This window comes from Allorhizobium sonneratiae (assembly GCF_023700755.1).
Lineage (GTDB): Bacteria > Pseudomonadota > Alphaproteobacteria > Rhizobiales > Rhizobiaceae > Allorhizobium > Allorhizobium sonneratiae.
The window spans coordinates 1-115,343 of record NZ_JAMKOJ010000001.1; the positions used below are offsets into that span (position 1 = coordinate 1).

Annotated in this window: 87 protein-coding genes (1 of these 87 running past the window's edge); 50 read left to right on the forward strand and 37 right to left on the reverse strand. The window is 58.7% G+C overall.

The genetic code is table 11. The annotated features are described in order from the left end of the window. Together NAC44_RS00005 and NAC44_RS00010 are read left to right on the forward strand one after the other, a co-directional pair. Positions 1-190: hypothetical protein (locus NAC44_RS00005; RefSeq protein ID WP_250936649.1), on the forward strand; the 190-nt coding region annotated here is incomplete at its 5' end. Between the two features lie 231 nt (positions 191-421). Then, positions 422-952: an iron transporter gene (locus tag NAC44_RS00010; RefSeq protein ID WP_250936650.1), complete on the forward strand. Its 531-nt coding sequence runs from the start codon at positions 422-424 to the stop codon at positions 950-952. Between the two features lie 136 nt (positions 953-1,088). Here NAC44_RS00010 and NAC44_RS21305 read toward each other — a convergent pair whose 3' ends face one another. Continuing rightward, positions 1,089-1,430 (reverse strand): hypothetical protein, encoded by a 342-nt coding sequence (locus tag NAC44_RS21305; protein WP_250937645.1) that lies wholly within the window; start codon positions 1,428-1,430, stop codon positions 1,089-1,091. Here NAC44_RS21305 and NAC44_RS00020 point away from each other — a divergent pair. Together NAC44_RS00020 and NAC44_RS00025 are read left to right on the forward strand one after the other, a co-directional pair. After that, positions 1,317-3,980, forward strand: coding sequence for an ABC transporter transmembrane domain-containing protein (locus NAC44_RS00020; protein WP_250937591.1), 2,664 nt, complete (start codon positions 1,317-1,319; stop codon positions 3,978-3,980). The two genes, NAC44_RS21305 and NAC44_RS00020, sit on opposite strands and share 114 nt — an antisense overlap. Positions 3,981-4,019: 39 nt before the next feature. Beyond that, a complete protein-coding gene (locus NAC44_RS00025) occupies positions 4,020-4,484 on the forward strand; it encodes a cyclic nucleotide-binding domain-containing protein (RefSeq protein ID WP_250937593.1) in 465 nt (154 codons plus the stop codon). A gap of 85 nt (positions 4,485-4,569) precedes the next feature. On the opposite strand, the gene NAC44_RS00030 is transcribed toward NAC44_RS00025, so the two are convergent. Continuing rightward, complete coding sequence (locus NAC44_RS00030; RefSeq protein WP_250936651.1) at positions 4,570-5,910, reverse strand: nucleotide sugar dehydrogenase; 1,341 nt, start codon at positions 5,908-5,910, stop codon at positions 4,570-4,572. A gap of 197 nt (positions 5,911-6,107) precedes the next feature. On the opposite strand from NAC44_RS00030, the gene NAC44_RS00035 reads away from it, so the two are divergent. Together NAC44_RS00035 and NAC44_RS00040 are read left to right on the forward strand one after the other, a co-directional pair. Then, entirely contained in the window at positions 6,108-7,196 is a 1,089-nt protein-coding gene (locus NAC44_RS00035) for a glycosyltransferase family 4 protein (RefSeq protein ID WP_250936652.1), read from the forward strand. Beyond that, on the forward strand, positions 7,196-7,936 hold the full coding sequence (locus tag NAC44_RS00040) for a polysaccharide deacetylase family protein (protein WP_250936653.1): 741 nt from the start codon (positions 7,196-7,198) through the stop codon (positions 7,934-7,936). Before NAC44_RS00035 ends, NAC44_RS00040 begins: the two co-directional genes overlap by 1 nt. On the opposite strand, the gene NAC44_RS00045 is transcribed toward NAC44_RS00040, so the two are convergent. After that, on the reverse strand, positions 7,928-8,914 hold the full coding sequence (locus NAC44_RS00045) for a glycosyltransferase (RefSeq protein ID WP_250936654.1): 987 nt from the start codon (positions 8,912-8,914) through the stop codon (positions 7,928-7,930). The genes NAC44_RS00040 and NAC44_RS00045 overlap by 9 nt on opposite strands. 86 nt (positions 8,915-9,000) lie before the next feature. Here NAC44_RS00045 and NAC44_RS00050 point away from each other — a divergent pair, with 86 nt between their 5' ends. From NAC44_RS00050 to NAC44_RS00090, 9 genes are all read left to right on the forward strand, one after another. Beyond that, positions 9,001-9,249 (forward strand): hypothetical protein, encoded by a 249-nt coding sequence (locus tag NAC44_RS00050; RefSeq protein WP_250936655.1) that lies wholly within the window; start codon positions 9,001-9,003, stop codon positions 9,247-9,249. A 184-nt stretch (positions 9,250-9,433) separates the two neighbouring features. Further along, positions 9,434-11,332: a dipeptide ABC transporter ATP-binding protein gene (locus NAC44_RS00055; RefSeq protein WP_250936656.1), complete on the forward strand. Its 1,899-nt coding sequence runs from the start codon at positions 9,434-9,436 to the stop codon at positions 11,330-11,332. Beyond that, entirely contained in the window at positions 11,329-13,251 is a 1,923-nt protein-coding gene (locus NAC44_RS00060; RefSeq protein WP_250936657.1) for an ABC transporter substrate-binding protein, read from the forward strand. Before NAC44_RS00055 ends, NAC44_RS00060 begins: the two co-directional genes overlap by 4 nt. After that, positions 13,248-14,246: an ABC transporter permease gene (locus NAC44_RS00065; RefSeq protein ID WP_250936659.1), complete on the forward strand. Its 999-nt coding sequence runs from the start codon at positions 13,248-13,250 to the stop codon at positions 14,244-14,246. Before NAC44_RS00060 ends, NAC44_RS00065 begins: the two co-directional genes overlap by 4 nt. Positions 14,247-14,263: 17 nt before the next feature. Then, on the forward strand, positions 14,264-15,421 hold the full coding sequence (locus tag NAC44_RS00070) for an ABC transporter permease (protein ID WP_420839844.1): 1,158 nt from the start codon (positions 14,264-14,266) through the stop codon (positions 15,419-15,421). A 67-nt stretch (positions 15,422-15,488) separates the two neighbouring features. Further along, positions 15,489-16,697: a glycosyltransferase family protein gene (locus NAC44_RS00075; RefSeq protein ID WP_250937595.1), complete on the forward strand. Its 1,209-nt coding sequence runs from the start codon at positions 15,489-15,491 to the stop codon at positions 16,695-16,697. A 6-nt stretch (positions 16,698-16,703) separates the two neighbouring features. Continuing rightward, on the forward strand, positions 16,704-17,942 hold the full coding sequence (locus NAC44_RS00080; RefSeq protein WP_250936663.1) for a glycosyltransferase family 4 protein: 1,239 nt from the start codon (positions 16,704-16,706) through the stop codon (positions 17,940-17,942). Beyond that, entirely contained in the window at positions 17,939-19,084 is a 1,146-nt protein-coding gene (locus NAC44_RS00085) for a glycosyltransferase family protein (RefSeq protein ID WP_250936665.1), read from the forward strand. The genes NAC44_RS00080 and NAC44_RS00085 overlap by 4 nt, the downstream gene beginning before the upstream one ends. 225 nt (positions 19,085-19,309) lie before the next feature. Continuing rightward, complete coding sequence (locus NAC44_RS00090; protein WP_250936666.1) at positions 19,310-21,562, forward strand: methyl-accepting chemotaxis protein; 2,253 nt, start codon at positions 19,310-19,312, stop codon at positions 21,560-21,562. Between the two features lie 511 nt (positions 21,563-22,073). Here NAC44_RS00090 and NAC44_RS00095 read toward each other — a convergent pair. From NAC44_RS00095 to chvE (NAC44_RS00155), 13 genes are all read right to left on the reverse strand, one after another. Then, complete coding sequence (locus NAC44_RS00095; protein ID WP_250936667.1) at positions 22,074-24,608, reverse strand: methyl-accepting chemotaxis protein; 2,535 nt, start codon at positions 24,606-24,608, stop codon at positions 22,074-22,076. Between the two features lie 298 nt (positions 24,609-24,906). Further along, complete coding sequence (locus NAC44_RS00100; RefSeq protein WP_250936668.1) at positions 24,907-26,187, reverse strand: CynX/NimT family MFS transporter; 1,281 nt, start codon at positions 26,185-26,187, stop codon at positions 24,907-24,909. Next, positions 26,163-26,861, reverse strand: a complete 699-nt coding sequence (locus NAC44_RS00105) for a FadR/GntR family transcriptional regulator (protein WP_250936669.1) — start codon at positions 26,859-26,861, stop codon at positions 26,163-26,165. The genes NAC44_RS00100 and NAC44_RS00105 overlap by 25 nt, the downstream gene beginning before the upstream one ends. 139 nt (positions 26,862-27,000) lie before the next feature. After that, positions 27,001-27,645, reverse strand: coding sequence for a 2-dehydro-3-deoxy-6-phosphogalactonate aldolase (locus NAC44_RS00110; protein WP_250936670.1), 645 nt, complete (start codon positions 27,643-27,645; stop codon positions 27,001-27,003). A gap of 20 nt (positions 27,646-27,665) precedes the next feature. Then, positions 27,666-28,607: a 2-dehydro-3-deoxygalactonokinase gene (locus tag NAC44_RS00115; RefSeq protein WP_250936671.1), complete on the reverse strand. Its 942-nt coding sequence runs from the start codon at positions 28,605-28,607 to the stop codon at positions 27,666-27,668. Between the two features lie 13 nt (positions 28,608-28,620). After that, positions 28,621-30,135 (reverse strand): aldehyde dehydrogenase (NADP(+)), encoded by a 1,515-nt coding sequence (locus NAC44_RS00120; protein ID WP_250936672.1) that lies wholly within the window; start codon positions 30,133-30,135, stop codon positions 28,621-28,623. Positions 30,136-30,266: 131 nt separating this feature from the next. Further along, a complete protein-coding gene (locus NAC44_RS00125) occupies positions 30,267-31,217 on the reverse strand; it encodes a Gfo/Idh/MocA family protein (protein ID WP_250936673.1) in 951 nt (316 codons plus the stop codon). A 115-nt stretch (positions 31,218-31,332) separates the two neighbouring features. Next, positions 31,333-33,078: an L-arabinonate dehydratase gene (gene araD, locus NAC44_RS00130; RefSeq protein WP_250936674.1), complete on the reverse strand. Its 1,746-nt coding sequence runs from the start codon at positions 33,076-33,078 to the stop codon at positions 31,333-31,335. A 43-nt stretch (positions 33,079-33,121) separates the two neighbouring features. Beyond that, entirely contained in the window at positions 33,122-34,087 is a 966-nt protein-coding gene (araD1, locus tag NAC44_RS00135; RefSeq protein WP_250936676.1) for an AraD1 family protein, read from the reverse strand. 126 nt (positions 34,088-34,213) lie between these two features. Further along, positions 34,214-35,413 (reverse strand): multiple monosaccharide ABC transporter permease, encoded by a 1,200-nt coding sequence (gene mmsB, locus NAC44_RS00140; RefSeq protein ID WP_250936678.1) that lies wholly within the window; start codon positions 35,411-35,413, stop codon positions 34,214-34,216. Then, complete coding sequence (gene mmsA / locus NAC44_RS00145; RefSeq protein ID WP_250936684.1) at positions 35,410-36,948, reverse strand: multiple monosaccharide ABC transporter ATP-binding protein; 1,539 nt, start codon at positions 36,946-36,948, stop codon at positions 35,410-35,412. Before mmsA ends, mmsB begins: the two co-directional genes overlap by 4 nt. 4 nt (positions 36,949-36,952) lie before the next feature. Then, a complete protein-coding gene (locus NAC44_RS00150) occupies positions 36,953-37,120 on the reverse strand; it encodes a hypothetical protein (RefSeq protein ID WP_250936685.1) in 168 nt (55 codons plus the stop codon). 18 nt (positions 37,121-37,138) lie between these two features. Next, positions 37,139-38,203, reverse strand: coding sequence for a multiple monosaccharide ABC transporter substrate-binding protein (gene chvE, locus NAC44_RS00155; RefSeq protein ID WP_250936686.1), 1,065 nt, complete (start codon positions 38,201-38,203; stop codon positions 37,139-37,141). Positions 38,204-38,456: 253 nt separating this feature from the next. Between chvE (NAC44_RS00155) and NAC44_RS00160 the strand changes: the two genes are divergently transcribed. After that, complete coding sequence (locus tag NAC44_RS00160) at positions 38,457-38,597, forward strand: hypothetical protein (protein ID WP_250936687.1); 141 nt, start codon at positions 38,457-38,459, stop codon at positions 38,595-38,597. A 163-nt stretch (positions 38,598-38,760) separates the two neighbouring features. On the opposite strand, the gene chvE (NAC44_RS00165) is transcribed toward NAC44_RS00160, so the two are convergent. Next, on the reverse strand, positions 38,761-39,825 hold the full coding sequence (chvE, locus tag NAC44_RS00165; protein WP_250936688.1) for a multiple monosaccharide ABC transporter substrate-binding protein: 1,065 nt from the start codon (positions 39,823-39,825) through the stop codon (positions 38,761-38,763). 279 nt (positions 39,826-40,104) lie between these two features. On the opposite strand from chvE (NAC44_RS00165), the gene NAC44_RS00170 reads away from it, so the two are divergent. The 3 genes from NAC44_RS00170 (at position 40,105) to NAC44_RS00180 (ending at position 44,475) form a co-directional block, all read left to right on the forward strand. Beyond that, complete coding sequence (locus NAC44_RS00170) at positions 40,105-41,037, forward strand: LysR family transcriptional regulator (protein WP_250936690.1); 933 nt, start codon at positions 40,105-40,107, stop codon at positions 41,035-41,037. Between the two features lie 380 nt (positions 41,038-41,417). Beyond that, positions 41,418-43,025 (forward strand): Re/Si-specific NAD(P)(+) transhydrogenase subunit alpha, encoded by a 1,608-nt coding sequence (locus tag NAC44_RS00175; protein WP_250936691.1) that lies wholly within the window; start codon positions 41,418-41,420, stop codon positions 43,023-43,025. 16 nt (positions 43,026-43,041) lie between these two features. Beyond that, positions 43,042-44,475 (forward strand): NAD(P)(+) transhydrogenase (Re/Si-specific) subunit beta, encoded by a 1,434-nt coding sequence (locus NAC44_RS00180; RefSeq protein ID WP_250936693.1) that lies wholly within the window; start codon positions 43,042-43,044, stop codon positions 44,473-44,475. An 86-nt stretch (positions 44,476-44,561) separates the two neighbouring features. Here the strand turns inward: NAC44_RS00180 and NAC44_RS00185 are convergent, their stop codons facing one another. From NAC44_RS00185 to uxaC, 5 genes are read right to left on the reverse strand one after another with little or no spacing between them, the layout of a single operon-like run. Beyond that, a complete protein-coding gene (locus NAC44_RS00185; RefSeq protein WP_250936695.1) occupies positions 44,562-45,179 on the reverse strand; it encodes a hypothetical protein in 618 nt (205 codons plus the stop codon). Between the two features lie 45 nt (positions 45,180-45,224). Beyond that, positions 45,225-46,757, reverse strand: a complete 1,533-nt coding sequence (locus NAC44_RS00190) for a UxaA family hydrolase (RefSeq protein WP_250936697.1) — start codon at positions 46,755-46,757, stop codon at positions 45,225-45,227. Further along, positions 46,750-47,943, reverse strand: a complete 1,194-nt coding sequence (gene uxuA / locus NAC44_RS00195) for a mannonate dehydratase (RefSeq protein WP_250936699.1) — start codon at positions 47,941-47,943, stop codon at positions 46,750-46,752. Before uxuA ends, NAC44_RS00190 begins: the two co-directional genes overlap by 8 nt. Beyond that, complete coding sequence (locus NAC44_RS00200) at positions 47,940-49,385, reverse strand: mannitol dehydrogenase family protein (RefSeq protein WP_250936701.1); 1,446 nt, start codon at positions 49,383-49,385, stop codon at positions 47,940-47,942. The genes uxuA and NAC44_RS00200 overlap by 4 nt, the downstream gene beginning before the upstream one ends. A 29-nt stretch (positions 49,386-49,414) precedes the next feature. Beyond that, positions 49,415-50,815, reverse strand: a complete 1,401-nt coding sequence (gene uxaC / locus NAC44_RS00205; RefSeq protein WP_250936703.1) for a glucuronate isomerase — start codon at positions 50,813-50,815, stop codon at positions 49,415-49,417. A gap of 335 nt (positions 50,816-51,150) precedes the next feature. Here uxaC and NAC44_RS00210 point away from each other — a divergent pair, with 335 nt between their 5' ends. Further along, positions 51,151-51,846 (forward strand): GntR family transcriptional regulator, encoded by a 696-nt coding sequence (locus NAC44_RS00210; RefSeq protein ID WP_250936705.1) that lies wholly within the window; start codon positions 51,151-51,153, stop codon positions 51,844-51,846. 6 nt (positions 51,847-51,852) lie between these two features. Continuing rightward, complete coding sequence (locus NAC44_RS00215) at positions 51,853-52,755, forward strand: sugar kinase (protein ID WP_250936707.1); 903 nt, start codon at positions 51,853-51,855, stop codon at positions 52,753-52,755. A gap of 140 nt (positions 52,756-52,895) precedes the next feature. On the opposite strand, the gene NAC44_RS00220 is transcribed toward NAC44_RS00215, so the two are convergent. Then, positions 52,896-53,069 (reverse strand): hypothetical protein, encoded by a 174-nt coding sequence (locus NAC44_RS00220; RefSeq protein ID WP_250937647.1) that lies wholly within the window; start codon positions 53,067-53,069, stop codon positions 52,896-52,898. Here NAC44_RS00220 and NAC44_RS00225 point away from each other — a divergent pair. The 6 genes from NAC44_RS00225 (at position 53,046) to NAC44_RS00250 (ending at position 59,430) form a co-directional block, all read left to right on the forward strand. Further along, entirely contained in the window at positions 53,046-54,098 is a 1,053-nt protein-coding gene (locus NAC44_RS00225; protein WP_250936709.1) for a dipeptidase, read from the forward strand. The genes NAC44_RS00220 and NAC44_RS00225 overlap by 24 nt on opposite strands. Before the next feature lie 102 nt (positions 54,099-54,200). Beyond that, positions 54,201-55,844, forward strand: coding sequence for an ABC transporter substrate-binding protein (locus tag NAC44_RS00230; protein WP_250936712.1), 1,644 nt, complete (start codon positions 54,201-54,203; stop codon positions 55,842-55,844). A 73-nt stretch (positions 55,845-55,917) separates the two neighbouring features. Continuing rightward, positions 55,918-56,934, forward strand: a complete 1,017-nt coding sequence (locus tag NAC44_RS00235) for an ABC transporter permease (protein WP_420839845.1) — start codon at positions 55,918-55,920, stop codon at positions 56,932-56,934. Beyond that, positions 56,931-57,851, forward strand: coding sequence for an ABC transporter permease (locus NAC44_RS00240; protein ID WP_250936714.1), 921 nt, complete (start codon positions 56,931-56,933; stop codon positions 57,849-57,851). Before NAC44_RS00235 ends, NAC44_RS00240 begins: the two co-directional genes overlap by 4 nt. Continuing rightward, positions 57,848-58,681, forward strand: a complete 834-nt coding sequence (locus NAC44_RS00245; protein WP_250936715.1) for an ABC transporter ATP-binding protein — start codon at positions 57,848-57,850, stop codon at positions 58,679-58,681. The genes NAC44_RS00240 and NAC44_RS00245 overlap by 4 nt, the downstream gene beginning before the upstream one ends. Beyond that, a complete protein-coding gene (locus NAC44_RS00250; RefSeq protein ID WP_250936716.1) occupies positions 58,678-59,430 on the forward strand; it encodes an ABC transporter ATP-binding protein in 753 nt (250 codons plus the stop codon). Before NAC44_RS00245 ends, NAC44_RS00250 begins: the two co-directional genes overlap by 4 nt. 145 nt (positions 59,431-59,575) lie before the next feature. Here the strand turns inward: NAC44_RS00250 and NAC44_RS00255 are convergent, their stop codons facing one another. From NAC44_RS00255 to NAC44_RS00280, 6 genes are all read right to left on the reverse strand, one after another. Continuing rightward, the gene (locus tag NAC44_RS00255) at positions 59,576-60,736 is read right to left on the reverse strand and encodes an alpha-D-ribose 1-methylphosphonate 5-triphosphate diphosphatase (RefSeq protein WP_250936717.1); all 1,161 of its coding nucleotides are present in this window, start codon (positions 60,734-60,736) and stop codon (positions 59,576-59,578) included. Between the two features lie 192 nt (positions 60,737-60,928). Further along, positions 60,929-61,930, reverse strand: a complete 1,002-nt coding sequence (locus tag NAC44_RS00260) for a P1 family peptidase (protein WP_250936718.1) — start codon at positions 61,928-61,930, stop codon at positions 60,929-60,931. A 13-nt stretch (positions 61,931-61,943) separates the two neighbouring features. After that, positions 61,944-62,861 (reverse strand): ABC transporter permease, encoded by a 918-nt coding sequence (locus NAC44_RS00265; protein WP_250936719.1) that lies wholly within the window; start codon positions 62,859-62,861, stop codon positions 61,944-61,946. Beyond that, positions 62,854-63,864: an ABC transporter permease gene (locus NAC44_RS00270; RefSeq protein WP_250936720.1), complete on the reverse strand. Its 1,011-nt coding sequence runs from the start codon at positions 63,862-63,864 to the stop codon at positions 62,854-62,856. The genes NAC44_RS00265 and NAC44_RS00270 overlap by 8 nt, the downstream gene beginning before the upstream one ends. Before the next feature lie 65 nt (positions 63,865-63,929). After that, a complete protein-coding gene (locus NAC44_RS00275) occupies positions 63,930-65,639 on the reverse strand; it encodes a peptide ABC transporter substrate-binding protein (protein ID WP_250936722.1) in 1,710 nt (569 codons plus the stop codon). 302 nt (positions 65,640-65,941) lie between these two features. Then, positions 65,942-67,648: a peptide ABC transporter substrate-binding protein gene (locus NAC44_RS00280; RefSeq protein WP_250936724.1), complete on the reverse strand. Its 1,707-nt coding sequence runs from the start codon at positions 67,646-67,648 to the stop codon at positions 65,942-65,944. Positions 67,649-67,953: 305 nt separating this feature from the next. Here NAC44_RS00280 and NAC44_RS00285 point away from each other — a divergent pair, with 305 nt between their 5' ends. The 8 genes from NAC44_RS00285 (at position 67,954) to NAC44_RS00320 (ending at position 87,141) form a co-directional block, all read left to right on the forward strand. After that, positions 67,954-69,117 (forward strand): M20 aminoacylase family protein, encoded by a 1,164-nt coding sequence (locus NAC44_RS00285; protein WP_250936726.1) that lies wholly within the window; start codon positions 67,954-67,956, stop codon positions 69,115-69,117. A gap of 57 nt (positions 69,118-69,174) precedes the next feature. Next, positions 69,175-71,019, forward strand: a complete 1,845-nt coding sequence (locus NAC44_RS00290) for an ABC transporter ATP-binding protein (RefSeq protein ID WP_250936728.1) — start codon at positions 69,175-69,177, stop codon at positions 71,017-71,019. A 247-nt stretch (positions 71,020-71,266) separates the two neighbouring features. Further along, complete coding sequence (locus NAC44_RS00295) at positions 71,267-71,908, forward strand: exopolysaccharide biosynthesis protein (RefSeq protein ID WP_250936730.1); 642 nt, start codon at positions 71,267-71,269, stop codon at positions 71,906-71,908. 106 nt (positions 71,909-72,014) lie between these two features. Next, complete coding sequence (locus NAC44_RS00300) at positions 72,015-72,980, forward strand: UDP-glucuronic acid decarboxylase family protein (protein WP_250936732.1); 966 nt, start codon at positions 72,015-72,017, stop codon at positions 72,978-72,980. Positions 72,981-73,342: 362 nt separating this feature from the next. Beyond that, complete coding sequence (locus NAC44_RS00305) at positions 73,343-80,053, forward strand: M10 family metallopeptidase C-terminal domain-containing protein (RefSeq protein WP_250936734.1); 6,711 nt, start codon at positions 73,343-73,345, stop codon at positions 80,051-80,053. A 52-nt stretch (positions 80,054-80,105) separates the two neighbouring features. Then, positions 80,106-80,504 carry a DUF6165 family protein gene (locus NAC44_RS00310; protein ID WP_250936736.1) on the forward strand — a complete coding sequence of 133 codons (399 nt, stop codon included), beginning with the start codon at positions 80,106-80,108 and terminating at the stop codon, positions 80,502-80,504. 98 nt (positions 80,505-80,602) lie between these two features. Beyond that, on the forward strand, positions 80,603-85,633 hold the full coding sequence (locus NAC44_RS00315; protein ID WP_250936738.1) for a tetratricopeptide repeat protein: 5,031 nt from the start codon (positions 80,603-80,605) through the stop codon (positions 85,631-85,633). Next, a complete protein-coding gene (locus tag NAC44_RS00320) occupies positions 85,630-87,141 on the forward strand; it encodes a tetratricopeptide repeat protein (RefSeq protein ID WP_250936740.1) in 1,512 nt (503 codons plus the stop codon). The genes NAC44_RS00315 and NAC44_RS00320 overlap by 4 nt, the downstream gene beginning before the upstream one ends. Here NAC44_RS00320 and NAC44_RS00325 read toward each other — a convergent pair. Beyond that, on the reverse strand, positions 87,125-88,327 hold the full coding sequence (locus tag NAC44_RS00325; protein ID WP_250936742.1) for a glycosyltransferase family 4 protein: 1,203 nt from the start codon (positions 88,325-88,327) through the stop codon (positions 87,125-87,127). The genes NAC44_RS00320 and NAC44_RS00325 overlap by 17 nt on opposite strands. A gap of 271 nt (positions 88,328-88,598) precedes the next feature. Here NAC44_RS00325 and NAC44_RS00330 point away from each other — a divergent pair, with 271 nt between their 5' ends. From NAC44_RS00330 to NAC44_RS00345, 4 genes are all read left to right on the forward strand, one after another. Then, entirely contained in the window at positions 88,599-90,812 is a 2,214-nt protein-coding gene (locus tag NAC44_RS00330; protein WP_250936743.1) for a peptidase domain-containing ABC transporter, read from the forward strand. After that, positions 90,784-92,163 (forward strand): HlyD family type I secretion periplasmic adaptor subunit, encoded by a 1,380-nt coding sequence (locus NAC44_RS00335; RefSeq protein ID WP_250936745.1) that lies wholly within the window; start codon positions 90,784-90,786, stop codon positions 92,161-92,163. The genes NAC44_RS00330 and NAC44_RS00335 overlap by 29 nt, the downstream gene beginning before the upstream one ends. After that, complete coding sequence (locus NAC44_RS00340; protein WP_250936747.1) at positions 92,160-93,485, forward strand: SEL1-like repeat protein; 1,326 nt, start codon at positions 92,160-92,162, stop codon at positions 93,483-93,485. The genes NAC44_RS00335 and NAC44_RS00340 overlap by 4 nt, the downstream gene beginning before the upstream one ends. A 204-nt stretch (positions 93,486-93,689) precedes the next feature. Then, positions 93,690-94,418, forward strand: coding sequence for a sulfate transporter family protein (locus NAC44_RS00345; RefSeq protein ID WP_250936749.1), 729 nt, complete (start codon positions 93,690-93,692; stop codon positions 94,416-94,418). Here the strand turns inward: NAC44_RS00345 and nth are convergent. Next, positions 94,389-95,144 carry an endonuclease III gene (gene nth, locus NAC44_RS00350; protein ID WP_250936751.1) on the reverse strand — a complete coding sequence of 252 codons (756 nt, stop codon included), beginning with the start codon at positions 95,142-95,144 and terminating at the stop codon, positions 94,389-94,391. The two genes, NAC44_RS00345 and nth, sit on opposite strands and share 30 nt — an antisense overlap. Before the next feature lie 34 nt (positions 95,145-95,178). Between nth and NAC44_RS00355 the strand changes: the two genes are divergently transcribed. The 3 genes from NAC44_RS00355 (at position 95,179) to NAC44_RS00365 (ending at position 97,598) form a co-directional block, all read left to right on the forward strand. Continuing rightward, positions 95,179-95,661 carry a DUF2244 domain-containing protein gene (locus NAC44_RS00355; protein WP_250936753.1) on the forward strand — a complete coding sequence of 161 codons (483 nt, stop codon included), beginning with the start codon at positions 95,179-95,181 and terminating at the stop codon, positions 95,659-95,661. 70 nt (positions 95,662-95,731) lie between these two features. Beyond that, positions 95,732-96,619 carry a methylated-DNA--[protein]-cysteine S-methyltransferase gene (locus NAC44_RS00360; protein WP_250936755.1) on the forward strand — a complete coding sequence of 296 codons (888 nt, stop codon included), beginning with the start codon at positions 95,732-95,734 and terminating at the stop codon, positions 96,617-96,619. Positions 96,620-96,725: 106 nt separating this feature from the next. Next, positions 96,726-97,598 (forward strand): serine protease family protein, encoded by an 873-nt coding sequence (locus tag NAC44_RS00365; protein WP_250936756.1) that lies wholly within the window; start codon positions 96,726-96,728, stop codon positions 97,596-97,598. Positions 97,599-97,682: 84 nt separating this feature from the next. On the opposite strand, the gene NAC44_RS00370 is transcribed toward NAC44_RS00365, so the two are convergent. Beyond that, positions 97,683-98,660, reverse strand: coding sequence for a sugar-binding transcriptional regulator (locus NAC44_RS00370; protein WP_250936758.1), 978 nt, complete (start codon positions 98,658-98,660; stop codon positions 97,683-97,685). Positions 98,661-98,848: 188 nt separating this feature from the next. On the opposite strand from NAC44_RS00370, the gene tal reads away from it, so the two are divergent. Further along, on the forward strand, positions 98,849-99,805 hold the full coding sequence (gene tal, locus NAC44_RS00375) for a transaldolase (RefSeq protein WP_250936760.1): 957 nt from the start codon (positions 98,849-98,851) through the stop codon (positions 99,803-99,805). 163 nt (positions 99,806-99,968) lie between these two features. On the opposite strand, the gene NAC44_RS00380 is transcribed toward tal, so the two are convergent. After that, the gene (locus NAC44_RS00380) at positions 99,969-100,514 is read right to left on the reverse strand and encodes an SH3 domain-containing protein (RefSeq protein WP_250936762.1); all 546 of its coding nucleotides are present in this window, start codon (positions 100,512-100,514) and stop codon (positions 99,969-99,971) included. A gap of 166 nt (positions 100,515-100,680) precedes the next feature. Here NAC44_RS00380 and NAC44_RS00385 point away from each other — a divergent pair, with 166 nt between their 5' ends. Both NAC44_RS00385 and NAC44_RS00390 read left to right on the forward strand, forming a co-directional pair. Further along, complete coding sequence (locus tag NAC44_RS00385; protein WP_250936764.1) at positions 100,681-101,574, forward strand: DMT family transporter; 894 nt, start codon at positions 100,681-100,683, stop codon at positions 101,572-101,574. A gap of 261 nt (positions 101,575-101,835) precedes the next feature. Next, complete coding sequence (locus NAC44_RS00390) at positions 101,836-103,212, forward strand: hypothetical protein (protein WP_250936766.1); 1,377 nt, start codon at positions 101,836-101,838, stop codon at positions 103,210-103,212. Between the two features lie 220 nt (positions 103,213-103,432). Here NAC44_RS00390 and lysS read toward each other — a convergent pair whose 3' ends face one another. Further along, positions 103,433-104,929 carry a lysine--tRNA ligase gene (gene lysS, locus NAC44_RS00395; protein ID WP_250936768.1) on the reverse strand — a complete coding sequence of 499 codons (1,497 nt, stop codon included), beginning with the start codon at positions 104,927-104,929 and terminating at the stop codon, positions 103,433-103,435. 22 nt (positions 104,930-104,951) lie between these two features. Further along, positions 104,952-106,406 (reverse strand): glutamate--tRNA ligase, encoded by a 1,455-nt coding sequence (gene gltX, locus NAC44_RS00400; protein ID WP_250936770.1) that lies wholly within the window; start codon positions 106,404-106,406, stop codon positions 104,952-104,954. Here gltX and NAC44_RS21185 point away from each other — a divergent pair. Continuing rightward, on the forward strand, positions 106,405-106,527 hold the full coding sequence (locus NAC44_RS21185; protein ID WP_274706737.1) for a hypothetical protein: 123 nt from the start codon (positions 106,405-106,407) through the stop codon (positions 106,525-106,527). The genes gltX and NAC44_RS21185 overlap by 2 nt on opposite strands. 321 nt (positions 106,528-106,848) lie before the next feature. Here the strand turns inward: NAC44_RS21185 and NAC44_RS00405 are convergent, their stop codons facing one another. Together NAC44_RS00405 and NAC44_RS00410 are read right to left on the reverse strand one after the other, a co-directional pair. Then, the gene (locus tag NAC44_RS00405; protein ID WP_250936782.1) at positions 106,849-108,609 is read right to left on the reverse strand and encodes an SLC13 family permease; all 1,761 of its coding nucleotides are present in this window, start codon (positions 108,607-108,609) and stop codon (positions 106,849-106,851) included. A gap of 378 nt (positions 108,610-108,987) precedes the next feature. Further along, on the reverse strand, positions 108,988-109,662 hold the full coding sequence (locus tag NAC44_RS00410; protein WP_250936784.1) for a TetR/AcrR family transcriptional regulator: 675 nt from the start codon (positions 109,660-109,662) through the stop codon (positions 108,988-108,990). A gap of 137 nt (positions 109,663-109,799) precedes the next feature. Between NAC44_RS00410 and NAC44_RS00415 the strand changes: the two genes are divergently transcribed. The 4 genes from NAC44_RS00415 to xylB all read left to right on the forward strand — a co-directional run. Continuing rightward, on the forward strand, positions 109,800-111,059 hold the full coding sequence (locus NAC44_RS00415; protein ID WP_250936786.1) for an HlyD family secretion protein: 1,260 nt from the start codon (positions 109,800-109,802) through the stop codon (positions 111,057-111,059). Positions 111,060-111,072: 13 nt separating this feature from the next. After that, the gene (locus NAC44_RS00420) at positions 111,073-112,647 is read left to right on the forward strand and encodes a DHA2 family efflux MFS transporter permease subunit (protein ID WP_250936787.1); all 1,575 of its coding nucleotides are present in this window, start codon (positions 111,073-111,075) and stop codon (positions 112,645-112,647) included. Between the two features lie 371 nt (positions 112,648-113,018). After that, the gene (locus NAC44_RS00425) at positions 113,019-114,080 is read left to right on the forward strand and encodes a LacI family DNA-binding transcriptional regulator (protein ID WP_250936788.1); all 1,062 of its coding nucleotides are present in this window, start codon (positions 113,019-113,021) and stop codon (positions 114,078-114,080) included. A 38-nt stretch (positions 114,081-114,118) separates the two neighbouring features. Beyond that, positions 114,119-115,343, forward strand: the 5' portion of a protein-coding gene (gene xylB / locus NAC44_RS00430; protein WP_250936789.1) for a xylulokinase. It continues 221 nt past the right edge of the window; the window shows 1,225 of its 1,446 coding nt (coding positions 1-1,225); its start codon is at positions 114,119-114,121; its stop codon lies beyond the right edge, outside the window.

Here is a 115,343-nt window from a genome sequence, read left to right on the forward strand (position 1 = left end):
TCATAACCTGAAGGCCGCAGGTTCAAATCCTGCCCCCGCAACCAATATCTCCCAACAAAACAGCCTCCTCAGAACAAAACGTAAGGCAATGTCCCAGTTGGACAGCCGTCCATACATACCTCACCACCACCAAACCCCAGCCATGGCCGCTGACCGTGCAACGGTTCACTCATCCATTTTTAATGCATAATTCCTTAAATCGATTCCGATTTAAGGAGAAAATAAAGCACGTTGTGGCTTATCAGCCTTAGTTAACGTGCTTTAAGCCTTTGTTTTGTCGCATGTACGGTATCATTTTATTGAGGACAATAAAACGAGACATGCTTTGGGCGCAGGAGTGGATGATGATATGACCGATTTTGATTCGGTGTTTTTTCCGGCATGTTGTATTCATGACGGCTGATTGATGTGAAGGTGGATAATGAAGAGAAGCCTTGTTTTTTATGCTGCGGCAGTGAGTGCGACCATTCTTTTGGCTGAGAATGCCCTGGCTGAAGCCGGACCTGACATACCGATTGGCGGACCTTTGCATGTTATGAATCTTGATATTTCCGCTAGCTATACCAAGGGGGCAGAGCCGGTTGCGCCAAAAGCTGCGATGCCGAGAGGGGCTGATGTTGTTCATCTCAAAACGGATATTCAAGCCGCGCCAGGCAATCCATGGGGATTCGCAAGTGGTTCCTGGGTTCCTTATCTGACGATAGATTATAGTCTGATCAAAAAAGGAACCCATTGGAAATCCCGTGGACATCTGCAGCCGATGACAGCTAAGGATGGCCCGCATTATGCCGCCAATATCAAACTGGACGGCCATGGTGAATATACGATCTCTTTGATCATTCATGCACCCGATGCCAAGGGCCTGCATCATGAAACGGGTCGCACCAGCGGCGTGCCGGGCTTTTGGAAACCCTTTACCGAGAGCTTCACATTCACCTATCCGCAAAAGTGAAATTCTGCAGGCTCTATATACATTGTGCAATCACATGCAATTCGACGTGAATTTTAAGCTGACAGAATCTCCTGCCTCATTTCATTTGACCGTGACAGAAAGACGTCTCTTTCGGTGAAGGCATTGAAGCTGGTTGCTAAACGCTTGTTTTTCGTCTCTCTTTGATCGATAACCAGAGCGTGACTTCGCGGAATGTTTTCTCTCTTGGCTGAAATGAGTCTGTGTAGACAAACAGACAGCCTGCCAGGCAAAGCACGGAAGAGAAATAGAAAACTGCCGAATATGCTCCGGGTGTGCGAAACTGATGATGGATAAAAGCCTCCTTCGTTATATCTGGCGGCATACGCACAAGCAGCAGATATGGGTGCTTGCTATCGTTCTTTTCTCCATGGTGCCGTATTTCCTGTCCTTTGATTTGCCCAAGCGGATTATCAACGGGCCGATCCAGGGGAGCGGTTTCGAGATGCCAGATGCGCATCAAGCCTTCTTTGCTTTTGAATATCCGCTGCCTTTTACCGATTGGACCTTATCCTTTGATGGATTTTCACTCGGCAGGATGCAAAGCCTTATGGCTTTAAGCGGGATATTCCTGCTTCTGGTCATTGTGAATGGTCTGTTCAAGTTCTACATCAATACGTACAAAGGCCGTGTTGGCGAGAGGCTCTTACGCCGGATCCGCTATGAATTGGTAGATCGGATCCTTCGGTTCCCGCCGACATATGTGAAGCAGGTTCATTCCTCCGAACTCTCGACGATCGTGCGTGATGAGGTGGAGCCGTTCGGTGGTTTCACGGGTGACGCTTTCGTTCAGCCAGCCATGCTGGGAGGGCAGGCACTGGCGGCGATGATCTTCATCTTTCTGCAAAATGTCTGGCTGGGTCTGATCGCGGGTGTCATGGTGTCGATGCAGGTTGGCATCATACCGAAAATGCGCCGCCGGTTGATTGATCTTGGGCGCCGCCGTCAGTTAACAGCGCGTCATCTTGCAGGACGTGTCGGGGAAATCGTTGAGGGTGTCGGCACGATCCATGCCTTTGACACTTCGAATTACGAGCGTGCCGATATTGCCAGGAGGCTGGGTGAGATCTACAGCATCCGTTTCGATCTTTATCAGTGGAAGTTTTTCGTCAAATTCTTCAATAATTTTCTATCTCAGCTCACACCCTTTCTTTTTTATTCGATTGGTGGCTATTTTGCTCTCAAGGGCCGACTGGATGTCGGCCAGCTGGTTGCGGTGATCAATGCCTATAAAGATCTTCCAGGCCCACTCAAGGAATTGATCGACTGGGATCAGTCGCGGCAGGATGTGCAGGTTAAATATGAGCAGGTTCTGGAGCAGTTCGAACCCGCCAATCTGATCGATCCGGCCTTGCAGCGGCCATCGCCGGCCGGAGCGCTCTTGCCCAAAGATCCGCTGGTTGCCAATACTGTGACACTTCAGGATGGCAGCGGTGCCAAAGCGGTGGAAAAGGTGACGTTGCGTCTGCAGCCGGGTGAGACTGTGGCGGTGATCGATAATCACGGACAGGGTGCTGAATTGCTGGCTGAAGCTTTCGGTCGTTTGAACTGGCCGATTGCCGGTCGCATCATGCTGGGAGATGCCGATATCCATGAATTACCTGAATCTGTTACAGGACGAGCGATCACCTATCTGTCGTCAGATGGATATTTCTTTCACGGCAGCCTGAGGGATAATCTGCTCTACGGTCTCAAACATGTGCCGATCAACAGCATTGTCTACACCGGCCGTCAGGCCGTGGAACGCAACTGGCAGGTGCGCGAGGCGCAACTGGCAGATAATTGCGACCTCGATATCAATGCCGACTGGATCGATCGCAGCACGACCTCTATCCAGACGGGTGACCCTGACGATCTGAAAAACACCGTCTTGAAAGCGTTGGATGCGGTGCAACTGACGCAGGACGTGATGGAACTGGCACTGCATTCCATGCTCGATCCGCTTGAACACGCCGATCTGGCCGACAAAGTCGTGGCGTTGCGGCTGGCTATCCGCGATGAGCTGGCCCGGCAAGGCCTGTCGCATCTCGTCGTGCATTTCGACCCCAAGACCTATAACAGCGAAGCCACCGTGGGTGAGAATCTGCTGTTCGGTGCGCTGAAATCGGCGCCGGAACTGGGGTCTGCCCATTATCAGAGTGATTATTTCTATGAGGTGCTGGCTCAGGCGGGGCTGCTGAGCCTGTTTTATGAAATGGGCTATCAGATCGCTGAGAATCTGGTGGAAATCTTCGGCGGGCTTGCGCCTGATCACCCGTTTTTCCAGCAACTCGACATTCTGTCCGCCGAAGAGGTGGCTTATTATCAGCAGACCTTGCAAAGGCTTCAGGGGCGCAGTCGGCCCTTGCCGAGTGAAGAAGAGCAAAGGGCGATGATCCGCCTCAGCTTCCGTTATATCGAGCCGCGCTATCGTCTGGGTGTTCTGACGCATGATATCATGAACCAGATCGTTACGGCGCGGGACGTGTTTTACGATGCCCTACCAACGCATTTGCGCGACAATATCGAGCGATACGATCCACATCGCTATATGGCGGCCGTATCGCTTCGGGAAAATGTGATTTTCGGTAAACTTGTTCTGCGCATTCCGGATGCCCAGACGCGATTCAGGGCCATTGCCGCACAATTGTCGGAAGAGATGAACCTCTATGGCCGTTTTATTGCGCTGGGGCTGGATTTCGATGTGGGGAGCGGCGGGCGCAGACTGACGATTATTCAGCGTCACAAGCTCAATCTGGCGCGGGCACTGGTGCGACGATCCAGCTATTATATCTTCAATAAGCCGTTACCGGGCCTGGATCAGCGCACACAAGAAGAAATTGTGCTCAAAGTTCTTGCTTTTCTGCGCGCGCAGGACAATGATCCAACTGTAATGTGGGTTTTGTCGAATGTCTCTCTGTCAAAAAACTTCAACAGAGTGGTTATATTCGATGGTGGCTCGGTGGTCGCCGACGGTTCGGTCGAGACTCTGGGCAATGAGAATGCTATCTTCAAGACGCTGGTGGCCTAAGGGGATAAGGCCACGGCAAAAGAGGAATTGGTGGCAGCCATGTTGCTATGTGACGAAGTCCAGCTTTTGCGGAACGTTCCGTATTTCAAGCATGTCGATGCGTGCAAGTTGAAACTCCTTGCCTTCGCATCGCAGCGAATAACGTACGGGGAGGGTGATTGCCTGTTTCGCCAAGGCGATATGGGAGACGCAGCCTATGTGATTCTCAGTGGACAGGTCGAGTTGACAACGACAACCTCTCAAGGGGAGATGAAGGTTGGCGAAGCACTGTCCAATGCCATTATCGGCGAGATGTCCCTTCTTTGCGACGGTCCAAGAACGATTACGGCCAAGGCCGTGACACAGGTTGAAGCACTTCGTATCGGAAAGGATTGCCTCTCCAAGGTGATGGCCGATAGCCCCCGCACCAGTCTTGAAATCAGCCGTGCACTGGCTGAGCGTCTGCGTCTTGCCACATCCGAACTCGACAACAATCGTCTTCGTCAGGTTGTTCTGATGCAGTGACGCCTGTTTCTCTTCTGTTTGGGGCGGTTTTGTGGCCGCCCGCACAGGGGCTTAAACATCTTTTCTTTTTTGATTTTCTATATCTTCAGGCTTTCACGACCATTTGCCCGGCGATGTTTCGTCTGGCAAGCGCGTTTCGCGTGTCGATGATCAGCGGGCACCAGTCGGCCAGTGCCTGATAATCGATGCAGTCATGGTCGGTGGCGATCAGCACGGCATCGAACCCGCTCACGGTGTGCTGATCGAAGCTGGTGCTGCGCCGACCCTTGAGATGGCCATATTCACGAGTTTTCGGAATTTCCGGCAGGTAGGGGTCGTAATAGGCCGCTTCCGCGCCGCGTTCGAGAATGAGTTCCAGCAATTTGAGCGAGGGGCTTTCACGAATGTCTGGCACGTTTTTCTTGTAGGCCAGACCCAGAACCAGCACGCGTGAGCGGCTGAGCGCCTTGCCTGCCTTGCGATCCAGCGCTTCGGCCAGTTTTTCGACCACATGATGCGGCATGGCTGTGTTGATCATGCCCGCCAGTTCGATGAAGCGGGTGGGCTGGTCGTATTCGCGCGATTTCCAGGTGAGATAGAAGGGGTCGATCGGAATGCAGTGACCGCCGAGCCCGGGGCCGGGATAAAAGGGCATATAGCCGAAAGGCTTGGTCTTGGCGGCGTCGATCACTTCCCAGACATCGATGCCCATGGCCTCGTAAACCAGCTTCAATTCATTGACGAGGGCAATGTTGACGGCGCGAAAAATGTTTTCCGTCAGCTTCACCGCTTCCGCCGTTGCGGTGGAGGAGACCGGGACCACGGTTTTGACCACGGCGCCATAAAAGGCGACCATCAGCTCTGCGGCATCCTCGCCGTCGCCGGCCACGACCTTGGGAATGGTGGAGGTCTGGAAATCGCGGTTGCCGGGATCTTCCCGCTCCGGTGAAAAGCCGAGAAAGAAATCTTGGCCCGCCTTGAGTTCGGACGTTTCCAGAATGGGTTTCATCACCTCTTCGGTGGTGCCGGGATAGGTGGTCGATTCCAGCACGATCAGCTGGCCGGGCCGAAGCGACCGGGCAATCTGGCGACAGGTATTTTCGACAAAACTCAGATCCGGGTCACGGTGGCGCGTCAGCGGCGTCGGAACGCAGATGGCAATCACATCGCAATCGGCAAGCTGGAGAAAATCCGTGGTCGCGGTGAAGCGGCCAGCGGCGCATTCCTCTTGCAGGATCGTTTCGGGAACCGCTTCGATATAGCTTTTTCCGGCCTCGATAGCGTCGATCTTGCCGGGATCAATGTCAAAACCGATGACCGAAAAGCCCGCGCGCGCCATGCTCATCGCCAGGGGCAATCCCACATAGCCAAGGCCGATCACGCCCGCTTTGGCGCGTTTTGACTGGATGGCGGCAAGCAATTCGGCGGCAAGGGGATGTTTGGGCATGGCGGGATCACATTCTGAAGTGTTTGTTCTATAGGCTTCAGTTGCGGTCGCCCCCGGTGGAAGTCAAGGGTGGGATGATATCTCTTCTGCAATCAACCTTGATCGAAACGCACATGCACCGATAATTGATGGAGAGCAGAGAGGCTCTTGCTTGCCTCTGGCTGCGGTTCTATGCAGGCGATGGAAGAGAGTTCGAGATGAAGATCGCCTTTTATGCACCGCTGAAATCGCCCGATCATCCAGTGCCATCGGGCGACCGCCTGATGGCGCGGCTGTTGATCGAGGCTTTACGGCTGGCCGGGCATGAGGTGACGCTGGCCTCCCGTCTTCGCGCATTTCATAAAGAGCCGGATACGGTGCTGGACGGGTTCGATGCGGCTGTCGAGGCCGAACTTGCCCGCTTGACGGCGCTTTATCGGCAGGAGGGCGCGCCTGATCTCTGGTTCTGCTATCATCCCTATTATAAGGCACCAGACCGGATCGGCCCTGTAATCTGCGAACGGTTTTCCTGTCCACTGGTCACGGTGGAAGCTTCCTATTCCAGCCGCCGCAATCTTGGACGATGGGCCGAATTTCAGGCCGAGCTTGTCGAGATGGTGCGGGGCGCGGCGGTCAATCTGTGCTTCACTGAACGCGACAGGGCCGGGCTGTTGCAGATCGCACCGCAGGCCCGGCTTGAACGGTTGTCGCCTTTTATCGATGCCGGTCGTTTTCTCTCTCTTGCGCCGCATCCGCAGGCAGGAGAACTGATCACAGTGGCCATGATGCGCCCTGGCGACAAGATGATGAGCTATGGGGCTTTGGCTGAGGCGCTTCATGCGTTGGGTGAGCGGCCTTTTCGGTTGACCGTGATCGGAGACGGCCCCTGCCGGGCCGAGGTCGAAGCAGCGTTTGCATCTTTTGCACCCGACCGTGTGCGTTTTCTTGGAGAATGCGCACCGGATCAGGTTGCGGTGGAACTGTCGCGGGCCAGTCTCTATGTCTGGCCGGGACATGGAGAAGCCTATGGATTGGCCTATCTGGAAGCGCAGGCTGCCGGTCTGCCGGTGGTGGCGGAAGCTGTCGCCGGTGTGCCCGAAGTGGTGCGCCATGGTGTCAGCGGATTTTTGACGCCCCCCGGTGATCCGCAGGCTTTTGCAAAGGCGATAACAAGGCTTCTGGATGATGAAGACCAGCGGATGAATATGGCGCAGAGGGCGCGCGACAGCGTGTGGACCCATCACAGTCTGGAGGCGGCATCCCGGCGGCTTTCGGCGATCATCGATATCGTGATCAGGAGGCACTGATGACTGAGCGGCAATTGATCGAGCGTCTCGACGCCATGGCAGCAAAAGCGCGGACGGTGCATTTCTGGCTGCGCGATGACGATGCGGTGGAACCTGGCCCGGTGCTTGACCGCCTTCTGACCTTGACGGGCGAATATTCTGTTCCCTTGACCCTTGCCGTTATCCCTGAGCCGACAGGGCAGGCGCTGGTCAACCGGGTTGCGGGTGAATCTTATGTCGATATTGCCGTGCATGGCTGGCAGCATAAAAACCATGCAGGCCCGGCGGAGAAGAAGCAGGAACTGGGCTTGCATCGCGGCCCCGATCGCGTGCTTGACGAGATGCGGGCCGGTCTTGTGACATTGCAGGATCTTTATGGGCCAAAGCTGCTGCCCATGCTGGTGCCGCCGTGGAACCGGATCGATAAAAGCTTGCTGCCACAGCTTCCGGCGCTGGGATATCGGGCGCTTTCAGTCTTCGGGCGGGAGAAACCGGTTGAAGGACTTCGCCTGCTCAACACCCATGTGGATGTGATGGACTGGCATGGCACACGCGGCGGGCGCGATGCCGACGTGCTGTTCGGCGAAATTGCCGCCTGTCTTGCCGAGGATGAAGAGCCGCTTGCTGCCATTGGCATTCTCACCCATCATCTCGTGCATGATGCGGCGGTCTGGGCCTTTTTGCAGCGTTTGTTTGCCCTCACGCTTGCCCATCCGGCCTGTCGCTGGGTTTCGGCAAGAGACATTCTGACCTTACCATGACTTCCACAAAATGAGCAGGCCGCCATCGCTGTTGCGCGCCTGAGCACGCGCAGCCTCCACGGCGGTGAAAGGGGCCTTTCTTGCAAGGCTTGCCGCCAGAAAATGGCCCCCGGCCAGCGACAGGCTTGCGCCGCGCGCCACGACGGAAAACAAAAGCGGCCCGGTCGTCCACCAGGCGGGACCTTTGGGTAGAAGCGCCATGGCCTGCGGCATGGCCTCCAGCATCCGGGTGAAGACCGGATGGCCGGGCGGAGTGGCGATGAAGGAATTGGCCAGAAGCAGACTGCCAAGCCCGGTCTTTCGGGCAATATCCTCGGCCATGGCGGTTAAACCGATGAGCGGCAGAAGATCGGCAAAGCTCAGATCGTCGCGGGCCGGATAAAAATCGCAATCGAGATAAATGCCGCCATGGCGCTCCAGAATGCGATAGCGCGCCGCATCGACTGCGCCGGGATAATCGCCTTCTGCCAGCATGGCCTGAAAGCTTGCATCGCTGTCGAAACCTTCCGCCGCAAGATCGGCCTCGCGCCAGAGGCGATAGGTCAGGCCGTGGCGGGCGGCATGATCGGCCCAGGCGGCACAGGCGGCTGGCACCGGCAGTGCACCGAGCCAGATCTGGTGCAGAAGGCGCGGCACTGGCTGCCGGTTCAGAGCGGTGATTGTCCTATGCTCTTCAGCGGAAAACCGGGAAAAGGGCAAAAGCAGCGCCGGTGGCGGCACGGCAGTCTGTTGCAGACCGAGAATGGTGAGAGTGGCTTTCTCGATTTTTGCCAGTTTCAGAAAGGCGGAATGCAGCTTGCGCGGCAGCCCATGGGCCGTCAGCGGGCCGAGATCGCCAGCCGCAAGGGCATCCTTGTCATTTGCCAAGGTCTCGAGTTCATGGCGGGCGGCGGTGATGTCGCCGTTCTGAGCCAGCTGCAGCGCATTTTTTAGCCGTTCGCGGCTTTGGGTGCGGGGCTGTTTTTCCGTTTGATCCATGGCTGTTTCCGGCTTGTTTCTTTCGACCACACTGTGCAGTGCCGTGCGGCTTGTAAATCGCACAGCGCTGTAACACTTTCAATCTCATGTATAATTTCGCCTTGAATCGCAAACGGTTCAAGAAATTCCATATAAGCATCGCGCATCATCGAGAACCGTTGCAACGGTATGAGCCCGTCGCTTTTTCAATCCAGTGCCTGATGCTGAACATGCTCGGTGATTTTTACGGCAATGCGCGCCTGCTTTCGCAAAAGCCATATATTTCTCCTGTAGAAGGCGGTGGCGCGCAAGTCGGTCAGAACAGTCTGATCCCTGCAAATCGCTCTCTTATTTGAGCAGTTTCAGGATGGGAGAGGATGTACAGGGATGTATCTCTCGTGATGATGGTTGCTCAAGGCAATGTGACGACGCTTGTCTTGTCTAATTCTGCTTTATTTTCAAACTGAACAGGCATGGACAGGCTTTGAAGGCTCAGCTACGGTGACCTGGATCAGACAAGGGGCTTGGGGCAAAGGACGCATGGCAGAGTGCAGCGATCTGCTTTATGTGGATAAGGTCAGTGTTACCTTTCCTGTTCCGGGGGGGCGGCTGCAGGCGGTGAAATCCTTCAGCATGGCCATCCGTCCCGGCAAGGTCACTGCGCTGGTGGGCGAATCCGGCTCCGGCAAGTCGGTGCTTGGCCGCTCGATCATGGGCGTCGAATCCCCGCTGGCCGATATTGGCGGACGGGCGATTTTCAACGATCCCGAGGGCGAGGGCCCGGTCGATCTCCTTGGGCTGCCGCGTGATGGCCGGCAGATCAGGCGCATTCGCGGTCGCCGCATCGGCATGATCTTTCAGGAACCGATGACCTCCTTTTCGCCGGTGCACAGCATCGGCAACCAGATTGAAGACGTGCTCAAGGTGCATGAGGTGCTGAGCAGCAAGGAACGGCGCGAGCGTATCGAGGAGATGCTGGCTCAGGTCGGTTTTCACGAGCCCGGTCGTGTCTTCGATATGTATCCTTTCGAGCTTTCAGGCGGCATGCGGCAGCGGGCGATGATCGCCATGGCGCTGATCTGTCGCCCCGCCCTGCTGATTGCCGATGAGCCGACCACGGCGCTGGATGTCACCATTCAGGCGCAGATTCTCAAGCTGTTGAAAGACCTGCAGGAAAAGCTGAATATGGCGATCCTGCTGGTCACCCACGATCTCGGCGTCGTTGCCAGCATGGCCGATGATGTGGTGGTGATCTATCGCGGTGAGGTGATGGAAGCGGGACCGGTCGGCGCGATTTTCCGCGATGCCGCCCATCCCTATACGAAAGGCCTGATGGCGGCAGTGCCGCATTTCGATCTCAACCGGAATGAGCGCCTGCAGCCGCTTCGCGAAATCCATGTCGATACGACGCGCCTCATTGGTGCGTGCCGCAGCATTCCGGGCAAGGAGGGGGGCGCAAGCGGCGCCTTGCTCAGCCTGCGCCATGTGTCAAAATCCTTCCGACCAAAGGCATCGAACGGATTTTTTTCGAAACCGGTTGCGCCGGTGCGCGCCGTTCATGACGTCTCCTTCGACATCATGCGCGGTGAAACCCTCGGTCTTGTCGGCGAAAGCGGCTGTGGCAAGACGACGCTGAGCAAGATCCTGATGCGCGGCCTCACCGCAGACAGCGGTTCGGTGATCTTCGACCGGGGCGAGGGGCCGGTGGATGTGCTGGCTGCCCAGGGAGAGACCCTGCAAAACTTGCGGACCACGATACAGATGGTGTTTCAGGACCCGGTCTCGTCTCTTTCACCACGCATGACGGTGAGAGGATTGATCGGTGAGCCGCTCGACATTCACGGGCGAGGCACACGGGCAGAGCGGCTGGAGGCCGTGCGTCGCCTGTTGCATGCCATCGGCCTGCCGGAGACAGCCCTTGGCCGCTATCCGCACAGCTTTTCCGGTGGCCAGCGACAGCGCATCGGCATTGCGCGCGCTCTGGCTCTCGGCCCCGATCTGATGATCCTCGACGAACCGGTTTCGGCGCTGGATGTGTCGGTGCAGGCGCAGATCCTCAACCTGATGAAGGACCTGAAGCGTGAGCTGGGGCTGACCTATCTGTTCATTTCCCACAATCTTGCCGTGGTCAATTACATGGCCGACCGGGTGGCGGTGATGTATGCCGGGCGCATTGTCGAAATCGCCCCTTGCGATGTCATCATGCGTAATCCCGTTCATCCCTATACGAAAAAGCTGCTGGCGGCGGTGCCTGTGCCGAGCCTTGATCATCCCATGGATTTCATGGTCATGGGCGAACCGTCACGCGAGGCGAAAAAGCGCTGGGCGCGGCAGTTTTCCGATGAGGGCGATCCCGATACGCTCACCCATGCCGATCTCGGCGGCGGGCATCTGGTGCTGGCCCGTCGCACGGTGGATGCAAGGGAGCTTGTCGCGTGATCACCCGCCGCAACCTGCTGTCGCTTCTGTCCGGGGCCGCCTTTTGCCCGCAGCTTGTCTTTGCCGCGAACGGGGCGGATCTGGCGCGTGAGCCGGACAGTCTGAAAGACAAGGTGGCTTCCGGCACGCTGCCGCCAATGCAGGCGCGCCTGCCGCAAACGCCGCGGGTCATCACCCTCGATGGACCGAAACTGGCCCCCGGACGCTATGGCGGAACGGTGCGGCAATTGATCGGCGGCCAGCGCGATATCCGCTATATGCCAATCGACAGCTATAGCCGGCTGGTCGGCTACGATCTGAACTTCAATTTCGTGCCGGATATTCTGAAGGATTTCGAGGTCGAGGAAGAGCGGGTCTTCACCCTGCATCTGCGCCCCGGCCATCGCTGGTCGGACGGTTCGCCGTTCACGGCAGAAGATTTCCGCTATGTCTTCGAGGACATGTTCCACAACAAGGAGCTTTACCGCGGCGGCATTCCGGCCAATCTTCGGGTTAATGGTAAGGAGCCGGTGTTCGAGGTGCTGGATGCGTTGACGCTGCGCTATCGCTGGGAGGATCCAAACCCGGATTTTCTCGCCGAACAGGCCTCGCCTGTCGCCACCCGGATCATGATGCCATCGGCCTATCTCAAACAGTTCCACCCGCGCTATCAAAGCCCGGAAAAACTGAAAAAGCTGATCGAAAAAAATGGTGTCGCCGACTGGGTGGCGCTGCATCAGAAAATGTCGCGCACGGTCCGGCCGGAAAATCCGAAACTGCCGAGCCTCGATGCCTGGATCAACACCACCAAGCCGCCGACCACCCAGTTCATCTTCGATCGGAACCCCTTTTATCACCGGGTCGATCAGAACGGGTTGCAGCTTCCCTATATCGACCGTTTCGTGCTCAATGTCGGCACAGGCGATCTGATCGCGGCAAAGACCGGCACGGGGGAAAGCGATCTGCAGTTCACCAATCTGAATTTCGACGATTACACCTTTCTGAAAAGCGCGGAAAAGCGCTATCCGATCAAGGTCGATCTGTGGAAGCGTATTCAGGGCTCGCGCATTGCGCTGATGCCCAATCTCAACTGCAAGGATGCGGTCTGGCGTAAGCTCATGCGCGATGTGCGGGTGAGACGGGCACTGTCTCTGGCGATCAACCGCGAAGAGGTCAATAAGGCGGTATTTTTCGGCCTGGCCCAGCCGGCGGCCAACAGTATTCTGCCGGAAAGCCCGTTGTTTCGCGAGCAATATCGCCAGGCCTGGGCCAGTTTCGATCCGGACCAGGCCAATGCGTTGCTGGATGAGGCCGGATTGACGCGACAAGGTCGGCATGGCCTGCGGCTCTTGCCGGATGGCCGTCAGGCGCTGCTGACGGTGGAGACCTCGGGGGAGGGCAGTTTCAGCTCTGATGTCATGGAACTGATCGGCGATCACATGCGGGCTGTGGGCATCCGGCTTTTCGTCCATTTCTCCCATCTCGAACTGTTTCGCCGCCGGGTGAAGAATGGCGAGGCGGTGATGGCTTTGGGGCAGGGGCTCGACAATGGCATACCCACCGCCGACATGTCGCCGCGGGAACTGGCCCCGACCAGCGATGAACAATTGCAATGGCCGCTCTGGGGGCTCTACACCTATTCGGCTGGCACGGATGGCCATCCTCCCGATATGCCGGAGGCAAAGGCGCTGCTCGATCTTTATTATGCCTGGCGCCACGCCGTCACCTTGATGGAGCGTGCGGCGATCTGGCACCAGATGTTGTCTCTCTTCACCGATCAGGTCTTTACCATCGGCATCGTCAATTCCGACCTGCAGCCTGTCGTGCGGGCAAAGCGCCTGCGCAATCTTCCCGATCGGGGTCTCTTCGGCTTCGATCCGACCTCCTATCTCGGCGTTTATCGGCCCGACACATTTTGGTTTGAGGAGGAGACGGCGTGATCCGCTATATTCTCTGGCGCATAGCGGTGATGATCCCGACGCTGATCATGATCTCCATGCTGGTCTTCACCATCATCCAGCTGCCGCCCGGCGATTATTTCGAAAGCTATGTCGAGGAAATGCGCGCCATCGGCGAAAAGGCCGATATGCAGGAAATTGAGGCGCTGAAGGCGCGATACGGCTTCGATAAACCAATGCCGGTGCGTTATTTCAACTGGATCACCGGTTTCGTCGAGGGCGATTTCGGCTATTCCTTCGAATACCGGATGCCGGTGTCGGAAGTGGTGGGCGACCGGGTCTGGCTGACGGTGATGATTTCCGCTGTTACCATCGCGGTGACCTGGCTGATTGCCTTTCCGATCGGTATCTACTCGGCCACCCATCAATATAGCTGGGGCGATTACGGGCTGACCTTTCTCGGCCTGATCGGCATTGCCGTGCCGAATTTCATTCTGGCGCTGGTGATGATGTATTTCGCCAATATCTGGTTCGGCATTTCCATCGGCCATCTGATGGACCCGCAATATCTGCGCCAGCCCATGAGCGTTGCCAAGGCGAAATCCATTCTCGAACATTTGTGGATCCCGGTGATCATCATCGGCACGGCGGGAACGGCGGCCATGGTGCGGCGCGTGCGCGCCAATCTGCTCGACGAGTTGAACAAGCAATATGTGATGACGGCGCGCGCCAAGGGCATGCATCCTTTCAAGGTGCTGATCAAATATCCGCTCAGGCTGTCGCTGAATTTCTTCATTTCCGATATCGGCTCCATCCTGCCGACGATCATTTCCGGGGCGGAAATCACCGCCGTGGTGCTGTCGCTCGAAACCACCGGCCCGATGCTGATCCGGGCATTGCAGGACCAGGATATGTATCTGGCCGGGTCCTTCCTGATGTTTCTGGCGATCCTGACCGTGATTGGCGTGCTGGTTTCCGATATTGCACTCGCCTTTCTCGATCCACGCATCCGCCTGCAAGGGGGGAGAACGAAGTGAGCGAAACGAAAAGCGGAATTGCTGGCGGGCAGGCTGGCCATTATGTTTCGCCTGCGCCCTTCGACCCCTATGCAGCGGAAAAGGATGACGCGGCAGGGTCTGGTCTGGCCAGCGCCTCGCAGCTCAGCCTGACCTGGCGACGGTTTCGCCGTCACCGGCTGGCCTATGTCTCCGGTCTTTTGATTGTCGTCGCCTATCTGATGATCACTATCGTCGAAGTGCTGGCGCCCTATAATCTGCACAGCCGCAATATCGACCGTATCTATGCGCCACCGCAGGCCGTGCATCTCTTCGACAACGGAAAATTCATCGGTCCCTTCGTCTATGGCCGCACGATGACACTCGATATGGACACACTGCGCCGGGTCTACCGCGATCAGCCAGACCGGATCGAAAAGCTGCGCTTCTTCTGTCACGGCGATTCCTATCGTTTCTGGGGGCTTGTGGATGGGGATTTCCATCTTGTCTGCCCGGCCAAGGACGGCAGTTTCTTCCTGTTGGGCACGGACCGGCTGGGGCGCGATATTCTCTCGCGCATTCTTTATGGCGCGCGCATTTCGCTGACCATCGGCCTGCTCGGTGTGATGACCAGTTTCGTGCTGGGCATCGTTATCGGTGGCATGGCAGGCTATTGGGGCGGCTGGTTTGATCTCATCGTGCAGCGGCTGATCGAGGTGTTGCACTCCATCCCAAGCATTCCTTTGTGGCTGGCGCTTGCGGCGATCATGCCGGCGGACTGGTCGCCGCTTCTGGTCTATCTCGGCATCACCTTCATCCTTGGCCTGCTGGACTGGACAGGTCTGGCGCGGGCGGTGCGTTCAAAACTTCTGGCGTTGCGCGAGGAAGATTATGTGCTGGCTGCACAGATGATGGGAGCCGGCAGCGCCCGCATCATCGGTCGTCATCTGATCCCTGGTTTTCTGTCGCATCTGATTGCCAGCGCCACCTTGACCATTCCCGGCATGATTCTCGGTGAAACAACTTTGAGCTTTCTGGGTTTAGGCCTGAGAGCGCCGATCACCAGCTGGGGCGTGCTTTTGACAGAAGCGCGCTCCGTCAATGTGATTGCGCTTTACCCCTGGCTGCTCTTCCCCGTAATTCCGGTCATTGTGATGATTCTCGCCTTCAATTTTCTCGGGGATGGGCTTAGGGATGCAGCAGACCCTTATAAATAACGGGGCCTATCCTGTCGTTTCCCGCGACACTCCGGCCCTTCCTTCCATCGTGGGAGACGACGAACTGATGTCGAAACGGCTGAACAATGCGCGCATTCTGATGTATAGCCACGATACGTTCGGGCTTGGCCATCTGCGCCGCTGCCGCACCATTGCCCATGCGCTGGTCGAGGATTTTCGCGGGCTTCAGGTGCTGATCATTTCAGGCGCCACCATTGCCGGTGCCTTCGATTACCGGGCGCGGGTGGATTTTGTCAAAATTCCCAGCGTGATCAAGCTTCGCAATGGCGATTACACCTCGATGGATCGCCATATCGATTTGCAGGAAACGCTGAAAATGCGCCAGTCGATCATCCGCCACACGGCGGAAAGCTTTGAGCCGGACATTTTTATCATCGATAAGGAGCCGCTTGGCCTGCGCGGCGAGGTGGAGGATACGCTCGCCTATCTGAAGACACGCGGCACACGCCTCGTTCTGGGTCTTCGCGATGTGATGGATGCGCCGCATCTTCTCGATGCCGAATGGAAGCGCAACGACGTCATGGCCAAGATCGCAAAGCTTTATGATGATGTCTGGGTCTATGGCCCGCCGGATTTTCACGATCCGCTTTCGGGTCTCGAGGTGCCGCAGGCCTTGAGAGACAAGATGCGCTTTGTTGGCTTTCTTCAGCGCAGCGCTTATGGCACGCCAAAGCCAGATCATGTGCCTGAGGAGGATTATCTGCTCGTCACCACCGGTGGCGGTGGTGATGGAGCCGAACTGGTGCGGGATTTCATTGCTGCTTACGAGTCCGATCCGAGCCTCGATCACAAGGCGATCGTCGTTCTTGGTCCCTATATGCCGTCTGAACAACGGCAGATGTTCATGGAGGCTGGATCGAAACTGCCACGGCTGAAGATGATCGAGTTTGACAACCGGCTGGAAGACCTGATGGTCGGGGCAAAGGCAGTGGTGGCCATGGGCGGCTACAACACCTTTTGCGAAATCCTGTCCTTTGACAAGCCGGCCCTGATCGTGCCGCGCACCCAGCCGCGACAGGAACAGCTGATCCGGGCGAGCCGGGGCGAGGAACTGGGACTGGTCAATATGATCAGTGCCGAGGAATCGGCCAATCCGCAGGCCTTTGCCGATGCGATCCGACAGGTCTGGACGCGCAAGCCGCCATCGGTCACGGCACCGGGGCTGCAACTGGAAGGCCTGCCAACCATTGCCGCGATGGTCGAGGAGTGTCTGGCGCGAAAGCACCCCGATTATCTGACGGTGGTGCAGGGATAGGCTGACGTGACGAAAAAGAAGATCACCGTCCTGTTGAAGGGCTATCCGCGCCTGTCTGAAACCTTCATTGCCCAGGAACTGCTGGGGCTGGAACAGGCGGGTTTCACCCTTGAACTTGTCGCCATGCGCCGTCCGACAGATACGAAGCGTCATCCGGTGCATGATGACATTCGCGCGCCGGTGCATTACCTGCCGGAATATCTGCATGAGGAACCGGTCAGGGTGCTGAAGGCATGGTGGGCGGTGCGTCGGCGGGCCGGATACCGGGCGATTCTGGCGCAGTTTTTCAAGGATCTGCCGCGCGATGTTTCCCGCAACCGGTTTCGTCGTCTGGGCCAGGCCATGGTGCTGGTGGCGGAATGGCCGAAGGATGCGGAATGGCTTTATGCCCATTTCATTCATACACCGGCCTCCGTCGCCTTTTATGCGAGCCTGCTCGGCGGTTTCGGCTGGAGCGTGTCGGCGCACGCCAAGGACATCTGGACCTCTGAGGACTGGGATCTGGCCGACAAACTGCACAATGCCCGTTGGGCGGTAACCTGCACACGCACAGGCTATGAGCGATTGAGCGCGCTGGCTCAGCCGCGCCAGTGCGTGCATCTCAGCTATCATGGTCTCGATCTCGACCGGTTTCCATCCTTTGAGGGCAGACGGTCATCACGGGATGGCAGCAATGCGGACGATCCCGTTCAGCTCCTCTCGGTTGGCCGTGCCGTGCCGAAAAAGGGCTATGATATTCTGCTCAAGGCGCTGGCTGCTTTGCCGGGAGACCTGCACTGGCGGTTGACCCATATTGGCGGTGGCGAGGAATTGAAGCGGCTGAAGCCTCTGGCCGATGCGCTTGGGCTTTCGGACCGGATCGTCTGGAAAGGGGCGCTGGACCAGAAGGATGTGCTGGAGCATTACCGGACAAGCGATCTTTTTACCCTTGCCTGCCGGATCACCGCCGATGGTGATCGGGATGGCCTGCCCAATGTGCTGGTCGAGGCGGCAAGTCAGGGGTTGATGGCGGTCACCACCACGGTGTCGGGAATTTCGGAACTGTTTGTCGATGGTGAAAATGCGCTTCTGGTGCCGCCAGATGACTTTCAACCGCTGACGGCTGCGCTGGAAAGCGCCGTGCGCGATCCGGGTTTGCGGACAAGGCTTGGTTCGGCGGCAGAGCAAAAGGTGCGGCGCGATTTCGACTATCGCAGCAGTATCCGGGATCTGACGACATTGTTTGAACAGGGATGGAACGGATGACGGAGCCAGCGACAGAACCGAAGCGGATTTTCTTCTATGTCCAGCATCTTCTGGGCATTGGTCATCTGGCGCGGGCAAGCCGCATTGCCGGCGCCATGGTGGAGGCCGGTCATCAGGTGACGCTGGTCACCGGGGGGCTGCCGGTCAAGGGCTTTCCCGGCCCTGGTGTGAACCATGTGGAATTGCCGCCGGTTGCCGCTGCCACTGGCTTTTCCGGACTGGTGGATATTGAAGGTCAGGCTGTGACGCGAGACTTCGAGGTCAAGCGCACGCTGATGCTGCTGAAGGCTTTTCACGAGGCGCGGCCTGATATTGTCATTCTTGAGGCCTTTCCTTTCGGCCGCCGTCAGGTGCGTTTTGAGTTGCTGTCGCTGCTGGAAGAGATCCGGCTGACCCAGCCCAAGCCGCTGCTCTTTGCTTCGATCCGGGATATTTTACAGGAAAATCGCAAACCCGGGCGCGATGAAGAGACCGTTCATGTGGTGAAGACGCATTTCGATGGTGTGCTTGTTCATGGCGATCCCCATTTCGTCCGGCTGGAAGAGAGTTTTCCGCTGGCGGCGGAGATTGCAGACAGGCTGCATTATACCGGACTTGTCGCCGCGCCGAAGCCGGAGCCTTCTGCCGATCGTTTCGATATCGTGGTATCTGCCGGTGGCGGCGCGGTGGGGGCAGCTTTGATCGAAGCGGCGCTGGACGCGCGTGATATCCTCAATGACCAGCATCGTTGGTGCGTCATCACCGGCCCTAATCTGCCGGAGGACGATTTTGCCCGCTTCGCCGCGCGCGTGCCGGAAACGGTTTCGTTTTTCCGCTTCCGTCCGGATTTCCCGGCGCTTTTGCCTGAAGCAAAACTGTCGATCTCGCAAGCTGGCTATAATACCGTTTGCGATGTGTTGCGGGCGCGATGCCCAGCCCTTTTGGTGCCGTTTGCCAGTGGCGGTGAAACAGAACAGACCGTCAGGGCTGATAAATTACTGGCGCTGGGCTTTGCCTGCGTGATCGAGGAAGAGGGCTTGACCGGTGCAGCCATGGCGCGCGCGATTGAACAGGGCTTACGCCTTGAATGTCCCCAGAGCCTCGATATTTCATTGGAGGGAGCCATGGAAACGGTTCGTATCGTTACATCGTTTCCTTCCTGAAACGCTCTGATAAGGGCTCCGAATTGGTTTTATCCAGTTGTGATGCGCTCCAATATCATTTTTAATAAGCGATATATTATATTTTATATTGTTTAAATTTTATATGGTGGCATTGTCTTCTGTCGCAATTGCCATCTTTTGCTTCTATCAAGCTTTTTTAACATTACCTTATGTTTTGAGTGACAAACATCACCGTAATGACAGTTCTGTTGCGGGGGCCGCTGCATGTTTTCCATCCGGAATATACTTATTTCCGTTCTCTTCGTGCTGGGGGTGGCGCTTGGGGTCCAGGTTTCGTTCTCGCTCTACGCCTCCTACAAGAACTACAGCAATTATCAGGCCGTGACCTCCTATACTTCGCTTGATAAAGCCTTGTTCACGATATTGCTGAATTACCGTCTCGAACGGGGTCGCGCCAATACGATTTTCCTGACGAAACTGGCTGATACGCCGCCGCTCATTGCGCAGCTTGAAGGTTTTCGCAACGCCGTGGATAGCGGCATGAAGGATTTCATGGCTGTCTCCGGAAATTTCAGCCAGGACAAGGACGTCTCGCAATGGGTCGATAAAGTAAAAGAGGGCTATCAGGCGATAAACACCTATCGTGCTGATATGGATAGCCAATTCAAACTTGAAAATACCCAGCGCAATGTATTGGTCAATGACAAGCAGTTCAAGGACGGCGGCCAGTATATCAAAACCCTTGAGAATTCATCTCTCGCGGTTGAGGGGAAAATCCGCTCTCTCGACAACAGTCTGACGGATATCCTGCAGATCCGCGCCAATTCGTGGGCCGCCCGTTCTGCAGCGGGAACCGAAAGTATTTATCTGACAAAAACCGCAACGACAGGTAAGCCACTGACGGCGGCGGAGGTTGCGACGCTTGCACGCCAGGATGCCATTGTCACCATGGGTTTCAATCAGGCGGCCGCCTTGATCGATCATCCGAACACCCCGCCGGATCTCAAGGCTGTCCTGGCACAGGTGAATGCCGGTTATAATCAAGGCAGGGCTTTTGAGATGCGCGACGCCATGTACAAGAAGGCGATCGAGCATCAGCCGGTTGATTATGCCGCTGCGGATTGGATAGGGCCGAGCAATGAGGCGCAGGCCGCACTGGCAGAATTGCCACTGGCGGCCATGAAAAGCCTGAATGATGAAGCGCATAGGAAAATGGACCGCGCCTTCAATGATCTGATCTTTTATGCCGGGCTTTTGCTTGCCGTCATCGCCATCATCGTGGTCGGCTTCCTGGTCGTTGTGAAACGCGTGGTCTCCTCGATCAGTTCCTTGACGGCTGCCATGAAAGTTCTTGCGGATGGCAATACCGATCTCAATGTTCCCTTTAATGGTCGTGCCGATGAAATTGGCGATATGGCGAGATCTGTAGAAATATTCCGTCAGGCAGCCATTCGAAATAAAGATCTTGAAGCGCATACGGAGGAAAATCGCCGTCGTGGTGAAACGGAGCGGATCGAATTGCAGCGCAAGGCCGAGGAAGAGGCCAATATGCGTCTTGACGCGGCAACAGGCGCGCTGGCCAGTGGCTTGCAACGGCTTGCTTCCGGTGATCTGCTCTGTGAGATCGACGAGACGTTTGCTCCGCAGTTTGAAGCTTTGCGCCATGACTTCAATACGTCCGTGCGACAACTACGTCAGGTTTTGCTGGCCGTAGGTCAATCTGCCAATATGGTGCGTGGCGGCAGCGATGAAATTTCACAAGCTTCCGACAATCTCGCCAAGCGGACAGAACAGCAGGCCGCCTCACTTGAGGAGACGGCGGCTGCACTCGAAGAAATCACCTCCAATGTCAAGGCGACATCGCAACGCAGCCGCGAGGCGCGTGATATCGTTCGCAATACCTGGTCGAAAGCTGAGCATTCCGGTGTCGTGGTCAACAATGCCGTCACCGCCATGAGCCGTATCGAGCAGGCGTCGCAACAGATTACCCAGATTATCGGTGTTATCGACGAAATTGCTTTCCAGACCAATCTTCTGGCGCTCAATGCCGGTGTCGAGGCCGCCCGTGCAGGTGATGCCGGCAAGGGCTTTGCCGTCGTCGCTCAGGAAGTGCGGGAACTTGCACAACGCTCGGCCAATGCCGCTAAGGAAATCAAGGGATTGATTGCCAATTCCTCGGTGGCGGTCAATGAAGGCGTCAAACTCGTCAATGATACGGGCAATGGGCTTTCGGAAATTGCGACCCTTGTTCAGTCGGTCAACGAACATATGGATGCCATTGCCACGGCCGCGCAGGAACAATCCTCAGGGCTGTCGGAAGTCAATACAGCCGTCAACCACATGGATCAGGCCACGCAGCAGAATGCGGCCATGGTGGAGGAAATGAATGCTGCAGGTGCTGGACTGGCCGAAGAATCCATCCGGCTGTCCGAGCTTCTGGCGCGCTTCAAAACAGCTGAACAGGCTGCAAATGCCGAGATGATGCGAAATCATGGCCAAAGACGACTGGCCGGATAAATCGTTCATGTCCCGATGAAAAAGTCCTCAGACGAGGGTTTGCCAGGTTCGAGGTGCAACCGGCAGGCCCTCGTTTTTTTGTCTTTCTAAACGTTCAGCGGCTTTGCACGGCATGCTTTTGGTGTGTTTGGATTGGCACGGATATGATCCTCGTCTGACGAAGCTCGCGGTTATTCCATCATTCCTCATACCGGAATCGGTTTCAGGAATTATGCAGTAGGGGAACTTGGTCGTCGTCTTGCGTATCATAGACCCGACTTCGGATGAGTTGGGGTCTCCGGTAAAACCGGTCGAGTCACTGAGACGCAGGTTACCTCTCATCGTTCTGAAAGAAACCTGGGGTTTTACCGAAGAGATTGAATGGGATATCCATTCGATTTAGAGCATCGTGCCGAAAATCGGGGCAGGCATGATGCTCTAAAATTTTGTTTCAGCATCGGGCTTTTTCGAAAACCGATTCCTGCTTTTCGGCCGATGCTCTCGGTGAAGAGCTGATTGCGGAGCCGGTCAATCAAGCGGCCCTGTGGGGTCTCATCTGGCTGGTGGCAGCGGTATCGAGTTTGAACTGGTTGACCAACCCCATCAGAGCATCGGTTTCCTCGGCCAACTGCCGGGTTGCCGCATTGGTTTCTTCGACCATGGCGGCGTTGCGCTGGGTCATCTGATCCATGCCATTCACGGCGGTGTTGACCTCAGCGAGCGCCGTTGCCTGATCGCGGCTGGCAACGGCGATGGCTTCAACGCGTTCGGAAACGGTGACGATCTTGCGTGAGATCTCCGAGAGAACCTGCCCCGTGCGCTGAACCAGTTCAGCGCCTGTTGCCACTTCGTTGCTGGAGGTTGTGATCAGGCCCTTGATGTCCTTGGCGGCGTTTGCGGAGCGCTGAGCAAGCTCGCGGACTTCCTGAGCGACGACGGCAAAGCCCTTGCCGGCATCACCTGCACGGGCGGCCTCGACACCGGCATTGAGCGCCAGAAGATTGGTCTGGAAGGCAATCTCGTCGATAACACCGATGATATTGCCGATCTGGCTGGCGGCCTGTTCGATCCGGCCCATGGCGTCGATGGCGCTGGCGACGACCTTGGAAGAGGCGTCGGCGGCAGCCTTGGTGTCGGCAACAATGGCGTTGGCGTCGTTTGCCTGGCTGGCGGAAGATTTGACGGTGACGGAAATCTGCTCGACAGCGGCGGCAGTTTCCTCCAGTGAAGCGGCCTGCTGCTCTGTGCGCTTGGCCAACTCATCGGCTGCCGCACTCATTTCGCCGGCATTGTTGCTGATGCTGAGGCTGTTTGACCTAATCAGTTGCATTGTATGCTGCAAGCGGGTGAGCGAGGCGTTGAAATCATTGCGCAACTGTTCCAGACGGCCATGGAAAGGGGTGTCGATGGTGGCAGAGATATCGCCCTCGGCCAGCCGTCCAAGGCCTGCGGCCAGTTCGTTGACGGCAAATTCGATCTGCCGTTCGACAGCCTGTTTTTCCTGATCGTTGCGCAGCCGCTCTGCTTCTGCGGCAGCGCGATCGGCTTCACTGCGCTTTTCGATCTCGATCTTGGAGAGCGCGTTCTGCTTGAAAACGCCAAGCGCACGCGCCATGTCGCCAATCTCGTCGATCCGTGCCTCGCCATCGATGGTGGTATCCAGCCTGCCTTCAGAGAGCTTGCGCATGGCTGCGGTGATCCTGCCGATCGGTCCCTTGAAGGTCAAAACCAGTCCGATGCCGGCAAAAATCGACACGAACAGACCAAGCAGCGTCGCGCCCAGGGAAATGGAGTTGGCATCACGCCGCTCAACCGTCGCGCTGACTTTTTGGGTTTCGGCAAAGGCGGTCAGCTGCTTCCAGATGCGGTCAAGATCGGTTGCGGCTGCGGCAAAATCGGCGTTGCGCTGTTTTGTCACCTCGATCAGGGACAGGCCGGTCTTTTGCAAGCCGTCCGGTATCGGTACCATTTTCTCATAAAGGGGCAGGATGGTCTGATCTTTGCCGGCACTGCTTTTCAGCGCGCTCAAACGCACCTTGATCGTCTGCAGATCATAGCCGAGCTGTTTGAGGCTTCCGGCATCGGGAGCCTGCATGAAGCGCACTGCATTGACCTGTACGCCATAGGCTGTCGCAATCAGATTGTTGCCGTTGAAGAGCAGCTTCCTTGCCTGTTCGACCGGCTTGTCGAGTGCATTGAACCGCGTCATTGCATCTTTTTGCGCCTGGGTGGCAACCCGATCGAGGGTGGTCGACAGCGTGGCCAGCTCCTGCATGCTGCTGGCGATGGCGGTTGCCGTTTCTGCCGTCATATCACCATTTTGCACCTGTGGCTTCAGTTCCGTGACAATCGCGTCCAAAGCACGGGAAACGCGTTTGACGGCAGCCGGAAGCACGGCAGCGAGATCGGACTGGCGCGCCTCGATCACGGGCATGGAGTCCTTGACGAACTGGATCTTTTCCCGCGGCGTTGTCAGCGCGGCAAAGCGGCGCGGAATATCACCGAGATCGGCATTGGCTGCAGCGATGGTGCTGGCTTTTTCCAGAGCCTGTTTTGCTGCCCATTCGTCGTCATTGATTTTCCGGTTCATGGCCGTCATGGCCGTGTTGAGAGAAAAGCGTGCGCTCACCATGGTGGAGATCATGGTGTTCATGTCCTTGCGCAGCGTGACTTCCTTCTGGTTCAGAGCCCATAGGCTATCGATGCGATCCAGCACGATATTGACGTCATTTCTGGTCTTTTCCAGCTGGTCTCGGCCATCGGACGTGTTGGTGAGGCGGGACAGCGTGCTGGACAGGATGGACTGCTGATCCTTCAGCTTCTCGGTCACGGCATCGCGGGTTTGCGGCGTGGTGTTCTGCAAAAAGCTGTTCATCGCGGCAGACACATCGCGAAAACCGCTCAGGGATTGCATGACATCGTTGGATATGTCCATGCGTCCCTGCAACAGACCGGTGGCATAAAGCCCGGTAAAGCCGACAGCGCTGATGATCAGCACGAAAGGTACGATGAAAATCAGAACCTTGGTCTGAATGGTAAAACGGGAAAGAATGCGATCTATGAACATGGCGCTGATCCCTTTATGGCGCGTCCCCGTAATGCGCCCGTAATCTTGAGGATTACGTTCTTGCTATATATTTAGGAAAGCCTAAGCAGCGCCTCTTAAGATTGGCTTAAATATCTGCTTCAAGATTGTGCAATCTGCCCCTCCTGTACCCAATTTTCCCGTTTTTTAACAATTCCCAGTCTTCACAGGAAAAGTGTGAAACGGTTTGGCCTCCACAAATGGGTTAACACAAAATCCCAGAGCGTTTGAGCGGGCCTTGAAACATGAAATTGTTTGCGCGAAGGCAATAACCTATGCCTCAGACGCTACGCTCTTGCCGGGTGATGATCGTCGCTGTCACATGAAGGTTTCTGCCTGCGCGCCAGCCGTTCCAGGCGGCACCAAGCCCGATGGCCAGAAACAGAAAGGCGGTTTCGTGGAAACTGCCGGTCATGGCGCGGATCGAACCGACGAGAAGCGGCCCGCCGGCAGCAAGAGAATAACCGACAAATTGCGCCATGCCGGAGAGATGGGCGGCGATTTGCGGCGTGCCGGAGCGCAGCACGATCATGGTCATGGCCAGCGCGATCAGGCTGCCCTGACCGATGCCCTGCAACACGGCCCAGAGCCAGACGGTGGAAAGTGGCGCAAAGAGAAAACCAATGAGGGCGACAACGGCAATGGTGACGGCGCCAGCATTGACAAGGCTCTGGTTTTTGCCGCGCACGGCCAGTTGCGGAGCAAGAATGCAGGCAAAGCCCTGGATCATGACCGAGACGGAGACGATATTGCCTGCCGTCACCGCATCGAGGCCACGTTCGCGCAGAATGGGCGCGAGCCAGCCAAAAACGCAATAGGCGAGCGCGGATTGCAGGCCGGTGAACAATGTGACGTTCCAGGCCAGCGGATCGCGCCACAGGCCGCGGATTTTCACGTTGGACGGCGTATGGGCGGCATGGCGGGAGAGGCTTTGCGGCAGCCAGAGCAGAAAGACAAGTCCGGCGGGCAGAGCCCAGAGGCCGAGCCCCATCTCGATTGAGCCGGTCATAGCCTTGATCGGCTGGGTGAGACCGGCGGCAGCCGCAGCGCCACCGCAAAGCGCCATGGTGTAGAGACCGGTCATCAGGGCAGCGTTGCCAGAAAAATCCCGCTTCACCAGCCCAGGCAGCAGCACATTGCCGATGGCGATACAGGCACCTGCCATGGCCGTGCCGAAATAGAGCAAGCTCACCACGCCAAAGCCGCGCAGACCAATGCCGAGGCCGAGAAGAAGCAGCACGACCAGCAGGGTTTTTTCCGCGCCGTAACGATCGGCAAGCTTGGGTGCCAGCGGGGAAAACAGCCCAAGGCAAAGCACGGGGAGCGTGGTGAGCAGGGTGGCGTCCACCGGTGACAGGGCAAAGGCGGTGCGGATTTCCGGCAGCAGGGTTGAGGCACTGGAAAACAGCGGCCTGAGATTGAAGGCGATCAGCACCATGCTCACGCCGAGGATCACACGGGAAAGAGACGAGCGGCCCTGCCGTTCCGGCACAACCGTCTCGACCTCCGCATCAATCAACAGTTCATCGGCAAGGGTCAGGCTGGTGTCGGCGCGTTGCATGGGAGAACCTCCTGAAGATGCCGGAGAACCGGGCGCATGAACTGGCGAACCGCCGCATCGGCGCGCTCGGGATTGCCGCTGGCGATGGCTTCGACAATGGCGCGGTGGGCGGCCATATCCGGTTCCGGCAGCAGGCCGCCGGTGGTGGCGGCGATGGTTTGCGTGATGGAATCGGTAAAGAAATCATAGAGATCGAGCAGGGCGCGGTTTTGTCCTGCGGCGATGACGGCGCGATGAAAAGCAAGGTCACGGGCAATGAAGGCAGCCCTGTCCGGGTCGTCGGCGGCTTCGCCACGCTGATCAAGCAGTGCATGAAGCTGGCGCGCCGTCTCCGGCTTCACCCGTGCTGCCGCAAGCCTTGCCCCTTCCACCTCCAGCGCCAGTCTCGCCTCAACACGGTCCAGAAGGCTGGCATGAAGGGCTGCATCCAGCACAGCCGCTTTCGGCTTCAGCGACAGGACATAGGTGCCCGATCCCTGCCGCGTTTCCAGAAGGCTTTCAGCAACCAGCACCCGCACGGCCTCACGCACGGTGCCGCGGCTGACCTGCAGCATCTGGCTCAAGGCTTGTTCATTCGGCAGCTTCTCGCCCACAGACCAGCGCCCTTCGGCAAGGGCGTCACGGATCTGTTCGGCGGCGGTGTCCGCCAGATTGGTGCGGTGAAGTGGTTGCATGATAAAATCATAAAGTCATCTGATGATTTGATCAAGAGCAAAATTCACAACAAAAAAGCCGCCGTCGAAAGAGGGCGGCTCTTGTGCGAGCATTGTTCAGGTCACGGCAAGGAGTGAATGCTTGTCCTGATTGGCCCGCTCAGGCCTTGAAGGCTTCAACTGCGGCATCATAGGCCGTAACGAGCGTGCGGGCGCGGGCTGCAACCGCATCCACCTTGTCACCGGGCTTATAGAGGCTGGTGCCGATGCCGAAGGTGCGGGCTCCGGCCTTGAGATAGTCGCCGAAATTCTTCTCGCCGACCCCGCCGACAGCGCCGAGCGGAATATGTGGCGGCAGAATGGCTTTGATCGCGCTGATGCCGCTTGGCCCCAGCACGCTGGCCGGAAAAAATTTGATGGCAGACGCTCCGGCCTTGATCGCGGCCAGTGCTTCGGTCGGAGTAAAGGCGCCGGGCATGGACACCATGCCGAGCCGCACGGCCTGACCGATGACGGCGGTATCGGTATTGGGCGTGACCAGCAGATTGCCGCCGACATTATAAAGCTGTTCGACTTCGCCGGGCTCCAGCACCGTGCCGGCGCCGATCAGCACCCGTTCCGGTGCGCGTTTGCGCGCCTTTTCGATGGAAAGGAAAGCTTCCGGTGAATTGAGCGGCACTTCAATGGCTTCAAAACCTGCCTCAAGCAGTACATCGACCACGCTTTCGATATCGGCAGGGGTGATGCCGCGCAGGATGGCAACCAGTTCGCGATGGAGTTTCGGCCAGGTGACGGGAGTGGTCATGATGCTTGTCCTTCAGATGATCAGATCAGGGCCTTGGCGGCGGCAAACAATCCGGTGCGCACCAAGGCGCTGCCGTCAAGCGGTTCCGCCTTGGCTCCAACCTGTGTCAGTGCACGCAGATAAAGCCCGGCAAGCGCCGGTGACGCGACAATATGCACCGTTTTCCCGCCTTCGAAAAAGTTTCGCATCCCGGCAAGCTCGGCCCCGATCAGCAGGCCGGAGAGACGGCTTGCCGCCTCATGCGGCGCAGGGCTTGACAAAAGCGTGGCGGCGCGGATGGAAAACAGGCCGGTGGCCAAGGAAAAACCGGGGAGAAAGGCTTCTGTCACCGCTGCCTCGAAGGCGGCGATATGGGTCTCGGCCTTTTCATCGGCCGGGATCGACAGCCGCAGGATCGATTGTTTGGCGATGAGATCGAAGAGTTCTCCGGTCATGGCGGTGCGGAAGCGCTGTACCTTGCCGTCTTCCAGATCGACCCATTTGCAATGGGTGCCGGGCATGCAGATGATGCCGGTAGCAAGACCTCCGGCAACCACGCCGGCGATCTGGGTTTCTTCGCCGCGCATCACGTCGAAGGGGCCGGTCGTCTTCTGGCATAGACCGGGCAGAATATGGACGGGGCGGGCATGATCCGGCGATACGGCCTGTTCATAGAGCCTGTCGACGGCGCTCGGCGTTTCGGCATAGGGGGCCTCACGCCAGCCGCCGCGTGCGCCCGCCATGCCCGCAACGATCACGGGTAGGCTTTTCGGCGCAGCGAGGCTGTCGAGATGGCTTTCAAGAACAGTGGCAAAGCGGTTGTCACGGGAACAGACCGCCATGCCGTCGCCAGACTGGGCTTCGTCAAGCACGGTTCCCTTTTCATCCACCAGCCAGATCCTGAGATTGCTCGTCCCCCAATCCGCCAGGGCGGCAAAAGGAGGGGTGGCAAAGGCAACGACTCCAGTCTCAACGGCGCTCATGCGGTTGGCTTTCTCAACGAAGATCTGCGGGCAGCAGGGCCACCGGAATATTCTGATAGCTCACGGGGCGCAGGAAGCGTCGGATCGCCATGGTGCCAACGGATGTCGCGCCGAAATTGGTGGTGGCCGGGTAAGGCCCGCCATGCACCATGGCGTCGCAGACCTCGACCCCGGTCGGAAAGCCATTGGCCAAGAGACGGCCAGCCTTGCGCTCGATGACCGGCAAAAGCCGTCCGGCCAGCGGCTGGTCGGCCTCATCCATATGCAGCGTCATCGTCAGCTGACCAGCAAAGCTTTCGGCCAGCTTGACCATCTCGTCTTCATCTTTCACCGTGACCAGAATGCCGAGCGGGCCGAAGACTTCTTCGCCCAGCACGTGGTTGGCCAGCCAGTTTTCACCGGTGGTGGCGAAAAGATAGGGGGTGGCGTTGCGCAGATCGCAGGTCGTGGTCAAGACGGACTGGACGCCAGCCGTTGCTTCGATACGGGATGCGCCTTCGCGATAGGCATTGGCGATGCCGTCGGTCAGCATGGTCTGGGCATTGACGGCCGCAAGGGCAGTTTTTGCCGTCTCAAGAAAGGCATCGGCTTCCACACCTTGCTTGATGATGGCAATGCCGGGATTGGTGCAGAACTGACCGGCTCCCATGGTGAGCGAACCGGCCCAGCCTTTGGCAATGGCCTCGCCGCGCGCGGCAATCGCGGCAGGCAGGAGGAACATCGGATTGACCGAACCCAGCTCACCGAAGAAGGGAATGGGTTCGTCACGGCGAACGCAGAGATCGAAAAGCGCACGACCACCGCGCAACGAGCCGGTAAAGCCGACGGCTCGGGTCAGTTTATGCAGGCAGAGCGCCTCGCCGGTTTCGCGATTGCCGCCCTGCACCAGCGAAAAGACGCCGGGATGAACGCCAACGCGCCGGATCGCCGCTTCGATTGCCTGGGCGACGATTTCCGATGTGCCGGGATGGGCTTCGTGACCCTTGACCACCACCGGGCACCCGGCGGCCAGAGCCGATGCCGTATCGCCACCGGCGGTGGAGAAGGCCAGCGGAAAATTCGAGGCACCGAAAACGCCGACCGGGCCGATCGGACGCTGCACCAGGCGAATATCCGGGCGGGGCAGCGGCTGGCGGTCAGGCAGGGCCTCGTCATGGCGGCGGTCGAGATAATCGCCCTTCAAAATGTGGGCGGCAAACAGTCTGAGCTGGCCGGTGGTACGGCCGCGTTCTCCCTGCAAGCGTGCTTCCGGCAGGCCGGTTTCGCTCACGCCGATGGCCGTGATCTCTGCCCCGCGCGCTTCGATTTCATCGGCAATCGCTTCAAGAAATTTTGCCCGTTCTTCACGCGAAGAATAGCCATAGGTCTTGAAAGCCTCTTCGGCCGCGGTCATGGCGCGGTCGATCAGAGCGGCAGAACCTTTGAAATAGGTGCGGCTTTCTCCGGTGGCGGGTGAGGAGGTGAAGGTTTCGCTGCCATCGACCCATTCGCCGGCGATCAGATGTTTTCCGGTAAGGTTCAGCGTCATCCTGCTATCCTTTCAAAATCTTCAATGATGGCCCGCCCTGAGTGGAGCAGGCGCGCGAGAGAGAGCGGTCCGAAATGCGTCGTACGGGCGTTTAGCAAACGCGCAGCGCTATAATGTGATCGGACCCGGTTTTATTCGACAAAGGCCTCGACAATGTGACGCTCGCCCGAGAGGAAGGCATCGGCCACCAGCCGCAACGGCTGAAAATCGGCGTCGCTTCGACGTTCGCGGATCAGACCGGCAAAGCGGTCATAGATGCGGGCATATTCCCGGTCCGGACCTTCGACCGTCAGACTGTCATCGATATAGAGTTCAGCGCCGCCCTTTGCCAGTCGCAAACGGCCTTCTTTGGTCTCAACGACAATGTCCCAGGTCTGCGGGCCTTCCTGACGCCAGTCGAATTCGGCGGCAATCGGTGCGCCACCTGCGGTTTTCATGGCAAGGCTTGCGGCGATCGGCTGCTGGCGGTTTTCGGGGAAGAAGAGTTTCGCCCGCTCCACAATGGTCTGGCCGGGAATGATGGCGGTGAGGATGGAGAGCGCATTGATGCCGGGATCGAACACCCCGAAACCACCGGCTTCCCAGATCCAGGCCTGGCCGGGATGCCAGCGGCGCACATCTTCCTTCCAGGTGATCTCGACCTTTTCAATAGTCTTGCCTGCCAGCCATTGCCGGGCCGGCTCGACGCCATTGGCAAACCGCGAATGCCAGGTGGCAAACAACACCACACCAGCCTTGTCCGCCAGTTCCTTCAGCGCTTCGGCTTCGCCGATGGTGGCGGCGGGGGGTTTTTCCATCAAGACGTCAAAGCCGTGGGCAATTGCCTTTTTCGCCATATCAAAGCGCACATCGGGCGGGGTGCACAGCGCAATCGCCTTGATTTCGTCCGTCTTGCCGTTTTGACGGGCATCGAGAAAGGCATCGTAACTTGAAAAATTTTCGGCCCCGTCGATCACCGCATTGCGGCTGATGGCGACGGTGATGGCGAAATCGCTGCCGTTTTCGCAGGAGGGAATATGCTGGTCACGGGCGATCTTGCCGACGCCTGCCAGCGCAAGCGCGATACGGTTGGATGTGGTCATGGTCTCGTCCTGCCAAAGGCTGAATGTGTGTGTCTGAACATGATCCGTGAAGCTGTTTTGAGGGCTTGCGGATATGTTGGAGAGGACGCGCCCTTCGGCGCGTCCTCAAAGAGGGTTAGTGTGCATCCTTGCCCACGGGTGCGCCGCGGCAGCCCTTGAGGAAGTCGAAATCGGCGCCGGTGTCGGCTCCCTCGACATGATCGTGGAACAGCTTGGCATAGCCGCTTTCCGGCGCCTCGACAGACGGACGCCATTCAGCAAGACGATGCTGCAATTCCTCATCCGAAATATCGAGATGCACCTTGCGGGCATCGACATCGATCTCGATGAAATCGCCGTCACGGACGATGGCGAGCGGGCCGCCGCGTGCCGCTTCCGGCGATGTGTGCAAGAGCACGGTGCCGTAAGCGGTGCCGGACATGCGGGCATCGGAAATCCGCACCATATCGGTGATGCCCTTGCGCAGTACCTTGGGCGGCAGGCCCATATTGCCGACCTCGGCCATGCCCGGATAGCCGCGCGGGCCACAGTTTTTCAGTACCATGACGCAGGTCTCGTCGATGTCGAGATTTTCGTCGTTGATCTTGGCCTTGTAATCGTCAATGTCCTCGAATACCACGGCGCGACCGCGATGCTTCATCAGATGTTCGGAGGCTGCCGAAGGCTTCAGCACGCAGCCTTTCGGGGCAAGATTGCCGCGCAGCACGACGATGCCGCCATGCTGGGTCAGCGCCTTTTCAACCGGCAGGATGACATCCTCGTTCCAGTTGCGCACATCCTTGACCTCATCCCAGATGCTTTGACCAGACACGGTCAGCGCATCCTTATGCAGTTTGCCTGCTTCGCCGAGGCGCTTGATCACCACCGGCAGACCGCCCGCATAGAAGAATTCTTCCATCAGATATTTGCCCGAGGGCATCAGGTTGACGATGGTCGGAATGTCGCGGCCAAGGCGATCCCAGTCATCGAGCGTCAGATCAATGCCGCAACGGCCTGCCATGGCCAGCAGATGCACGACGGCATTGGTCGAGCCGCCGATGGCGCCGTTGACGCGGATGGCGTTCTCGAAAGCGTCCTTGGTCATGATATCGGACGGCTTCAGATCGTCCTTGACCATCTGCACGATCCGGCGACCGGAGAGTTGCGCCATGACGCGGCGACGGCTGTCGACGGCGGGAATGGCGGCATTGCCGGAAAGGGCCATGCCGAGTGCTTCGACCATCGAGGCCATGGTGGAGGCGGTGCCCATGGTGTTACAGGTGCCGGTAGAGCGCGACATCGAGGCTTCGGCCTCCAGGAATTCCTCCTGCGTCATCTCTCCCGCCTTGACGGCCTCGGAAAATTTCCACAGATGCGTGCCGGAGCCGACACGCTCGCCGCGGAAATAGCCGTTCAGCATCGGCCCGCCCGTGACGACGATGGAAGGCAGGTCGGTCGAAGCGGCGGCCATGACCAGCGACGGTGTGGTCTTGTCACAGCCGACGAGCAGTACAGCGCCGTCGATCGGCTGGCCGCGCATGGCTTCCTCGACGGCCAGCGCCGCAAGGTTGCGATACATCATCGCCGTCGGACGGAAGGTGTTTTCCGAGGCCGAGAATACCGGCACTTCTACCGGAAAACCGCCGGCTTCCCAGACGCCTGCCTTCACTTTTTCGGCCAGTTCACGCAGATGGCCGTTGCAGGGCGTTAGATCCGACCATGTGTTGAGAATACCGATCACCGGGCGCCCGTCGAACAGGTCATGCGGATAGCCCTGATTTTTCAGCCAGCCGCGATGATAGATCGTGTCGCGAGAATTGCCGCCGTACCACGCTTGCGACCGGAGTGTGCGGGGCCAGGGCTTTGGAGTAAAACCACTCATGGCATTTCCATCCTGTTACTGTCTCGGGCTTATGCCCTGATGATCAAAGTGTTTTTATGGTGACGGCCTTGGCCGCGTCCGTTTTCAGCGGATTGGCGAGCGGCAGGCCGAAATCGGGAGTTGCGATTTCAAACACATCGCCTTCTTCCGTCTTGAAGCCATCGGCAAAGGAGAGCGTCGCCGTGCCGAACATATGGGCATGCAGATCGCCCGGCTGGCAGAAGAGGCTGTATTTGAAATGATGATATTCGAGATTGGCGATGGTGTGGGACATGTTGTCCTCGCCGGACAGGAAGGGTTTTTCCCAGACGGTCTTGCCAGCCCGCAGAACCTTCGACGTACCGACGATGTTTCTCGGAAGATCGCCGATCAGAAGCTCGGGGCCGAAGGAGGCCGGACGCAGCTTGGAATGGGCGAGGTAGAGATAGTTGATCTTTTCCGTCACATGATCGGAAAATTCGTTGGCAAGGCAGAAGCCGACGCGCACCGGCTGGCCTTGGTTATCGATAACATAAAAGCCAGCGATTTCCGGCTCTTCGCCGCCGTCGAGGGCAAAGGAGGGCGAGACGAGTGCTTCGCCGGGCGCAATAGCGTTGACGCCTGTGCCCTTGTAGAACCATTCCGGTTGTACGCCGGTTTCTCCCGCTTTCGGTTTGCCGCCTTCGATCCCCATGCGGAACATTTTCATGGAATCGCTCATGCCGGCAGTGTCGGCATGCATGCTGTCACGCGCCGAGGCAGAACCGGTATGAGTGAGCCCCGTGCCGGTCAAAAACATATGGGCCGGATCGGGATGGCGCATCGGACAATCGAGCTTGCCGTCGGCGGCAAGGGCTGCAAGCTCCACAGTCTCGCCGAAGCCCTGAGCCTCGATAAAGGATGCGAGCGTTTGACCGGCAGCGATGGCAGCCAAAGCCAGATCGTAGCTCGTGGAAAAACCCGAAATGAGGCGCGAGATTTCACCCTGCCGGTAGACGACGCCACCAGCTTTCAATTGCGACAGATACATGGTTGCGTTCCTTTGTGTGTCCGGTTGGGTGATCCGCGTCACATTGCGTCGGATGCACCAGCCGGTTTCACGTTCGATCGTTCAAACCCCCGGAGGCCGAAGCGCTCCGGGGTCTTTGTTTCACTCTCAGGCAGCCTTGTTCTTGTTGTAAACGTCGAAGAACACGGCAGCGAGCAAAACCAGGCCCTTGACCATCTGCTGGAAGTCGATGCCCAGCCCGATGATCGACATGCCGTTGTTCATGACACCCATGATGAAGGCGCCGATGACCGCACCGGTGATCTTGCCGACGCCGCCGGAGGCCGAGGCACCGCCGATGAAGCAGGCTGCGATCACGTCCAGCTCAAAACCGTTACCGGCTTTCGGCGTGGCAGAATTGAGGCGGGCGGCGACGATCATACCGGCAAGACCGGCAAGCATGCCCATATTGACGAAGGTCAGGAAGATCAGTCGTTCAGTATTGATGCCGGAGAGCTTTGTGGCTTTTTCATTACCGCCGAGCGCGTAGATGCGTCGACCGATGGTCGTGCGCCGGGTGATGAAGGAATAGGCGATGATCAGCACCAGCATCACGATCAGCACGTTTGGCATGCCGCGATAGGTGGACAGAAGGTAGCCGAGCAGCAGGATGGCGCCGGCAACGATCAGATTCTGCACCAGGAAAAAGCTGAAGGGCTCGACATCGATGCCATGCTCGACATTGACGTTACGGCGACGCCAGGCGAGCACGAAGAGCGCGACTGCACCGAGCACCGTCAGAATGAGCGATGTGCCGTGCAATGCGCCAAAATCGATCACATCGGGTACGAAGCCAGTGCTGATCAGCTGGAATTCATTCGGGAAGGGGCCGATATTGCGTCCGCCGAGGACGAAGAGCGTGAGGCCACGGAAGACCAGCATGCCCGCGAGCGTGACGATGAAGGACGGGATGCGGTGATAGGCGATCCAGTATCCCTGTGCCGCTCCGATAATGCCGCCGGCGACCAGACACAGCAAAAAGGAGGGTATGAAGCCAAGATGCCAGTTGACGGTGAAAACGGCTGCCAGGGCCCCGACAAAGCCGACAATGGAGCCGACCGAGAGGTCGATGTGACCGGCCACGATGACCAGCAACATGCCGAGCGCCATGACGACGATGAAGGAGTTCTGCAGAACAAGATTGGTCAGGTTGACCGGCTTGAACAGAATGCCACCAGTGTAGAACTGGAAGAAGACCATGATTACAACAAGCGCAATCAACATGCCGTATTCGCGGATATTGTTGCGAATATAGGAGCCGATCGACACCACGTTGCTTTCGTTGGAGGATGTGTTGGCGGAGCTCATGAATTCTTCTCCCCTGAGCGCATGATGGCGCGCATGATGCTTTCCTGGCTTGCTTCCCCTTTCGGCAGTTCGGCGACGATGCGGCCCTCATTCATCACGTAGATGCGGTCGCAGGTGCCGAGCAGTTCCGGCATTTCCGATGATATCATCAGAACGCCTTTTCCGTCGGCGGCAAGCTGATTGATGATGCTGTAGATTTCATATTTGGCGCCCACATCGATGCCGCGTGTCGGCTCGTCGAGGATCAGAATTTTCGGATCGGAAAACAACCATTTCGACAGCACCACCTTTTGCTGGTTGCCACCGGACAGGTTGACGGTCTCTTGATAAATCCCGTGTGAGCGAATGCGCAGACGCGACCGGTAATCGGTTGCGACCTTGATTTCCTTGATGTCGTCAATGACCGCAGTGCTGGACACGCCCGGCAGATTGGCCAGCGTGGTGTTGTGCATGATGTTGTCTGCCAGGATCAGACCGAGATGCTTGCGGTCTTCCGTCACATAGGCAAGACCGGCATCGATCGCTTTGCGGACGGTGCTGACATCCACGGGCTTGCCTTCAATCAACGCTTCACCGCTGATCCTGTGGCCATAGGACTTGCCGAACAGGCTCATGGCAAATTCGGTACGGCCTGCGCCCATCAGCCCGGCAATGCCGACAACTTCGCCACGCTTCACATGAATGTTGATGTCGTGCAGGACCTGACGATCACGGTTCTGGTGGTGATAGGCGTTCCAGCCCTTCACCTCGAGAATGGTTTCTCTGATCGGTACATCACGCGGTGGATAGCGATCGTCAAGGTCGCGGCCCACCATATTGCGGATGATCACATCCTCACTCACCTCTTCTTCATGACAGTTCAGCGTCTTGACCGTCATCCCGTCGCGCAGCACGGTGATCTGGTCGGCCACCTTGCGCACCTCGTTGAGTTTATGGGTGATGATGATCGAGGTGAGACCCTGTTGACGAAATTCCATCAGCAGATTGAGAAGTGCTTCAGAATCGTTTTCATTCAGTGAGGCCGTCGGCTCGTCGAGAATGAGCAGCTTCACGCTTTTCGACAACGCCTTGGCGATCTCTGTCAATTGCTGCTTGCCGACGCCCATGTCGGAGACAAGTGTGCTCGGCTGCTCCTTCAGACCAACCTTCGCCAGCAGTTCTTTCGTTCTGTTATAGGTCTTTTCCCAGCTGATGACGCCGTTTGCGGCAATTTCATTGCCGAGGAAGATGTTTTCGGCAATCGAGAGTTGAGGCACGAGCGCCAACTCCTGATGGATGATGATGATGCCGATTTCTTCACTGTCCTTGATGACCTTGAAGTTGCGCACTTCACCATCATAGACGATGTCGCCATCATAGGTGCCTGCCGGATAAACCCCGGACAGAACCTTCATCAGCGTTGATTTTCCCGCGCCGTTTTCACCCACCAGCGCATGGATTTCACCACGGCGAACCTTGAGGTTCACATCCGACAGCGCTTTCACGCCGGGGAACGTCTTGGTGATATTCCGCATTTCGAGGATGGTGTCGTTCATTGTGTCAGTCCTGCGCCACGCCATTGTCGCCGAAAACCGGCTCTTCTGCCGCAACGATAGGCGGCTGCCGCTTCGGCCACGATTTCCCCTGATTGCGTCTGGCCCGGCCACATTTCTGGTCCGGTCGCGCAAGGGCGGGCAGATTGAAAGGAAAAGCCGGGACCTTTTTCAAGGTCCCGGCGAAGAACGATTACTTCAGCTGGTCAGCCTTGTAATAGCCACTGTCTACCAGAACCTTCTGGACATTGTCCTTGGTCACAAGAACCGGGTTCAGCAGGTAGGACGGAACAACCTTGACGCCGTTGTTATAGGTCTTGGTGTCGTTGACTTCCGGCGTCTTGCCTTCCATCAGGGCATTGACCATTCCGACCGTGACCTTGGCCAGTTCGCGCGTGTCCTTGAATATGGTCGAATACTGCTCGCCGGCAAGGATCGACTTGACCGAAGGAATTTCCGCGTCCTGACCGGAGATGATCGGCATCGGCATGTCCTTGGTGCCGTAGCCGACGCCCTTCAGCGAGGAGATGATGCCGATCGACAGGCCATCATAGGGAGAGAGGACGGCATTGACCTTGGCATCGGTGTAATAGGCCGACAAGAGGTTGTCCATGCGGGCCTGGGCCGTCGCCGGATCCCAGCGCAACGTGCCGACCTTGTCCATGCCCATCTGGCCGGAACGGACAATGAGCTTCTTGCTGTCGATATAAGGCTTCAGCACCGACATCGCGCCATTGTAGAAGAAGTAGGCGTTGTTGTCGTCCGGCGAGCCGCCGAAAAGCTCGATGTTGAACGGACCCTTGCCGTCTTTAAGGCCAAGCTTGTCGACAATGCTGTCAGCCTGCAGCACGCCGACCTTGAAGTTGTCGAAGGTGGCGTAATAATCGACAAACGGGCTGTTCCGGATGAGGCGGTCATAGGAGATGACCTTGATGCCAGCGTCATGCGCCTGCTTCAATACGTCGGAGAGCGTTGTGCCGTCGATGGCAGCGATGACCAGAACCTTGTCACCCTTGGTCACCATGTTCTCGATCTGCGAGAGCTGGTTTGGAATGTCATCATCGCCATATTGCAGGTCGGTGTCATAACCGGCAGCCTGGAGCTGCTTGACGATGTTGTTGCCGTCATCGATCCAGCGGGCCGAGGACTTGGTCGGCATGGCAATGCCGACAGTGCCCTTGTCGGCTGCAAAAGCCGGGCTGGACATAACGACTGCGCCCAGTGCGATGGACGCAAAAAGACTGACTATTTTCTTCACGAGGAACCTCCCTTGGTTTCCATCATTCACTCCCACTGCATGATTTCACTGAAGCCGCACGGTTTCAGATCTCATGCAAGGCGGCCCCAGCTCCTTCTGTTCGCCGCGAGAGGATAAGGCGGTATGCCACAGGCACCACCACACCATCCATGCTTCACTCTTATAGACCATCATATATCATTCAAATGATTTATTTTTCAATCTTCATATCATTTTTGATATGAAGATGCGTGGAGAGGGTCTGCGGACGCGCGTGAATACAATCGATTTAAAAATTATCCAGCGTATTCAAAGTGCCACGCATCGCAGCAAGATTATCGTGATGGGATGCGCGCTGGAAAATAAACCGAAACAGATCGGGCCTGTCTGCGGGCAGCTCCTGCATCATTCCTGAAATCGGGTGAGATTGAAGGTGAACATGATGCAGCAGATGAAAAGCGTTACAGCGACTTTTGTGCGCCATGTTTGGCGCACGGCGCTGTAAAAACAAAGCACCGGATCGACGGGGGATAACCCGTGTCGATCCGGTGCTTTGGTATTGCGAATGAAGAGGAGACTTACTTCAGCTGGTCAGCCTTGTAATAGCCGCTGTCCACCAGAACCTTGATGGCATTTTTCTTGGTCACGAGCACCGGTGTCAGCAGGTAGGACGGAACAACCTTGACGCCGTTGTTGTAGGTCTTGGTGTCGTTGACTTCCGGCGTCTTGCCTTCCATCAGGGCATTGACCATGTTGACCGTGACCTTGGCCAGTTCGCGCGTGTCCTTGAAGATGGTCGAATATTGATCGCCGGCAAGAATGGCCTTGACGCCAGGAATGGTGGCGTCCTGACCGGTGATGACCGGCATCGGCATGTCCTTGGTGCCGTAGCCGACGCCCTTCAGCGAGGAGATGATGCCGATTGCCAGGTCGTCATTCGGAGACAGGACGGCATTGAGCTTGGCGTCGGTGTAATAGGCCGACAAGAGGTTGTCCATGCGGGCCTGAGCCGTCGCCGGATCCCAGCGCAGCGTGCCGATCTTGTCCATGCCCATCTGGCCGGAACGGATGACGAGCTTCTTGCTGTCGATATAAGGCTTCAGCACCGACATCGCGCCATTATAGAAGAAGTAGGCGTTGTTGTCGTCCGGCGAGCCGCCAAACAGCTCGATGTTGAACGGGCCCTTACCGTCTTTAAGACCAAGCTTATCGACAATGCTGTCAGCCTGCAGCACGCCGACCTTGTAATTATCGAAGGTTGCGTAATAGTCCACATTGGCGCTGTCACGGATAAGGCGGTCATAGGAGATGACCTTGATGCCGGCGTCATGCGCCTGTTTCAGCGCATCGGAGAGCGTCGTGCCGTCGATCGGGGCAATCACCAGAACCTTGACGCCCTTGGTCACCATGTTCTCGATCTGCGAGAGCTGGTTAGGGATATCGTCCTCGCCATATTGCAGGTCGGTGTCATAACCGGCAGCCTTGAGCTGCTTGACGATGTTGTTGCCGTCATCGATCCAGCGGGCCGAAGACTTGGTCGGCATGGCAATGCCGACAGTGCCCTTGTCGGCCGCGAAAGCCGGGCTGGACACAATGGCCGCGCCCAGCGCGATGGACGCAAAAAGACTGACTATTTTCTTCACGAGGAACCTCCCTGGTGTATCGATCCAAACGAAGGCGACAGCCGCGTTTGGAAAGACCGATGCATAAATAAAAGGACAGTGCGCATTTGCGTGAACGCGGTGAATGGGTCAGCGCACTGGATCAACAATGGGGACCTGGCTCCGTCTCCCCTGGTCCCATTGATAGCAGCCTGTCGAATTGTGGTATCGGCAACCTGACGGTGAACAGTTTTAGCGACCTTGAAATATCATTCAAATGATTTAATGGAAAAACTGCATGTCAAATGCGATATGTGGATTATGGCGAACACACATCTCAATCGTATCCAGCCGAAACATTTCGCACTTATCCGTGCGATTTTTGAATTCGGGCAGCTTGGTCTGGCAGCCAACAGCCTGTCCATGACCCAGCCTGCCGCCTCGCGCATGCTTGCCGATATTGAGCGCATGGTTGGTGTGCCGGTGTTTCAGCGTACCCCGAAGGGCATGGAGCCAACCGAGATCGGCGCGGCCATGGCAAAGCGGGCCGAAATCGTCATGGAAGAGATCGAGGAAGCCATGCGTGAGGTGGATGCAATCCGCCGCGGCGCGTCTGGAACAGTACGGGTGGGGGCGGTGACGGGCGGTGCGCTCGGCTATCTGGTGCCGGCGATACGAACACTCAAGACGGAGGCGCGCAATGCTGATATTCATGTTGATGTCGCACCAAGCGGGCCGCTGATTTCCAATCTTCTGGCCGGTCAGTTCGATTTCATCCTCGGGCGCATTCCCGTCGGCGTCGATGCACGCCAGTTCACGCTCCGGCTGGCACGAACCGAAGAGATGGATCTTCTCGTCCATCATACCCATCCGCTGGCCCATGCCTCGCGGCTTGACATGGCGGATCTAAGGCATTTTCCCTGGGCAATGCAGGGGCCGGGGTCGCCCTTGCGTCAGGCGGTGGAAAACGCCTTCATCGAGGCCGACACACCGTTGCCGACGGATGTGGTCAACACGACCTCGCTGCTGGTGATGATCGGCATGATTGCCACCTCCAACGCGATTGCACCGTTTTCCCGCGAAGTGGCCGATCTTTTATGCCGTCAGGCGGCTGTTTCCGGTCTGGTGCGCCTCGATATCGCCCAGTCGATCATCGTGCTTCCATACCACATGATCAGTCTGAAAAACCGGCAGATGTCGACCCTGGCGGTTCGATTGCAGGATCTCGTCATGCGGGAATTTTCCGCGCGCTGAGTGCACGGGACAGGACTTTGGCAAAAGCCTCCGGCATCTGTACTGAAAATGCCGATAACGGCTTGTTTTTCCGGACGTGCCTCCCTTTAATGGTGGGGGAGTTTGCTTTTGCTGCAAGGCAATGCCTGGGGCATGTTTCGTTTTGTAGGGGATTATAGAAACGAAAAAATGTTCTCTAACAAAGGCTTGATGGGATTTTGGATTTTTGAGAAAACTCCAAAATGTTCCAGATCAAGGCGAGGGGATGTTGCCTGATGGATAAGAGGTTATCCGGAATTTCTCCGTGATGCTGTCTTGTGTGCAAAATGCAAAACTGATGCCGATGAACGGTATCGTGTCGGAGACATTATGAGCTGAGCGGACGACAGCCGTCAGATCTCATGGTGATAGAGGGTCAGGAGGTTGCTTTGACTTTAAAAATTGGCTCACCAAAGGAATTATATGCCGGTGAAGCCCGCGTGGCGATGACGCCGGACAGCGCGGGAGCTTTGCAGAAACTGGGTTATGCCTGCCTGATCGAAACCGGTGCCGGCAAGGCGGCTGGCTTTTCCGACGAGGCCTACGCAAAAGCCGGTGTTTCGGTTGTCAGCAGTGCCGAGGCGCTTTATGCCGAAGCCGACATCATTGCCAAGGTTCGCCCGCCGGAAGACGTTGAAGTCGCGCGGCTCGGCCAGGGTAAGACGCTGATTTCCTTCTTCTATCCGGCGCAGAACAAGGAGCTTCTGGAGGCTGCGAAGGACAAGGGCGCAAACGTCATTGCCATGGACATGGTGCCGCGCATTTCGCGTGCGCAGAAGATGGATGCGCTTTCCTCCATGGCCAATATCGCCGGCTATCGCGCCGTCATTGAGGCCGGTAACAATTTTGGCCGCTTCTTCACCGGTCAGGTGACAGCGGCGGGCAAGATCCCCCCCGCCAAGGTGCTGGTGGTTGGGGCCGGTGTTGCCGGTCTTGCTGCTGTCGGCACCAGTGTCTCGCTCGGCGCGATCACCTATGCCTTCGACGTGCGCCCGGAAGTGGCCGAACAGATCGAAAGCATGGGGGCGGAATTCGTCTTCCTCGATTTCAAGGGCGAGCAGCAGGATGGCGCCGCCACCGGCGGCTATGCCGCGCCGTCCTCGCCGGAATTTCGGGAAGCGCAACTGAAGAAATTCCGCGAGCTTGCGCCTGAGATCGACATCGTCATTACCACGGCGCTGATCCCGGGCCGCGATGCGCCGAAGCTTTGGCTTGCCGACATGGTTGCGGCGATGAAGCCCGGTTCGGTGATCGTCGATCTTGCCGCAGAGCGTGGCGGCAATTGCGATCTGACGGTGGCCGACCAGCGCGTCGTTTCCGACAATGGCGTGATCGTCATCGGCTATACGGATTTTCCAAGCCGCATGGCGGCGCAGTCCTCGACGCTCTATTCCACCAATATCCGCCACATGATGACGGATCTGACACCGGGCAAGGATGGCAAGCTCGTCCATAATATGGAAGACGACGTCATTCGCGGCGCAACCGTGACCTATGAGGGTGAGATCACTTATCCCCCGCCGCCGCCGAAGATCAAGGCGATTGCTGCCGCCAAGCCGAAGGAAAAGGCCAAGGAGCCGACACCGGAAGAGAAGCGGGCGAAGGAACTGGCGGATTTCAAGGCCCAGACGAAGAGCCAGGTGACATTGCTTGCCATCGGCACGCTGCTGATGCTGATTGTCGGGGCCTATGCACCGGCAAGCTTCATGAGCCATTTTATTGTCTTCGTCTTGGCGTGCTTCGTCGGTTTCCAGGTCATCTGGGGTGTCAGCCATGCGCTGCATACACCGCTGATGGCGGTCACCAACGCCATTTCCGGCATCATCATTCTCGGCGCGCTCTTGCATACCGGCTCGGACAATTGGGTCGTTCTGCTTCTGGCGGCGCTGTCGGTGCTGATTGCGACGATCAATATTGTCGGCGGTTTCCTCGTGACGCGGCGCATGCTCGCCATGTTCCAGAAGTCCTGACGGGGAGGGGATATTCATGTCTATCGGTATCGTTTCGGCAGCCTATGTCGCTGCCGCCATTCTCTTCATCCTCTCGCTCGGCGGTCTGTCCGGCCAGGAAAGCGCAAAACGCGCCGTCTGGTATGGCATGGTCGGCATGGCGCTGGCCGTGGTTGCGACGATTTTCGGCCCCGGCGTCGGTCACTGGTTCCTCATTCTGGTCATGCTGGCGGTTGGTGCGCTGATCGGCTATTTCGTCGCCAACCGGGTGCAGATGACGGAAATGCCGCAGCTTGTTGCAGCATTGCACAGCTTCGTCGGCCTTGCTGCCGTGTTCATCGGCTATAATGCCCATATCGAAGAGGCCTCCGTCGCCCATCTCGATGAAGCGGGCAAGGCCGCGCTGACCGGATTTGCCGCACTTCTGGCGCAAAAACTTCCGGCAGAACTGGCGATCATGAAGGTCGAGGTGTTTCTCGGTGTCTTCATCGGGGCCGTCACTTTCACCGGCTCGGTCATCGCCTTCGGCAAACTTGCCGGCAAGGTGGATGGCAAGGCGAAGAAACTGCCGGGCGGCCATGTCTGGAACGCCAGCGCTGCTGCCCTGTCGCTGATCCTGCTGATCGTCTATTTCAACACCGGTGGGCTCTGGGCGCTCATCCTGATGACGCTTCTGGCCTTCTTCATCGGCTATCACCTGATCATGGGCATCGGCGGCGCCGACATGCCGGTGGTGGTGTCGATGCTGAACTCCTATTCCGGCTGGGCAGCGGCGGCCATCGGCTTCACGCTCGGGAACGATCTGCTTATCGTCACCGGCGCGCTGGTCGGCTCTTCCGGCGCGATCCTCTCCTATATCATGTGCAAGGCGATGAACCGCTCCTTCGTGTCGGTCATCCTCGGCGGCTTCGGTACGACCACGGGACCGGCCATGGAAATTACAGGCGAACAGGTGGCTATCGATGCCGAAGGTGTGGCCAATGCGCTGAACGAAGCCGACAGCGTGATCATCGTACCGGGCTATGGCATGGCGGTGGCGCAGGCCCAGCAGGCGGTGTCAGAACTGACGCGTAAACTGCGCGCCGCCGGCAAAAACGTCCGCTTCGCCATCCATCCGGTGGCAGGCCGTCTGCCGGGCCACATGAACGTGCTGCTCGCCGAAGCCAAGGTGCCCTATGACGTCGTGATGGAAATGGATGAGATCAACGACGATTTCCCGCAAACCGACGTCGTCATCGTCATCGGCTCCAACGACATCGTCAATCCGGCGGCAGAAGAAGACCCCAACAGCCCGATCGCCGGCATGCCGGTGCTCGAGGTCTGGAAAGCCAAGCAGGTCTTCGTCTCCAAACGCGGCCAGGGCACCGGCTATTCCGGCATCGAAAACCCGCTATTCTATAAGGAGAATACGCGGATGTTCTATGGCGACGCGAAGAAGTCGATCAATGATCTGTTGCCGCTGATCAAGTAGGATCTTGTGGATTTAAGAGATGGAAAGTCGGGTGGAGACGCCCGGCTTTTTTTATTATCAATTTTTGTCTTTATTGTATTTATATTTTAATCGCGTAGCTCTGTGTAATATTTAAATAAAGAAAATATAATTTTCTTTTTTGATTTGAACATAAAAAGACTGGGTATAATCTTATTATTTTTATTTTTAATAAATCTTGGTATTGTGATATCAATTCGCCAAGGGTGAAATTTTACGTTATGTTTTTTTATGTATATCTCCATAACGTCTGCTTTTTTCCATCTTCCTATTTTTGTGAATTTAATTGTTATTTTATCCCATGCGATTTTTTCATTTGAAATTCGATAGTCGGCAAATCCGAATTCGTCTATTATTAAAAATGGTGTCTTTCGAATGAAATCTACATATATGTTTGATATTGAATAGATGATTGCTGCTATTGGGGTGATGGCAATGATTATGAATTTGAAAAATAAAACAGGATTTATGTTTTTAATATCGATTTCATTTTTATGAATTGCTCTATATAATAAATATATTGAAATAAATAAAACTATTGATAATATAAATTGTAATATACCTAATATTTTTTGATTTTTGGTATGTTCTAGAGTGAATGGTAATGATATATTTATTTTCTCTTTTATTCCATATTCGTATTTTACGGGTTCATAGATAGAGATTGAATTTGAATTTTCCCCCATGTGTTCCATCTGTTTTACCCAAGCGGAGTTGAAGATGTAATCACGTTACATCACAGCCCCAACCTGCCAAGGCACAAACTCGTTATCACCCAGCCCCAGAATCTCCGACTTGGTCTTCTGCCCTGACGCAGAGGCCAGCACGAGATCGAGGATTTCGCGGCCCTTGGCCTCAATGGACACACCGTCGCTGATCATGTCGCCGCAGTTCAAATCCATGTCGTCGGGCATGGACTGGTAGAGTTTCGTATTGGTGGCGAGCTTGATGGTGGGGGCAGGTTTGGAGCCGAAGGCGGAGCCACGGCCGGTGGTGAAGACCAGCATCTGCGCGCCGCCGGCGATCTGGCCGGTGGCTGAGACCGGATCATAGCCGGGCGTGTCCATGAAGACGAAGCCGGGGGTTTCGATGCGTTCGCCATAGGCCAGCACATCAGTGAGCGGTGTGCTGCCCGCCTTGGCGGCAGCGCCGAGTGATTTTTCCAGAATGGTGGTCAGCCCGCCCAGTTTGTTGCCGGGGCTTGGATTGTTGTCCATCGAACCCCGGTTCATCCGCGTATAATCTTCCCACCAGCGGATGCGGGAAATCAGCCTGTCGCCGATCTCTTTGGAGGCGGCGCGGCGCAGCAGCAATTGCTCGGCCCCGTAGATTTCCGGGGTTTCCGACAGGATGACCGTTCCGCCCATGCCGACCAAGAGATCGGAAGCGACACCCAGCGCCGGATTGGCGGTGATGCCTGAAAACCCGTCCGAGCCGCCGCATTGCAGGGCAAGCTTCAGTTCCGAGGCCGGGATCGGCTGGCGCTGAACGGCGTTCACCTCCGGCAGGATGGTTTTGATGTGGTCGACAAGCTGGCGAATGGTCGCCGCTGTGCCGCCATTGTCCTGAATGGTCAGGCCGAAAAAGCGGCTGTCGTCATTGCCGCCATAGAGCATTTTCATCCGGGCAAGCTGCATCACCTCGCAGCCAAGGCCGACAAAGACGGCAGCCCCGACATTGGGGTGGGTGGCATAGCCCCAGAGCACCCGCTGCAACAGCTCCGCTCCTTCGCCGCCCGCATCCATGCCGCAGCCGGTGCCATGCGCAAAAGCGGCGACGCCATCGACATTGGGGTAGTTTTCTAAAATGCCGGAACGATTGATCTCATCGGCCGCCCGGCGGATGACGGTGGCGGAACAGTTTACCGTGGCGCAGATGGCGATATAATTGCGCGTGCCTGCCTGTCCATTGGCGCGGCGATAGCCCATGAACTGGGCGGTTTCGATCTTCGGCACGGCGGCCAGCGCCTTGTCGTAATCGGCGCCGATCTCGTAATGCTGGTCATGCGCACCGAAGGAACAGTTGTCGGTATGCACATGGCTGCCCGCAGCAATCGCCCGGCTGGCATAGCCGATCACCTGACCGAATTTGACGATCGCGCCGCCCTCGGCAATATCGGTCAGCGCCAGCTTGTGGCCGCGCGCCACCGGATGATCAAGTGGCTCACCAAAACCCAGCGGCTGCGCGCCAGCCTCCGCCGGATCAGTGAGGATCGCGACAGTGTCGTTCGGATGCAGACGCAGGGTTCTGGCGGTTTTAGGCATAAGACACATCCTGATGGGTCAGCGCGCAAATGACGCCGCGCAGTTCGGCAAGGCCGCGCAACCGGCCGATCAGCGGATAGCCGGGATGGGTGCCGCTATCGATGTCGGAGAGCAGTTCATGGCCATGATCGGGGCGGAAGGGAATTTCCCAGTCCTCCCGGCCTTCTTGCTTGCGGCGGCGCTCTTCCGCCACCAGTGCCGCCGCCAGCGCCACCATGTCGGTGTCGCCGTCAAGATGGGCGGCTTCCTGAAAGGAGCCATCCTTTTCTTTGGCGACATTGCGCAAATGGGCGAAATGAATGCGGCTGGCAAAGCGTTTGGCAATCGCCGGAACATCGTTCTTCGGATTGGCTCCGAGCGAGCCGGAGCACAGCGTCAGCCCATTGGCGATGCTGTCCTGCTCGGCCATGATCCAGGCAATGTCGTCTTCGCAGGAAACGATGCGCGGCAGGCCGAGAATATCGCGCGGCGGGTCGTCGGGATGGACGCAGAACCGCATGCCCAGCTCTTCCGCCGCAGGTATGATCTCGGCGAGGAAACGGGCGTAATTGGCGCGGATCTCATCGCGGCCAATGCCGTCATAGCGCTTCAATGCCTCGCGCAAACCATTGATGTCATAGCGGTCGAAAGCGCCGGGCAGGCCGGACATGATGCTGTTCAAAAGCTGCTGGCGCAGGCCCTCGCTGGAGGCGTCGAACCAGTCTTTGGCGGCGGCGCGTACCTCTTCGGAATAATCGGCCTCGGCGCCATCACGCTCCAGCATGTGGATTTCAAAGGCGGCCATATGCGGCTGCGAAAAGCGCAAGGCGGTGCCGCCGCGCTTGACCGGCGCGTCGAGCTGGGTTCGTGTCCAGTCGAGCAGCGGCATGAAATTATAGCAGATGGTCCTGATGCCGGCAGAGGCGAGGTTTTTCATCGACTGGCGGTAATTGGCAAACAGGCGTTCCAGATTACCTTCGCCGCGCTTGATGTCTTCATGGATCGGCAGGCTTTCCACCACCACCCAGTCAAGCCCGAGGCCCGCATCCGCGATTTCGTCGCGGCGGGCCAGAATGGCCTCTTCGGTCCAGACCTCGCCATAGGGTATCTCATGCAGGGCGTGGACGATGCCGGTTGCGCCGGTCTGCGCCACGTCCGAAAGGGTAATGCGGTCGAAGGGACCGTACCAGCGCCAGCTTTCCTTCATGAAATCATATCCTTGATTGTCTTCAATGCGCCCTGGCCAGCAAGGCGCGTATAAGCGGTGACGAGGGTGTTGCGGAACGTGTCGTTTGCCGCAAGCGTTTCGGGGAAAATCTCCCGCACGGTCAAAAGTGCTGCCACCTTGGCTGCCGGGGTGTGAGCGCCATCGCTCAGGCCCTTGAGACGGGCCGCAAGAGGATCGCGCACATCGATTGGCTTACCCTGTTCATCGACGCCGCCAACATAGCGCATCCAGGCGGCAACCGCGAGTGCAAGGCCTGAAATTGGCCGGTCTGCGGCGAGATTTTCCGCCACGGTGCCGAGCAGGCGCTGCGGCAGTTTTTGTGAACCGTCCATGGCGATCTGCCAGGTGCGGTGGCGGATCGCCGGATTGGCATAGCGGGTAAAGAGCGCCGCTGTATAATCAGCCAGGCTGACGCCGGGTGGCGCTTTCAGGCCGGGGGTGATTTCCTTGGCCCAGAGATATTGGCAAAACCGGGCAAGATCGGCATCGGCGGCACATTCGGCAATGGTTTCCTTACCCGCCAGATAGCCGAGATAGGCAAGTGATGAATGGGTGCCGTTCAGGCAGCGCAGCTTCATATGTTCGTAAGGCGTGACATTGTCGACCAGCTCGACACCGACCTTGCCGAGATCGGGACGTGCGCCATCGACGAAACGATCTTCCACCACCCATTGGCGGAAGGGCTCGTGCATCACGGGCGAAGCGTCGAAACGTCCGGTCATGGCGGCAACCCGCTCAATGTCTTCCGGCTTGGTGGCAGGCACGATGCGATCGACCATGGTTGAGGGAAACGCCCCTTCGGTCCCGATCCAGCGGGCCAGATCTTCATCGACCAGAGCGGCAAATTCGCTAACGACCCCTTTCACCACCCTGCCGTTTTCCGGCAGGTTGTCGCAGCACAGCACGGTAAAGGGTTTTACGCCCGCTGCATGGCGGCGGGCAAGGGCGCGCACAATCATGCCGATGGCCGTCACCGGATTGTCGGGATGGGCAAGATCGTGGATGATATCGGGATGGTTACGGTTCAGTTTTCCGGTGGAGGGTTCGTGGCAATAGCCCTTTTCCGTCACTGTCAGGCTAACGATCTTCACGGCGGGATCGCTCATCTGTTCGAGCACGGCCTCAGGATTTTCACGCGCCACCAGCACGCCGTTCAAGACGCCGATAACGTGCGGATGTTCGCCATCCGGGCCGAGCTCGACGGCGGTATAGGCAAAATCCTGCGGCGCCATCGCATCGCGCTGATCCGGGCGCATCAGGCTGACGCCGATGATGCCCCAGTCGCCGCCGGATGCTTTCATTGCTTCCTCGATATAGATCGCCCCATGGGCGCGGAAAAAGGCGCCAAGGCCAAGATGCACGATGCCGGTTGCAGCGCGCGGTCCTTCTGGTCGCGTCAGACGGTCAATCCCTTCGGCCATGGAGCCTCCCTTTTGTTTTTATAGCGTCTTCACAGTTTATAGGCCTTCTTCGCCAGGCCATAGGCGAGATCGCGGGCCACGTCTTCCGCCTCATCCTCATCCAGCCTGCCGGTGGTGACCAGATGGGCAAGATAGGCGCAATCGACCCGGCGGGCCACATCGTGACGGGCGGGAATGGAGCAGAAGGCGCGGGTGTCGTCGTTGAAGCCGACTGTGTTGTAAAAACCGGCGGTTTCCGTGGTCATTTCCCGGTAGCGGCGCATGCCTTCGGGGCTGTCATAGAACCACCAGGCCGGGCCGAGCTTCAGCGCCGGATAGGCGCCGGCCAGCGGCGCCAGTTCTCGGGCATAGGCGGTCTCGTCCAGCGTGAACAGGATGATCGTCAGGTCGCGCTCCATGCCAACGGCGTCGAGCAGCGGTTTCAGGGCGCGGACATAATCGGTGCGGGTCGGAATATCGAAGCCTTTGTCGCGCCCATGGCTGGTCATGACACCGGCGGAATGGTTGCGGTATGCACCGGGATGGATCTGCATGACCAGCCCGTCTTCCAGCGACATGCGCGCCATTTCCGTCAGCATATGGCCACGGAAGGCGTCGGCCTCTTCAGCACTGATACGGCCTGTCAAGGCCTTGTCGAACAGGGCTTTCGCCTCGCTTTCAGGCAGATTTTCCGTGCGTGCCGTGGCGTGTCCATGGTCGGTGCTGGTCGCGCCATAGGATTTGAAAAAGGCGCGGCGGTTGCGATGCGCGTCCAGATAGCCGCTCCAGTTCGTGGCGTTCACGCCAGCCAAAGCGCCAAAGCGTTCGATATTGGCAGCAAAGCCTTCAAATTCCGGATCGATGACGGCATCGGGGCGATAGGCGGTGATCACGCGGCCATCCCAGCCGGAGGCGCGGATCATCTCATGCCATTTCAGTTCGTCCAGCGGGCTTTCAGTGGTGGCGATCACCTCGATGTCGAAGCTCTTGAACAGGGCGCGCGGCAGAAATTGCGGTTTTTGCAGACAATCGGAAATGTGATCGTAAATCTCGTCCGCCGTGCTTGCCGAAAGCCGCTTGGTCACACCGAACACATCATGAAAGGCATGTTCCAGCCACATGCGGCTCGGGGTGGCGCGGAAGAGATGGAAATTTTCGGCAAACAGTCGCCAGATCTTACGGCCATCGGTTTCCACCGGCCCGCCATCGAGACGCGGCACGCCCAGATCCGGCAATGCCACGCCTTGCGAAGCCAGCATGCGGAAGACATAGTGATCCGGCACGACAAAAAGCTGGGCGGGATCGGGAAACGGCTTGTTTTCCGCATACCAGCGCGGATCGGTATGGCCATGCGGGCTGACGATCGGCAGCAGTCTGACAATCTCGTAAAGCGCGCGCGCAATGGTGCGGCTTGAATAATCGAGCGGAAACAGTCTGTCGGGGTTGAGCATGTCCTGATCTCCTGAAATATGGCATGGTGAACCATCAGGGCCGGATGGCGCGCCAAAGGTTGAAGAATGTCGTTTGCGTCCCTTTGTGCGATGCCTGCCAGAGTGACGCTTCAGGACGATAATGACCTCACGGCTTTGCGGATTTGCGGTGGCTCAAATGTCCCTTGAAAACGCTTCACAATCTGCTTCTTGTGTTGAACCCTTTGTGTAGGATCTGTCACGCTATGCTGTTGAATATCTCTGTTTTCAACGCGATAGGGCGGTAGACGAAAACCTGTTTGCATTCCTTGTCTAATCTAATATGTTAGTATGCAACGTCTGTCAATGGAGCTTGAATGGTTGACGCTTCACCTTTGGGAGGCCTGGATCTGCGCAGGCAGCCTTCCGTTACCGATCAGGTTTTCGACGCGCTTTACCGCCAGATCGTCGAGCTTCAACTCGCGCCCGGGGCAAAACTGTCGGAAGTGGACGTGGCCCGCCAGATGGGTGTGTCGCGCCAGCCGGTGCGCGATGCGTTTTATCGCCTGTCGCAGCAGGGCTTTTTGTTGATCCGCCCGCAAAGGGCGACAGTTGTTACCCATATTTCGGTCGATGGCGTGATGCAGGCCCGTTTCATTCGCACCGCGCTGGAGCTGGAGACGGTGCGAGCGGCGGCAGTCAACCTGACGGATGCGGCTTTTGCGGCGCTGGATGCGCTGATGCTGCGCCAGCGTCAGGCGGTGGCGGCAGGCGACAAGCGCCTGTTTCACGCGCTGGACGATGAATTCCATCAGCAGATCTGTGTCTTGTCCGGCCATGATTATGCCTGGACGCTGATCCGCGAGAGCAAGGCCCATATGGACCGGGTACGCTATCTCAGCCTGTCTTTCGGGGCTGATAGCACACTTGACGATCATGACAGCCTTCTGAATGCGTTGAAGGCCCGCGATGGCGAAAAGGCTGCGGCGGCGATGCGGGTGCATCTGTCACGCATCGTCTCGATCATCAGCCGCCTGAAGGAAAGTCACGGCCATTATTTTGCCAGCGAGTGAGGAAGCATGACAGGAAAACGCATCTTGGCCATCGGCGAGTGCATGGTGGAAATGGCCCCGCGGGATGACGGCGCCTTTAGCCGCAATTTCGCCGGCGACAGTTTCAACACGGCCTGGTATCTGCGGCGCATCCTGCCGCAGCCGGATACGGTCGATTATTGTTCGGCCATCGGGACGGATGCCATTTCCGAGACGATGGCCGATTTCATTGCAAAAGCAGGCATCGGCACCGATTTCATCCGGCGCATCGGCGACCGCACGGTTGGTCTCTATATGATCGAGCTGAAAGATGGCGAGCGCAGCTTCAGCTACTGGCGCGGTCAGTCGGCGGCGAAGCTTCTGGCAGCGGAGCCCGATTTTCTAGAGGAGGCGGTCAAAGATCGTGATTTGATCCACTTCTCCGGTATCACACTCGCCATCCTGAGCGAGGAGCATCGCCCTGTTCTGATGGACGCCCTGCAAAAGGCGCGCGCAGCCGGGGCCGTTATCGCTTTCGATCCGAACATGCGGGCACGCCTTTGGCCGGATGGCGACACGATGCGCAACGCGGTGATGGCGGCAGCGGCGGTTGCCGATATCGTCTTGCCCTCTTTCGATGAGGACGGACCGGTCTTTGGTGACGTCGATCCCGTCGCGACCATTGCCCGCTACCGGGATGCTGGCGCGACAACAGTGGTGGTCAAGAACGGCGCAGGCCGCATTCACGCCTTCGAGGCGGGTGAGGGGGGCGTCACCTTCGATCCGGTTCCGGTGGCGACCGTCGTCGATAGCACGGCGGCAGGTGACAGTTTCAATGCCGCCTTTCTCGCCGCACGGCTTCAGGGGGAAGTGATGGCCGTTTCTCTTGCGAATGGCGCGGCCCTGTCGGCGCGCGTGATCGGCAGCCGGGGGGCTCTGGTCGAGCTGTAAGCGGCCAGAACCTTTCTGCGTGAGATTCCATGTGTTTTTTGGGCACTGCTTATTTTTTGGCTTGAAGCGTGGCTGTCTTTGGCTCTACGATCAGTGAAAATCGATTGGCGGGCCATAGATGATGTTTATCAAGGGCTTGGTCACGGTGTCAGGACGTTGCCTTGTGTTTTTGGGCCTTGTGTTTTTGGGCCTTGTTTTTCGGGGCCGCGGTTTTCCTGGTAGCGTTTCTGGATGGTGGATCGGGTCCGGTCCCGGCGGTCGATGCAGTCAGGTCTCGTCAGGGTGATTTCATGCAACTGGTTTTCGATGGGCATAATGATGTCCTCCTGCGTCTGTGGAGGGCTCATGCCGCCGGAATCGATCCAGTGCGTCAGTTTCAGGGTGGCACGCGCGAAGGCCATATCGATGCCTTGCGCGCCCGCGCCGGCGGGTTGGCAGGCGGGCTCTGCGCCATCTATATCCCCTCCATGGTCGATTTCGTTCTGACGGAACCGGATGCGAAGGGCCATTACAACACCCCTCTCGACCGGCAGCTGGAGCGCGCTCCCTCGCTCGATATCGCGCTGCAGATGGCGGCGATTGCGCTGCGTCTGGAGCGGGCCGGTGGCTGGCGGCTGTGCCGAAGCGTTGCCGAGATCCGCAAGGCGATGGAGGATGGTATTTTTGCCGCTGTCCTGCATATGGAAGGCTGCGAGGCCATCGATGCCGATCTTTCGGCGCTGGAGGTTTTTTATAAAGCGGGGCTGCGGTCGCTGGGGCCGGTCTGGAGCCGCCCGAATATTTTCGGCCATGGCGTGCCTTTCGCCTATCCGATGTCGCCCGATACCGGGCCGGGGCTGACGCCGCTCGGCTTCGAGCTGGTCAAGGCCTGCGACCGGATGGGGATTGCCATCGATCTGGCCCATATCACGGAAAAGGGCTTCTGGGATGTGGCGAAAACCTCGGAAGGGCCGCTGATCGCCAGCCATTCCAATGTTCATGCCCTCACACCGGTCGCCCGCAACCTGACCGACCGGCAAATGGATGCGATCCGCGAACGCAAGGGGCTGGCCGGGCTGAACTATGCCGTTACCATGCTGCGGTCCGATGCCCGTGACGTGGCCGAAACGCCGTTGACGGATATGGTGCGCCATATCGATTACATGGTCGAGCGCATGGGCATCGATTGCGTGGCGCTGGGGTCTGATTTCGACGGCGCAACCGTTCCGGCAAGCATTCGCGACGCCAGCGGCAATCAGCGGCTGATCGAAGCGCTGAAGACGGCCGGTTATCATGACAGTGAAATTGCCATGATTGCCCGCGAGAACTGGCTGCGGGTTCTGGGAACCATCTGGCACGATTGATGCTTTGTCAGGACGGACGGGCCTGTCTTTGGCTTTGTTTTTGTAACCCAGATCAAACATCAGCGTGAATTTGACCACGACAAAGGAAAAAGGGGATTGGATATGGCTGCCAAGATCAGCAGACGCGATTATCTTCTGGCGACCGGAACCGGTCTGGCGATGGCCATGGCCGGTGTGACGAAAAGCGCTTATGCGGCAACGCCCAAGGACACGCTGGTCGTCGGCTGGCAGATCGACGACATCATCACCTTCGATCCGGGCGAATCCTTCGAAATGTCGGCACAGGAAATCATTTCCGTCACCTATCAGACCCTGGTGACGCTCGATGCCGACGATCCGCTGAAGATCCAACCATGGCTCGCCGAAAGCTGGATGGTCTCCGATGACGGTATGACCTATTCCTTCAAGATCAGAAAGAATGCGGTCTTTGCCTCCGGCAATCCGGTGACGGCGGCCGATGTTGCCTATAGTTTCGAGCGGGCAATCAAGCTCAACAAGAACCCGGCTTTCATTCTGCAACAGTTTGGCCTGACCGCCGACAACATCACCGACAAGGCCAAGGCGGTCGATGATATGACCTTCCAGTTCGCCGTCGACAAGGCTTATGCGCCGAGTTTCGTGCTGAACTGCCTGCGGGCAAAGGTCGCCTCGATCGTCGATAAAAAGCTGGTGGAAAGCCATGCTGCGAAAGTGACGCCGACGGCGGATTACAAATTCGACACGGATTTCGGCAATGGCTGGCTGAAGACCCATTATGCCGGTTCGGGCGCCTTTACCATCCGTGACTGGCGCGCCAATGAGCTGGTGGTTCTCGAGCGCAATCCAAAATTCTGGGACGGCAAGGCCAAGCTTGCCCGCATCATCTATCGCCATATGAAGGAAAGTGCGGGTCAGCGTCTGGCGCTGCAGAACGGCGATATCGATATTGCCCGCAACCTGACCCCGGTGGACGTTGCAGCGCTGTCGACCAACAAGGACGTCAATATTCTTTCTGCCGCGCAAGGCGACAATTACTATTTCAGCCTCAACCAGAAGAACCAGTATCTGTCCAAGCCGGAAGTGCGCGAGGCGCTGAAATATCTGGTCGATTACGACGGCATTCAGGCAACCCTGATCAAGAGCATCGGCGAAATCCATCAGGCCTTCATTCCGACCGGCATGCTGGGCGCGGTCAACGACAATCCTTACAAGCTTGATGTCGCCAAGGCGAAGCAACTGCTGGAAAAGGCGGGGCTGAAGGATGGCTTCTCTGTCACCATGGATGTGCGCAGTACAGAACCGGTCACCAGCATTGCCCAATCGATCCAGCAGACCTTTGGTCAGGCCGGTGTCAAGCTGGAGTTGATCCCCGGCGATGGCAAGCAGACGCTGACCAAATACCGCGCCCGCAACCACGATATCTATATCGGCGACTGGGGCACCGATTACTGGGACCCGAATTCCAACACCCAGGCTTTTGCCTCCAATGCTGACAATTCCGACAATACGAGGCTGAAGACGCTTGCCTGGCGCAATGCCTGGGATATTCCTGAACTGACCAAGCAGACGGAAGCCGCCCTTTTGGAGCGCGACACCAACAAGCGCGCATCCCTTTACGAGGATATTCAGAAGAAGGTGATGAGCGAAGGCCCCTTCGTGCTGATCTATCAGAAGATCGCCGTGGCCGGCGTCCGCAAGGATGTCACAGGTTTCCGCATGTTGCCCACCTCTGACATGTCGCTGATGGTGAATGTGACGAAGGCATAAGGAGCTGCCCTTGGCTGCGGTCGAACCCCATGCCGGTGGGGGCGGGCTTTCGCATCGAAAGCGCTCCCGTCCCCTGCGACTCGTGAAATCCCTGATCGGCTTTCTGATCACGGTGGCGACCACCTATCTCGGCCTGCTGGCCGTCACCTTTTTCATCGGTCGGGTCATTCCGATCGATCCGGTGCTGGCCATTCTCGGTGATCGCGCGCCACAGGACATGGTGGAGGCGACGCGGCGGGCGCTGGGGCTCGATCAGCCGCTTTATGTGCAGTTCTATATCTATGTGCAAAAGGCGCTGACCGGGGATTTCGGCACTTCGGTGCTGACCACCAATCCGGTGATGCAGGATATCGTCCGCGTCTTTCCGGCAACCATCGAGCTTGCCACGCTCGGTACGTTGATCGGGGCGGTGGTCGGTATTCCGCTCGGCGTGCTGGCGGCGGTCAAACGCGGCAGCCTTGTTGACCAGATCGTCCGCTTCGTCGGGCTTCTCGGCTATTCCATGCCGATCTTCTGGTTGGCGCTTCTGGCTTTGCTGCTGTTTTACGCCCGTCTGCACTGGGTCGCCTATCCGGGCCGGGTCGATGTCGCCTATGAATACAGTTTTACCCCGATCACCGGTTTTTACCTGATCGATGCCGCCTGGCAGGGGGCCTGGGATGTGGAATGGGATTTGCTGCGCCACATCGTTCTGCCCGCCGGTCTGCTCGGCTACCTGTCGCTTGCCTATATCGCCCGCATGACCCGCTCCTTCATGCTGAGCGAACTGACCCAGGAATATGTGGTGGCGGCCCGCGCCAAGGGCCTGTCCGAGCGGCGGATCATCTGGCGTCATGCGCTGCGCAATGCCGCCGTGCCGCTGGTGACGGTGATTGCGCTCTCCTATGCCAGCCTGCTTGAAGGTTCGGTGCTGACCGAGACGATCTTCTCCTGGCCGGGGATCGGGCTTTACATCACCAATTCGCTGCAAAATGCCGATATGAATGCGGTGCTGGGCGGAACCATCGTCATCGGTTCGGTCTTCATCGGCATCAATCTCCTGTCGGACCTGCTTTATCGCACTCTGGACCCAAGGACACGCAGGCGATGACGGCGCAATCCCAAAGCCTCAGAGACTGGCTGCTGTCGGAGCGGCCGCAATCGCGCCGTCAGGCGCGGCTCGGTCGCGCCTATGTCATCTGGCGGCAGTTTTCCGCCAATCGGCTGGCCGTCTTTGGTCTGGTCATCATTCTGGCGCTGATCGTGGTGGCGGCGCTGGCCAATCTCATCGCCACCCATGATCCCTATATCGGCAATCTTACCCATGCGCGGCTTCTCGCCCCCGGCACGGACGGCTATCTGCTCGGCACCGACGATCAGGGCCGCGATATCTTCTCCCGGCTGGTCTTCGGCTCGCGCATCACGCTCCTGGTCGTGGTGCTGGTGGCCATCATTGCCGCGCCCATCGGCCTTGTCGTCGGCACGGTCTCCGGCTATGCCGGTGGCTGGGTCGATGCCGTCCTGATGCGCATCACCGATATTTTCCTCGCCTTTCCCAAGCTGGTTCTGGCGCTGGCGCTGGTGGCCGCACTCGGCCCCGGCATTGAAAACGCCATTCTCGCCATTGCCGTCACCTCCTGGCCGCCTTATGCCCGCATTGCACGCGCCGAAACGCTGACCTTTCGCCGCTCCGACTATATTGCGGCGGTGAAGCTGATGGGGGCATCGCCGGCCCGGATCGTTTTCCTGCATATCGTGCCGCTTTGCCTCTCCTCGCTGATCGTGCGCGTCACGCTGGATATGGCCGGCATTATTCTGACAGCGGCGGGGCTCGGTTTTCTCGGGCTCGGCGCGCAGCCGCCCATGCCGGAATGGGGGGCGATGATCGCCGATGGCCGCCGCTTCATTCTCGATCAATGGTGGGTCGCGGCGATGCCGGGCTTTGCCATCCTGATTGTCAGCCTCGGTTTCAATCTGCTGGGCGACGGCTTGCGCGATGCGCTTGACCCAAAGGAGGCCGGGCAATGAGTGCGCTTTTGACGGTCGACAATCTGCGTGTGTCCTTCCCGACCCGCACCGGAATGGTCGAGGCAGTGCGCGGCGTGTCCTTCACGCTCGGGCGCGAGCGGCTTGGCATTGTCGGTGAATCCGGCTCGGGCAAATCGCAGACCGGTCGGGCGATCATGGGGCTGACGCCGCCGCAGGCGATGATCAGCGCCGACCGGCTGTCCTTTGACGGCCTTGATCTTCTGACGCTGAAGCCTGCCGCACGGCGCACTCTGCGCGGCAAGCGCATGGCGATGATCCTGCAAGATCCGAAATATTCGCTCAATCCGGTGATGACGATCGGCGCGCAGATCGTCGAGACGCTGCTGACCCATGAGCGGCTGACAAAGGCCGAAGCCAGGAGCCGGGCGCTCGACATGCTTTCGGCGGTGCAGATTTCCGATCCGGAGCGGGTGTTCCGGCTCTATCCGCATGAGGTCTCCGGCGGCATGGGCCAGCGGGCGATGATCGCCATGATGCTGGTCTGCGGACCGGAGCTGCTGATTGCCGACGAACCGACATCGGCGCTCGATGTGACAGTGCAGCTTGACGTTCTCGATATTCTCGACCGGCTGGTCAAGGAGCGTGGCATGGGGCTGATCTTTGTCTCCCATGATCTGCGGCTTGTCTCCTCCTTCTGCGACCGGGTGCTGGTGATGTATGCGGGCCGGGTTGTCGAGGAAATCGCGGCGGCGAAACTGCAAGAGGCGCAGCATCCCTATACGCAGGGCCTGTTGAACTGTCTGCCGAAACTGGATCAGGATCGCCATCCCCTGCCGGTGCTGTCGCGTCAGGAGGACTGGTCCCGATGAGCGACGCGTTGATCATTGACGACATGAGCGTCCGCTTTGACGATTTTCTGGCGCTGAAGGGTGTCAGCATCGCGGTGAGAAAGGGCGAAAGCTTTGGCCTTGTCGGCGAATCCGGCTCCGGCAAATCGACCCTTTTACGAGCGGTTGCCGGTTTGAACGATTTCAGTGCAGGTCGTTTGCAGGTCGACGGCCGCGACTATGGCGGCACGCGCCGCCACAAGGATTTTTACCGCACGGTGCAGATGGTGTTTCAGGACCCCTATGGGTCGCTGCATCCGCGCCAGACGGTGGACCGGTTGCTGATCGAGCCGCTGCGGATTCATGGCTTTACCGATGTCGACAGGCGCATTGCCCGGGCGCTGGACGAGGTCGGGCTGGGCTCCGGTTTCCGGTTTCGCTTTTCTCACCAGCTTTCCGGTGGTCAGCGCCAGCGCATTGCCATTGCCCGCGCCCTGATCGTCGAGCCGAAAATCCTGCTGCTCGACGAGCCGACCTCCGCGCTCGACGCCTCGATCCAGGCCGAAGTGCTGAACCTGCTCGAACAGGCGCGCAAGGATCGCGGCCTGACCTTTCTGATGGTCAGCCACGATCTGGCGGTGGTCAGCCATATGTGTGACCGGCTGGCCGTGATGAGACAAGGTGAGGTGGTGGAAATGCTTGATGTCGATGCGCTCAGACGTCGCGATGTTCAGGCGGATTATACCAAGGAACTGATGCGGGCGAGCGAAGGGTTCAAGCGCAAGGGGTGAGCGGGTTTCGCAAGCATGTGACCTGTCGTCACCCTCGGGCCTGTCCCGAGGGTCAGTCGTCGTTGGAAACGCCTTCGACCGCGTCAGTGTTACACCCTTGGCAGATGCTCGGCACAGGGCCGAGCATGACGCCGGAGTCGGACCTTCACGCCACCCGCATCCCTTCGCGCCAGATGCGCTTGATGAAGGGGTGGCCGTCGAACTGGCCGATCTGGAGAAGATCGGCGCGTTTGCCCGGCGCAATCTCGCCGCGGTCGTTCAGTCCTGCTGCCTCTGCCGGGGTTTTCGTCACCATGCGGATGGCGGCAGGCAGATCGATGGAAAGATCGGCATCGGCGGCGATCAGGAAGGGCGCATCGAGAAGCGCACGCGGCACATAATCCGAGGCCAGGATGTCGCAAACGCCTTCGCGCAACAGCTCATGCACGGCGACATTGCCCGATTGCGAGCCGCCGCGCACGATGTTTGGCGCGCCGCCGACGATCTGCATGCCGCGTTTGCGCGCCTCAAGGGCAGCCTCCAGAGTGCAGGGAAATTCCGAGATCGAGACCCCTTCATCTGCGGCCAGATCGACATGTTCAAGATCGGTGTCGTCATGGCTGAGCAGCGGCATATTATGGCGTTTGGCGATCTCCACCACCTGCGGGCGGACATGATGGCCGATTTCGCGCCGCCTTTCGATGCGTTTTTCCACCTCAAGGCGGGTGGCCTCAAGACTTTGCCCGGTGATTTTGGCGTATTTGGCGATATAGAGATCGAGATCGCGGGTCTGGCGAATGCCGGGCAGATGCTCCATCACCGAGACGATGCGCACCAGATCGTGGTCGATATTGGCCAGCATCAGCTCTGGCGTCATCGGATCGATCACCTCGCAGCGCAGATGCACGAGATGGTCGGCGCGCAGCATGCCGGCCTGTTTCGCCTTGGTGAGTGCTGCAATCATCGGTTCGAGAATTTCTGCCCGTTCGCTGCCGTCTTCGGCTGCACCGACGCAGAGACTGTCGAACACCGTGGTGATCCCGGCGCCGATGATCTGTGCGTCATGGGCAAGGGCGGCGCGGGTATAATCCCAGCGCACATGCATGCGCGGATAGACATGTTTTTCAAAATGGTCTGTGTGGATATCGACAAGGCCGGGCATCAGCAGATCGCCATTGAGATCAATGGCGTCGCGGGCACGGGTCGGGCCTTCAATGGCGGCGATCCGGTCGTTGTCGATGACCAGCGTGCCGTTTACGATCCGGTCGCTGAGAACGATATTGGCATTGGTGAGAACGAATGTTTGCGTGCCAGTCTGCCTATCCATCTCACCCTCTCAAGCATGTCGCGATTTATAAAACGCACCAAGGACGCTGTAAAACTTTAAATCCACTGCATAATTCCTTAAACCGATTCCGATTTAAGGAATTATGCAGTCGCTGTGCGCCAGCATAACAGCCGATTCGGTCTGTGGCTGCAATCCGCCTCTGCTTTATGGATATGTGATGACCGTTCTATGTCAGCCGAAACGATCGCGCCAGGATGCCTGCGCCCCGGCATAGGGCAGGGCGGTGGCTTCATAGACACCGCGCGCCACGGCACGTGCCATGGTCAAGGTGGCGAGATGGCAAAGCTCCATGAAATCCTCAAGGCCTGAAAGCGGCTTTTTACCGGTAGCGGCGGCAAAGATCGTGTCGCCATCGGCGGGCAGGTGAGCGGGCAGCACGGCCCGTGCCAGCCCGTCATGGGCCATGATCGACAGGCGATGCGCCTCGGCCTTGGTCAAAACGGCATCGGTGACGACGATACCGATGCTGGTGGCAGTGATGTTGCGGCCCTTGAGCCGCAGGCGGGTTTCCTCAGGAAAAAAACCGGAAGGCAGGCCAAGACCACCAAATTCACCACCCTCTTCAAAGGGCGCGGCCCAGAAATGGCCGATCTCGCCAATGGTCGGGGCACCCATGGCATTGACAGCAACAAGGCAAGCCACCCTGTGGCCGGTGGAGGAAACGGCGCTTGCCGATCCCAGCCCGCCCTTGACCGTGGCGGTGGTTGCGCCGGTTCCCGCGCCGATTGTGCCGAGGGCAAAGGCGCCTTTCGCGGCGGCCCTGAAGGCGTCGTACCCCATATCGCGATAGGGAGAATGCAGGCCCCAGTCCTTGTTGCCGCCATTGAGAAGATCCATCAGGATCGCCTGCGGCACGATCGGCACTTTCACGCTGCCGACGGCAAAGCCCTGTCCTGCTGCGCGCAGGCCCGCCTGTACGCCGCCTGCGGCATCCAGCCCAAAGGCAGAGCCGCCGGAAAGCACGAAGGCATTGACCTCACGCACCAGGGTCAGCGCCGGATCGAGCAGACCCGTCTCGCGCCCGCCCGGCGCGCCACCAAGCACCGTGCCGGAGGCGGTGGCCGGTTCATCGAAAACAATCACGGTGACGCCGGAGCCGAGTGTCAGATCGGTGGCATGGCCAACAGACAGGCCATCGATATCCGTCAGCAGATTGAGAGGGCCTGGCTGCATGACAAAGCGCTTTCTATCGTTTCAGCGACCGTGGATCGAGCGCATCGCGCAGGCCGTCGCCAATATAGTTGACGCTCAACACCGTCAAGGAAATCATCAATCCCGGCCAGATGGCGCGGGCCGGGGTGATCTGCAGGAAATTCACCCCGTCATAGAGCAACCGGCCCCAGGTGGGGAAATCCGAGGGGAAACCGAGGCCGAGGAAGCTCAGCGCCGATTCGGTGATGATCGCCGAGGCGATGCCGAGCGTGGCCGAGACCATGACCGAGCTTAACACATTGGGCAGGATATGCCGCAGAATGATGCGGTATTCGCGCATGCCGCTCGATTTCGCCGCCAGAATGAATTCCTGCGCCTTGACGCTCAAAACGTCGCTGCGCACGATGCGGGCGGTGTGCATCCAGCTGGTGATGCCGATCACCGTGACGATCAGCAGGAAAATCCCGGTATTCGGGCCGAAGGCCGAGCGCAACGTGTCGCGAAACAGCATGGTGATCACCAGCAAAAGCGGCAGGATCGGCAGCGCCAGAAAAAGATCGGTGATGCGCATCAAAACGCCGTCAAGCCGCCGGTAATAGCCGGAGATCACCCCGACGGCGGTGCCCAGCACCAGCGAGATCAGCATAGCGGTGATGCCAACCGCAAGCGACACCTGTCCGCCCGCCATGACCTGGGCGAAGAGATCGTGGCCGAGATTGTCGGTGCCGAAGGGATGGGCGAAGGATGGCCCCTTGTTGCGGTCGAGAATATTGATTTTGTTCGGATCGACGGGATGAAGGATCGGCAGGACATAAACGGCCAACAGGATGGCGACAAAGACGATGCAGCCGATCACGCCGCCCGGATGGCGGCGGAACTGGCCCCAGAGCTGGCCAAGAAAGGATTGCGAGCGCGATGACGCTCTTGTTTCGCTGAGGGGAGCATCAGTCATAGCGGATCCTCGGGTCGAGAATGCCGTAAAGCACATCGGCAATCAGATTGAACAGCACGATCAGCACGGCGAAGATGAAGGTCAGCGTCTGCACCAGCGGCAGATCGCCCGACTGGATGGCGGTGATCAGCAATTGTCCGAGCCCGTTCACCCGGAAAATCTGCTCGGTGATGATGGCGCCGGAGAAAATCGTCGGCACGCCGAGCGCAATCACCGTCACCACCGGGATCAGGCTGTTGCGCAGCACATGCACGAGGAGAACCGTCTTTTCCTTCAAGCCCTTGGCGCGGGCGGTGCGCACATAATCCTGATGGAGATTGTCGAGCATCGAGGCGCGCACGAAGCGGCTGATCTGCGAGGTGTTGTAGAGTGTCAGCACCATGACCGGCAAAAACATCTGCTTGATCTGCAACACCAGACTGTTCCAGTCCGTGACCCTGAGATTGGTGTCGTAGACGGAGGGAAACCAGTGCAGCGTGGAGGAGAAGATGACGATCAGCACCACGCCGGTAAAGAAGGTCGGCACCGAATAACCGACCATGGAAATGAAGGTGCCGATCTGGTCAAAGATCGAATATTGCCGATAGGCCGAGATCACCCCGATCGGAATGGCCAAAAGCACGCCGAAAACATAGGACAAACCCACCACCCAGAGCGTTTGCGGCAGGCGCTGTATGATCAGATCGACCACCGGGCTGCGGGTTGTCCAGGAGAGCACGCGCAGCCGGTGCGGATCGCCGATGACGATGCCGGTCATCTGTTGCAGGATGTTCAGCGGTTCATTGACGAAGAACTGATGCAGCCATTTGATGAACTGTATGTAGAGCGGCTGGTCGAGGCCAAGGGCTGCCCGCATCTGTTCGCGCACTTCCGGCGGTATGGTCAGCGGCAGGTCGCCGAGCGGATTGTTCGGCGCCATGGCCAGAAGGGCAAAGATGATGAAGCTGATGATGAACAGCGTCGGGATCGCAAACAGCAACCGCCGGATGGTATAGGTAAACATTCAGTCTCTCCGGGCACGCCAGAAGGGGGTGCCGGGCCGCCTTTTCGCGGCCCGGCATCAGGCAATTACTTCTTGCGCGTCCAGTCGGCGATATTCCACAATTCGCTGTCCCAGCCGGAAATCTGCGCGTGGTCCAGCCGGTTGGAGAGCGCAGAGAACTGGCCGCGATAGACCAGCGGGATCTGCACCATGTCCTCGGTCAGGATATCGTTGAGCTGCTTGGCCAGCTTTTCCCGCTCTTCCGGTTTGAAGGTTGCGGAAAGCTGTTTGACCAGCTTGTCGTAAGCCGGGTTGCAGTAACGGGTGATGTCTTCGCCCTGCCAGCCGGTTTTCGGGCTGGGTTCCTTGCCGCACATCCATTGCGCCAGATAGGGCTCTGGGTCGGTGCCGTCGAAATTGTTGGTGTACATTTCCGCATCGGCATAGAATTTCTGGAACGTGTCCGGGCTTGCCGGATCACCACCGAAGAAGACCGACGCCGAGACGTTGCGCAGTTCCGTGGCAACGCCGATCTGCGACCACCAGTCCTTGACCAGCGCCTGGGTTGCCTGACGCACGGAATTGGTCGATGTCTGGAAGAGATAGGAGAGTTTGACGCCATTCTTGGCGCGAATGCCATCCGGGCCCTTTTTCCAGCCGTCATCGTCGAGCAGTTTGTTGGCACCGGCGATATCCTGCTTCAGGCACCAGCTGTCGTTCTTGGTCGAGGCATAGGCCGGCGGGCCGGGAACGATGTCGCAGGTCGGCTTTCCGGCGGCGCCATAACCGGTCTCGACAATGATGTCACGGTCAATGGCCATGGACAGCGCCTTGCGCACGATGGGATCGGAGAGCGAGGGATGCGGGCCGCCCTCGATGGTCGAACGCTTGTCGCCCAGAGCCGGATCGGGATTGGTAAAGTTGAGGTTGATGCGCTCGACCTGGCTGCCGAAGGCGCTTTGCAGCTTGCCCTTGCCCTGGGCCTCCATGGCTTTCAGCACTTCCGGCTCGATCTGCATGTTCCAGGCATAATCATATTCGCCGGTTTCAAGCACGGCGCGCGCCGCCGACAGCGCATCGCCGCCGCCTTTCAGCGTTGCCGTGGCAAAAGCCGGCTTGTTCGGATCGCGGTAGTTCGGATTGGCAACGAAGTTGATCACGTCATTCGGCTTGAACTGCTTGACCACGAAAGGTCCGGTGCCGATCGGGCCGAAATTGGCCTTGGTGCATTCCGGCGCCTTAGGGCCAAGGCAATCCTTGAACTGCGCCTTCTGGATGATCGGGCTCTGATAGCCGACGAAGGCAGTATAAGGATAAGGCTTGGGCGTGGTAAAGGTGACCTTGATCGTCTCGGGATCGACCGCCTCGACCGATTTTACCCCGTCGAATTTCGATGCCTGGGCGCAGCCGCCGCCGGGCGCCGTGCAATATTGCCAGGTGAAGACCACGTCATCGGCGGTGACCGGCGTGCCGTCAGACCATTTCAGGTCTTTCTTCAGCTTCCAGGTGATCGTGGTCAGGTCTTTCGAGACGCCGCCATTGTCAACGGTCGGGATCTCGGCCGCCAGCCGCGGATAGAGATTGCCCTCGGGATCGAAACCGGCCAGCGGCTCGATGACCATGGAGGCGGCGTACAGCTCCTTGGTGCCGCCGGAGAGATAGGGGTTCATGGTCGAAACGGCCTGCCAGAACAGAAGTTTCAACTCGCCATCCGTGCCCCTCGCAGCATGGGCAGGTGCTGCCGCAGCAACAAGGCAAGCCGCCGTTGCCGCCAGAATGACCCTGATATTTTTCATGATCTGCTGTTCCCTTTTTTGATGGAGTGTCTTTTCGTTGAAAGACAAAACGCGACCCTCCACGGCCAAAGGCCATGGGTTCAGGTGAAGGTCGCTTTTTGTAACGCCATAATCCCCGAGGCCGGTTCGACCAGCCTTCTTGTCTTTCGATGCACAAAATTTAAGCTATCTAAGCATAGGGTTAAATTTCACACAAGCGTAAATTCAGCAGCGATCAACGGATTCCCATCGGACCGGGGCAAAGCCGGTCGGCGGCCATTTCACTCAAGAATTTTCATGGCCGCCTTTGTCCTGTTCCGGTCTTATCGGGCGCGGTGCCAGTCGGCGATATTCCACAATTGCGAGTCCCAAGGGTTGAGGATCGCCCCCTTCAGGCTGGCGGAAATGGCGGAAGGTTCGCCGCGGTTGACGATCGGGATGACCAGCCCGTCATTGACGATCATGTCGTTCAGATCGCGGATCAGGGCCGCGCGCTTGTCCTTGTCGGCGGTGTGGCTCAGTTCCTTGACGCGGGCGTCATAGGCGCGATTGCAATAGCGGGCGATATTGGCGCCCTGCCAGTTGTTTTGCGGGCCGGGGATCTTGTCGCAGGTGAAGTCGGCCATGAATTTTTCCGGATCGGTGCTTTCAAAGCCGCTCGCATACATCTGCACATCGGCATAGAATTTCTGATAGGTGTCCGGGCTTGCCACATCACCGCCGAAGAAGACGGCAGCAGAAATATTGCGCAACTCGGTCTCGACGCCGATCTCGGACCACATGGCCTTGACCAGTTCCTGTTCATCCTGTCGCACGGCATTGGTGGTGGTCTGGAAGAGCAGAGACAGGCGTTGACCGTTCTTGACCCGCACGCCATCGGGGCCCTTTTTCCAGCCGGCCTTATCGAGCAGCGCATTTGCAGCGGCTATGTCCTGCTTGCCGCACCAGGTCTTGGCTTTTGAGGCGAAGATTTCCGGGGCGGGCACGATATTGCAGGTCGGCTGGCCCATGGCACCATAACCGGCCTCGACAATCACGTCACGGTCGATGGCCAGCGCCAGCGCCCGGCGGACGGCAGGATCGGAGAGAATGGGATGAGGGCCTGCCTCCTGTGTCGAGCGCTTTGCGCCCAGCGCCGGATCGGGATTATAGGGGTTGAGCTGGATGCGCTCGACCGTCGAGCTGAAGGCCGAGGTCAGCGTGCCCTTTTTCTGCTCCAGCATGCGGGCCGCCAGTTCCGGCGCGATCACCGTGTTCCAGGCGAAATCATATTCGCCGGTTTCCAGAACGGCGCGCGCGGCCGACACCGCATCGCCGCCGCCTTTCAGCACCACGGTTGAAAAGGCGGGCTTGTTCGGATCGCGATAATAGGGATTGGCGGTGAAGGTGATGACGTCGTTCGGCTTGAAATCCTTGACGATGAAGGGGCCGGTGCCGTGCGGGGCGAAATTGGCCGCCGTGCATTGCACCGCCTTTTCGCCCAGGCAATCCTTGAACTGGCTTTTTTCGATGATCGGCGAAAGCTGGCCGACAAAGGCATTGTAAGGAAAGGGTTTCGGTCCATCGAAGCTGACCTTCACGGTCAGCGGATCGAGTGCCTCAACCGATTTGACGCCGTCGAACTTGGCCTTTTCGGCGCAGCCGCCGCCCGGTGCCGTGCAATACTGCCAGGTAAAGACCACGTCATCGGCGGTGACCGGCGTACCATCCGACCATTTCAGGTCCTTTTTCAATGTCCAGGTGATCGAGGTCAGATCCTTTGCCACCCCGCCATTGGCAAGGGTTGGGATGGTCTCTGCCAGACGCGGGAAAAGCACGCCCTTTTCATCGAAGCCTGCCAGCGGCTCGATCACGATCGAAGCAGCATAGACCTCCTTGCTGCCCCCGGACAGATAGGGATTGAGGCTGGAAACCGCCTGCCAGAACAGGATTTTCACGGTGCCGTCGTCACCGCGACCGGCAAGGGCCGGTGTGTTGGTGGCCATCAGGGCAGCCGTCGTCGCCGCCACAAGAATACGAAATGAATGCATGGCGTGTGCCTCTCCAAGCCTTGATTTTCGTCGCAGATCATCGGTTGCAATCGTTCTCAGGTCAATCAATCGCCTGAGCATGATCCGGAGCCGCCCTGTGCGTGCAACCCCATGCTGCGCTCGTTTCAGACATCGTCAGATCGATTGGTCTGACCCCCTTATTCGTAGGGGGTGCGTAAAATTTAAGCCAGACGATTTCAAGCTCAATTTTGACGCAAAATTAAAAATTTTGCCTTGCCAAAGCTCTGTCTGATGAACACTATGCCGCTAAAACACGAATGGGAACAGCGTAGAAGAGGTGTTTCATGCCCGTTTTGAACCGTGCCAGCGAATTGCAGGAAGAAGTGACCGGCTGGCGTCGGCATCTGCACCAGCAGCCCGAACTTCTCTTCGATGTGCATCAGACGGCGGCTTTCGTGGCTGAAAAGCTGAAGGAATTCGGCTGTGATACGGTCAAGACCGGCATCGGCAAAACCGGCGTTGTTGGCATCATCAAGGGCAATCGCGGCGAGGGCCGCACCATCGGGCTGCGTGCCGACATGGATGCATTGCCGATCAGCGAAATCACCGGTGCGCCCTGGGCCTCAAAAGTGCCGGGCAAGATGCATGCCTGCGGTCATGACGGTCATACCGCCATGCTGCTCGGAGCGGCGAAATATCTGGCCGAGACGCGCAATTTCGCCGGTTCGGTGGCGGTGATCTTTCAGCCGGCGGAAGAGGGCGGCGGCGGCGGTCTTGCCATGGTTGAGGACGGCATGATGGAGAGTTTCGGCATTTCCCAGGTCTTCGGCATGCATAATGCGCCCGGCATTCCGCTTGGCGATTTCGCCATTCGCAAGGGCTCGCTGATGGCGGCCTCCGATACGTTCGAGATTACGGTCTCCGGCAAGGGCAGCCATGCGGCGACGCCGCATCTTTCCGTCGATCCGGTGCTGGCGTCTGCCCATATCGTCATTGCGCTGCAATCCATCGTTTCCCGCGGCACCGATCCGCTGGAATCCCTGGTGATTTCCGTCACCACCACCCATGGCGGCGATGCCTATAACGTCATTCCCATGGATGTGAAATTGACTGGAACCGTGCGCACGCTTTTGCCTCAGATTCGCGATTTTGCCGAAAAGCGTCTGAAAGAAGTGGCCGAAGCCACCGCTGCCGCCCATGGCGCGGTGGCCCATGTCCATTATCATCGCGGTTATCCGGTGACCTTCAATCATGCCGATGAAACCGATTTTGCCGCCTCTGTCGCGGCAAAGATTTCCGGTGACAGCCATGTGAAAACGGATATGGCTCCGAAAATGGGGGCGGAGGATTTTTCCTATATGCTGGAAAGCCGTCCGGGCGCCTTCATCTTTCTGGGCGTCGGCGACACCGCCAATCTGCACCACCCGGCCTATGACTTTAATGACGAGGCGATCCCCTATGGCATCAGCTATTGGGTGACGCTGACGGAAACGGCACTGGCCGCCTGATAGCGGCATAATTCCCGCCCGTATATGAGGCCCGCCCGACCATGAGGAATGAGGATGATGGCTGACAACATGCAGACCGCGAAAGGCACGCCTGTGCTGTCGGTTGACAATCTCACCACATCCTTCCGGGTGGGCGACCAATGGCGCTCGGTGGTCCGGCAATTGAGTTTCGATGTCGGGCCGAAGGAAACCGTGGCGATTGTCGGCGAATCCGGCTCGGGAAAGAGTGTCACGTCGCTGTCGATCATGCAGCTTCTGCCCAAGGGTGTCAGCCGGATCGAAGGATCGGTGCGGCTGAACGGTCGGGAATTGCTGACGCTTGCGCCGGAAGACATGCGGCGCGTGCGCGGCAATGACGTGGCGATGATCTTTCAGGAGCCGATGACCAGCCTCAACCCGATCTTTCCGATCGGCAAGCAGATCGCCGAGGCCATTTTATGCCATCGTGATATCTCGCGCGCCGAGGCGAAGGCGGAAGTCATCCGGCTGCTTGACAAAGTGCGCATTCCCAATGCCAAGGGCCGGTATGACGAGTTTCCGCACCAGTTTTCCGGCGGCATGCGCCAGCGCGTGATGATCGCCATGGCGCTTTCCACCAGACCGAAGCTGCTGATCGCCGATGAGCCGACCACGGCGCTGGATGTGACGATTCAGGGCCAGATCCTCGACCTGATCAAGACGCTTCAGGACGAGGAGGGCATGTCGGTTCTGTTCATCACCCATGACATGGGGGTGGTGGCGGAAGTCTCCGACCGCACCATCGTCATGTTCCGCGGCGATATGGTCGAGGCCGGCACGACGGATGCCATCTTCCACCGCGGCCAGCATCCCTATACCCGGGCGCTTCTCTCGGCGGTGCCGAAGCTGGGCTCGATGCAGGGTAAAGAGCGGCCGATGCGCTTCCCCATTATCGATATCAAGACCGGCGATATACAGGATGAGGAGCGGGAGATCCGCACGCCTGCCGGTGACCGTCATCCGATCCTGACCGTTTCCAATCTGACGACACGCTTTGCCATTCGATCAGGGCTGTTCAGCCGGCCCTCCGGGGCGGTTCATGCGGTGGAAAATGTCAGCTTTAGCCTGAAGCCGGGCGAGACCCTGTCGCTGGTGGGCGAATCCGGCTGCGGCAAATCGACGACAGGCCGCTCGATCACCAGGCTGGTGCAGCCCTCCGGCGGGGCCATCGAGGTGGATGGCTATAATGTCATGGGTCTCGATGAGGGCAATCTTCGCCGCATGCGCCGCAGCATCCAGATGGTGTTTCAGGACCCGTTCGCCAGCCTCAATCCGCGCATGACCGTGGGTGCTGCCGTGATGGAACCCTTCATCGAACATAAGCTCGGGACAAAAGCCGAGGCGCGTGACAAGGCGGCCCATCTGCTGGAGCGGGTGGGGCTCGATGCCGAGATGATGCGGCGTTATCCGCATGAATTTTCCGGCGGCCAGCGTCAGCGTGTCGCTATTGCCCGCGCCTTGATGCTGGATCCGAAGATCATCGTTGCCGACGAGGCTGTCTCGGCGCTCGATGTCTCGATCAAGGCGCAGGTCTGCAATCTGCTGCTCGACCTGCAGGAAAGCCTCAATCTCGCTTATCTGTTCATTTCCCACGATATGGCCGTGGTTGAGCGTGTCAGCCATCGGGTGGCGGTGATGTATCTGGGTGAAATCGTCGAGATCGGTCCGCGCGATGCGGTGTTCGACAATCCGCAGCATCCCTATACGAAAAAGCTGATCGCCGCCGTGCCGGTGCCCGATCCTGCCCGGCGCAAACTGACCCGGCAGATCGCCACCGACGAAATCCGCAGTCCGGTGCGCCCGCTTGACTACAGGCCTCCGGAGAGACGCTACCGTCAGGTGTCGGAAGGTCATCTCGTGCAGATGAGCGACGAGGCCTATTGAGGTCTTGTCCCTGCGGTATTCCTCCTGACATCGGGTGTCATCTCAGGAGACAAGGATAGAATCCACGGGTGACAAGCAGGTCGTTTCGTTATGCGTTCGCGCTCTTGTGCGGGTGGTTCCGTCTTCCCATATGCTGACCGAGACAGGGCCTTCTGATCGGCAGGAACGATCTGCAAGGCCTTTCATGCGAGTATTGGCGATCCGGTGGATGCGCGCGGGATGTCGCAACGGGTGAGATGGAGCAGCAATGGACGCAGGCAGCAACGCGCATCGGCAAACGGGCGATCATGCCCCAAGATTGTCCGATGTGCTGGTCACGCTCAGCGCCGATGAAACCCGGGAACGTATTGCCATCGGCGATGTCTTCGCGCTTCTGGGGGACAGGGCCTTCGGTGCGCTGATCCTGGTCTTTGCCCTGCCCAATCTGGTGCCGACGCCCCCCGGCACGTCGGCTCTTCTCGGGGCGCCGCTGGTGTTCCTGACGGCGCAGCTCATGCTGGGCCTGTCGCCCTGGCTCCCGGCGGTGATTGCCCGACGTTCGCTGCTGCGCCGCGATTTTGCCGCCGTGGTTGAACGGGTTCTGCCCTGGCTGAGGCGAGGGGAGGCCTTGTTCAAGCCACGGCTTGAAGTGCTGGTGCGCAGGCCATTGGAATATGGCCTGGGTGTGCTTGGCCTGATCATGGCGCTGGTGCTGTTTTTGCCGATCCCGCTTGGTAATATGGCACCGGCTGCAGCCCTTTGTCTCATGGCCTTTGCACTTTTGGAAAAGGATGGTCTGGCGGCTCTTGCCGGGTCTGTGCTGTCGGTCCTGTCGCTGGTGCTGGTTGGCGGTGTTGCGCTGGGGCTGGCCAAATCCGCTCTGTATATGATTCAGTCCTTTGCCGGTTGATGACGCGATACCGTCAGCCTGAGGAAAGCTTCGCTGTCTAGTCTGGCGCTGTGATACAGGCATGACGCCTGTCTTGCGCCAGAGAATTTGCCATGAGGGGCGAGCTATGGTCGAAAAAATGCGGATCTTGGTTGCGGGTGGCGCCGGTTTTCTCGGCTCGCATCTTTGCGGGCGGTTGCTCAGCGAAGGCCATGAGGTGATCTGCCTCGACAATCTCCATACCGGTTCGACACAAAATCTCCGCAGCTTCATCGACCAGCCGCGTTTTCAGATGATGCAGGCCGATGTCGGCGAGCCTTTGCCGGGGCTCAGGGTCGATCGCATCTACAATCTGGCCTGCCCGGCGTCTCCGCAACATTATCAGTCCGATCCCATCGCCACGATGAAGACCAATGTGTTCGGTGCCATCAATCTTCTGGATCTTGCGGTCAAGTGCGGGGCGCGCATTCTTCAGGCCTCCACCTCGGAAGTCTATGGCGAACCGCTGGTGCATCCGCAGCCGGAAGACTATCGCGGCAATGTCTCGATCACCGGCATTCGCGCCTGCTATGACGAGGGCAAGCGGGCGGCGGAAACCCTGTTCTACGATTATCACCGGATGCATGGCGTCGATATCCGCGTCGCGCGCATTTTCAACACCTATGGGCCGGGCATGCGCGCCGATGACGGCCGCGTCGTTTCCAATTTCGTCGTGCAGGCGCTCAAAGGTGAGCCGCTGACGATTTATGGCGACGGCTCCCAGACCCGCTCCTTCTGCTATCGCGACGATCTCGTTCTTGGGCTGCTCGCCCTGATGGAGACACCAGAGGCCGAAGCCACGCCGATCAATCTCGGCAATCCCGGTGAATTCACTGTGCGCGAACTGGCTGAACTGGTGCTCGAACTGACGGGATCGGCCTCGCGGCTGGACTTCCTGCCGCTTCCCCAGGACGACCCGACCCAGCGGCGTCCGGATATTTCGCTGGCGCAAAGCGTTTTGAAGTGGCAGCCACGTATTGCCCTCAGAGACGGGCTTTTGCCGACGATCCGCTATTTCGACGCCTGCCTGTCGGGATTGGCCCAACCGGTCTGATCTGCAGGCAATCATGCGTAAAAACAAAGAGTTAGAGCATTTCATTGTTTCCGTGAAACAGTGAAATGCTCTAAAGCACGTTGCGGCTTATCAGCCTCGGTCAACGTGCTTTAAGCCTTTTTATTTCGCATCTTGCGTCCTTGGTGCGAAAGGGCAGAGACCGGGCTTGGCGTGGCATGCCGGCCTGTTTTCCGAAAGCGCATCTTCTTTCGGTTGTTTCCGACTTTGTTGATAAATCGCTGACGGCAAGCTTCACATAAGTTTCACTGCATAACCTTTTCGCGAACGCCGGTCGAATCTTTCTCGGCCTGATGCTTTCTGCTGCTGACGGATGTCAGCCTTGACCGATATGGGGATTGACTGTGGCTACCACGAAAACGACGACCGTAAGCGATCTTTCCACTGTTACAGGCACGACAAGCTCCGATTACATCATCGTCACCAGTGAGGTGTCGGGCCTCTCTCTCGATCTTGGCAATGGCTATGACCGTCTCGTTCTCGCCGATGGCGGCAACACAATCACGCTCCTCAATGTTGAATCGCTGAAAAGTGGTTCCGGTGACGATGTCGTTTCCTACGACACCAAACTCACCTCCGGCACTATCGATCTGGGCGCAGGCAACGACATCGTTACCTTCTCCGACTATGGCGCGACAGCCACCATCGCCAATGTCGAAACCATCATCGGTGGGCAGACCAACGATTACATCACTTTCAATGCCCAGGCGCTTGGCACCTATATTGATCTCGGGGATGGCAGTGACCGCGTCTATCTCGGCAATTATGTCAACACGATCACGGCAATCGATGTCGAAACTGTCGTCGGCGGCACCAAGAACGATACCGTCTATATGCAAAACAGCGACAGCGAGACGGTGCGCCATATCGATCTCGGGTCGGGCAACGACTATCTCAATCTCGGTGACGGCGGCGGCACGGCCTATGTGGCGAACACGGAAACCATCATTGCCGGCTCCGGCGACGACATTATTTCCCTGAACAGCATTGCCTCGAAGATTTATATCGATACCGGCGACGGTGAAGATACCGTCAAGCTCGGCGCCTATAACAACACGTTGACGATTGCCAATGCCGAAAGCATCATCGGCTCCAGCAGCGCCGATTACGTGACGCTGGGTGCCGCCGCAAACGGCGCTTTCGTATCCTTGGGCACGGGCAATGATACGCTGGTCCTGGGCGATTACGAAAACACCGTCAGCGTTTCGACCGTGGAAACCATTCTGGGCGGCTCCGGCGATGACGGCGTGCTGTTGACCGACGCCATGAAGGGCTATGTCGATCTTGGCGGTGGCAATGACACGCTGCATATCAGCGACAGCGGTGCGACACTGACGGTGCTCAACACCGAAACCGTCATTGGCGGCGCAACCAACGATTACATCATCTACAAAACTGCTGTCACCGGCGGCGTCGTCGATCTGGGCGACGGCAATGACCGTGTGACGCTGGCGAACTACAACAACACCGTTACTTTCGCCAATGTCGAGACCATCACCGGCGGCACATCGAGCGATGTCATCACTCTCACATCGACGTTGTCGGGAGGCACGATCAACCTCGGCAACGGTATGGACAGCCTGACGCTCGGCGACGGCGGCAACTCGCTGAATGTCAACAATGTCGAAACGATGATCAGTGGTTCGGGCGATGACGTCATCACCTATGCACTGTCGTCTTCGGGCGCCTATATCGATCTTGGAGACGGCAACGATATTCTGAGGCTGAGCGGCAGCGCCAATACCGTCACCATTCTCAATGTCGAAACGCTGACCTCCGGCTCCAGCAACGACAACATCGTCTGGGCCTCGCAGGTGACCGGCAGCCAGATTTCGCTTGGATCGGGCAATGACAAGCTGACGCTGTCCAATTTCGACAACACCGTCTCCTTCGCCTCGATCGAAACGTTGACGGGCGGAACCGGCAATGACGAAGTTTACCTGACCAGCACCACGACCGGGGCTTTCATCGATCTGGGTGACGGCAACGACATGTTCACCTCGATCAACGGCGGCACGGTCACGCTGCGCAATGTCGAAACGGTCATGGGTGACGACGGCATCGAAAAGATCACGTTCGACCGCGCAGCCCAGGGTGTCTATATCGATCTTGGCGAGGGGACTGACAGTGTCACTTTCGGCAATTACAACAATACGGCAACGCTGTTGAATGTTGAATCGATCACGGCGGGCTCGTCGAGCGACGTCATCACGCTGGAGTCGGAAATTACCGGCGGCACCATCGATCTTGGGCGCGGCAATGACCAACTGACGCTGAGCGATGACGGCGCAACCTTTACTGCCGCGAATATCGAAACCGTCATCAGTGGCAGCGCTGATGACGACATCACCATCAGCACCTCCCTGACCGGCGGCTCCTATGATCTTGGTGACGGTAACGACACGCTGACCCTGACCAGTTCGGTCACGCTGACGATTGCCAATGTCGAAACCCTGGTTGGTGCGGGCACGACCAGCCCCAACAGAATTACCCTGAGTGCCCAGACAACCGGCCTGGACATCACGCTTGGCGCCGGTAATGACAGTCTGGTGCTGGCCAATGCCGACAATACGGTTACGGTCTCCTCGGTTGAATCGGTTCAGGGTGGCTCGGGCAGCGATCTGATCTACCTGAATGACACCTCCACCGGCGCCCGGATCAATCTGGGCGATGGCAATGACGAACTGCACATGCTGAATGGTGGTACGGTGACGGTTCAGGATGTCGAAACGGTGATCGGCGAAAGCAGCTCAGATATCGTCACCTTCGGCAATGCGGCTCAGGGCGCCTATATAGATCTTGGCGAGGGCACCGACAGCGTTACCTTCGGCAATTACAACAACACAGCGACGCTGCTGAATGTCGAAACCATCACGGCCGGCAGCTCGACCGATGTGATCACGCTTGGAACTGCCATCGATAATGGCACGATCGACCTTGGCCGTGGCAACGACCAACTGACGTTGAGCAATGATGGCGGCACCTTTACCGCCGCCAATATCGAAACACTGATTGGTGGTTCGGCGGATGACGCGATCACCATCAGCACAGCAATCACCGGCGGAACTTACGATCTTGGTGACGGCACCGATACGCTGACGCTCAATAGTGCCGTCACGATGACGTTGTCCAATATTGAAACCGTGATCGGGACGGCCACGACCAGCTCCGACAGGATCACGCTGGGTTCCCAGGCGACGGGGCTGACAATTTCGCTCGGCACCGGCAATGACAGCCTGAACCTCGGCGATTACGACAATACGGTCACAATTTCCTCGATTGAATCGGTGCAGGGCTATACCGGCAGCGATACGGTGGTGCTGAACGATACGCCCACCGGAGCTCTGATCTTCCTCGGCAACGGCAGCGACATGCTGCATATGCTGAACGGCGGTACCGTCACCGCGCAGAATGTCGAAACACTGATCGGCGAGAGCAGCGCCGATATCGTGACCTTTGGCAAGGTGGCCACCGGTGTCTATATCGATCTCGGCGGCGGCAATGACAGCGTCACCTTCGGCAATTTCACCAACACTGCAACGCTCTTGAACGTTGAAACGATTACGGCAGGCAACACCACCGATCTGATCACGCTCGGCGGTGGTGTGACCGGTGCGATGATCGATCTTGGCAAGGGCAATGACGAACTGACAGTGAGCGACGAAGGCGGCACCTTCACCGCCGCCAATGTCGAAACCCTGATTGCCGGTGCCGCCGATGACAGCATCACCATCAATTCGACTCTGACGGCGGGCTCCTATGACCTTGGGGACGGTTACGACACGCTGACCCTGACAAGTTCCGTCAGCATCACGGTCGCCAATGTCGAAACCCTGATCGGCTCGGATACGACGAGCAACAACAATATCGTCTGGGGCGTGCAGGCAACTGGCAGCGATATCACGCTCGGCAGCGGCAACGACCAGCTGACGCTTGCCAATTTCGACAATACCGTGACGCTGAGCTCGGTCGAGACGGTCACGGGCGGCACCGGCGACGACAATGTCTATTACGCCAGCAGCAGTTCGGGCGCGCTGATCGATCTCGGTGACGGGGATGACAAGTTCACCTCGGCCGGAGGCGGCACTTTCACCCTGCGCAATGTGGAATCGGTGATCGGTCAGAGCAATTCGGATGTGATCATCTTCGACCGTGCGGTGACGGGGGCCTATATCGATCTCGGGGAAGGTTCCGACAGCGTCACCTTCAACAATTTTGCCAACACTGCGACACTCCTGAATGTCGAAACGATCACCGCAGGCAATTCCAGCGACATCATCACGCTCGGCTCGGAAATCAATGGTGGTATCATCGATCTCGGCAAGGGCAATGACCAGCTGACGCTCAACAATGATGGCGGTACGCTGACGGCGGTCAATGTCGAAACCATTATCGGTGGCACATCCGACGATGAAGTGACCCTGACGGGCAGCGTCACCACGGCCACCATCGATCTGGGCGATGGCAATGACACGCTGACGGTAACCGCCAGCGGCACCTTCAGCATCGCCAATGTCGAAACGCTGAACATGAATGCGGCCGGCACCTATTCGCTGACCAATGCTGAAACCATCACCGGCACCACCGGCACGCAGAATGTCGTTCTCTCCAGCGCCTATAGCGGCAGCGTCGATCTCGGCGACGGGTCCGACTCGCTGACCATGGCGAACGGATCGAACACGATCACCGCCTCGAATATCGAGACGATCACTGGCGGTACCGGCGATGACATGGTGACGCTCGGCACGGTGAGCGCCAATTCGATCATCGATCTTGGCGACGGCAACAATACGCTGAAATTCGGCGATAGCGGCGGTTCGCTCACGGTTGTCAATGTCGAAAGCATCATTGGCGGCACTGGTAGCGACATCGTTGTGTTCAAGGATGCGCAGACCGGCGTGTCGATCGACCTTGGTGATGGATCCGATGCGGTCATCTTCGCCAACTATGCCAATACGGCGACGCTTTCCAACATCGAAACGATCACCGGCGGTACCAATTCCGACGTGATCACGCTTGGTCAGGCCACCACCGGCATGTCGCTCGATCTCGGCAAGGGGCTGGACCAGCTCACGCTATCCGCCGATGGCGGCACGCTCAGCATTGCCAATATTGAAACCGTCATCGGTTCCGACCAGAACGATATCATTACCTTGTCCTCGGCCATGACCGGTGGCACGATTTCACTCGGTGACGGCAACGACCAGTTCATCATCGGCGATGTCGGCGGCACGGCAACGATTTCGGGGATCGAAACCGTCACTGGTGGCTCGGCCAATGATGTCATCACGCTTGCGGCAGATGAGACAGGCACGATCGATCTGGGCGGCGGCAACGATGCTGTTATCTTCTCCAGCACCGGCAACACGGTGACGCTTGCCGGCGTTGAGACGGTGACGGGCGGTGCCGGAGACGATTATGTCGAGTTTTCCGCTGCGGTGACCGGTGCGACGGTCAATCTTGGTGCGGGCAATGATGTTTTGAAAATGGACTCGGCTGGCGGTACCGTTACAGTCACCGGCACGGAATCCATCCTCGGTGATGTCGGCTCCGATATTATCACCATCGGTGAGCAGATGACTGGCGGCATCATCGATCTCAATGCCGGTAACGACCAACTGATCCTGAACAATTCCGTCAACACGGTTACAGTCGAAAATGTCGAAACCGTCACCGGTGGTTCACAGCAGGATACTGTCTATCTTGCCGGCACCTATACCGGCGGCACCATCGACCTGGGCAGCGGCAATGACAGCCTGATCTTCGGCGCAAGCGGTGCAACCGTCACGGTTGCCAACACCGAAACGATCACCGGCTCGACTGGCGACGACGTCGTCACCATCAGCGGCTCGATCGGCGGCGCCAATATCGATCTCGGTGACGGTAACGACACATTGACCTGGTCGTCCGGTCTGACGGCGACGGTGTCCAATGTCGAAACCATCACCGGCGGCTCAAATTCCGACATCATCACGCTCGCTACGCAATGGGTTAACGGTTATATCGATCTTGGCGACGGTTCCGACAAGCTGACTCTGGCGAATTATGCCAACACCGTCTCGCTTGCCAATGTCGAGACGGTCATCGGCCAGTCCTATGACGATTATATCGCGATCAACAGCTCTACTTATAGTGGCTACATGAATCTCGGCGCTGGCAATGACGAGGTACATCTGGCCTCGTCCACCAGCACCGCCACCCTTCTCGGGGTTGAGTCGGTCATGGGCGGTTCCGGTGACGACAAGGTGACGATCGGCGATCAGGCAACCGGGATCAGCATCGATCTCGGCGACGGCAACGACACGGTGGCGCTTGGCAATTACACCAATACGGTCAGCCTCTATAACGTCGAATCCGTCAGCGGCGGCAGCAATTCCGACGTGGTCTATGTCACCGATACCGAGATTTCCAACGGTCAGTATTTCCTTGGCACCGGCATGGACTATCTGAGCTTCGACAAGGCGGCGACGGCCACCGTCTCCAGCGTCGAAACCCTGGTGGGATCGAGCTATGACGACAACATCACCGTTTCCGGCCAGTATACCGGGGTGGCGATCGATCTCGGCAGCGGCGAAGACACTCTGACCCTCGGATCTGCCTCGACCCTGACCACGGTCAATATCGAAAACATCAATGGCAGTTCCGGCGCCGATTATATCGTGCTCTCCGGATCGACCAACACAACGGTCAATCTGGGCGCGGGCAATGACACCATTGTCATGGGCGACGGTCAGGATACGGTCACGGGCGGCGACGGCTCCGACCTTTTCATCTTCAACTCGACGGCATCGTCCAGCACGTCCAGTCCCGATACGATCACCGACTTCGTCAACGGGTCTGACAAGCTGATGTTCAGCGGTCTTCTGAGCGGCACCTTCTCCTATCTCGGGACCGACACGACCCTGTCGGGCACGGGCAATTCGGAAGCCTATTTCGTCAACGATACCGCAACGCTCTATGTCGATACCAATGGTGACGGCACGGTGGACATGCAGCTCACTTTGTCGGGGAAAACCGCCGACAACATGTCCGCCAGCGACTTCCGATGGAGTTGATGGCCGCGTCCCGGCCATCTACCCTTGCGGCAACGCGAATCGGAGAACGCATATGATCGAAGTTCCTGTGTCCTGGGGCGAACTGATCGACAAGATCACCATTCTGGAGATCAAATCGGAGCGGATTGCTGACGAGGCCAAACGCGCCAATGTCGAGCGGGAGCTTATTCTGCTCACCGAACGGCGAAAGCCTGTGGAAAACCATGAGGCCGTTCGGGCCATCACCGCCGAGCTGCGTGCGGTCAACACTGCGCTCTGGGAGATCGAGGACGATATCCGCGATTGCGAGCGCGCGGGCGATTTCGGCAGCCGTTTCATTGAACTTGCCCGTTCGGTCTACATCACAAATGATCGTCGTGCCGATCTCAAACGTGAGATCAATTCGGCGCTGGGTTCTGCTATCGTCGAGGAAAAATCCTACAAGCCCTATACCGTAGAAAAGGCGTCTTGAAGGCGTCTTGACGGATCAGGAATGGGATTGTCAGACGGGTCGGGAGCCTCCGCCTGTCGATGGTGCGGCCATGATGGCCGGAAGAGGGAAGGGTCGTCATGACGGCGCAAGAGATTTCGCACTGCCGTTCGCTTCTGGCTGAAGGAAAGGCGAGCGAAGCGCTCGAACGGTTGGAAAGCCTTGCCAGCGCCCATCCTGATGATGGCGATGTTCAGCATTACCTTGGCCTTGCCCGCCATCTTGCCGGTGGATCGGCGCAGGCGCTTGCCGCTTTCGAGCGGGCCGCCGAGCTTCTGCCCGAGGATGCGGCGGTTTTCCAGAACATGGTGCTGCCGCTTCTGGCCATGGGTGAGGAAGCGCGCGCCGTCGAAATGGCGCAAAAGGCTGTCAAGCTTGCGGCCTCCGCAGTTGGTGCGCGGATCAATCTGGTCATGGCGCTGATTTCCGCGCGTCGTTTCAAAGAAGCGCGGGCCATGGTCGAGGCAGGGCTGGCGCTCAAATCCGACGACCCGGTGCTTCTGCGGCAAAAGGGGGTGATCCTTCTTGATCTCAAAGAAGATGCTGCCGAGGCGGAGCGGTGTCTGCGCGCTTCCGCCGCGCTGAAGCCGGATGTCGAAACCTTTTACAATCTGGGTGTGATGCTGCATGGGCAGGCCCGCGACCGCGAGGCCGTCGAGGCCTATCGACAGGCACTGATGCTGTCGCCCAAGCACAAGCCGTCCTTGAACAATCTCGCCGCCAGTTTCCGCAATATCGGCGAGGTGAAGCGCGCCGAACGGGTGCTGACGCAATTGCTAACCCTGGAGGACAGGCCGGTCTTTCGTTTCAACCGCGCCTGCCTCACCCTGATGCAGGGGGACTGGCTCACGGCCTGGGCCGATTATGAAGGACGGGGCGAGGCCATGGGCACGCAACCCGATCCGGCTCTCGTTCAAGGCCCGCGCTGGCAGGGCGAAACGCTGGCTGAGGGTCGTCTTCTGGTGTTTCACGAGCAGGGCCTTGGCGATACGCTGCAATTCATCCGCCTTTTGCCGGAGATTGCCGGGCGGGTCAAACAACTGATCTTTGTCTGCCAGCCGAAATTGTTGCGGCTATTGCGCTCGGCCCCGATGTTTCGCGATGGCCGGATTGCCCTTGTGCCGCATGGGGCGGATCTGCCAGCCTATGACGTCTGGCTGCCGCTTCTGTCGCTGCCGGGCATTGTCGGGCTGACACCGGACAGGACCGGTTATCCTGCACCCTATCTGCGGGTCGAGCAGACGCCTGCTGAACATTGGCGTAGCTGGCTTGCCAGCCTTGATGGCCACCATGAAGACCAAGGGGCGGCAAAGCGGCTCAAGATCGGCCTCGTCTGGCAGGGCAATCCCAAGGCCTATGGCGAACCGGGACGCTCGCTGCCGCTTGCGGCGTTTCAGCCGCTGGCCACCCTCGGCGACAGGGTCTGCCTGATTTCCCTGCAAAAGGGTGAGGGGGCGGACCAGTCGGTGCCGGAGGGGATGCACCTGACCGTGCCGCCGGACCTCGATCCGTCTGACGATGCCTTTATCGATACGGCTGCCCTGATTGCCTCGCTCGATCTGGTGATTACCTCCGACACGGCGGTCGCCCATCTGGCAGGCGCACTGGCCAAGCCCGTCTGGATGCTTCTGAAAAAATCACCGGACTGGCGCTGGGGCCTGTCCGGTCTTTTAACCGACTGGTATCCGACCATGCGGCTGTTCCGGCAGACGGAGGCCGGTGACTGGCAGCACGTGATGGCGGATGTGCTGTATGATCTTCAGGTGCTCTTGTCGACACCACGTCGTCTCGACCCGGCCCCGATGGAACCGGAAGCCTGCCTTGAAGAGGCGGTGAGGCGGCATCAGGCCCGCGATTATGCCGGGGCACTGCCGCTTTACCGGCATGTTCTTTCACACAACATCCAGCCGGACCGGGTCTGGAACCTGACAGGCATGGCCATGCTGGAGGCGGGCGGACGGCGCTCTGCCTCCGGGCGACAGGCGCTGCCCTTTTGTGCCTGGGCTGTCGCCTTGAGACCCGCAGCCAGCGACATGTGGAGCAATTTCGCCATTGCGCTCGATGCAGCGGGCCTGAAGCAAGACGGGATGCGGGCGCTGCGCCATGGCCTCGTCTACCGGCCGGACCATCTGCCCTCGCAACTGGCCATGGCACGGCGGGAGACGGCTGCCGGCAAGGCGGAGGCCTCGCTTGCCCGCGTGGCGGCATTGTTGAAGCAAAATCCGCATTCGGCCCAGGCTCTCTCCGTCTATGCGGCAGCGGCAACGGCGCTTGAGAAGCTGGACGAGGCCGAGGCGGCGCTGAAGCGGGCCATGGTGCTGGAGCCGGAGCTTGCCGCCCACAAGGTGCAGCTCGGCGCGGTGCTGTTGAAAAAGAAACAGCCGCAGGCCGCCCGGCGTCTTTGGGAAAAGGCGCTGGTGCTCGACCCCACCAATGCCGATGCCTGGAGCAATCTGGGTGTGGCCGAGCGCAATCACGGGCTTGTCGATCTTGCCATCTGGTTTCAAAAACAGGGTGCGCGCGCCCAGCCGGATCATGCCGAAAGCTGGAGCAATCTCGGCATCAGCCTGATGGATGGCGGCTATGAAAGCGAGGCCGAACAGGCCTTCAGCAAGGCGATTGCCGCACGACCCAACTATGCCGATGCAGAAATGGCGCTGGCCATGGCCTATATGAATCAGGGCGATTATGCCCGTGGCCTGCCGCTTTACGAACGCCGTTTCGATGTGCAGGCGCTGGGTATCGATCGGGACAAGGTGCGCCTGCCGATCTGGCAGGGTGAGGATCTGACGGGCAAATCCATCTTCGTTTTGGCCGAACAGGGCTTTGGCGATGCCTTCCAGTTCTGCCGTTATGCCATGCTGCTGAAACAGCGCGGTGCGGCAAAGGTGGTGGTCGGCACACGCCGCAAGATTGCCAGCCTGATGGCCACCGTGCCGGGCATTGACGGGGTGATCGCCGAAAGCGATGTCATCCCGAAGCTCGACTATCAGGTCTTCATGATGAGCCTGCCCTATTATTGCGGCACGACAGCCGAGACCATTCCGGCCTTTCCCGCCTATCTTGCCGCCGACCCTGAACGGGTGACGACCATGGCAGGCTGGTTGACGGAAAAGCCCGGTTTTCGCGTCGGCCTTGTCTGGCAGGGCAATCCCGATCCGCAGGTGGACAAGGGTCGCAGCTTTCCTTTGAGCGTGCTGCAACCCCTCTCCGAGGTGCCGGGTGTGCGGCTGATTGCTCTGCAGAAAGGGCCGGGCGAAGAGCAGATTGACAGCGCCGGTTTTGCCGTCGAGCGGCCGCCGGAAGGGTTTGACGAAGGGCCGGACGCCTTTGCCGATACGGCGGCGATGATCATGAATCTCGATCTTGTCATCACCTCGGATACGGCGGTGGCGCATCTGGCTGGTGCGCTTGGTCGCCCCGTCTGGGTTCTTCTCAAATCCCATGCCGAATGGCGCTGGCTGCGCGGTCGCGCCGACAGTCCATGGTATCCGCTGACCCGGCTTTTCCGCCGGGTGACGGACGAGGTGGAGAGCGCACCCTTTGCCGGTGTTGCAACCCGGGTGGCCGAGGCTTTGGCGTCTCTGGTCAAGGGTGACCGCAGCCAGCTTTTCGTCACGGAGGAGCCGGTCGTGGCCGTGCCGGACAAGCCGGCTGGGCCGGCGCGGCTTGCCGAGGCCATTCGCCGTCACATGGCAGGCGAGGTCGCGGCTGCCGAGGCCGTCTATGCCGACCTTCTCAAGGATGAGGCGATGCGGGCCGAGGCGCTGCATATGCTGGGCGGCATCGCGGTCGAGCGGATGCAGTATGATCGCGGCTATCTGCTGCTGAAGGCTGCGGCAGAGCTTGGTCTGGCGACGCCGGTGTTTTTCACCAATTTCGCCATTGCGCTCAGAAATGTCGGGCGCACGGCAGAGGCCGAAGACTGCCTGAGAAAGAGCCTTGCCGAAACGCCCAGCGCCGAAGCCTATATGACGCTCGGCAATCTGTTGCGTGACACCGACCGTTATGACCCGGCGCTTGAGGCCTATCATCGCGCCATTGAGCTGCGTCCCGATCTGGCCAAGGCCCATCGCGGGCTTGGCAATGCATTGCGCGAGATGGGGCGGCCTGAAGAGGCGGTGTCCGCTTTCGATGAGGCGCTGCGGCTTGAGCCGGGCGATGCCGAAACCCTGATCGACCGCGCTCATGCGCATTTGATGGCAGGCAATTTGCAGCAAGGTTTCCGCGATTACGAGGCCCGCTGGAAAGGGGCAGAAATGGTCGAGCGCGTGCTGCCCATGCCGCGCTGGACCGGAGAGAGCCTGCCGGACAAGACCCTGCTGATCCATGGCGAGCAGGGGCTGGGCGACCAGATCCAGTTCGGTCGTTTCGTGCGTCAGGCAGCGTTGAAGGTGGGCCGGGTGGTGCTGGAACTGCGCGATCCGCTGATTGAGCTTTATTCCACCCTCGTCAACGAGGCCAACAATATCACGCTTCGCCGTCAGGGTGTCGATGCCACTGACGATGCCGATTGTGAAGCGCCGATCATGAGCCTGCCGCTTATCCTGGGCACGACGCTGGAAAGCCTGCCGGGACCGGCGCTGTTTCGCCCCGATCCGCGCCGGGTGGCGGCCTGGGAAGGGCGTTTCGGCGGGCGTGAGGCGTTGCGCGTCGGGCTGATCTGGCAGGGCAATCCCCATGCCCGCGCCGACAAGGGACGATCTCCGCCGCTCAAACGGTTGAAAGCTTTGTTCGAGGTCGAAAACACCCATTTCATCAGCCTGCAGTTTCGTGACGGGCTGGAGCAGGTCGAGGGGCTGGATTTTGCCGCCCGCATGGAAACGCCGGGCGAGGCGCTCGGCAATTTTGCCGAGACGGCAGCAGCGATTGCCGCGCTCGATCTGGTGATTTCCTCCTGCACCTCGACCTTGCATCTGGCCGCCTCGCTTGGCATTCCAACCTTTGCGCTGCTCAAATATGCCGCCGACTGGCGCTGGATGGCAGGACGGACGACCAGCCCCTGGTATCCGGGGCTGAGGATCTATCGCCAGCCGGTACCGGGCGACTGGGAAAGTGTGGCGAAAGCAGCGGCTCAGGATCTGGCCTTTTATGCGGAGCGTAAGCGATGAGTGACGAAATCTCTCTCCAGCAGCTTTTGCAGCGCGGCTTCAACAGCCATCGTGAAGGTCAGTTTGAGGCGGCGATTGCCGATTATCAGGCGGTTTTGTCCGCAGAACCGGATAATGTCGATGCGCTGCGTCTGACAGGGGCGGCCTTTCGGGCGCTTGGCGATCTCAACCGGGCGCTCGCCCATTACACGCGCGCGCTGCGTCTTGCTCCCGACAATGGCGATATCTGGTACAATCTCGGCAATGCGCTTGGCGATACGGGACGGCGCGAGGATGCGCTGGAAGCCTATCAGCGGGCGGCGGAACTGATGCCGGACAAGCCCGCGCCACTTGCCAATATCGGTGTAACCCTTGCCGCCCTTGGGCGCGCGGACGAGGCGATGGCGGCCTATGAAAAGGCGCTGGCACTCGACCCCGATCATCGCATTGCGCTGCATAATCTCGGCAATGCCCATTCCGATCGCGGCGAGATGGAGACGGCGGTGCGGCTGTTGCGCCGGGCAACCGCGCTTTACCCCGAGCTTGCCGAGGCCCATTACAATCTCGGGCTCAACCTGCTGAGACTTCAGGATTATACGCAGGGCTTTGCCGAATATGAATGGCGCTGGCAAGCCAAGGAATTTCCCAGCCCGCCGCGCCATCAGACCATTCCCGATTGGGATGGACGGCCCTTTGCCGGCAAGACCCTGCTCATTCACGCCGAACAGGGGCTGGGTGATACGATCCAGTTTGCCAAGCTGCTGCCGCTGGTTAAATCGCTCGGTGGCACGGTGATCTTTCAGGCGCCTGACCGGCTGGAGCGGCTGTTGAACGGCATTGCCGGTGCAGACCGCGTGACCTGCCGCGATCCGGGGCCGGGTGAGGCCGATCTGCAATCGCCGCTTCTCGGCCTGCCGCATCGCCTGCGGCTGACGCTCGGCAGCGTGCCGACGGGCGAGCGCTGGCTTTATCCGGCAACACAGGCCGTGGCGCGCTGGCGCGAACGGCTGGGGCTGGAAGAGGGCGCGCGCGCCATCGGTTTCGTCTGGCGCGGCAATCCGCTCTCTCCGGCGGAAAAGGGCCGAAGCCTGGACAGTGCCGAGGCGTTAAAGCCTTTTGCCGCGCTGGAAAACACCCGGCTGATCGCGCTGCAAAAACTCAGCGAGGACGAGATCGAGCTTGCCGAGACACCGAGCGGCTGGAAGGTGAAGGGGCTGCCCTTCACACTCGAATATCCGGGAACGGATTTCGACGAGGGCAAGGATGCTTTTCTCGATACGGCTGCGATTATGGCCTGCCTGTCCGGTGTGGTCTCGGTCTGCACCGCACCGCTGCATCTGGCAGGGGCGCTCGGTTGCCCGACCGTTGGTCTGATCAAGAAAGTGCCGGACTGGCGCTGGGGGCTTTCGGGCGAAACCTCCCCCTGGTATCCGAGCCTGACGCTCATCCGCCAGCAGGTCGCGGGCGATTACGCCCCGGCGATTGCCGAGGCGGTCGTCAGGATGCGGGCGATCATAGATAAGCGCTGACGATCTTTTTCATCTGGTCTGCAGTGCGCGACCAGGTATAGCCGGCGAGCTTGGCCGCGCCGCGCTCGCCGCGGCGGCGGGCGTCATTGCGGTCCTTGAAGGCTTTTTCCAGCGCCTCGTCGATCTCCTCAATGCTGCTTTCCCCCCATCCGGCAACATCGCCGACGCCGGCTCCTTCTCCGGCAACGGCGCTTTGGCTTTCCAGAGCATAGCAATTCTGGCCGTCGATCAGGTCGAGATGGCCGGTATTGGCCGACAGAATCGTCGGCACGCCTGAGGCCATGCATTCCATCGCCACCAGATTGGTGCCGCCTTCGCTGCGATTGGGAAAGAGGCCCACATCCATTTCGCGCAGGATTGGCGGCATCATCGCATTCGGTACGCTGCCGAGGTCGATGAACTGATGCGGCTCTATGCCGTTTGCGGCAATCCAGCCAGCCTGATCGATGACGCCCTTGTCATTGACGGCAATCGGGGCAGCCTTGCCCGAACGGTTGAGTGTCAGCGCCAGCTGCGGCCATGGGCTATGCCAGGCCGACACCAGCACCGCCTCCGGATGGCGCTTGGCAAAGCGGGCAAAGGCGGCGACCACGAGATCCTGACCTTTCCTGAGTTCCAGCTTGCCGCCGGAAAAGACCAGAAACCGGTCGGCGAGCACGCCTTGACGGGGTGAGGGATGAAACAGCGTCTGGTCCACGCCCTGAATGACCGTGGTGACATTGGTGATGCCGTGGGCGCGCAATATGTTTTCGTTCCAGCTCGATCCGGCAATGATCAGCGGCAGGCTTTTCGCACGCGCTTTTGCCTCATTCGACAGTTGCGCCAGTTCAAAGAAGACGACGCCCAGCGTCGGCGTGCCGGTGAGCTGAATGCCCTTCGGTCCCGGTGACATGGTGAATTCATTGCCAAGCCCGGCCAGAACCGGCGTGTTGACGCTCACCTGTTTGTCCGTCTGCTGCTCGAGGCGGGCAACAAGATCGGCCGAGGCATGGAAAAAGCCGGAAAGGGCGCGCCTGCGCAATTGGTCCACCACCACCTGATCATGCGAAAGCGGAAAGGAGGTGACCGGCTCGATCCGCGAATCAGCCGACCAGTTGAGTGCCAGATTGAGCCCATAGACGCCCCAGCCGAAAAAGCTGGAAATGCCCCAATGGATGATGACCGGGCGTTTTTTGATCTGGTTCACGTGTCAGCAGCCTTTGAAATCGTTATTTTCCATAAGTGTAGCGGTGTTGGGGCGTCAGGAAAACGATCTTCCTCCGTTATCAACTGATCCTTTGTCTCTCACGAAAGGGTGAAGACAAGCCCGTCACAATCCAGCACCGCGAAAGCTTCCGTCTTTAGGGTCCTCTCGAATGGGTCCGTAAAGGGGTGGTCAGGACGTGGGGCCAGACCTTGGGGGATCCTCTGCAACTCTCGCCATGTGTGCTTCCGGCGAATGAGAAAGAGGTGTGTCGATGAATGTAGAAGACAGGGATCTGGGTGAAGACGGTCTTGCCAGATCCAATCTTGCTGCATTGGCTCTTGCTGCGCAGAAACTGGGTCTTTCACTATCCTCGGAGCAAATCTCCCGCGATTTTGGCGAGGCGCGTGCGCTGTCTTTGAAGCAGATGGCGGAAATTGCCGGTGAATATGGCCTCAAAGCCCGCCCAGTGCGTCTGAACTGGAAGCTTCTCACCCAGATGGATGAGGCCGTCGCCGCCCTTGTGGCCTTGAGTGACGGCGCGATGCTGGTCTTCGATAAATTCGTCGACGATCCCGTCACCCCGCGCATCGTCTTTCGCGATCCCGCCGATCCGAAGGGTGCACGCATTGTCGTCGACGAGTTGCGGCTGAGCGAATACTGGGACGGTCATGTGCTCTTGATGAAGCGCGAGATCGTCGAGGAAGAAAGCAGCAAGGATGAATTCGGCTTCCACTGGCTGTTTGCCCAGGTGTTGCAGGATGGCCGTCTGGTGCGCGACCTGTTCATCGCTGCCCTGACACTCGGCATTCTGGCGCTGGTGCCATCGATGTTCTACATGGTGGTGATTGACCGCGTTATGGTGCATCACCGCATGTCAACGCTGGCGCTGATGGCTATCGCCATCATCGTGGTGCTGATCTTCGACATGCTGCTGAGCTATATGCGCCGCTCCGTCTCGGCCATTGTTACCGCCAAGATCGATGTCCGGCTCAATCTGTTGATCTTCGACCGTCTGTCGCGCCTGCCCATCGATTTCTTCGAGCAGAATGCCACGGGCGGTATCGTCCACCGGCTTGGCGAGGCGCGCCGTCTGCGCTCCTTCGTCACCGGGCAGGTTTTCGGCTCGATGCTCGATATGCTGTCGCTGTTCGTGCTGGTGCCGACCATGTTCCTGCTGAGCCCGGGCCTGTCCTTCTGGGTGCTCGGCCTTGGCGCGGTGATGAGCTTCATTCTCTATCTCTATATGAAGCCGATCCGCCGGGCCTATGGCAAGGTGATGACCAGCGAGCATCGCCGTACCGCCATGCTGATCGAGATGATCAACGGCATCCGCACCGTGAAATCGCTGGCGCTTGAAGGCCGCAAGCGGCGCGAATGGGACCAGAAGGTGGCCGAGGCCGTCAACAGCCAGACCGACCTTCTCTTCCTCGCCAATCAGCCGCAAACCCTGCTCGCGCCGCTGGAAAAGCTGATCTATGCCGGGTCGCTGCTGATCGGCGCCTATCTTGTCATCGTTGACGAGCATACGGTGATGACCGGCACGCTGGTCGCTTTCACTATGATCGCCATGCGCGCCACCCAGCCGCTGGTGCAGCTGGCGGGCATGATGCAGCAGATGGAAGAAGCCCGCGGCGCGCTGAAACAGGTCGCCTCCGTCATCAATGCCGAGCCGGAACCGCGCCGTGAAAACGGTGCGCGCCCCGAGGTCAAGGGTCGCATCAGCTTCGAGGATGTGCGCTTTGCCTATACGGGTACGCAATTGCCGGCGTTGAATGCGGTGAATTTCCATGTCAAGCCGGGCAGTGTCGTCGGTCTCATGGGCCGCAGCGGGTCGGGCAAAACCACCGTTACCCGGTTGTTGCAGGGCCTGCATCAGAGCTATTCCGGCCTGATCCGCATCGATGGGGTCGAGCTCAAAGAAATCGATCTCTATCATCTGCGCACCCAGATCGGCGTGGTCTTGCAGGAAAGCTTTCTGTTCCGCGGCACGATCCGGGAAAACATCCTGATCGCCAAGCCGGACGCCACACCCGAAGAGATGATCGAGGCGGCCCAGATGGCTGGTGCCGACGAATTCATCGAGCGTCTGCCGCGCGGTTATGACACCATGCTGGAGGAGCACGCCACCAATCTTTCCGGTGGCCAGCGTCAGCGTCTGGCGATTGCCCGTGCGCTGGTGCTCAATCCGCCGATCCTGATCTTCGACGAGGCGACCAGCGCGCTCGACCCGGAAAGCGAGTCGATCATCATGCGCAATCTGAAGCGCATTGCCCGCGGCCGCACCGTGCTGATGATTTCCCACCGGCTGTCCTCGCTGGTCGATTGCGACCAGATCCTCGTGCTCGACCGCGGGCAGTTGAAGGATAGCGGCACCCATCATGACCTCATGCGCCGCTCGGGCGATTACCGCCACCTGTGGAACCAGCAGAACCGCCATCTGACGACGGGACAAGAGAATGACGAAAACATTAACGCTGTCGCCTGACGAACATCGCTATGCGGTGCGCACGACGGCAGAATTTCTGTCGGAAAGCGCCACCATTCTGCATCGTGCGCCGCCACGTTCGGCGCGGCTGACGATCCTGACCGTTGCGGCGATGATTGTTGCCGCCATCCTGATTTCGGCGCTGATGCCGATCGAACGGGTGGTGAGCGCACGCGGGCAGGTGTCTTCCGTTGCGCCGCATATTGTCGTGCAGCCGATCGAAACCTCGATTGTGCGGCAAATTCTCGTGCATGACGGTCAGGAAGTGACAGCAGGCGAAGTGCTGGCCACGCTTGATCCGACCTTTTCGCGCGCCGACCAGACCTCGCTCAGCCGTCAGGTGGCGAGCTTGACGGCGGAAGTCGCTCGTCTCAAGGCCGAAATCGACGGTCACGATTACGTGCCGATCCCCAATGACAGTTTTGGCCAGTTGCAGCGTCGCTTCTTTGAGGCGCGCCGCCAGCAGTATCAGGCCTCCATGGCCAATTATCAGGCCAAGATCGCCTCGCTTGAAACAACGCAGGCGCAAATGCAGGCCGAACTCGACGTCAATCGCAAGCGTCTGGCGCTGAGCGAGGAAGGCGAGGCGATGAAGGACAAGCTCGTCCAGCAGAAATTCGCCTCCCGCGCCGATGCCCTGAAAAGCAAGGACCAGACGCTGTCCGTCACCGCCCAGATCAAGGAACTGGAAGGCAAACTGGCAAGCGGCGCCCATGACATTGATTCGGTCACGGCGCAGATGCATGACCAGATGCAGCAATGGCGCTCCGACGCCATGGGGCAACTGGTCAAGCAGCAGGTGCAGCTCAATGGGGCCATCGAAGAACTGGCCAAGGCTGACAAGCGCCATGACCTGATCGAACTGCGCGCGCCAGAAGATGCGACCGTACTGGAAATCGGCGATTTCTCCATCGGCTCCGTCGTTCAGACGGCGCAGAAAATGTTCATTCTGGTGCCGAAATCCTCGCAGATGGAAGTGGAAGCGAAAATTTCCACCCAGGATCAGGGCTTTCTCCATGTAGGGCAGGATGTGGATATCAAGCTCGATGCCTGGCCCTTTGCCCGCTATGGCGGCCTGAAGGGCAAGGTGCGCTCCATCAGTCAGGACAGCCTGAACACCGGCCGCGATGAGACCGCCCGCAACAGCGACCAGAGCGGCGCCTCCGGCCAGCCCTATTACATTGCCCGCATCACCATTGTCGATCGCAAGCTCAAGGTGACACCGCCCGATTTCAAGCTGATGGCGGGCATGACACTGACGGCTGATGTGGTGGTAGGCGACAGAACCATTGGCTCCTATCTGTTTGACAGGGTCGTGCCGGTGATGACCGAAGGGATGCGTGAACCATGATGAAATTTTTGCCCTTCACCCGCTGGTTTTCACTGAAAACCGCCTATCGCCAGGGCATGAACAAGCTGGCGACCGGACGGATGCCGATGGCGGCGGCAGCCCTGCAAAAGGCCGCGCGCGGCGGCCATGTCGGGGCATCCTACGAACTGGCCAGACTGTATGAAAACGGCCGCGGGGTGATTTCCGATCTGGGAGAAGCGCGGCGTCTGGCCAAATATGCCGCCGACAAGGGCCATGTTGAGGCCATGGCGCTGACGGCGCGGCTTTATCTGCTCTCGCCCAGCCTGCAAATGCCCTCAACGCCTGCGGCAAAACGGCTTTACGGCGATATGATGAAGATCAGCGCCGATCCGGAACTGGCGCGCGATTATGCCCTGATGGCGCATCAGCACGGCAGTGTCGAAGGGTCGGCGCTGGCCGGCTATCTGTTTGCCTCCGGCATTGGCGGCGAGGCCGATCCGCATACGGCACTGGTCTGCTATGAACCGGCGGTGGCGGCGGGCAATGTCCGCGCCCATCTCGGCATGGGCACGCTGTTTGCCGGTGGCCATCTGGGCGAGGTCGATCACAAGCGGGCGCTGCCCTATTTCAAATTCGCCGCCAAGGAAGGCAATCGCACGGCACGGCATTATCTGGCCATGCAATATCTGTACGGGCTGGGCTGCGAGAAGAAGGAAGACAAGGCGCTGAAGCTTCTGGCGGCGGCTGCCGCCAAGGGCTATCAGGCCTCGATCGACGAACTGGCGAAATATTATCTCGATGAAAAACATCCCGAGCGCGACCGGGTCAAGGGCATTCGCTGGCTGACGGCGCTGGGCCGCATGGGCGATCAGCGCGCCTGCCGCGAACTGGAGCGGCGCTACCGCAATGGCATCGATGTCGAGGCGAATATTTCCGAAGCGCTGATCTGGCTGGAAAAAGCGGCGCTGAAGGGCGATGTCGCGGCCCAGTTCCAGATGGCGGTGATTACCGCCACCGGTGGCGGCGGCACGGAGGCCGATCTCAATCAGGCGCGGCGCTGGTTTGAAATGGCCGCCCATAACGGCCATGCCATTGCCATGGTCAATCTCGGCCGCTTCCGCATGAAGGGCATTGGCGGGCCCGTCGAGCTTGCCGGGGCGCAGGAGGTGCTGGAGCGTGCAGTGGAGGCGGGCGAAATGGCCGCCTATCCGGTGCTCGGCGAATTCTATGCCTATTATGCCGATCCCTCAGACCTGGATGCAGCCCGCGACATCCTGCGGCATGGGGTGGAAAAGGGCGATGCCGTCTGCCGCGATATTCTGGGACGGCTGGAAGCCAAGCATTTCGCCGAAGTTGCATAAGCATCAGCAAAGACCTTAGAGCATCGTGCCGGAAATCGGGGCCGGTACGATGCTCTCAGATTTTTTCCCGCATCGGTTTTTTCCGAAAACCGGTTCCCACTTTTCGGCCGATGCTCTAGCAAAACCAGCGAGCCGCAGCCTCTTGCCGGAGGCGGCGGCTCTTCCCACATGGAAGGCGTGATGATTGTTTGACACGAGGTCCCTGTGCTGCTCGATGCCACTGCCGCCGCCTTTCGCAATCTGTTTCAGCCTGAGACCCGCTCGGTTCTGTGGAAAGTGCTGGGCCTGACATTGGCCGTGCTGGCGGGCTTATGGCTGCTGTTGCGCCAGACGTTTATCCTCTATGGCTGGCCATGGCTTGAGGGCCTGTTTCCCACCTTGCCGGATTGGGCCGGATGGCTGGTTTTTGTCTTCGGCATTTTTGCCAGTCTCGGCCTCGCGCTGGCGCTTGCCATGCTGCTGGCGCCGGTGACGGCAATCATTGCCGGTCTCTTCCTCGATGACGTGGCCGATGTGGTCGAGCGCCGCGATTATCCCGCCGATCCACCGGGAAACGCCATGGCGATGAGCGAGGCCTTGCTCTCTTCCATCCAGTTTTTCGGCGTGGTGATTATTGCCAATCTGCTTGCGCTCGTCATGCTCTTCGTGCCGGGCGTCAATCTCATCGCCTTCTTTCTGGTCAATGCCTATCTTTTGGGGCGGGAGTTTTTTGAATTTGCCGCCCAGCGGTTTCGCTCGCGCGAGGAGGCAAAGCTGTTTCGCCAGAAACATTCCGGCACGGTGATGCTGGCCGGGCTGATCATTGCCGGATTTCTCGCCGTGCCGATCCTCAACCTCTTGACGCCGCTGTTTGCCGCCAGCCTGATGGTGCATCTGCATAAAGGCTTGAGCGCCCGCGACCCGTCATTCGCCGCCAATAACCTGCGGCGGTAATTCTACAAGCGGTGCCGGAACGTCATTGGTCTTTTCCGGCGATTTGCACAGATCGGCGATGACGCATTTCTCGCATTCGGGCTTTCTCGCCTTGCAGCAATAGCGGCCATGCAGGATCAGCCAGTGATGGGCGTGATAGAGATAGGGTTCCGGCACAACGCGCATCAAAATCTCTTCCACCTCGTCCGGCGTCTTGCCGGGGGCAAGGCGAATGCGGTTGCCGATGCGGAAAATATGGGTGTCCACCGCCATGGTGGGAATGCCGAAGGCCATGGACATCACCACATTGGCGGTCTTGCGGCCAACACCCGGCAGCATCACCAGCTCTTCGCGGGTTTTCGGCACTTCGCCGCCAAACCTGTCGATCAGCATCTGGCTGAGCGCAATGACATTCTTGGCCTTGTTGCGGTAAAGGCCGATGGTCTTGATATAATCGCGCAGGCGCTCCTCGCCGAGATCGAGCATTTTTTGCGGCGTATCGGCCACCTTGAACAGCGCTCGGGTCGCCTTGTTGACGCCCGCATCCGTCGCCTGCGCCGAGAGCGCCACGGCAACGACAAGGGTGAAGGGATTGACATGCTCCAGCTCACCCTTCGGCTCCGGCCGCTGCACGGAAAAGCGGCGGAAGATTTCGCTCAACTCGGCCTTGCTATAGGCGCTGCGGGGGGCAGGCTTTTTTCGCGGGGTCGGATTTGACTTTTTCAAAGTTTGGGTGCTGGATTTCATTTTAGCATCACGTCAGGTGTGAAGGACAGATTCCATGACGGAGATCACCGATCCGCCGATTTTCATGGCAGAACTGGTACCCTATCGCTCGCTTGGCCGAAAGGGGTTTCGCATTCTGCTGGCCTTGAGTGCGGCTGTGCTGCTGTTTTACGGCGGGTTTTTCTTCGTGACCGGGGCGTGGCCGATCGGCTTTTTCTTCGGGCTGGATTTCATCGGTCTTTATCTCGCCTTCCGGCTGAATTATCGTGCGGCAAAAGCCCGCGAAGAAGTGAGCGTCTCGCGCACGCTGGTCTCGGTGCGCAAATTTTCGCCCTCGGGCAGGATGACGGAATGGCGCTGGAACCCGTTCTGGGCGAAATTTTTCGTCCGTCGCCATGCGGAATTCGGCATCCTGTCAATGCGGCTGCACGGCGAGGGCAAATCCACCGAGATCGGCGCGTTTTTAAACCCCGATGACCGCGAAAGCTTTGCCAAAGCCTTTCGTCAGGCGCTCTCCACGGTGAAGCACAGGGTCTGACGGCAAGAAACGGGTGGTGCGATGACTTGCCCTGTGGTCAAATTCCTTTGCGGATAACAGAGGAACCCCGATGACACTTGCTTTCGACATCGACAGCGCGGCAAAAATCGACGTGACGCCTGAGGGCAGCGATTACGACATCGTGCGGCAGGTGATCGAAATGCTGAGCCTCGATTACCGCGAGCAGCCCTCGCTGGACAGTATCGCGGCGCGGCTCAATCAATCACCGACGCAGGTGCAAAAAGTGTTTACCCGCTGGGCGGGGCTTTCGCCGAAAGCGTTTTTGCAGGCGGTGACGCTGGATCACGCCAAGCGGCTTTTGGGCGATGAGGGCCTGCCGCTTCTGGAAACGGCGCTGGAAGTTGGCCTCTCCGGGCCGGGGCGGCTGCATGATCTGTTCGTCACCCATGAAGCCATGTCGCCGGGGGAATGGAAGGCAAAGGGCGAGGGGCTGACCCTGCGCTACGGCTTTCACACCTCACCCTTCGGCGTGGCGCTGGTGATGGTGACGGAACGCGGCCTTGCGGGTCTCGGCTTCTGCGATCCCGGCGAAGAAAGCGTCTGCTATGCCGATATGGCCGGACGCTGGCCGCATGCCCGCTTCATCGAAGACCGCACGGCGACAGAGCCGATGCTCACCCGGATTTTCGACCCCGCCCGCTGGCAAGGCAGCGAGCCGCTCAGGGTCGTGCTGATCGGCACGGATTTTCAGATCCGTGTCTGGCAAAGCCTGCTCACCATCCCCATGGGCCGTGCCGTTACCTATTCCGACATCGCCAAAGACATCGGCCAACCCACCGCCAGCCGCGCCGTGGGCGCCGCCGTGGGCCGCAACCCGATTTCCTTCGTGGTGCCCTGTCATCGAGCGCTGGGGAAAAGTGGGGCGCTGACGGGCTATCACTGGGGTTTGACGCGGAAGCGGGCGATGCTGGGTTGGGAGGCGGGGAAGGTGGGGTGATTGGTGGATGGGTCGCTTTTGTCGCAAACCTGTAGTTAGTTTAGTAGCAACCGTTGGCGATGAAGAATATGCTCTTGTTAAATCTCGCGCACATGGAGAAACCTGAATGCCAGAAAATGGAGTGAGATCGACCTACTCACAGGCCCCATTCAGGATTTCGACACATGATAATGGCGGGCAGATCGCGACCGGAACGGCTTTTCATTTTCTATATGATGGAAAGCGTTTTATCGTGACGAACTGGCACAACTTAACCGGTCGAGACTTCTTCAGTGGAAAGAATCTGAACTTAAATGCGCGGACGCCTCTGTGGATTGAGGTTCACACCGCCTTGTGGCTCTCGTCTGCTATAGCTTCAGTACGAAACTTCAGAATAGTTAGCCGTAGAGTCGAAATCTACAGCAATCCTGATGCGCAGCTCGATCCCTTGTGGTTTGAACATCCTCTACTCGGTGGACGGGGTTGTGACATTGTTGCGATCCTAGATCCCAAACCGGATCAAGAGCCGGAGTTCATGCACAACTGCGTCAATCTAATTAGTAACGCGCGGGTGCCAGTCCTTCCTGGCGAACTTGCCTTCGTGATCGGATATCCTCGTGGCCTACATACAGGATTCGGTCTTCCAATCTGGAAATCAACGTTCATTGCATCGGAGCCTCACTTCAATGTGGAGGTGGCTGAAAGGAGCCTCCCTGCATTTTTCTTGGATGGTTATACCCGTGAAGGCATGTCCGGATCTCCCGTATTCGCCCGATATCGAGGGATGTGGGATGTTAAAGACCCCTATAAACCGGTCGATCCAAGCGAGCCAAATTTCTGGAGTAGAGATGATGTGGCTATTTTTGGGTCGGAGGCGACGGAGTTCATAGGGATTTATAGCGGGCGCATACCGGAGAAAGAAGGAGAGGCAGCATTGGGTCTATGCTGGAGAAAAGATGCCATTGAGCAGGTGTGCTCGGCGTACTCGCTATCCGGCTAACCAGTAGCACGGCTATCGCGGCCACTGATGATGGGACCAATGCGATGCTTTAACCCGCTCTGGGCGCACAGCATCCACACCCGCTCACCCTACCAACCGCAACATCTCCCGCGCCGCAGCCTCATCGGTAATCAACGTATTGCAGCCAATGCGTTTGATGGTGGCGCGGATGGCGGGGGCACGATGCGCCCCACCCGATGCAATCACAATATGTTTTGCCTTTTTCAGCGTGTCGAGATCGACGGCCATGGCGCGTTGGTTGATCGGGTGGTTGACCGAGCGGCCTTCTGCGTCGAGAAAATTGAACATGGTGTCGCAGACGCAGCCGGCGTCGATCAGTTCGTTCAGCGTCTCGCGGCTGATAAAGCCTTCCGACAGCGAGGTCGATTGCGGGCGGATATCGCCGCAGGAGACGACGGCGAGGTCAAGATTTTCGGCGAGGTCGTAGATGGTTTTCAGCCCGCAGTCTTCGATCAGCGCCCGTTTGGTGGCAATCGAATCGACCAGCAGCGGGGCGAGAAACATGTAGCATTCCGCGCCCAGCTGGCTGGCCAGCCGCCATGTGTAATCGATGGGGTTGGTCTGATGCACGGCAACGATGCCGCCGAGCAGCGACACGACCTTGCAATTTTCCCGCCGCGGTGGACGAAAGCCCGCCAGCGAGGCGGTCATGGTGCGGCCCCAGCCGACGCCGATGGTGGTGTTGTCGCTGATCACCTCGCTTAAAAACTGGCCAAGCGCCAGCCCCACGGCGCGCGCCAGCGAGCCTGCATCCTGCTCTTTCGGCGCGGGCACCACCACGGCCTCGTCCAGACCGAAGGCCTGTTCCAGCCGGACCGCCAGTTCAACGCAATCGTCAATGCCCTCGGCAATCCAGATCTGCACCTCGGAGCGCTTCAGCGCCTCATCCAGCAGGCGGATGACGGTGGAGCGGCTGATGCCGAGCCGTTCGGCCACATCCTTCTGGGTCAGGCCCTGATTGTAGTAAAGCCATGCCGCTTTCAGCCGGAGCGAGGCGGCTTCGGCATAGGTGGTCTGGGTGTCGCGTCTCAGCCGTGCCATCGGCGCTGCCCCCTTTTCTTTGTCGATGCAGCACTATCGATTTTTATGGAACATATGTCAATTGTGAAGAACAAATGTCTTGACTTGCCGCCGCTCTCTGGGGATAGTTAAGGCAAGGAACGGAAAGGCTGGATGGAACCATCCGGCTTTGCTTCACGTTTGATAAAGAAAGCCGGAAGGATACCCCCATGACCTCCAAACTTGAACAGCTTCGCGCCATGACCACGGTGGTTGCCGACACCGGCGACATCGAGGCTGTGGCCCGCCTGAAGCCGGTGGATTGCACCACCAACCCGACCATCGTTCTGAAAGCGCTCGGCACTGACATGTTCGCCGAGGTGTTTGACGAGGCAATTTCCTGGGGCAAATCCAAGGGCGGCGCATCGGAGGCCGTGACGGCGGCGATTGCTGACCGTCTGGCGATTTCGGTCGGGGCGGAACTGACCAAGCTGGTGCCGGGCCGGGTGTCCACCGAAGTCGATGCCGATCTTTCCTTCGACACCAAGGGGTCGATTGAAAAGGCCCGCGGCATCATTGCCGCCTATAAGGAGCGCGGCATCGAGAAGGACCGCATCCTGATCAAGCTTGCCTCCACCTGGGAAGGCATTCGCGCGGCGGAAGTGCTACAGAAGGAAGGCATCGACTGCAATCTGACGCTGCTTTTCTCCAAGGCTCAGGCCATTGCCTGCGCCGAGGCCAAGGTGTTTCTGATCTCGCCCTTCGTCGGCCGCATTCTCGACTGGTACAAGAAATCGACCGGCGAAACTTACACGGCGGAAACCGATCCGGGCGTGCTCTCGGTGCGCGCGATCTACAATTATTACAAGGTCAACGGCATCGAAACCATCGTCATGGGCGCATCCTTCCGCAATGCCGGGGAAATCGAGGCGCTGGCCGGTTGCGACCGGCTGACCATCAGCCCGGCTCTGCTGGATGAGCTCGATGCCGACAAGGGCACGCTGACCCGCAAGCTTTCCGCCGACAAGACCGAGGCCGATCCGCTTGTCTCGCTCGATGAAAAGGCGTTCCGCTGGGCGATGAACGAAGACCCGATGGCCACGGAAAAGCTTGCCGAAGGCATTCGCAGCTTCGCCAAGGATCTCGGCACGCTGCGCTCTCTGGTGGCGAAGAAGCTCTCTGCCTGAGGCGATTACCTGAGACTATTGCCTATAAGGACAGGCCGGTTTGAGGCGCGGATCGAAAGCTCCGCGCCTTATTGAGTTTGTCAGGGAAAAGTGGGAACCGGTTTTTCAGATCAAGACAAACGAAAACAAAGAAATCGAGAGTCAGTCTGGTTCACTCTGAACCTCACTGACTCTCGTCTTGACCAGGATAGGCTCCATATCCTTGTCCGGGCCTGCCATGGCTGTGATGACCGCCATGGTTATTGAGGGGGTCGATGATGATGTTCATCGGAATGCCGCCCACGGTTCCCGGCGGATTGCCGCCCTGTTTCATCAGGTAACGGCCATCGACCCAGCCGCTGCGGGCCGGTGTTTCGGCGGTCATGATCTGGCACCAGTATCCGCCCTGATTTTCCAGACAATTGCCGACACTTTCAAGCGGCATGCCGTCTTCAAGCGTGCCGATGATCTGAAAACGCGGGCCGGCACCCGAGAGCAGCGGCAGGGTTGTGTCGGGTCCCAGCCCATGGACATGCCAGAGATAGGGATCGGGAACCTTGCCGGGCGGCAGATTGCCACCATCCGGTGGCGGCGTGCCGATCACGTCCGGATAGCCGTCCACCTCCTTGATCAGAGGCTGCTGCTGTGCGCCGGGGTTCTGGGCGAAGCCCAGCGTGGCCGGTAGAGACAGGGCAAGCGCCAGAAACAGCATCCGTTCATATCTGTGCATGGTGCGTCTCCCGTCAGGGCTGGTTCTATACATGATTGAACCTATTCATATCCCGCCAAGGTTAGCGATTTATGTGCGGGCGCGGAACCGGATTTGCCTTCTTTGTTGTTCAAAAGCTGATATGTCTCGATTCTCCCTTTCCTTCCGGCTTCAGGCATTTTTCCGCATGACATCGACAATGATCGGCTATCTGTTCACCATTCTGGCCTATAGCGTGTTTTCCATCCAGGACGGTATTTCCAAGCATCTGGGAGACAGCTACTCGCCAATCGTCGTGGCAACGGTGCGTTACTGGGCTCTGACGAGCTTTGGCCTGTTGATGGCCTCGCGCTCAAAACAGGGCATCCGCCGCGTGGTGCAATCGAAACGTCCGGTGCTGCAGGTGGTGCGCGGCCTGCTGTTGATGAGCCAGATTGTTCTGTCCATTCTGGCATTTCACTATGTCGGGCTTGCTCATTCCGAAGCGATATTTGCTGCCGGGCCGATCTTTGTGGCGATCATGTCCGTGCCGATCCTGGGAGAGCAGGTGGGCTGGCGGCGCTGGACGGCAATTGCCTTCGGCCTGATCGGGGTGATGATCATTCTGTCGCCTGGCAAGCTGGATGCACCGGTCGGCCTGATGTTGCTGCCGCTTCTGTGCTCCCTGTCCGGGGCGCTTTACGGCATTTTGACCCGTCTCGTCAGCCGCAACGACAGTGCGCTCACCAGCTTTTTCTATATCGGCATGGTCGGTTTCATCGTCATGAACTGTCTTGCCCCTTTCTTCTTCACTGGAATCAAGCCGCATGACTGGCTTTGGATGATGGCGCTGTGCTGCACCGGCATTACCGGCCATTTTTCGTTGATCCGCGCCTATGAAAAGTTGAATGCCGTGGTCATTCAGCCGATCGGCTATTTTCAGCTTGTGGCCACCTCGCTGATTGCGGTTTTCATCTTCGGTGAAGCGTTGACGGCTCATATTCTGATCGGTTCGGCGATTATCGTCAGTGCCGGTCTCTTTACGATCTGGCGTGAACATGTTGTGCAGCGGCGAGCTGCTAGACAAACAGAGTTCAAATAATAGTTAGACTTATATTTTTACTTTAATGAATGTACATTATCTTTCTATTTACTACAATAGAATGAAAGCGCGTCTGAGATCGCATCATTAAGGTCTGTGAAAACAGGTAATGCTAAAGCATCTGTCACGTGCCGATGGTTGTGATCCGTGGCGGCTGGTCTTTTCGGCCAGGGTCTCGGTCAGCCTGTCGGTTGTTTCTGCATAATCATGTCGATGCCCGGTTTGTCGGGTGGATTATGCGTTCGTGTTCGGAGGCTTGCCGTGAAAGCGCTGTTGGGAAAGATCCGCCTGTCGCGAAAGCTGGTGATCATGCTGTTTGGCGGTGTGGCCATTCTGTGTGGTGCCACGGGGGCAGCGGCAGTTTTCATTGGTCGAGATGCGCTGCTTGGCCCCCCCAAGGAACAGGTGAACGGATTGTCCTGCCAGTTGGTGCAAACGGCCGTCATCAAGCGCGAAGATCGGTACTGGATCCGTAAATATATTTCCACGGCCCCGACCGATGGCATAACCCGGCTGAGAACCGCCCTGCGTGTCGCCAAGGTCGTGGCGGAAAAGGATAAGCCCGATCTGGTACAGGTCGTTGTTGTTGCCGAAAACGGGCCTAAAGATCGGTCTGCAATCCGTGGTCGTGCCATTGGTGCGGACGTGATCTATGAGCCCAATCCGGGACGGATTCCCGACCGCGCCGAGCGTGAACCGCTGACGGCGCGTTATATCGACCGCGAGGCCAATGCCGAAGGCGATTTTTATGGTGACAGCGTTGCCCTGCCGATGAGCGATGCGGAAGCCATCATGGCCAAGTTGTCGCCCGAGCTTGATTGTATCGATCCGAATGACAAGGTGCTGGAAGCCACCGGGCATGAGGCCAAGAAGCCGGAAAAAGGCGCCAAGGGTGAAAAAGCCTCTGGCCATGAAGGCGGCTCCAAGAAGGGCGATCATGGTGGCGAGGCTGCAAACGGTCATGGGGCCAGCAGCGATGCCCATGGTGCCCCGGCGGGAGCTTCCGATACCCAGGGACATGATTCTCAGGCCAAGGCCGGCGCCCATGATGCAAACGGTACGGACAGTCATGGTTCTGCACCTGCTGCTGCCGAGGCGCCGGGCCTGATTGCCTCGGTCAAAGGCATGATTTTTGGTGCGCCCAAGGTGGCAGCCCCGGCGGTGGGGCCAGCTGATCCTCATGCTGCCCCCCATGATGCACCCACTGCTGACGGGCATGGTGTCACGCCCGCTGCGACGTCTGGAGGGGCTGAACATGCCGCAAACGGTCCCTCAGCATCCGATCATGTAGCGCCTGATCCTGCCGTGGCTGATGCAGCGCATGTCCCCGCCCCGCAGCAGGTGGCCGCCCATGCAGCGGACGTGCAGCAGGAAAAGAGCACACAAGGCTGGATCGGCAGACTAAAATCCATGGCTTTCGGAGACAGCAAGCCTGAGGCGGCAAAGACACCGGATGTTGCTGCTGATAACCATACCGCAGCGCCGTCACAGCAGGCCGATGCGGCTCATGCCGAGGCAGGTTCGTCGCCACAGACCCATGATGCCGGTGACAATGGTTCTGGCGCTAAGCCGCTGGTGGTCAAGTCTGATTCTGCCGACCCTCCGTCGGTTCTGCCGCGCGGTATCACCTTGCGATAAAGCCTTTTGCGACCGGCGAAAACGGCCAAATGACTGCATAATTCCTTCAATCGAGTGAGATTTAAGGAGAAAATTGTGTAGCAAATTTAAAGTGCTATGGCGTTCTTTGTGCGTTTTATAAAACGCACGGAGCTGTAATGGAAAAGGCTTGAACGAACAGCCTTTCATAAAAAAGCCCGCGGCTCGGCGCGGGCTTTTTTGTGGTTAGATGCCGTCCAGCTCAATCCGCCTTGGCGCGGCGCGCCGGGAAGAGGATGATGTCGCGGATCGACGGCGCATTGGTCAACAGCATGATCAGACGGTCCACACCGATGCCGAGGCCACCGGCGGGCGGCATGCCCTGATCCATGGCATCGAGGAATTCGTCGTCCAGCTGCTTGTCCTTTTCGCCGCGGGCATGGGCCTGCTCGAGCTGCTCCACCATGCGGCGGCGCTGTTCTTCCGGGTCGTTGAGTTCGGAAAAGGCATTGCCGATTTCCCAGGCATTGCAATAGGTTTCGAAACGCTCGACGAGACGCGGCTCGCCCGGTACTTCCTTGGCAAAGGGTGAAATATCCTTCGGGAAATGCGTCACATGCGCAGGCTGGATCAGCGTGCCTTCCACTTTTTCCTCAAAGATGAAGGCGAGGCATTCGCCCCAGGTCCAGTCTTTTTCAACGGCGAAACCGGCGGCCTTGGCGGCCGTGCGAGCTTCCTCATCGGTCTTCATGCTCATGAAGTCGATGCCGGTTGCTTCCTTCACGGCCTCTGGCATGGGCACGCGGCGGAACGGACCCTTGAAGGAGATTTCCTTGTCGCCAAATGCAAAGTCGGTGGAACCATGGATGCGGGTGGCGAGATCGGCAAACAGCCGCTCGACGAGGTCCATCATGTCCTCGTAATCGGCATAGGCCCAGTAGCACTCCATCATGGTGAATTCAGGATTGTGCCGGGTGGAGACGCCTTCATTGCGGAAATTGCGGTTGATCTCGAAAATCTTGTCCGAAAGCCCTGAAACCAGCGTGCGCTTGAGGAAGAGTTCCGGCGCAATGCGCAGATACATGTCCTGCTTCAGCGTGTTATGATGCGTCTTGAACGGATCGGCCGAGGCGCCGCCATAGATGGATTGCAGCATCGGTGTTTCCACTTCCATGAAGCCATCGGCTTCCATGAAGCGGCGCACGCCGGAAATGATCTTCGAGCGCTGCAGGAAGCGCAGCTTCGATTCTTCATTGGTCATGATGTCGAGGTGGCGCTTGCGGTAGCGCACTTCGATGTCGGTGACGCCATGCCATTTTTCCGGCATCGGCAGCAGCGTCTTGGTGAGCATGGTGATTTCATGCGCATTGATCGTCAGCTCGCCGCGCTTGGTGCGGCGCACCTTGCCCTTGACGCCGATAATGTCGCCGAGATCGATCATCGGCAAAAGCGCGCGCGCCTCTTCCGGCGTCGTGTCCTTGTGGGAAAAGATCTGGATCTTGGCGGTCGCGTCATGCAGGTCCATGAACATGCCGGAATTGCGCGAGGAATAAACGCGGCCAGCCACCGTCACCACATCGTCCGACTCGGTATCGGGTTCAAGCGCCGCATATTTTTCGGAGAGCTCGGCATTGGTGATCGAGCGATGGAAATGCGCCGGATACACATCGCCGACCTTCTCGCGCAGCATGGCGAGTTTCTGGCGGCGCACTTCGGATGCATCGGAGGAGAGGGCGGTTTCGGTCTTGGTGTCGGTCATGTTTCTATCCTGTCTCTCGTCCTTACTTCGCGCCGACCATGCCGGTCAGAACCTGGGTTGCCACTTTCAGGCGCTGGCGCACCACGGAACGACCGAGCAGCGCCATGGAATCAAACAGTGGCAGTGAGCGTTGATTGCCGGAGACCGCCACGAAGAGCGGCGGGGTGACAACGCGCAGCTTCTTGCCTAGGCGGTCGGAAATGGCGCGCAATTCCGCTTCAATGGTCTCGACATTCCATTCGAGGATTTTTTCCAGATCGGCCTGCACGGCGGAAACGATCTCCAGCGTTTCTTCCGGGCTGGTCTTCAGGCCGCCGAAAGAGGCGGGTGTGAGGCCGACATCGGAGGCCAGCATGAAGCCTGCAAGCTGTGGCAGTTCGCCAAGCTTGGAAATACGGCTCTGGGCGAGCTTCAGACCCTCGGTCAAACGACCGTTTTCCGATGCCCAGGTGAGGATACGCTCGAGGAATTCCTCTGAAGACAGTTTCTCGCGCAGCCAGCGGCCATTCAGCCAGTCCAGCTTCTGCACGTCGAAGATCGCACCGGCCTTGGACAGGTTTTCCGGATCGAATTTTTCCGCAAGCTCGTCCATGGTCAGGAGTTCTTCGCCCTCTGCAATCTGGATGAAGAACAGGCCAAGGAAGTTCATCAGCGCTTCCGGCAGATAGCCAAGCGCCGAATAATAGGAGATCGAGGTCGGGTTCTTGCGCTTCGACAGCTTCGACTTGTCGTGATTGCGCATCAGCGACAGATGCATGAATTTCGGCGGCTCGAGACCGAGATATTTGTAGATGAGGATGTGCTTCGGCACCGAGGCGAGCCATTCCTCGCCGCGCGCCACATGGGTGATCTTCATCAGATGGTCGTCCACCACATTGGCCATGTGATAGGTCGGCATGCCATCGGCCTTCAAGAGAACCTGCATGTCGACGCTTTCCCACGGGATCGAAACGTCGCCATAGACGCCGTCATGGAAATCGCAGGACCCTTCGGTGGGGATTTTCATCCGCACCACATGCGGTTCCCCGGCGGCGACACGGGCATCGACCTCTTCGGCCTTCAGATGCAGGCAGTGGCCGTCATAGCCCGGCGGTTTGCCTGCCGCGCGCTGTGCCTCGCGCATTGCCTCCAGCCGTTCCGGCGTGCAGAAGCAGCGGAAAGCATTGCCGTCCTTCACCATTTTCTCGACGAAGGGGCGATAGGTGTCCTTGCGTTCCGACTGGCGATAGGGGCCATAGGGGCCGCCGACATCCGGGCCTTCCGACCATTCAAGACCGCACCATTTCAGCGCGTCCAGCACCTTCTGCTCGAACTCGGCGGTGGAACGGGTGGCATCGGTATCCTCGATGCGCAGAATGAATTCTCCGCCATGTTTCTTGGCGAAGAGATAATTGAACAGCGCGATATAGGCAGTGCCGACATGCGGCTCGCCAGTGGGGGAGGGTGCTATGCGGACGCGGACGCCGGAAGTGGTCATGATCTTGCTCATACTCAGTGAAAGGGGCCGCGACGAGGCGGCTTTCAAAGCCCTGAAACCGGAAGTGGCCGGGGCTGGCGATCCTGCGCCCGTCTCCGGCAAATTCCCTTGCTGGCCTTAGGCCATATTCACGGCCAAGCGTCAAGAAAAACCCCCGGGAGCCGCAAAAGGAAAAGCCGACCCCATAGATCAGGACGATTCAGCAACGGGCAACGGAAAAATAAAATGACGGACAGCAGGAACCTTTGCCTCGTTCGCGGGTTTCTGATCCGGAATGGCAGTCGAATGGCTGGAATATGGATATGATCCATCGATAATGGACATATCTCTTCCGGCACTTGCCCCCCGCGTTCGATTGCCGTTCACTTACCTTCCAAGATAACGTCTGGATAAAAGCCTGTGCTCCGCCCCAGCACAGGCTTTTTCCTTTTCGGCTGTCAATTCATCTGACCGGCCATAGGCTCATCAGTGCAGGCACCGAGACCAGAATGATGATCAGTGACAGCGGCAGGCCAAGCCTTGGATAGTCGCTGAAGCGATAGCCGCCCGGACCCATCACCAGCGTATTGCATTGATGGCCGATGGGGGTGAGAAAATCGCAACCCGCGCCGATCGCCACCGCCATCAGAAATGCATCCGGCTTGTAATGCAGCGTCTGGGCGAAGCTGACGGCAATCGGCGCCATGACCAGCACCGTTGCGGCATTGTTGAGAAAGGGCGTGACGGCCATGGCGGTCACCAGAATAAGCGCGAGCGCGCCATAGGCGGGCAGGCCATGGGCAACCTCTCCCAGCCATGCGGCGATGACGTCGGTTGCGCCGGTGCTGTGCAGCGTATCGCTGACCGGGATCAGAGCTGCCAGCATGACGAGGATCGGTCCATCCACCGTCTGATAGATATCGGTGAGCGGCAAGACACGGAAGACCACCATGGCAAGGGCTGCGGCAAAGAAGGCGACCGTCACCGGCACCAGCCCCAGCGCCGTTGCCCCCATGGCGGCGACCAGAATGGCCACGGGCGTGAGCATATTGCGCGGCGTGCCCAGAAGAATGTCGCGTTCGGCCAGCGGCAGGCAGCCCAGCCTTTGCAGAACAGCGGGAAGCGAGGAGCGGCGGCCCTGAAGCAGCACGACATCGCCATCGCGCAACACGACCTCACCCAGCCTTTCATTGATGCGCCGTCCCTGACGGCTGACCGCCAGAAGATTGATGCCATAGGTATTGGACAGCGAAATGGCCCGCGCCGAAAGACCGATCAGCGGTGATCCCGGTCCGATCACCGCTTCGACGGCATGCAGCGCGCCGCTTTCGCCGATGTCGCCGGCCGACAGTTTCAGCCCGGCCTGACTGACCACTCTGTCCAGGGCATCAGACGGGCCCTCGAGCAAAAGGGCATCCCTGGCCTGCAGCTTCAGATCGGGAAAGGGGGATATGCGGCTGTGGCCGCGCAGAACGGCGGTGGCGATCACCTCGCCCGAGGCGGCGGAGAGCGCCTCGCGCAGCGTCGCGCCTTTGAGGGGTGACGTATCGGGAATGACGGCCTCGGTGGCGAAGCTGTTGTTACCGAGTGCGTCCTGCAGGCTGGGATTCTTGTTTTCCCGTTTGGGCACCAGCCAATAGAAGAAGATCAGGAACAGCACGCCCGCAGTTGCCAGAATGGCACCGACCGGGGTGAAATCGAACATGGTGAAAGGTGTGCCGGTCAACTCACCGCGCAGGCGTGATACGACGATGTTGGGCGAAGTACCGATCTGTGTCATCAGCCCGCCCAGAAGCGCGCCAAAGGACATGGGCATCAGGAAAACCGAAACCCGTGTTCCGGATTTGCGGGCAAACTGGAAGGCGACCGGCATCATGATCGCCAGCGCGCCGATATTCTTGATGAAAGCCGACAAAACCGTCACCGTCAGCACCAGAAGCAGCATCTGGGCCCTGAGTGATGTGAGGTCGGGAAAAAAACGCTTGATCACCGCATCGACCACGCCGGAACGGGCGACACCGGCACTGACGACCAGCGCGCTGCCGACAATGATGACGATATCGTCGCTGAAACCGGAAAAGGCCTTGTCCACCGGCACAAGTCCAAGGGCGATCCCGGCAAGGAGCGTCACGCCCGCCACAAGATCGTAGCGGAAGCGGTCCCAGATGAACAGCAGCATCATGGCGGCGATCAGGGCAAGGGCAAGATATTGCTGATGGTTCATGAAGGCTCCGGCAGGCTAGAGCATTGTCCCAAGAAAAGTGCAGAGCGGTTTTCCGTCCGAAAGTGCGTAAAACAAAGAATTAGAGCATCGGATTTGGCCGAAAACCGGTTCCCACTTTTCGGCCGATGCTCTAAACGGCAGTTATTAAGACCATTCTACCGCATTTGCCCTGCTGTGGCCTGTTCAATCAAGACGGTCGCACTGCAAATGCACCCGTCATGGTCGTGCCAAGACTGCGCCTGGCCCGGCTTCGTCTGCAAAACACTCTGGCGGACAGTAAACAGAAATGTCGCGCGGCCTGTTTTGTTCCGGCAGGTTACGTTTCACAGGTCTTGTTCCGTCGGGCTGCCCGACGGGCGTGCCAGGGGCGCCGCCCGATCAGCGACGGGCGTAATAGGTGAGAAAAACATCAAGCGCGCTATCGACCATCCGGTCTATTTCGTCTTGCGTCGGTTTCTCATGCTGGCCGAAGAGTCGTTGCTTGAAGAAAGTTGCTGTGGAGAGGTCGATGAATTGTTGCGCTGCCAGTTCCGGGTCCGGCACGACGAGCGCGCCCTTTTCAGCCTGAAGGGCCAGATAGTTCATCAGCACAGAGCGCACATTCTCTGGTCCGGTGCGGATGAAGTTCTTGCACAGGCCCGGCATCCGTTCAGAAACGCCGAGCAGAACCCTTAAGGCAGGCATCATGTCGCTTTCGACGATATGATGGGCAAAGGTGGCACCATAGCGGCGTAACGTTTCCTTCATGTCGCCGTCATCGGTCAGGATCGTGCGCAAGGTGGAGGTAAAACCCAGTTTGTGGTGTTCGATCAGGGCGGCGAACAGGTCTTCCTTGTTGGCGAAATAGACATACAGCGTGCCCTTGGAAACGCCGGCCTCGCGGGTGATGTCATTCATGCTCGTGGCGTCATAGCCAAATGTCATGAACGCACGCTTGGCGCCTTCAAGGATCTGAATCCGCTTGGCCGGGTCTTCTCCGGCAGCAAAACGGCCTGTGGCCTGCTGACATCGGGTATCCTGCCTCTGCAAGGGGGGGAAGCCTTCCTCGTTCATGTCTTCATCCGAATATTAACTTCATTGCAGAATTGCAGTGGTCAAGACTTGATATGCGGCAAGAAAACACCTATGTCAAATCGAACCGAACGGTTCCGTTCGATGATTTCCTGTGTTTTCCGATCAAGGGGCCATTCATGTCAATCTCTTCTCGCAAGGGGGCCGTGCGGCCTGTTGATTTTTCCGAAGACGAGGATGACGCGCAGCAGGCTGCAGCGCACGACAGCAAGAACGAAGCGGGGGCTTCCGGCATTGAGAGCGAAGGCAAGCGGGCAGAGGGTGCTGCCTCATCCAGCCCGACCCTGATCCGGGCGGATGCAAAACCGGCGAAAAAACGCCGCAGCCCGATCCTGCCGGTTCTGGGCCTTGCCGTTCTGGTGGGCGCTGGCTGGTTCGGTTACGACTGGTGGACGGTCGGCCGTTTCATGGTTTCGACCGACGATGCCTATGTCAGCGGTGATATCGCTGTCATTTCGCCCAAGGTGTCCGGCTATGTCGCAACCGTCAATGTCAAGCACAATCAGCGCGTCAAGGCGGGCGATGTACTGGTGACGCTCGATCAGGGCGATTATCAGATCGCGCTTGATCAGGCCAAAAGCCAGGTGACCTCGGCGCGGCTGACGGCTAAGCGCATTGAAGCCCAGATCCTCGGTGGCGAAGCTGCCCTCGATCAGGCCAAGGCTCAGGCCCAGTCGGCAGCGGCCACTCTGCGCACTGCCGAACTGACCTATAAGCGTACCAGCGACCTGCAATCACAGTCCTTCAGCTCGACGGCGAGCCTCGACAGCGCCACATCGGCGCTGGATACGGCGCGTGCCAATGTCGCCGCCGCCTCGGCCGCCATTGAATCGGCCAATGCCAATATCGAGGTTCTGAAGGCGCAGAAGGCTGAAGCCGAAGCCGCCATCCAGACCGCGCAGATTGCGGTGCGCAAGGCAGAACGCGATCTCGGCTTTACGGTGCTGCGTGCCCCTTATGACGGGGTGATCGGCAATCTCGGCGTGCAGGTCGGCGATCTGGTCTCCAGCGCCAGCCGTCTGGCCTCGCTGGTTCCGGTCAACAATCTCTATATCGACGCCAATTTCAAGGAAACCCAGTTGGCCCGGCTTGTCCCGGGGGCGAAGGCGACGATCAGCGTCGATGCCTTTGACGGCCATCCGATTGAAGGAACGGTGGTATCGATTGCGCCAGCCTCCGGCTCGGTCTTTTCCATGCTGCCGCCGGAAAACGCCACGGGCAACTTTACCAAGATCATCCAGCGTGTGCCGGTGCGCATCGCCATTCCTGCGGATGCGCTGGCCTCTGGCCGGTTCCGCGCCGGTTTGAGCGTGGTGGTCGATGTCGATACCCGCACGGATCCCGTCCAGAAAGCGCCGGACCACGCGGACGCAAATTAAGGCGGCATCGATCATGAGCGCACAGACCGCAACAGGGGCTGTTCCCGCCTCCGACAGTATTGATACACGCCGGATGATTGCTTTCATCGCCATGGTCTTCGGCATGTTCATGGCGATCCTCGACATTCAGATCGTGTCTGCCTCCCTGTCTGAAATCCAGGCGGGGCTGGGTGCCGGCACCGAGGAGGTGGCCTGGGTGCAGACCTCCTATCTGATCGCCGAGGTGATCATGATCCCGCTGTCGGGCATTCTGGCGCGGATCCTGTCGACGCGGGTGCTGTTTTCCATGGCGGCTGCCGGATTTACGCTGTCGAGCGCCCTTGCCGCGACGGCAACCGATATCAACCAGATGATCATTTACCGGGCGATCCAGGGCTTTATCGGCGGTGGCATGATCCCGTCCGTTTTTGCTGCGGCCTTTACGATTTTTCCGCCCTCCAAGCGCAGCATCGTCTCACCGGTGATCGGCCTTGTCGCCACGCTGGCACCGACCATCGGCCCGACGGTCGGCGGCTATATCAGCCATGCCATGTCCTGGCACTGGTTGTTTCTCGTCAATGTCATTCCCGGCATCATCGTGACGGTGATGACCTGGAGCCTGATTGATTTCGACAAGCCGGACCGGTCGCTGCTGGCGAAATTCGACTGGTCTGGCCTGTTTTTCATGGCGCTGTTTCTCGGCTCGATGGAATATGTTCTTGAAGAAGGCAACAGCAAGGACTGGTTCAACGACGACCGGATTGTCTGGGGCGCTGTCGCCATGACGATCGGTGGGGTGTGTTTCTTTTACCGCGCCTTTACCGCAGCGCTGCCGGTGGTCGATCTGAAAGCCTTCACCAATCGCAATTTTGCTTTCGGGTCACTGTTTTCCTTCGTCATGGGCATCGGTCTTTACGGGCTGACCTATCTCTATCCGCTGTTTCTGGCGCGCGTGCGCGGCTATGACAGTCTGATGATCGGCGAAACCATGTTCGTCTCCGGTCTGGCCATGTTCCTGACCGCGCCGGTTGCGGGCGCCTTGTCGACAAAGGTCGATCTGCGCCTGATGATGGCCGCCGGTTTCATCAGCTTTGCCACCGGAACCTGGATGATCACCGGCATGACGGCGGACTGGGATTTCTGGGAACTGTTCCTGCCGCAGGTTCTGCGCGGTTGCGGGCTGATGATCTGCATGGTGCCGATCAACAATATCGCGCTCGGCACGCTGCCGCCCGAGCGGATCAAGAATGCATCCGGTCTTTACAACCTGACCCGCAATCTCGGCGGGGCGGTGGGGCTTGCCATCATCAACACCATGCTGACCCAGCGCACCGACCTGCATTATGCCCGGCTGGTGGAAAACGTCACCTGGCAAAATCCGGCCGCCGTGCACTGGTTGAACAGTGTTTCAGCCAATTTTTCCGGCTTCGGGCTGGATGGTGAGAATGCAGCACTGACCAAGCTTTCCGGTCTGGTCACCCAGCAGGCCTGGATCATGGCCTTTATCGATGTGTTTATCGGGCTGACGGTTCTGTTTATCCTGCTGACGGTGATGACGGTGATGATCAAAAAGCCGGAAGCGGCGGTTCCCGCCGATGCCGGACATTGATCCGGTCAGGTTGGGACGATGACTGATCGTTCCGGGATTGAGTGGATGCAGGCTTTGACGATTTAAACAACAAGAGACACCGGTTCTGACCGTCAACCCTCGACAGTCAGAATGAGGTGCCCGCATGACGACGACCCTTCGTTCAAGCGCCGCTTTTGCGGCGTTTTTTTATCCTGCCCCAGGTCTGCGTTGGTGCATCCTATTGATCCGAAACCGTTTTTCTCATTTCAGTCTGATGCTGCGACAGGATTGTCCCGGATCGGAAAATAAATTTTGATGTACGTACATCAGAATTTGATTTACGAAAGTGCCGTCATCCGGTAATCAGGGCGGCAGTGTTTTCAACGGGTGATGCGGGCGGAGGAGGCGGCATGAAGCCGACGGTGCATGACATTGCCGCCCATGCCGGGGTGAGCCTTGCCACGGTTGACCGGGTGTTGAACGGGCGCGCTGGCGTGCGTGGCCCGACCCGTGAGAGGGTAGAGGCTGCAATTGCGGCTCTCGGCTATGTGCGCGATGTCTCGGCCGCCAATCTGGCCAAGGGCCGACGCTACAGTTTTGTTTTCATCCTTCCCGCCAATGACAACAGTTTCATGCGTGCTTTGCGTCATGAGGTGGAGGAGGCCTCGCGGCACCTGAAGCCGGAGCGGATCACCATCGGTGTGATCACCGTTCCCGCTTTTGACAGCGCGGCACTGGTTGCGGCGCTGGATCAGGCGGGGGCAGAGACGCCGGATGGTGTGGCGCTGGTTGCGGTCGATACGCCGGAGGTTGCCGCAGCCGTGGGGCGTTTGCGGGATCAGGGCATCGCTGTGGTGACGTTGGTCTCCGATCTCTCCGGTCATCAGCGCGACCATTTTGCCGGGATCGATAATCGCGCGGCAGGGCGCACGGCGGCCAGTCTTCTGGGCCGTTTTGTCGGCAAAGATCATGTCGGTGGCAAAGAGCAGGCCGGTGAGACGGTTGGGGGGCGTATTGCCGTCATTGCCGGATCTTTGCAGGTTGTCGATCATCAGGAACGCTATGCCGGTTTTACCGAGGTGATGCGGCGGGACTTTCCCCATCTCACCCTGCTGCCGGTGCTTCAGGGCCGTGACGACCCGGCTGAGGTGGAGAAGGTGGTTGCGGATCTCTACGCTCAGGGCGAAGAACTGGCCGGCCTTTACAGCCTCGGGGCGGGAAATCGCGGACTGGTGCGCTGTCTTCGACGCCATGCGCGTCAGCGGCGTCCGGCGGTGATTGCCCATGAACTGACGGAAACGACCCGTGCGGCGCTTGAGGACGGCATGATCGATGCCGTGCTCAATCAGGATGCCGGGCATGAGGTGCGCAGCGCCATCCGGGTGCTGAAAGCCAAAGCCGACAAGGCCCCGGTGATTGCCGCGCAGGAGCGCATCCGCATCGATATCTTTCTGAAAGACAATCTGCCCTGAAGCTTCACATCAGGGAGCAAGGATAATGGAGGAAACACATGTATCTCGGACTGGATCTCGGGACATCGGGGGTCAAGGCCATGCTGATCGATGCCGATCAGCAGGTTATCGGCTCTGCCCATGGCGCATTGACGGTCTCGCGCCCGCATTCCGGCTGGTCGGAGCAGGACCCAGCGGACTGGATCCGGGCAACCGTCGATGCGGTGAACGGGCTTAAAGCCCAGTTCGCGCGCGAGCTTGCCGCCGTCAAGGGCATCGGGCTTTCCGGCCAGATGCATGGGGCCACCCTGCTCGATGCCTCCGACCGTGTCTTGCGCCCGGCAATCCTGTGGAACGATACCCGCTCTTATCGGGAAGCCGCAGCGCTCGATGCCGATCCGCGTTTTCGCGCCATCACCGGCAATATCGTCTTTCCCGGCTTCACCGCGCCAAAACTGGTCTGGGTAAAAAACAATGAACCGGATCTGTTCAGGCAGGTGGCGAAGGTGCTCTTGCCGAAAGACTATCTGAGATTATGGCTGACCGGCGAAGCGCTTTCCGATCTGTCGGATTCGGCTGGCACTGCCTGGCTCGACACCGGAAAACGCGCCTGGTCTTCCGAGCTTCTGGCGGCGACCTCTCTGGATGAGCACCATATGCCGGGTCTGGTCGAAGGCACCGAACAGGCAGGCAGGCTGCGGCCTGAACTTGCCAGCGACTGGGGCATGGGAGAGGTGGTGGTGGCCGGTGGTGCGGGCGACAATGCCGCGTCCGCCTGCGGCATGGGGACGGTGCAGGAAGGCTCCGCTTTCGTCTCGCTTGGCACATCCGGCGTGCTCTTTGCCGCCAACGGCTCCTATCTGCCGAAGCCGGACAGCGCCGTTCATGCCTTCTGCCATGCACTACCCGGCACCTGGCATCAGATGGGCGTCATTTTATCGGCCACCGATGCGCTGAACTGGTTTAGCGGTGTCAGCGGCAAGACGGCAGCCGAACTGACCGAAGAGGTCGGCGAGGCTCTCAGAGCCCCGAGCGGCGTCACCTTCCTGCCTTATCTTTCGGGCGAGCGTACGCCGCATAATGATGCGGCGATCCGCGGTGCTTTCATCGGACTTGGTCATGAATCGGGCCGTGACGTCCTGACTCAGGCCGTGCTGGAAGGTGTGGCCTTTGCCATTCGTGACAGTCTCGAAGCGCTGAAGGCGGCGGGCACTACGCTGTCGCGCGTGACCGCCATCGGCGGCGGCTCACGCTCACGCTATTGGCTGTCTGCCATTGCCACCA

Bases quoted from the DNA above. Each gene is read 5' to 3' on its own strand.
- NAC44_RS00010 (WP_250936650.1), top strand. From the start codon at position 422: ATGAAGAGAAGCCTTGTTTTTTATGCTGCGGCAGTGAGTGCGACCATT.
- NAC44_RS21305 (WP_250937645.1), bottom strand. From the start codon at position 1,430: ATGCGCATCTGGCATCTCGAAACCGCTCCCCTGGATCGGCCCGTTGAT.
- NAC44_RS00025 (WP_250937593.1), top strand. From the start codon at position 4,020: ATGTTGCTATGTGACGAAGTCCAGCTTTTGCGGAACGTTCCGTATTTC.
- NAC44_RS00030 (WP_250936651.1), bottom strand. From the start codon at position 5,910: ATGCCCAAACATCCCCTTGCCGCCGAATTGCTTGCCGCCATCCAGTCA.
- NAC44_RS00035 (WP_250936652.1), top strand. From the start codon at position 6,108: ATGAAGATCGCCTTTTATGCACCGCTGAAATCGCCCGATCATCCAGTG.
- NAC44_RS00040 (WP_250936653.1), top strand. From the start codon at position 7,196: ATGACTGAGCGGCAATTGATCGAGCGTCTCGACGCCATGGCAGCAAAA.
- NAC44_RS00045 (WP_250936654.1), bottom strand. From the start codon at position 8,914: ATGGATCAAACGGAAAAACAGCCCCGCACCCAAAGCCGCGAACGGCTA.
- NAC44_RS00050 (WP_250936655.1), top strand. From the start codon at position 9,001: ATGTATAATTTCGCCTTGAATCGCAAACGGTTCAAGAAATTCCATATA.
- NAC44_RS00055 (WP_250936656.1), top strand. From the start codon at position 9,434: ATGGCAGAGTGCAGCGATCTGCTTTATGTGGATAAGGTCAGTGTTACC.
- NAC44_RS00075 (WP_250937595.1), top strand. From the start codon at position 15,489: ATGTCGAAACGGCTGAACAATGCGCGCATTCTGATGTATAGCCACGAT.
- NAC44_RS00085 (WP_250936665.1), top strand. From the start codon at position 17,939: ATGACGGAGCCAGCGACAGAACCGAAGCGGATTTTCTTCTATGTCCAG.
- NAC44_RS00090 (WP_250936666.1), top strand. From the start codon at position 19,310: ATGTTTTCCATCCGGAATATACTTATTTCCGTTCTCTTCGTGCTGGGG.
- NAC44_RS00095 (WP_250936667.1), bottom strand. From the start codon at position 24,608: ATGTTCATAGATCGCATTCTTTCCCGTTTTACCATTCAGACCAAGGTT.
- NAC44_RS00100 (WP_250936668.1), bottom strand. From the start codon at position 26,187: ATGCAACGCGCCGACACCAGCCTGACCCTTGCCGATGAACTGTTGATT.
- NAC44_RS00105 (WP_250936669.1), bottom strand. From the start codon at position 26,861: ATGCAACCACTTCACCGCACCAATCTGGCGGACACCGCCGCCGAACAG.
- NAC44_RS00110 (WP_250936670.1), bottom strand. From the start codon at position 27,645: ATGACCACTCCCGTCACCTGGCCGAAACTCCATCGCGAACTGGTTGCC.
- NAC44_RS00115 (WP_250936671.1), bottom strand. From the start codon at position 28,607: ATGAGCGCCGTTGAGACTGGAGTCGTTGCCTTTGCCACCCCTCCTTTT.
- NAC44_RS00120 (WP_250936672.1), bottom strand. From the start codon at position 30,135: ATGACGCTGAACCTTACCGGAAAACATCTGATCGCCGGCGAATGGGTC.
- NAC44_RS00125 (WP_250936673.1), bottom strand. From the start codon at position 31,217: ATGACCACATCCAACCGTATCGCGCTTGCGCTGGCAGGCGTCGGCAAG.
- araD (WP_250936674.1), bottom strand. From the start codon at position 33,078: ATGAGTGGTTTTACTCCAAAGCCCTGGCCCCGCACACTCCGGTCGCAA.
- araD1 (WP_250936676.1), bottom strand. From the start codon at position 34,087: ATGTATCTGTCGCAATTGAAAGCTGGTGGCGTCGTCTACCGGCAGGGT.
- mmsB (WP_250936678.1), bottom strand. From the start codon at position 35,413: ATGAGCTCCGCCAACACATCCTCCAACGAAAGCAACGTGGTGTCGATC.
- mmsA (WP_250936684.1), bottom strand. From the start codon at position 36,948: ATGAACGACACCATCCTCGAAATGCGGAATATCACCAAGACGTTCCCC.
- NAC44_RS00170 (WP_250936690.1), top strand. From the start codon at position 40,105: ATGGCGAACACACATCTCAATCGTATCCAGCCGAAACATTTCGCACTT.
- NAC44_RS00175 (WP_250936691.1), top strand. From the start codon at position 41,418: ATGGTGATAGAGGGTCAGGAGGTTGCTTTGACTTTAAAAATTGGCTCA.
- NAC44_RS00180 (WP_250936693.1), top strand. From the start codon at position 43,042: ATGTCTATCGGTATCGTTTCGGCAGCCTATGTCGCTGCCGCCATTCTC.
- NAC44_RS00185 (WP_250936695.1), bottom strand. From the start codon at position 45,179: ATGGGGGAAAATTCAAATTCAATCTCTATCTATGAACCCGTAAAATAC.
- NAC44_RS00190 (WP_250936697.1), bottom strand. From the start codon at position 46,757: ATGCCTAAAACCGCCAGAACCCTGCGTCTGCATCCGAACGACACTGTC.
- uxuA (WP_250936699.1), bottom strand. From the start codon at position 47,943: ATGAAGGAAAGCTGGCGCTGGTACGGTCCCTTCGACCGCATTACCCTT.
- NAC44_RS00200 (WP_250936701.1), bottom strand. From the start codon at position 49,385: ATGGCCGAAGGGATTGACCGTCTGACGCGACCAGAAGGACCGCGCGCT.
- uxaC (WP_250936703.1), bottom strand. From the start codon at position 50,815: ATGCTCAACCCCGACAGACTGTTTCCGCTCGATTATTCAAGCCGCACC.
- NAC44_RS00210 (WP_250936705.1), top strand. From the start codon at position 51,151: ATGGTTGACGCTTCACCTTTGGGAGGCCTGGATCTGCGCAGGCAGCCT.
- NAC44_RS00215 (WP_250936707.1), top strand. From the start codon at position 51,853: ATGACAGGAAAACGCATCTTGGCCATCGGCGAGTGCATGGTGGAAATG.
- NAC44_RS00225 (WP_250936709.1), top strand. From the start codon at position 53,046: ATGCAACTGGTTTTCGATGGGCATAATGATGTCCTCCTGCGTCTGTGG.
- NAC44_RS00220 (WP_250937647.1), bottom strand. From the start codon at position 53,069: ATGCCCATCGAAAACCAGTTGCATGAAATCACCCTGACGAGACCTGAC.
- NAC44_RS00230 (WP_250936712.1), top strand. From the start codon at position 54,201: ATGGCTGCCAAGATCAGCAGACGCGATTATCTTCTGGCGACCGGAACC.
- NAC44_RS00240 (WP_250936714.1), top strand. From the start codon at position 56,931: ATGACGGCGCAATCCCAAAGCCTCAGAGACTGGCTGCTGTCGGAGCGG.
- NAC44_RS00245 (WP_250936715.1), top strand. From the start codon at position 57,848: ATGAGTGCGCTTTTGACGGTCGACAATCTGCGTGTGTCCTTCCCGACC.
- NAC44_RS00250 (WP_250936716.1), top strand. From the start codon at position 58,678: ATGAGCGACGCGTTGATCATTGACGACATGAGCGTCCGCTTTGACGAT.
- NAC44_RS00255 (WP_250936717.1), bottom strand. From the start codon at position 60,736: ATGGATAGGCAGACTGGCACGCAAACATTCGTTCTCACCAATGCCAAT.
- NAC44_RS00260 (WP_250936718.1), bottom strand. From the start codon at position 61,930: ATGCAGCCAGGCCCTCTCAATCTGCTGACGGATATCGATGGCCTGTCT.
- NAC44_RS00265 (WP_250936719.1), bottom strand. From the start codon at position 62,861: ATGACTGATGCTCCCCTCAGCGAAACAAGAGCGTCATCGCGCTCGCAA.
- NAC44_RS00270 (WP_250936720.1), bottom strand. From the start codon at position 63,864: ATGTTTACCTATACCATCCGGCGGTTGCTGTTTGCGATCCCGACGCTG.
- NAC44_RS00275 (WP_250936722.1), bottom strand. From the start codon at position 65,639: ATGAAAAATATCAGGGTCATTCTGGCGGCAACGGCGGCTTGCCTTGTT.
- NAC44_RS00280 (WP_250936724.1), bottom strand. From the start codon at position 67,648: ATGCATTCATTTCGTATTCTTGTGGCGGCGACGACGGCTGCCCTGATG.
- NAC44_RS00285 (WP_250936726.1), top strand. From the start codon at position 67,954: ATGCCCGTTTTGAACCGTGCCAGCGAATTGCAGGAAGAAGTGACCGGC.
- NAC44_RS00290 (WP_250936728.1), top strand. From the start codon at position 69,175: ATGGCTGACAACATGCAGACCGCGAAAGGCACGCCTGTGCTGTCGGTT.
- NAC44_RS00295 (WP_250936730.1), top strand. From the start codon at position 71,267: ATGGACGCAGGCAGCAACGCGCATCGGCAAACGGGCGATCATGCCCCA.
- NAC44_RS00300 (WP_250936732.1), top strand. From the start codon at position 72,015: ATGGTCGAAAAAATGCGGATCTTGGTTGCGGGTGGCGCCGGTTTTCTC.
- NAC44_RS00310 (WP_250936736.1), top strand. From the start codon at position 80,106: ATGATCGAAGTTCCTGTGTCCTGGGGCGAACTGATCGACAAGATCACC.
- NAC44_RS00315 (WP_250936738.1), top strand. From the start codon at position 80,603: ATGACGGCGCAAGAGATTTCGCACTGCCGTTCGCTTCTGGCTGAAGGA.
- NAC44_RS00320 (WP_250936740.1), top strand. From the start codon at position 85,630: ATGAGTGACGAAATCTCTCTCCAGCAGCTTTTGCAGCGCGGCTTCAAC.
- NAC44_RS00330 (WP_250936743.1), top strand. From the start codon at position 88,599: ATGAATGTAGAAGACAGGGATCTGGGTGAAGACGGTCTTGCCAGATCC.
- NAC44_RS00335 (WP_250936745.1), top strand. From the start codon at position 90,784: ATGACGAAAACATTAACGCTGTCGCCTGACGAACATCGCTATGCGGTG.
- NAC44_RS00340 (WP_250936747.1), top strand. From the start codon at position 92,160: ATGATGAAATTTTTGCCCTTCACCCGCTGGTTTTCACTGAAAACCGCC.
- nth (WP_250936751.1), bottom strand. From the start codon at position 95,144: ATGAAATCCAGCACCCAAACTTTGAAAAAGTCAAATCCGACCCCGCGA.
- NAC44_RS00355 (WP_250936753.1), top strand. From the start codon at position 95,179: ATGACGGAGATCACCGATCCGCCGATTTTCATGGCAGAACTGGTACCC.
- NAC44_RS00360 (WP_250936755.1), top strand. From the start codon at position 95,732: ATGACACTTGCTTTCGACATCGACAGCGCGGCAAAAATCGACGTGACG.
- NAC44_RS00365 (WP_250936756.1), top strand. From the start codon at position 96,726: ATGCCAGAAAATGGAGTGAGATCGACCTACTCACAGGCCCCATTCAGG.
- NAC44_RS00370 (WP_250936758.1), bottom strand. From the start codon at position 98,660: ATGGCACGGCTGAGACGCGACACCCAGACCACCTATGCCGAAGCCGCC.
- tal (WP_250936760.1), top strand. From the start codon at position 98,849: ATGACCTCCAAACTTGAACAGCTTCGCGCCATGACCACGGTGGTTGCC.
- NAC44_RS00380 (WP_250936762.1), bottom strand. From the start codon at position 100,514: ATGCACAGATATGAACGGATGCTGTTTCTGGCGCTTGCCCTGTCTCTA.
- NAC44_RS00385 (WP_250936764.1), top strand. From the start codon at position 100,681: ATGACATCGACAATGATCGGCTATCTGTTCACCATTCTGGCCTATAGC.
- lysS (WP_250936768.1), bottom strand. From the start codon at position 104,929: ATGACCGACACCAAGACCGAAACCGCCCTCTCCTCCGATGCATCCGAA.
- NAC44_RS21185 (WP_274706737.1), top strand. From the start codon at position 106,405: ATGATCTTGCTCATACTCAGTGAAAGGGGCCGCGACGAGGCGGCTTTC.
- gltX (WP_250936770.1), bottom strand. From the start codon at position 106,406: ATGACCACTTCCGGCGTCCGCGTCCGCATAGCACCCTCCCCCACTGGC.
- NAC44_RS00405 (WP_250936782.1), bottom strand. From the start codon at position 108,609: ATGAACCATCAGCAATATCTTGCCCTTGCCCTGATCGCCGCCATGATG.
- NAC44_RS00410 (WP_250936784.1), bottom strand. From the start codon at position 109,662: ATGAACGAGGAAGGCTTCCCCCCCTTGCAGAGGCAGGATACCCGATGT.
- NAC44_RS00415 (WP_250936786.1), top strand. From the start codon at position 109,800: ATGTCAATCTCTTCTCGCAAGGGGGCCGTGCGGCCTGTTGATTTTTCC.
- NAC44_RS00420 (WP_250936787.1), top strand. From the start codon at position 111,073: ATGAGCGCACAGACCGCAACAGGGGCTGTTCCCGCCTCCGACAGTATT.
- NAC44_RS00425 (WP_250936788.1), top strand. From the start codon at position 113,019: ATGAAGCCGACGGTGCATGACATTGCCGCCCATGCCGGGGTGAGCCTT.